We start from the raw sequence: 115343 nt of genomic DNA, 5'->3' as shown, positions 1-115343 counted from the left end.
CCAAAGAAAGGCAAAATAATCTATGGTCGTCTCTGCTTTTGAACATCCATTCCTTGCAGGTATTGCTGGACGCGCGGAAATCGAAGATATTCTCGGAGCAGAGGCGGAAATCCGTGCCATGCTGGCGTTCGAGACAGCGCTCGCTGAGGCGACGGCGGAAGTCGGAATAATACCGGAAAAAGCTGTCTCGGAAATCCAGGCAGCGGCCTCCTCTTACCAGCCGGACTGGTCCCGACTGAAAACTGGAACGATGCGAGATGGTGTTGTTGTACCGGAGCTGATCGCCTCTTTGAAAGAAGCTGTCAGTGAGGAAACTCGCCCGGCCGTACATTATGGCGCCACCAGTCAGGATGTTATTGATACGGCGCTTATCCTGCGATTGCGCGGTATCCTGAAGCTCTTTCGCGCTGACATAGATACTCTTCTGGATATCCTGAATAAACTAAACGAAAAATTCGGGGAAAATGAAGTAATGGGCCGGACCCGCTTTCAAGATGCCTTGCCGATTACATTCCAGCATCGTTTGGAAAACTGGCACGTACCCTTGTCGGAATTGCGCCAGGAAATGGGTATAATGGAAAAATCTCTCCTCAAGGTACAGTTTGGCGGTGCTGTCGGCACATTGGACAAATTTGGCGACAAAGGAAAAACCGTCAGGGCCAGCCTGGCTAAAAAATTGTCACTAGAGGATGCGCCGTGCTGGCATACGGACCGTCGCTCACTCGGTTCATTTGCCAACTGGATGTCGGCGGTAACAGCCGCGCTCGGAAAAATCGGAACAGATATAGTGTTGATGACTCAGAACGGGGTGAATGAAATGTCACTAACCTTGGCAGGGGGGTCTTCGGCGATGGCGCATAAAAAAAACCCTGTGCGAGCGGAATATATCATGAGTTTTGCTCGTTTGAACGCCGGTCAGGCCGGGGTATTTGCTCAATCGGCAGTTCATGAGTTCGAACGATCCGGCAGCAGCCTCACACTTGAATGGATGATTTTACCTCAGATGATCCAGTCAACCGGCGCGAGCCTGTCTCATAGCAGAGCATTGCTGGACAGCATAACGGATGTGGCGTCCCGCTGAATGGGCCCAACGGTATCATGCAGGCTAAATATATGGCTCCTTCCGTCGTAGTCTTTTCCTGAATTCAAGGTACTAATTCAATGCTATTCCGAAACGCTTTGGGAGATAGTCCGATGTTTTGCCGGAACAGGCGAGAAAAATGAGCTGGGTCGGTAAACCCCAGGGAATAGGCCACTTCCGAGACACTCATTCTGGTGTACACCAGACTACGCTTCGCCTCCAGCATCAACCGTTCCTGGATAATTTTAGACGTTGTCCGGCCGGTGACCTGTTGGCAGAGGCGATTAAGATGTTGTGTCGTCAACCCGATGGCGGCCGCATACCCGCCTGCACTGTGGCATTCCATATATCGCTCTTCCAGAAGCGCCAGAAATGTTTGCAAATGTGTTTTCTCTGGCGACTTTTTCTGAATATCAAAGCGGTGTTGCTCAAGCCTCCGCGCAAAATCAATCGCCAGAATTCCTACAAGATGTGTCAGGTAGCCATGCCTGCTTTTCCTTGAGTTCCTATGTTCGGTTTCTATCTGCTTTATGGAGGCAGCGATTTCCGGCGTTGCCGACACCACTGCCGGAGTAGAAAACTCCGCAATAAGGTCAGGGGTTGATTTCAGCGCCTCATCCAGGACCTGTTGCGGGATTGTAATCACCCATCCTTGCGTTTCCTTGTGAAAGCGAAACCCGTGCACGGTCAGATGCGGTATCGTAATTGCGACTGGTGGGATCAGCTCATGGAATTGTCCATCCAGCGCTATCGAACCGCCTCCGCTTTCAAGCAGGAAAAACTGGTGTAACCGATGGTGTCGATGCGGGGCAATTCGCCAATCCAGTTGCCGGGATCTTGAGGCGATGGATTCACAATGCATTGTATCGGGAAAGAGAGCCGTTCCCTCTTCGCCGTATAACGCATAGTTCGGAATATCAGGCTGCATCTTCATATATTCGATTTGTCCACTTACTTAATTGATCTATCCATTCCAGAAGCACTGAAATGGCTTAAAATTTTATCCTATCAAAAAATAGCTGTGTTTCAAAACGACAAGAATGGAGGAGATCATTCGGACCCAGGTTGCAATTATCGGTGGCGGCCCCGCTGGACTCCTGTTGTCCCAGATTCTTGATTTAAAAGGAATCCATTCCGTCATACTGGAACGCAAAAGCCGTGACTATGTCCTTGGCCGAATCCGCGCAGGTGTTCTCGAGCAGGGGCTTACTGATATGCTGCGCGCGGCAGGCGTTGGTGCGCGGATGGATCGCGAAGGCCATATCCATGAAGGAACGGATATTGCCTTTGCCGGAAACCGTCACCGTATTGACTTTGCCGGTCTTACGGGCGGTAAAACTGTCATGGTATATGGTCAGACGGAAATCACGCATGATTTATATGACACTCGAGATGCAGCTGGGGGTACCATCATCCATGAAGCCGACAATGTGACATTGGAGGGCATTGATACGAATACCCCTTCCGTCACCTATCAAAAGGATGGTGAGAGACACTATCTCGATTGTGACTTTATCGCTGGCTGTGACGGCTCTCACGGGGTGTGCCGCACGAGCATCCCAGCAGATGTCCGGCATGAGTATGAAAAGGTTTATCCCTTCGGCTGGTTGGGGGTTCTGTCTGAAACACCTCCAGTCTCACAAGAGCTTATCTACAATAACCATCTGGATGGTTTTGCTCTATGCTCCATGCGTAGTAGCCATCTCAGCCGATATTATATTCAGGTACCCAGGGATGAGAATATTGCCGATTGGGACGATGCTAGGTTTTGGGAAACCTTGAAGCATCGTCTTCCGCAGGAAACGGCCGCCAGTCTTGTAACAGGGTCGTCCATCGAAAAAAGCATCGCTCCGTTACGTTCTTTCGTATCCGAACCACTTTCATACGGGCGACTGTTTCTTGCAGGGGATGCTGGCCACATTGTTCCGCCAACCGGAGCCAAAGGCCTTAATCTTGCTGCTTCTGACGTTCATTATCTGTCTGAAGCCCTGATCAGCTATTATCGGGCGGATGACGAAAAACTGCTCAATCGGTATTCTGAAACAGCTTTGAAACGTATATGGAAGGCGACCCGCTTTTCATGGTGGATGACCGCCTTATTACATCACTTTCCAGAAAACGAAGGTTTCGGCGATCGAATCCAGAAAATCGAGTTGGAATATCTTTTCTCGTCTAAAGCCGCACAAACGGTTCTGGCGGAAAATTATGTGGGACTTCCCTACGAATCTTCCTGATGGTCATTTGACCCTCGATCGGCGTTCCTAAAAAACCAAAAGCTCTACGCTTTTTGAGGTGATCTAAGAGGAGATATGGATATACGAAATTAATCCATAAGAAAATATATCAATCAACCTAAATACCTAATTTAATTTGACACAATTTTGTGTTTTGGTATTAAAAACATGATGTAAATTGAGCTAATGAAATGGCTTACAGAATATTTTTTAAGGAGTAGCCATGGCAAATGATCTTTTAAAAGATGAAACAGCATGGATCGTTGGCGCGGCGGGAGCAATCGGGCGTGCGACGGCGATCCAGTTTGCTGTGCAAGGAGCTGCTCTCGTCCTTAGCGGCAGAAACGCCGATAGCTTAAACCTTCTTGCGGACGAAATTGAATCGCAAGGGTTGTCGCGACCGAAAATCGTGCCGGTTGATATTGCCAGTCGCGAAAGCGTAGACAACGGGGCACGAGCCGCAATTTCTGAATTAGAAAAAGTCGATATCCTTATAAATTCCACGACCAATCCGATTTTTGCAGATTTCATGGATTTGAGCGACGAGGATTGGATGGCTGTAATGGACACAAAAGCCTTCGGATACATGCGTACTTCCCGGGCGATCTTGCCGCACATGAGAGAGAATGGAAGGGGATCAATTATAAATGTCTCCGGCCGGGGTGGCCACCAGCCGACATCGCCTTCACACATGGCTGGCAGTATTACGAATGGAGCTGTCAATACATTGACGAAAGGCTTGGCCAATATGTATGGGCCTGAGGGGATTCGGGTAAATGCAGTGGCACCGGGCCCTGTGAAGTCGGAGCGGTATGATCGAATTTCCAAGGCCAATCAAGTAGTTTCGGATGCCATGAACCTAAAGTCTCGTGCCGGGACAGGCACGGATAATACTCTAGGATACATGTCTACGCCCAACGACATTGCGGATGCGATTGTGTTTCTTGCAAGTGATATGGGGCGCTTTATGACCGGCGAAATTCTGCGTGTGGATGGCGGCGGAACGGTTGCTTTATAAATATTTATCAGTCGATATTTTTTGCAGGCATTTCGATTGAATGCAATGCGTCTCTATACGCAAAAAGGCTCCTCAATCGCCGAAATGCTGGCATATCGTCCATCATGATAGACCAAAGGCCGATCCGTTTCGGCGTTACGTACCGCGACTACCTCGCCCAGGAAAATTCTGTGTGATCCATTATCGACTGACCCGGAAACAGAGCAGTCGAAATTTGCAGCTGAACTCGTGATTGCCGGAGCGCCCGTGGTGAGTGTAGACCATTCACATAGTCCGAATCGCTCTGCACCCGGTACGCCAAGGAACTTTTTAGCAAGTTCGACTTGTGTTTCTGACATTACATTTACGCAAAAAAATCCGCTCTCGCAGAGCGATTGATAGAAACTGGTATTTCTGTTGATGCATACCAGAAGCGTTGGTGGTGCTGCGCTGACGGAGCAGACGGCGGTTGCCAGCATGCCGCAAGGTTCCTGATTTACCCATGTAGAAACAATGTTAACAGAGGCTGCTAAATGCCGCATTCCTTGTTTGAAACTATCAGATGATGCCGAACTCATGTGAACCTTTCCGTTAAGATGTTCTGTTCCATTTACATCAAAGCAAACATTTTAAATAGACACAATTGTAATATTTTGTATCAATTAAAAATGATACAATCAAGAAATCCTAGTAGAAGGGACGCTTTGGGCTTAAATAACAATGACTTGGAAATTTATGCTAATGGAAACCCCGGTCTTCCCGAATTGTCACTGATGAAGCGGCGCCCGACTTGGCGGAGTCTTTGTGATATAGCGATTTCTATTTGAGTATGAGATTTCAAAAAGCGGGAAATTCTGGCCTTAAAAAAAGAGAGGAGTGATCACTCAAGAAAAAACACTGGGATATTCTCTTGAGTAATTTTCTGACCTAGATCGAGTTACAGACTACTTTAAACGACTGCCATTTTAGGGCGAGGGAAACCTTCCAATACGTGCTTGACTATATCGAGCCCGGTCTCCAGAGCTTTCAGATTTGGCGCGGGGGTCAAGGCGACGCGGACAGCCCGCGGGGGCAATTGATCTCCGACAGCGAAATTATCGGCGGGGACTACCGAGACCCCTGCAGTGCGTAAGGCTTGTGAAAAATCATGCGCATTCCAATGTTCAGGCAACTCAAGCCAGGAAAAGAAGGCTGCCGGATTTTGATGCATTTTTGCTTCAGGAAGTTTCAGGCGTGCAGTTTCATGTCGCCGTTTGAGATCAATAAAATTCTTGCTGATGACATCATCTGTAGCTCCGTTCATGATCATCGTCGACGCCACTTCGAAAACCAATTGTGAATTGGCTAGGGTAATAGCGTGCAATGTGCTCACCAATCGCTCTACAAAATTAGGGGGAGCAAGGAGATACCCCACGCGGAGAGCCGGGCTGATACTTTTTGACAAACTGGTGATAAAAATCGTGCGTTCCGGAGCCAGTGTTGCCAAGGGAGCCGGCCTGTTAGGCATAAGGGCGGCAATCGTGTCGTCTTCTATGAGAATTAAGTCGTACTTACGGCTGATTTTCGCCACCTCATGCCGCCGGGCTTCTGAAAGTGTCGCAGTGGTCGGATTATGAAGGGTCGGCTGCAGATACAAAATTTTTGCTTTGCTTTTTTTACAGGCAGCGTCGAGTGATTCCGGGATAATGCCGCCTGCGTCGATTTTTACACCTTTGAGAATTAGGTTCTGGACAGCGGAAATTGATTTTAATCCGGAATAGGTAAGTTCTTCCGCTAGGACTTCATCGCCACCTTTGGCAAATGCTGCCAATGCGACCAATAGCGCTTGCTGGGCACCGCAGCAAACGATCACATTTTCCGGTAAAGCCTTAAGACCGCTCTTATTAATCCATTTTGCGCCGGCTACCCGATGGGTTAGATACCCATTTGCCGGTGGATATCCGTGTAAGGGTAACAGTATTGCGTTATCCGCTGCCTCGGTCATGGCAGAGATCAACGATTCTGCTAGACCCTCGATCGGGTTGCGATAGCGTGCCAGATCGATCGTGCCTGGTTCTGTCTCTGGTAGGTTATTCGAGGAAGTGGTGTCATTCTGTGGATCGCAAACAAAAGTACCATGGCCAATCCTGCCTACAACAAGATTCCGCTTTTTCACGATGGAGTAGGCGCGTCCAACGGTACCAACCGTTAAATCCAGTTCCTCTGCCAATTCGCGTTGCGGCGGCAATTGAGTGCCGGAAGGCAATTCTCCACTATTGATGGCTTCAGCTATGGCACTTGCGAGAGCAAGATATCTGGGGCCAGCAATTTTGGAAATATCAGCTTCCCACATATTTGACCTACTCTGTTTATAATATGTTTTAGTGATTAAGGCAGCTTGAGTTGGTACGTATGAGCACAATATCTATTAAAGATACTTTTCAATTCGTAATTTTTCATCATTAGAGATTCGTCAAACTTGACTATATGAGGGGTATTTTAGGTTGTCAAATTGGGTCAACATACGAGCGGGCAAGAGCTTTTCATCCAAGTCAGAGCCTGCTTTGGCGATACACAATACCTCGCCATTTGCCTGTATCAACTAGCTCCTCGGCAATGTTGGAGATCAATTCGATTGTGGCGGTCATCGCGCTTGTGATCAAGGATCCGGATGGCCGGGATATTGTTAGTGATCGGCAAAATTCCTGACCCGTCATAGGTGAGGCAAGGAGTTCTCCCCGGCTGACTTCCTCGTGCACCGCACCAAACCCCATTAGAGAATAGCCGAAGCCGCGCCGGATCAGTGCCTTTGTAATTGCCAGGCTATCGACCTCGCGAATGATGTTGAAAGAGATGTCATTTTTCATTGCGGCCTGATCAAGCAAGATCCTGAGACTGTTCGGCCGACTGGCCATCAGTAGAGGGAATTTTGTGAGTTGATCAGAATCGCATTCTTTTGGAAGGGACGGGCCCATATTTGGCGGTCCGATAAGATAAAGCGGTTCGTCGAAAAGTGGGACCATGTCGAGGAAGCCGCGCGCTTGCGGATCATACAGTAGTCCAAGGTCGAACCTTCCTTGAGTCAAACCTTCTTCAATAATGCTCGTATAGGCTTCGATGATATTCAAAGACATTTTCGGATAGAGATGCTCATAGCGCTCGACTAAAGGGGGCATCAGTAATTGTCCCGCTGATGGCACCGCTGCGATTGTGATGCGGCCCGTAGGTTCGTTCGCCAGTTCCGTCACTTCGGTTTTTATTTTCTCAACCTGGTTGAGTAGGAATGTTGATCGATCAAAAAGCACAAGACCGGCTTCTGTCAGATCTGATTTTCTTTTCGAGCGAGTTAAGAGGGCGACACCGAGTTCTTCTTCTAGCTTTTGAATCTGCCTGCTGACAGCGGGCTGTGCTATTCGCAAATGAGCGGAGGCTTTTGAGAAGCTTTGCAACTCCGCAACCACCACAAAATAAGACAATGCGCGCAGGTCCATATCATCAACTCTCTTTTGTCGAGTATAATAACAAAAAGGCATAATATAAATGCTTATTATATATTATCGCTATCATTATTTTTCTCCTAGGATCCATCTACATTTTCTAACACGCACTCAGCACATGTAGGTTTTAAGGAGAATAGCTTATGAACTTTGAACTTTCCCCCGCCCAGCGAGAGGTCTACGAAATTGTTGGCGAGCTTGGGCGCTCAAAGTTTTCTGCACGTGCAAATGAATACGATCGTAATGCCACGACACCGATTGAGAACCTTCGCGACATGGGGGACCAGGGTTTGTTGAAGCTGACGATTGCCAAGGATCGTGGAGGCATGGGGAGCGGCGCCCTTGGCGAGGATCCCTTGCTTTATCTGATTGCAGTCGAACAGACAGCTCGATACTGCCTGGGAACAGCGCAATGCCTCCATATTCACTGCCACGGCGCACACTATGTCGATAACGTCTGCACAGATGCGCAACGTGATGTGATTTGCAGTGACGTTGTGGAAAACGGCGCATTATTGAATGCCACAGGAAGTGAGCCTGGCCGAACGCGCCGTGGTCTATATACGCTGACAACAGAAGCTGTAAGAACAGACGGTGGTTATGTTCTCAATGGTATGAAGAACTATGCGACGCTCGCTGCAGAGGCGAGTTACAATGTTATCTTCGCCGGGCAGCCGGATAAGGACCCTGTTGGAGGGCATATCGGTGTTGCAGTCCCGAAGGGTACCGAGGGTCTGGAGGTCATCGAGGGATCCTGGGATCCGATGGGGATGCGGGCGGCAACCAGCCCTAATATTGAACTCAAAGACTGCTTTGTTCCCGACGATTTTGTATTGGGTGAGCCCGGCGTCTATCCGCATAATCGCTGGCAGGCAAAATTCCATCTGAGCTTCGCCGCTCAATATCTCGGAGCAGCAGAAGGCATTTTCGACTTCCTAACCGATTATCTTCCGAAGCGTGGCACGGCATCCGATCCTTATACGCAATTACGGGCGGGTGAAATACGGATCGGTATCGAATCGACGCGATGGATGATTTACCGCGGAGCATGGCTGTGGACACAAGGTGATGAAGTTGCGGCGGAACTTTATTCCATGCAGGCAAAATATCGTGCCATCGAAGGCGCGGTTATTGCGATGGACAAAGCCGCGCAGATTGCCGGTTCCAGCGCTTTCCTGAATTCAATGCCGATGCCGCGTTATTTCCGGGACCTCCGAATTCATACCCTGCACGAAAATCTGGATAAAACAGCTAAAACCGTTGGTGCGCATTGCCTCGGTGAAGAATTTGACACTACGGCACGTCTTTAACAGGCAGATTGAAAGTAATGATGTACATGGAAAGACTGCCGGAGGTCCGGTATCATGAAGGGGATTTAGCCAGCTACTTCTGGAATCCGGAAGTTGAGTTAATGTCCCCTGAAGCGACGCTGGCCTTGCAGGAAGAAAAACTGCGTAAACAGGTGCAGTATCTCTGGGATAAGTCTGAACTATATCGGGAAAAATTCGAAAATGCCGGATTTTCTCCCTCGGACTTCAAGGGGCTTCAGGATCTTGGAAATCTACCCTTTACAACGAAGCGGGAATTGCGAAAAAGTCAGGAGGAGAGCCTCCCCTTTGGCCGTCATCTGGCCGCCTCTCTTGACAAAGTCATCCGGGTCACGACGACAGCCGGCACTACTGGGCGTCCGGTAGTACAGGCATATACGCGAAATGATGTCAGCAGGCGTAATGAAAGCCTCAGCCGGGTTCTTTGGAACTTTGGTGTGCGTCCCGGTGACAAGGTGTTTAATGGCTTCGCGCTCAGTATGTTTAATGCGGGCGTTCCTTTTTGCACGGCGGTGGAAAATTTAGGCGCAATAGATGTACCGGCTGGTGCCGAACGTCGTGCGGACGGCTTTTTGCGTTTGGCACGGGATGTCGGCATGGACGTGCTGATTGCAACACCATCTTTTGTCCGGTACCTCGGAGAAAAATGTCAGGAGGTGCTCGGTTTCCCGGCGACAGATTTGAATGTACGGGTAATCTGTGGCGGCGGGGAACCTGGATTCGATCTACCGGGTGTTCGAGAGGAAATTATGGCGGCTTGGGGAACTGAGCATGTCTATGACCTTGCATCCATGTCCGACGCTCACCCCAATTCCTTTGCGAATTGTCGCTTCCGGGGCGGAAAGCACCATGTCACGCCGGATCTCGTTCTTGTCCAGCTGGTTGATCCGCAATCAGGCGAACCAATTGAGGTTCGGGATGGCGTTGTCGGAGAATATATTTTTACACATCTTGATCGAGAGGCCTGTCCGCTGTTGCGATACAGAACGGGCGACATTGTCCAGATCAACGCCAAGCCCTGTGAATGCAGCCGGCCGACACCACGGTTTGATATTGTCGGGCGCGCGGATGATATGCTCATCATTCGCGGCATGAATGTTTTTCCGTCGGCAATCCAGACAGTTGTTGGTGAATTTACCCCACGCGCTTCCGGAATTCTTCAAATTGTCCTGAAGGCTCCGGGGCCAAGCGTTGAGCCACCATTGAAGTTGCGTGTGGAATCAGGACAGGGGTCGTCAGACATAAACCAAAAGCAATTGTCAGCGGAAATCGAAGCAGCCATTCATGCCAAGTTGAATGTACGCTCTGAGGTCGAAATAGTGACCTACGGTGCGTTGCAACGCACGGAGTCAAAGGCCAAACTTATTGTTATAGAGGGGCATGCATGATGAGTCCTGATATGCTTCGAGTATTAATGGCTTCGCCGGGCGAGTGGGCGCTGTTTGATGTCCGAGAGGCGGGTGAGGCGGAAACTGGGCACATTCTGGGCGCCACCTTCCTACCGCGACGCCAAATTGAACTTCGTATTGAAGAACTGGTCGCCGATCGTCGGACCCAGATTATTGTGTATGACGATGGCGGAGACCGCGCCGCTTTGGCGGCAAAAACACTTCGCGAACTTGGCTATGGCCGTACTGACATTCTTTATGGCGGGCTGCCTGCCTGGCTCGATATGGGTGGTAAAGTGGCCAAGGGCTCCAACGTACCGAGCAAACAGTTTGGAGAAGAGGTGTTTGTCGATCGTCAGGTGCCTCAGGTAACGGCCGATGAACTCGCTGATCTGGTTGATCAAGATGACGTTGTGATATGTGATATCCGCTTGCGCAGTGAACATGAAACAGCCCGAGTGCCGAATGCGCATTACATCGGGAACTTCGATATTGCGCTCGCCGCCAAGCAGCTAGCCGACACAGGCAAGGCGATTGTCTGTCATTGCGCTGGACGTACGCGCAGCATCCTAGGTGCCCAGACCCTGGTTGATCTGGGGGTTGAAAGGGCCTATGCGCTGAAGGACGGGACAATGGGATGGGTTCTGTCCGGGCGTGAACTGGAGAAAGGCCCAGTGAGACATAAGCTGGAGCCTGAGGCGGACAGTGTCGCGGCTGCAATGGCTTCAGTAGAGAATTTGGCGCGGGAAAACGGAGTCCAATGGCGTAAGGCGGAAGAGCTCTTTATTGAATTGGATAAGCGGTCACAAGGGCTTCAGAATGGCTACTTTTTTGATGTCCGGCAGCTAGAGGACTATGAGGCGGGTCATATACCCGGTACGCAAGCCCTGCCTGGAGGGCAGGCAATATTAAGAGCGGATGATTTCATAGCGATCCGGAATGCTCTGATCATTGTGATAGACGAAGGCGGTGTATGCGCGGGCATGACTGCCCTGTGGCTACGTCGGCTTGGATATCGCAACGTCTACGCCTGCCGTGACGCTATCGAGACCTGGCGCGCTTCCGGCCGTGATCTTGAGATCGGTCGGGGGCGTGCCCTCCCTGTAGGATTGGAGGCCGCAAAAGCAGCGGCGTCGGGATTGACTGTAGCGCAAGCGAGAGAGTTTCTGGCGGAACACAGTGAGACAACAGTTGTAAATGTAGACAACAGCAAAAGCTTTGCTGCGAGACACCTGCCCGGCTCCGTATGGGTGCAGCGTGGATGGCTTGAAGACAGGATTTCAGTACTTGTGCCAGATAAATCCAAACCCGTTTTGGTAACAAGTGGCAGCGAACTGCAATCGATATTTGCCGCCGCCACCTTGAATCAGTTGGGATATGAAAAGGTCCACTATCTTAGCGGCGGCGTAGCCGCGTGGCATGATGCAGGGTTGGATATTGAAGATGGGCTTCCAAAGGAGAGTGACAGGGAGACATCTGATCTTGTTCTCCCTCCCTATGCCCGCGGTAAGGAAGGTATGAAGCGTTATTTGAGTTGGGAAAAGGACTTACAACCAAGAACAAACCAGTCTGGACATTCTCAAGAAGTTTAGACCAGAAGCCGAAATTGTAAAGAGTGCCGAAAAGGCAAATTAAAAAAACTAACTGGAGGTATGCACCATGTATAAATTAATACACAAATTTCGAAAAAGCTTGGCGACGGCAGCTGCTGTTGTAATGTTATCTGCGGGAAGCACAGCTCAGGCCGATAATAACATCACAATTCTGGGTGGCCCGGTCGGAGGCGGCTGGTACATGATCGCCAGTGGTATGGCCGAAATCATCCAATCGACGTATCCGGAACTGGTTGTTCGGGTAGTCCCGGGTGGTGGTCTCGTTAATCCTCCCCGTGTCGGAACAGGTGATGCGGATTTTGCTCTTTCGCTCTCTGTAAATACGGAAATGGCGATGAAAGGCGGCGACCCATATGAGGAAGCATATGAGGATATTCGCTCCGTCGCTTGGGGTTTTAACACTACAGTTTATCAAGTCGTTGCCCGTGAAGAGGTTCCCGTCAATACTTTTGATGAAATTATAAGCGAGAAGTTTGCTGCAAAACTGGCAACACCGGGTATGCAGACCATGGGTGGATGGACTGTGAAGAAGCTGTTCAACGAATACGACGTCAGCATTGACGATGTGAAAGACTGGGGCGGTGCACATTATCAGGGCAGCCACTCCCGGTCCGGAGACCTGCTGCGTGATGGCCAGGCTAATATTCTCATGACTTTGCTGCCACTTCCTGCCCCCAATATCCTGGAAGTGTCAAATGTACGAAAGCTTAAGTTCCTGCCGATGTCGGATGAGCTGATGGGTAAGATGGTTGAAAAATACGGTTATGGTCGCGGTGAAATCCCGGTGGATGCCTATAAGGGTGCCATCCAGATTGATAAGCCGATACCCGCATTGACAATTGCTTCGGGATTGATCGCCAACGCCAATTTGTCCGATGAGGTCGTTTATAAAGTTACCAAGGCGCTTATGGATAACGCTGACCGCGTGCGGAAAATCCATAGAAGCATGGTGACGTTCGTACCAGGTGAAATCGCCAAAGCGGAAAATCGGGGTAACATCGGGTTGCATCCCGGCGCCCAAAAATATTTCGAAGAAGCGGGCATCAATTACCAATAGCTAAAAAATCTGTCTCCACGCTGATCGCTCGGCGTGGAGACAGTTTTATGTAACGCCATGTGTGTTGGCACCACTGGTTAAACACTGAACGAGGGTGAATTCCCCATGCGAAGCTTAACAGGGCTCTCAGGTATTGCTGTTGCGACGTTTCTTATTGGTGCGTCGCTTTTTCACCTTTGGCTGAGCAGTATAGGTATTCTGGATGCACGACTGATGCGGGCGTTGCATTTGGCATTCTTGCTGCCGGTCGTTTTTATTCTCTTTCCAGCATGGAAGGAAAAATCGCCTCTTCATCGGCCGTCTTGGCTGGATTTGCTGCTGACTATCCTCGCCTTGATCGTCACTCTCTACATTGCCGTAGAGTACGAGCGGCTCGATAACCGGCTTGAACTGGTCAACAAGGTCCGGTTTGAGGAGGTGATACTCGGGACCATCGCAACTCTCTTATTACTAGAAGCTACACGCCGAGTTGTGGGTCTTGGTATGGCTGTTGTTTTCGTTGCTGCCGTCGGGTACCTGATGCTTGGCCAGTATTTACCCGGTGTTTTGGGTCATAACGGTATTAGCTATGATCGAGCGATTGAGCGGATCTATCTGCTACAAAACCAGGGCATATTTGGCACATTAACCGATATATCGGCGTCCTATCTTTTTATTTTTGTCCTGTTTGGGGCTTTTGTCGACAACACCGGTATCGGGCAGTGGTTCTCAGATCTCTCAAACGCCATTATGGGCCGACAAACGGGCGGACCAGCTAAAATTGCGGTGCTCAATAGCGCCCTATTCGGTTCGATAAACGGCAGCCCGACCGCAAACGTTTACGGCACAGGGGTCTATACGATCCCACTCATGAAAAAACTTGGCTATTCCGCAAATTTTGCTGGCGCTGTAGAGGCGTCTGCATCCACCGGTGGACAAGTCATGCCGCCGGTTATGGGCGCCTCGGTCTTCATTATGATGGCCTTATTGGGGCTGACTTATCTGGATATTATTACAGCGGCGGCACCACCGGCCATCCTGTTCTTTCTTGCCATCGGGGCGATGACGCATTTTGAGGCGTTGCGACGCAAGATCCGGCCTCTCACCAAAGCAGAGTTGCCAGACAGAATGCTTGTGCTCAAACGCGCGTATTTCTTTGCGCCGGTTGCAGTGTTGATGGTTGTGCTTTTCATGGGTTACACGCCGGTTAAGGCGGCGCTGGCCGGCATTCTGACGGCTTTCATTATTAGCGTTATCAATCGTCAAAACCGCATGAACCTGAAGCGGCTCGGGGAGACCCTCGCTCTTGGCGCCCGTTCTGCAATTTTGATTGCAATTGCTTGTGCGGCCTCCGGTGTAATTGTGAGTTCTTTGACAGCGACCGGGCTTGGTCTCGCCTTTTCGGGTATGGTGGTCAATCTCGCAGATAATGTGCTGCTGCTGAGCTTAATCCTGACTGCTGTAACGGCGATCTTACTTGGTATGGGGATGCCAACCACCCCAGCATATGTATTGGCCGTAACCATTGCTGCGCCCGCTCTCATCGATCTGGGCGTGCAGGAGTTAGCGGCGCATATGTTCGTGTTCTATTTCGCGATTGTGTCCGGAGTCACTCCCCCCGTCGCCATTACGGCATACGCCGCTGCGGGAATTTCCGGCGGAGGACCAATGGGAACAGGAATCCAGGCGTTCAAGCTCTCTGCTGGTGCATTCATTATTCCATTCATGTTTATCTACAGCCCATCCCTGCTGTTGCAGGGCACCTGGGTGGAATTTTTCACTCATTTCCCACCGGCTGTTGTCGGCATGCTCGCAATAGCCGGGACGTTGGTGGGATATGTGCGCAGACCTTTATCCTTCTTCTTCAGACTTCTCTTGTTTGCAGGGGGTGTGATGCTGACTGTTCCAGACCTCCTGATAAGCGGGATCGGATTGGCGGTTATGGTGCCGGTAGCTTTGCAACAATATGGCTGGCTGGGGAGGCGCAAATCAGAACCGTCGCTACCTCATGTTGAAGATGTGCAGGATCGGGAAAAGTACGAATAGTTTTTTTGGAAAGGAAGTATAAATGGCCTTCGATTTTAGTTTTACCGACGAGCAGAATGAATTTCGTCAAAAAGTTGCTGATCTGGCTAATCGAGAAATCGCTCCTTACGTAGGCGAGTGGGATCAGAAAGAGATCATGCCCTGGAACTCCATCCATAAAATGGGCGAGGCTGGGTTACTCGGAATTATTGGTCTGCCCGAGCTGGGTGGCCTGGACAAGGATTACATTACGCTCGGTATTGCAATTGAGGAGATCGCCAAGGTTGATAATAGCTCGGCGATGATTTGCTCGATGCAGAATACCCTAACCCGCCTGACGCCGGGCTGGGGCGATGATTTTATCCGTCAGGTTTATGCAGGGAAGGCCCTTGTCTGCATTGCAACGTCTGAACATGACGCCGGTTCGGATGTATCCAATATCCAAACCAAGGCAGTTGTTGATGGAAATGAGCTGGTTATTACTGGTGAAAAGATTCACGTAAGTCTTATGCCCGGATCCACATTGATGGGTGTTACCGCTCAGGTCATTGAGGACGGACAATCAAGAGGAACCGAATTTCTTCGGGTTCCGGCCGATGCGCCTGGGGTTAGTTCCGAACTGATGCCGGAAATGGGTGTTCGTTCGCACCAGCTCGGTATCGTGCGGATGAAAGACGTTCGTATTCCAAGGGACTCTGTTCTTGGTGATGCCTCCAAGGGCGCAGGTAAGGGCGCAGGCAAAGCGGTCCTTTATGCAAGATGGAACGTATCGCGATGCCTTAGCGCTTTGAACGCCTTGGGGAGCGCTCAGGCTGTACTTGACCGAACGATCGACTTCATCAAGACCAAGGAAGTATATGGCCGTAAAATTGGTCTAAATCAGGCTATCCAGTTTCCGATTGTGGAACATTACACACGGGTAGAGGCTTGTCGCTTGCTTGCTTATAAGGCGCTATGGATGAATGTCCGCGGGGAGAACGCCGCAAAAGAGGCAACGATGGCTAAATGGCACGCCGTAACACTATCGGTACAGGCCATTCAGGACTGCCTGCAAATGTTCGGTGCCAACGGGTACCTGACGGAGTTCGGTATCGAGCGCCGATTGCGGGATACGATGGGGCTGATGTTTACCGGCGGCGCCGTCAATATTATGAAGATGATCGTCGTCAAGGAGCTGTTGGGCAAGGAATTCATGGGAATTAGCCGTAACTAGAACAGGCGATACTGCAAGCGTTGGGAAAGCAATGACGATAATGGCAAAGAAGCAGGGCTCTGCTGAGGGGCTTACAACAAAAATCGCTGAACATTTTCAAGCAGTGAACTATGAGGCGGTCCCGCCGCAAGCCATAAGGGCGACGAAGCATCTTCTTTTCGATACTTTGGTTGTTGCTATCGCGGGCCGTGACGAAGCAGCTGTTGTCGAAGGGCGCGACGTAATCCTTGCCAATGGTGGCACGGAGGAAAGCCGGCTATGGGGCAGTCAAGTCCGTGTCCCTGCAATGTCGGCGGCGTTCGTCAACGGTGTCGCGGCGGCGGCACTTGATTTCGATAGCGTGCATGAAGCCGGGACAGTTCACTCGGATATTGTCGTCGCACCTGCCGTCCTGGCGCTTGCCGAAGCACGGGGATCGAGCGGAAAAGAAGTGCTCACTGCGCTGGCGCTTGGTGATGATCTGGCCAGCCGGCTTGGCATGTCGACGCGCGAACATAGTGGATGGTTTTATACGTCTTTGCATGGCGGTTTTGCCGCAGCGGCTGCTTCGGCAAAATTGATTGGGCTTAATGCTGAGGGCATTCGTAATGCTATTGGGATCATGCTGAGCCGGACGGGCGGCACCCAGCAGCCAGCGCGGGAGAAGGCCCAGACTAAGCGATTGCAGTCTGCTTTTGCCGCGCAGGATGGTGTTTTCGCGGCACTGCTTGCGGAAAAAGGCGTTGCCGCGCCTTCCGCGCCTTTAGAGGGAGAGTTCGGACTCTACAGTATGTATGAAGCGGGGGATCCGGATGTTGTTCTGAACCAGCTTGGACAACGGTTTGAGAATATTGAAACAACCTTCAAGGCTTACCCGAGCTGCGCCTGCAACCACGCCGTTATCTGTGCCATGTTGGAAATTGTAAAGGATCAGGATCTTAAGGCTGAGGATGTGGCTTCAATAGAATTGGTTGTTACCCCTTATATTAACCGGTTGGTTGGTGCCCCTTTCTCTCCCGGCAGCAACCCTCAGGTTGCCGCCCAGTTCAATATGCGGTATTCAGTTGCCGCCGTGCTGTTGAATGGGCAGTTCGGGATAAATGAAATAAAACCTGGCGTGGTCCTTGATCCACGTGCGGCTGAACTGGCCAATCACATGTCTGTCGTGGTCGATGAAAATCGGACTGGTGAATTCGGGCCGGTAAAAATAACGATTACCTGCCAGGATTCTCATAAAATTACTGTCAATGCCAATACGATCCCGGGCCGGCCGGATAAACCGCTAACGGAGGCTGAATTGATCACAAAAGGGAATATGTGTCTGCCCGGCAAAAACGGAGCAGCGCTATTTGCGGCTATTTCAGAGATGGAAATGCATCAATCAATTGAAATGTTGCTGGATAAAATTCAGTTGGGCTGACCATAAAATTGTGTCAGCCTAAGACATCCTCAAAAATAATTGCCACATCCTGGAGGGTTGATCCGAGCCAAAAATAACGACACCATGCTGGTAACAATATGCTACCGGAGAATGGTGACTCTCATGTTGGCCGGTAAGGCTTTAAAATACATTGCAGATCATTGGTACGGGCGCCAAAGTTTTGCCTGGTCATTCTGGGTCAATCTTGTCCTGCTTCGGGCTTTGATTCTCCTTGCGCAAGACTGGCTGAGTCCGCCCAAGGGTATCGATTACAGCACATATGGCGTACTGGTCATCTTGCTTGCGATCTTTTCTCATGGCGTGATTTTCGTCTGGCAAATTGTGGGTATTTTTCGTGCGGGAGAAGCGCATATTAAAGCCAGAGGGTCGATGGCAAATATCTGGGGGGCGCAACTGGGAGCCATCGCCGCTTTTTGGTTGACTGCCACATATGCCTTCGGTGCCTGGCAAATGACACTGCCTGCTCCTGAAGAAGAATTTTCCCTGGCGCGCATCGAGGTTGAACGGGCGAGCAAATTCAGTTTTGTTCCCTCGGCTGACGGGCTTGAGCTTGAGTTTACCGGTTCAATCGAACTGGGAGTGACCAAACAACTCGCAAAAGAGCTGGAACTCAATCCAGATCTGCAAACGGTCGTTCTCAGCAGTACCGGAGGTAATATTTATGAAGCCCGGGGTTTGTCAAAATTAATCCGCGAAAATGAACTCGGTACGCTCGTCCGGTCAGTATGCACGTCAGCCTGTACGACCGTCTTTATTGGCGGAATTTCCCGGGAGATGATGCAGGACGCCCAGTTGGGATTTCATCAGTATCGCATTGATGCTAACTACAGCGTCCTCTATGCCGATGTCGCTGCAGAGCAGGAACGTGACCGGTTACTCTATGCCGCGGCGAATGTAAAACCGTGGTTCCTGCTGAAGATGTTCGAAAGCCGGTCCGATGAAATGTGGTTCCCTGAGATCGACGAACTGCTGGACGCCGGTGTTGTTACGCGCGTTGTTGAAGTGACACCCTCTAAATGACTTGATAATGGCTCTAGAAGGTTTGTCCAATCACACAAATTTGCAACTGGCGTCACTTATGTTGGATTAGCGATTGTCATTCAAATTTAATTGCGACGGATTTTCCTTATGCGTACGTACAATTTATATCCCCTTTATAATGATAGTCATACGCAGAAGTGTTAATCTCGGTCCTATGACCTCGAAATGCAAAGAACGGATACAGTCCTGAGAAAAATTCTTCCTATTCTAATTATTGTAATCGTTTTTGGCGGTGCTTTCTGGAAGCATGAGGCAATTCTGTCCCTTGTCGGAAAAGGCAGCGAAGAGCGGAGTGAATTGCTGGCTCGCGGTGTTGTGCCTGTAAAGGTGATTGTGCAGCCCGTGGAGATCACATCTAACGATAGGGCATTTCGCGCCGTCGGTACCGGTCGGGCGTGGCGGTCCATTGAAATCTATCCGTCTGTTATAGAAGAGGTTACAGATATTTTTTTCAAAGCCCAGCAACAGGTAAAAAAGGGGGATGTGCTAGCACAGCTCGATAATCGCGAGGAGGCACTTGCTGTCAAACTGGCTGAAGTCCAGCTGAAAGATGCACAAAGTCTGTTGGCGCGCTATGAGGTTGCCTTGAAGGAGGGTGGTGTGCCCGAAAGCGAGGTCGATGCGGCCCGCGCCGATTTCGAAAGCGCCAAGGTTGCGCTGGACCAAGCGAAGCTTTCGTTAGATGAGCGGCAAATTAAGGCACCCTTTGACGGGATTGTAGGTATCCCGAATGTTGATCCGGGCGATCGTGTCGGGACCGACACTCTTATTTCAGGGTTGGATGCACGCGATACTTTGTATGTTGATTTTGAGGTGCCGGAGGCGCTGGCGCGGGCCTTGAAAGCCGCTGAGGATCAGCAGCAGGAAATCACGGCAACAACGCCAGCTTATCCATCCATGGATTTTAAGGGACATATATCTGCGCAGGAAAGCCGCGTTGATCCGGATCGACGGACGCTATTGGCGCGGGCGAGTATTGATAACAGCAGGGATCTGTTGCGTCCCGGAATGTCATTTGAAACACTTTGGGAAATTCCAGGCGAAGAATATGCGACGGTGCCTGAAATTTCCGTGCAATGGGACCGGAATGGTTCATATATCTGGATCATCAAAGACAATATCGCCAAAAAGACTCCAGTCATGGTTGTGACGCGCAAGGCCGGACGCGTGCTTCTGGACGGTGAAATCCAGGACGGTGACTTCGTCGTCATTGAAGGTCTCCAGCGTCTCCGTCCGGATCGCCAGGTAGAAGTGGTGGGGGCGAGTGCACAATGAAAGACTTAGGCAATGGCCTGACTGCCCTCGGCGTGCGCCGTCCGATCTTGATCGTGGTGGTCAATTTCTTGATTATGTTGGCTGGGTTAGCGGCATTCTTAGGTGTGGACGTGCGCGAGCTACCCAATGTCGATCGTCCGATTGTTAGTGTCCGGGCCGTCTACGAAGGGGCCTCGCCACAAACCATGGATGCAGAGGTTACCAGCATCCTTGAAAATGCAGTAGCCCGTGTCTCCGGCCTGCGAAGTATTGAATCCTCCAGTGAGGAAAACAACATGCGCCTGCGGGCGGAGTTTCGACCCGGTGTTGACCTGAATATTGCGGCGAGCGATGTGCGCGAAGCGGTCAGCCGCGCAGAGCGCCAATTGCCTGAAGATGTCGATCAGGTGTTGGTGATAAAGGCCGATGATGACGCACGGGATATCATTCAACTGTCCGCCTATAGCGACACATTGTCAAAATACGAGTTGGCAGAACGGATTGAAAAGGATGTCGCCCCAGAACTCCTCTCGATTGACGGTGTTGCGGATGTGCCGTTAAGCGGGGATCAGCCGCGTGTTCTGAGGGTGCTTGTCGATCCGGCGAAGCTCGCCGCGAACCGTATCCCCATTACTGATATCGTTGATACGCTCCGGAATACCCGTTTTGATGTTCCGGCCGGGAGCTATAAATCCGAAGGACAGGATCTCATTATCCGTGCTTATGCCTCTGTGGTGGATCCGGAAGAAATAGAGCGCCTGCATGTGCGGGACAATATCCGTATCTCGGATATTGCAAATGTCTTTTATGCGCCGATGGAGGCGGAATCCTATTCGCTGTTGAATGGGCGGATGGTGGTCGGCCTGGGGATCATCCGTCAGGCCAGCTCCAATACAATCGAAATTTCAACCGAAGTGAAGAAGCGCATTGACCAGATCAATGAACGAGCGCGTGATTATACGATTGTAACGACTTCCGATGACGCCGACTATATCAAAGGTGCGTTGATGGAAGTCGTCTTTACATTGTGTTTTGCGATGGCAATCGTCCTCGTGGTTATTGCCGTATTTTTAGGTCAATGGCGCGCCGTGCTTATTCCCGCCGTGACGATGCCTATCTCACTGATCGGAACATTGGCGGCCATCTGGATTCTCGGCTTTTCAATCAATTTGATTACGCTTATGGCGTTGGTGCTGGCAACCGGGCTAATCGTCGATGATGCGATTGTGGTACTGGAGAATATTCAGCGCCTGCGCAGCGAAGGACGGGAAAAGATGGCGGCTGCCGTAATAGGCACGCGTCAGGTTTTTTTCGCAGTCATAGCGACGACAATTACACTTGTTTCTGTTTTCCTCCCCATTGCCTTCCTCCCCGGCGAAACCGGGCGTCTGTTTAGGGAATTCGGTCTTGTACTGGCCATTGCTGTGGTGATCAGTTCATTTGTTGCCGTTACCTTATGCCCTATGATGGCGTCACGGCTACCCCATCTTTCTGCAACGAACCCATATATACTAAAAATCAGGAATGTCCTGAATAGCATTGGGTGCACTTTGGGAGAGTGGTATTTTTCCAGCCTGAAAACCCTTATTGCCCTTCCGCTTCTGGCTATCACCGCTGCCATCCTCATTGCTGCCGGGGGAGTGGGTGGCTTCCTTATGCTCAATCAGGAACTTATGCCGCGTGAGGATCGCGGGGCAATATGTATCTTCCTCACTGGGCCGGACGGCGCATCGCTTGCCTATACCGATGAACAGGCCCGCAAGGTCGAGGCCGTACTACAGCCATATAAAGATCAGGGGATAATCACAGATATTTATTCTATTGTCGGACGGTGGGACAAGAACCGCGCCTTTATCGTCGGCACATTGAAGGATTGGGAAACCCGCGCCATAAGCGAGCAGGAACTGGCATCGAATATAAATGCAGTAGTTTCGGATATGCCGGGGGCTCAGGTGCGTATTTTGCAAGGGGGCGGCTTTGGTGGCGGGGGCGGGGGCTCGGGACTGGAACTGGCCGTGCTTGGCAGTAATTACGAGGAGATTGCCGCGGCCGCTGACCAGCTTGGAGATGCGCTGTTGGAGCGTGTACCCGAAGTCAATGATGTGCGCGTCCAGTTCGATACATCGCAGCCGGAAATGCTGTTCAATATCGACCGGGAAAAGGCCAACGATCTGAATGTACAGATGGAGAGAATATCGCAGACCTTGCGCGTTATGGTGGACCGATATGACGTGATCGACCTTAGCGTAGACGATCAGGCCGTCCCGGTGATGATGGGACCGGCACGCGGCGTGATTGACGATGCTGGCGATCTTTTGAGTGTATTTGTCACCAACACAAATGATGAACTTGTGCCCTTAAGCGCATTGATCAATGTGCAGGAACGTGGCGTATCCGCTGAGCTTGACCGCCACGGACAGCGCCGTGCGGTGGAACTTGATCTTGGCATTGAACCCGGCGCGCCGCTGGGGGACACAATGGCGCGTGTCAGCGCCGTGGCGAATGAGGTCCTCCCTCCCGGCCACAGTATAATATTTCTGGGCGAAGCCGCGACGTTGCAGGAAACCAGCTATGAAGTGGCGCTAACATTCGTGATTGCCTTGCTTGTCGTGTTTCTTGTGCTGGCGGCCCAGTTCGAAAGTCTGGGAAGTGCAGTGATCGTCATCTTCACGGTGCCGTTTGGGTTGGCGGCGGCGGTTTTTGTACTTCTGGTGACCGGACAATCGCTTAATCTTTATAGTCAGATAGGGCTTGTAATGCTGATTGGCCTCATGACCAAGAACGCAATTCTTCTTGTAGAATTCATGGATCAGAAACGGGATGAAGGCCTGGATGTGCCAGATGCCATCATGGAGGGCGTTCGCATTCGCCTTCGACCGGTTGTCATGACCGTTCTTTCTACTGTTCTGGGCGCTCTGCCACTTGTGCTGGGCGCGGGGCCAGGATCGGAAGCGCGAAGCACCATTGGCTGGGTTATCTTTGGCGGGCTCGGGCTGTCGACACTGTTCACGCTCTATTTCGCACCGCTCGGTTATTCATTGATTGCTCCGCATCTTAAGCCACGGGCCCATGCTGGCCGCGAACTGGAGAAGCAATTGCTGAATGCGCAAAAGGAAGCGTCATGAGGCATTGCTGTCTTTTTCTGGTTGGTGTTGCTCTTACCGCGTGCACGGTCGGGCCGGATTATGAAGCGCCAGAAATAGGCGCACCGCCACAGTTCGTATCACAGGATGTTTTGGAAACCCTGAACGAAGGGCGTGAATATCAGGGTGTTGCGGCGGATTGGTGGACCGGCTTTGATGATGAGCTTTTGAATACGCTGGTGGAAACTGGCATCGAAAAAAATTTCGAAATTTCTGCAACTGCCGCCCGTGTCAAGGAGGCCCGGGCACGAGTGAAACTCGCAGGGGCTGGTGACGACTTGAGCGCTGATGCTGACCTCGGGGCTGATGTCGAGGTTCGCCAGGATTTAGGCGGAGATAACGATACCACAAATGCAAGAGGTGTGGCTGCCGGACTAAGCGTGTCTCTGCCAGTGGATGTTTTTGGCCGCACACGCCGTGAAGTAGAAGCTGCCCGTGCCGGGCTTGAGGCCGCGCAGGCGGACCTCAGGAGCATTGTATTGCGTATCAGCTCGGATATCGCCAGCGAATATCTGCAATTGCGCGGGAATCAGAGGCAACTGGAACTCTTGCGTGAGTCAGTTGCCTTGCAGGAAAAGACACTCTCTATTGTCAGAAGCCGTTTTGAGTCCGGTCTTTCACCGGAACTTGATCTTCGCCGTGCAGAAACATCCGTTGAAAACCTGCGGGCTGACATTCCGCCGCTGGAAGAACAACTCCTCAATTCTCGTAACCAGCTTGCCAGCCTGAATGGACAATTTCCGGGCGCGTATGAAGAAACTTTAAGAGAACAGAAGCAAACGCCGGCCTATAGAAATTCAATACCTCAATTAATCCCGCTTGAAGTGCTGTCGATGCGACCAGACGTTCAACAGGCGGAAGCAAATCTGAAGCAGGCCATTGCCAACATTGGCGTTGCGGAAGCTGATTACTATCCGACCTTTCGGCTGACTGGTGCCCTGACTATCGGGGCGACCGGTGTTAGTGCCATGCCCGTGACGGAGATGCTGATCGGATCTCTTGCGGCATTGATTGAGCAGGTGCTGACGGATGGCGGGGCGCGGGATGCTAATTTTGAAATCTCAAAAGCGCAGACTGAAGAGGCGCTCGCTGTTTATGAGCAAATACTTCGTGAGAGCAGTCAGGAAGTTGAGACGTCGCTGGCAGCCATTCAATCTTCCCAGCGACGCCAGCTGTCTCTTGAAAATGTCGTGACATCCAGTCGCCGGAGTTTTTCGCAAGCCGAGGCCTTGTATCAGCAGGGTCTTATCAGCTTTCTGGATGTTGTCGATGCGCAGCGCGTTTTGGCCAATGCCGAACAGGCTCTCGCGCGAGAACGGACAAATTACGCTATGCAGATCGCCATTTTATTCCGCACTTTAGGTGTCAACGTTGATAGGCTCTGAAATAGTGTTTTAAGAGTCATTCGCCTTTGGAATTTATGGTGGAGCCGTCGCGTTGGCGATGGCGGATCAAACGCCATATCCAGTTTTCAAATTCATGGCTGTAATATGAAACCGGTGCAGGATTCATTTCACTCTGTATTTCCTGCGGTGTCATCATGACCGATCTCGCACCCGAGTGCGGGAAACCTTCCGATGTGTCCAGACATTGCTCCAGCTTATTCAGTACAGAGGGCGGGTTTACCTCTTCCGGTGTGACCAGAAATCCGCATGTGCGGAGACCAGTTCCCAAACCGGCGCTGGAAGACCAGACCGTTAGCGGAATGGCGATCATCATGCCGAATGTTACCGGCAGTAACCAATAGAAAAGGCTCGGCACCCAAAACCAGGCGATCATTGCCCAGATAGTTCCTGCGACAGTGGGTACCCAGAGGCTCTGGATTGCATCTTTATAAGAAAGAGAGTCACTCTCACGGTTCTGGGCATCCCAAGTGACGACACGGCCGGCGATTGTGGTCAACACGAAATAAGCATGCAGGCACATCATTACGGGCGCCAGGAAAATTGAGAATGTGGTTTCAAGTATGGCACTGATGACGAGGCGGATGCCGCCGCCGAAACTGCGGCGCTCCCGGCTGTTGAATAAGGTTAGCATCAGACCGGCAATTTTAGGGCCAATCAGCATGATTACGGTCAAGGTGAACAGGGAGATAATCTTGACATACTCCACCACCTGCCAGTCAGGAAACAACTGGCGTCCATTGCCAAAAAAGTTATGCGGGATGACAGAGCGCATTACACCGTCAACGGTCGTCAGTACCAGCAGCAGTAGCCACAAAAGCGATGACACATAGGCCAGAGCGCCCAAGGTAAAGTGCAGTCTGCTTATTCCATGCAGGCCACGGACGCCAAGTAATTTCAGATGTTGCAAATTGCCCTGTGCCCAGCGTTTGTCTCGCTTGGCATAGTCGAGAAGGTTTCCCGGTAGCTCCTCATAGGATCCTCGCAGGTCTGCCATGAGGTAGACGTGCCAGTTGCTCCGGCGTATCAACGCGGCCTCCACAAAGTCATGGGACAGGATATCGCCACCGAGTGGCGCCTTTCCCGGCAGTGTTGGCAGGCCACAATGACTAGAGAACGCCTGCAGGCGGAGAATGGCATTATGACCCCAGTAATTACACTCTCTCATCTGCCAGAAGCTGAGCCCTGTAGCGAGCATGGGGCTGTAAAGCCGCGAAGCAAATTGCACGTAGCGACCAAAGAACGTCTTTTGCCGTACCGGCATTGGTACGGTTTGAATGATACCGGCATCCGGATTGGCTTCCATGGCGCGGGCCAAGGTCACAATCGTATCGCCGCTCATCACGCTATCGGCGTCCAGCACCAGCATATGGTCATAGGCGCGGCCCCAGCGGCGACAGAAATCCTCTATATTGCCTGCTTTTTTCCCACGGTTATCCTCGCGGCGGCGATAGAAGAGGCGACCTTCTGCGTTCAGTCGTGCCACCAGCTCATGCCAGCCTACTTTTTCTGCCTTTGCAATATTTTCGTTTCGTGTATCACTCAGAAGAAAGAAATGAAAATGCAAGCCCTCACCGGTTTCCATGAGCGATTGGTATGTCGCTTCCAGGCCCGCCAGAACCCGCTCCGGGTCCTCATTATAAACGGGCATGACAACAGCGGTCTGCGATGTCAGCGGGAGTCCGTCCAAGTCTTTTGTCTTGATGCGACGACGGAGTGAGAGGGGATCAATCTTCAGAAGTTGACAGATAAAGCCCACGACTGCGGACCAGAAGGAGATGACGAGCCAGGAAAAAGTGATGGTGAAGAGAGCCAGAATCATTAATTCCACCAACGTCATGCCATTCGCTACCAGAATGTCGAACATCATCCGACAAGACAGGCCGGCGGTTAGCAAAACCAGCGTGAAAAAAATGATGCGCCTTTCCGTTCCGAATGGAATGGAAAACCGACCATCTTGAGCATCTGCTGTTGAGGCGATAGATGTTTTTTTCTGCTTATTTGACATTAACAGGCTCATAGAGATAGCTCCAGGTTTCAGTCAACCTCTTCCCCCTCAATGTAAGATAAACACGCATGTCGGCTTTTAGTTCCCCGGTTTCCTGGAGACGGAAAGATAGGCGCCAGATATCGGTGCCGGGCAACTTGTGCAGCACCAGATCGTTGATCTTACCGTTCGATGTTTGAATCTCAGGCGTGACGGGTTGCTCCGGGTGTAGGGTAGAGAGATCTCCGCCCTGAAAATCGATCACGAAGCGCCGGACGCTTCTGGGTTGCGGCGGATTTGCACCGGGAATACCACCCCAGCCAGTGCGTGTGCGGAGGACTCGCGCCATATGGTTGGGCAGATCCAGATTGTTCAGGCTGGTCAGCCGATAGGCAAGCTGTACGGGTTCCTCGGCGTTTATTTTCCGGTCGAACACCCAGAATGCAACAATGTTGTCATTCACTTCTTCATTCGTTGGAATTTCCACCAGGCGGACACTGCCTTTCCCCCACCCTTCACCAAGCGGTTCCACCCAAAGGCTTGGCCGCTGGTGATAGTGAGTTTCGAAATCCATATAGTTGTTATAGTTCCGGTCACGTTGCATGAGCCCGAAGCCTCTGGGGTTGTAATCCATGAAGGCGCTGACGTTTAACTGCCTCGGGTTCGTCAACGGGCGCCAGATCCATTCGTCACTGCCGGTATGCATTAGCAGGCCATCAGAATCATGTACTTCCGGGCGGAAATCATCAAAATGCCGTGTGCCATTCTCTCCGTACAGGAACATGCTGGTAAGGGGGGCAATTCCGATTTGACGGTCGCTCTTACGCGAAAACAACACCGTATTGACATCCACGACCGTGCGCGGTCCTGGCGTAATCACAAACTTATAGGCACCTGCAATCGACGGGCTGTCAAGAAGCGCGAAAACCGTCATGCTTGTATCTTCTTCGGTCGGCTTTACGAGCCAGAATTCACGGAATGCCGGAAACTCCTCTCCTCGCGGAAGGGCGGTGTCGACGGCCAGGCCACGTGCCGACAGGCCATAGAACTGATTCTGTGCCAGTAATCGGAAATAGGAGGCGCCCAGAAACACTGCCAACTCATCCTTGTAATCCGGGTTATTGAGGGGATACTGGATTCGGAAACCGGCATATCCCAGATCATTCGGCACCTGATCTTCCAAACCTTCACCGTCGTAGCGGAAAGACGCCTTGTTGAAGGGCAGTGGAGATACCCTGCCGTTCTCAAATACATTTATTGCTACAGGAGATTTATACAGAAACCCTGGATGGAAGAACTGCACCTCGAAGAGCGTTTGATCCCGCCACAGTGCTGCTTCTTTACGGAATCGAATCTTCTGGAAGTCCTCATATGTAAGGTCGCCTAGTTTGCCATCCAGAATCTGTGCCGGTTCGGCGTAAGGCTCGGCCGCCAGCGCGCGGGCCTTCTCCACGACAGAGTTGAAAAGCGCCTCCAATGTGATAGGGGCAGCTTCGGATGCTTGTGATGGACTTGTTTTCGCATCGGCCGGGTCAGACTCCTTAGTGGAAGTCTGTGCCGACGCGATGAACGGCGACAGTGCCATGAACATTATGACGGCGATGCCGCATGCCGAAATTATCGGATAGTAATTCTTTTCCATCTGCCTTGGTTTCTGTTGACTAACTCATCAAAACTTTTGCGCGTTACCTGGGAGGTTCGTTAAGCACATCCAGTTTCCCATCGGCCTTTTCATCAGGAACGATTAGAAACGTTTTTGGGGATTAGGATGAACTGGGTATCGAATGTGGCAAAATTGGTAACACGCTGCCGTCACATAGTAAGCAACTGAAATAGGGCAGAATTTTGACGCGTCAATGGACTAGTCGTCTGAAAACGCAAACAAATATCAGACATACCCTTAATTGCTTCAATTTTTATTCAGTTGCTCAGGCTAAGTCCGCCGCGTTAGATAGCTATCGTATGATATGAGTTGGAATTGCTTTTGCGCAGCTACGGTTGGTCCTGAATACAGGATACTGTTTGTATCGTGCCGGGTAGAATATGCCGGTAATACAGGACGCCGTTTAAAGGCCTAAATAGGCCTCCCGAACTTTGTCGTTCTGTATTAGCTCTTGACCTTTTCCGTGCAGCGTGATTTGGCCATTCTCCAGCACATATGCTTCATCGGCGAGTTCCAGCGCCATATGTGCGTTTTGTTCGACGAGCAAGATCTCCACGCCGTTTTCAGAAACAGTCTGGATGATATTTGCGATTGTATCTACAATTGTCGGAGCCAGCCCAATTGATGGTTCATCCAGCATGAGAAGTTTTGGCGAAGCCATTAAAGCGCGCCCGACAGCCAGCATTTGCTGTTGGCCACCGCTCAATGAATTTGCGGGCATATGCAGGCGATCCTTGAGCACAGGAAAATAGTCTAGGACGGTTTCGAGGTCCTTTTCGATAGCCATCTTATCCGTCCGAACATATGCCCCTGACATGAGGTTGTCGCGTATATTCATAGTTGGAAACAATCTGCGCCCTTCAGGGACAAGTGTCAGTCCGCTGGAAACCGTCTGCGCAGGAGTGAGGCCTGTAATAGCTTTCCCTTGGAACTCAATGTTGCCTTTTGATGGAGTAAGCAACCCTGCAACCGCCTTCATCAAGGTTGTTTTGCCGGCACCATTCGCGCCGACAATTGTGGTGATCTGGCCCTGCTTGACCGACAGGCTGACACCTTCTAGAGCCGGAACGCCGCTATAGCTGACGAACAGATCGCGGATAGATAAAATGACATTTGGCTGATTCATTTTTTATGTCCAAGATAGGCTTCGATTACGAGTTCATTCTGGCTTACTTCTTCCGGTGTCCCGGCCGCGAGAAGCCGACCGTGATTCAGCACGAGGATCCTGTCACAGATTCGCATAACAGCCCGCATGTTATGTTCAACGAGCAGGATGGTTATCCCAAGCTCGCTGCGAATCATCTCAAACAGATCAAGGGCGGCCCCTACTTCCACCCCTTGTAATCCCGTCAACGGTTCGTCAAGGCAAAGCACCTTTGGTTCGGCAGCAAGAGCAATGGCAATGCTGAGCATTCTCTGAAGGCCATGGGGAAGACTTCCTGCCGTCACTTCCAGGTGATCATCAAGACCGGTCAGCTTTGCTGTTTCCCGCATCTTACCCAATCGCTCTGCCTGACTTTTCAGGCGATGGGTCGTTGCGATAATGATATTGTCCGCAACGCTCATTTCACTGAGCAGGCTCTCATGCTGAAAGGTTCGTATGAGGCCCATACGACTGATATGCGTCGCATTTTTGTTTGTAATGTTCTGATCGAGGAAGGAGAGACTTCCCGATGTTGGCGGCATAAATCCGCTGATCAGGTTGAAGGTTGTGCTTTTTCCGGCACCATTCGGGCCAATAAGTCCCAGTATTTCACCCTCGCGTAATTCAAAGCTGAAATCCGCAACGGCCGTTAGGCCGCCGAATTTACGTTCCAGCCCTTCTGCCCTCAAAAGAACCTTACCATCACCAACTTTGTTTTTCTTAGAAAGTGCTTCCGTTTGAGTATCGCTCAACGTTCCGCCCTCCCCTTGAATGTGCCGGTTCGGAGGCGTGCGCCAAGACCGACGATCCCGCCAGGGACGAGTAGCAGGGCGCCGATAATAATGGCGCCATAGAAAATATTCTCATAGGGGCCGAAGCTATGAAGAAATTGTCCGGCCAGTGTCAGGACCGCCGCCCCAATTATGGGGCCGGCGATATGGGCCTCGCCGCCAATCTTGACATAGGCGAGGGCGAGAACCGCAACGAAGAAGGTGAAGTCCGCCGGGGCAATGACGCTGTTCGTATAGGCATGCACGCCGCCCGCCAGTCCCACTGCTGTTGAAGCGATGACGAAACAGAGGACTTTGAGGGCGATGACATTGAGTCCGACGGAGCGGGGAATATCTTCATTGTTCTGAATGGCCTTAAAGACCCGCCCGAGGTTGGAGCGCTCTGTTAAATACAGAATTAGTAGAATCGCCGTCAGAATGGTAATGGCGATAGCTGGAAAGTAATCGTTCAACGCCATCGGCGGAAACATCCCAATCATGCCGGAATTGCCGCCGAGAAATTCCGACTTTGTATAGAACAATCGGACAACTTCGGTGAAGGCAAAGGAGATCAGCAGGAAGTAGGGGCCCTTAGTCCGAAGGGTGACCCAGCCAAAAAGAGCACTGATGAGGCCGGCAATGATCGGTGCCGCAAGCAGCGAGATGAAAAAGGGTAGATCATAGATGGTGGAAGCAACCGCTGTCGCATAGGCGCCGATGCCGAAGAAGGCTGCCGTTGCAATATTCAGCTCTCCGATTAAAAGTACGAATCTGAGTGTTACCGCCAAAACAGCATTCGTGAATACCCAGATGATGACCTGCACATAGTAGGGTTCGCCGCTAAAAAGAGCAAAGCAGATCGCGGCAAGGGCGATCAGAATGCTAAGGGCAAGCCCCGGATTACTTTTCAGCATGACCTAAAATCCCCTGTGGACGTACAAGAAGCAGAACAATAACCAGAACAAACATTGCGAGCGTTGCCGTGGACGGGTCGAAATAATAGCCGCCGAAACTTTCGATCAGAGCAATCAGGAGCCCTCCAAGGATGGCCCCGACGACGCTGCCCAGACCGCCGATGATAATGATGATGAAGGCCTTGACGAGAAAATCGTCACCGATCACGGTGGTCACGGGTGTAACAGTCGCCATCAGCGCTCCTGCGCAAGCGGCCAGCGTCGCGCCGATCAAGAAGCCATAAAGGGCGACCCGGCGATAGGGGATGCCCTGCAGCATTGCCGCTTCCTGATCCTCGGCGACGGCGCGCAGGCTGAGTCCGAGTTTTGTTCGATGAACAAGGATATAAAGACCGAGCGTGATGATTGCGGCGACGATCATCAGCAGTAGCCTTTGAAGAGTGAGGCTGGCGCCAAGAATTGTAATGTTGCCCGGAATGACATCGGGAACGGAGCGCGGGACGCCCCCGTATAAGATCAAATAGGTGCCGTTCAGCAGCAACAACAGCCCGATTGATAGGATGAAGGATCCGTTGAGGTCCTTCAGAAAATACTGAAAGCCGAATACGTAAACGACAAAACCGATGAGGCAGACCACTAGCAGCGCAAGAACGAAGGCAATGAGATAGGACAGCCAGATGGACAATCCCATTGTATCAACGCCCCAGATCATTATCGTCGAGACGATGAGAGCGGCTGCGGTGAAAAAAGTACCATGTGCGAAATTGACGATTTTCATGACGCCGAAAATCAGGGTCAGCCCGAGCGCGAAAAGCACGTACACTGAGCCGATCTGCAGCGTATTCATAAGAAGCTGTACTTGTAGTTCCATCATATGGTCCGGTCGGTTGCGAGGCCAGATTGGAGGATACGCCAGCCTGTCAATCAGAGGAGCTGGCGCATCCGTTTTCCAGTCGGTATTACTTAAGGCGTTCCCTAAGCTCTTCCGGGGCAACACGCCCGACTTCCACGGCTTTTCCGTCCTTGACCTGCGTAATCATGACAGGGATCAGGATCTGCTGCGGAGAGCCATAAACATCGGTGCCACCGAAAGCCGCCGGGCCATAGGAGGATTCGAAGATGATGGTCGGCAGGGTTTCCGCAACCTTCTTCGGGTCGATGCTGTCGGCTGTTTCAATCGCCTTCTTCAGGGCCATCACCGCATCATAGCTTGAAATGGTAATGCCGTTCAGGGATTCGCCGAGCTTGGCGATGGCACCTTCGTTCAGCTTACGCTGGGTTTCGCTGGCTGAATCGCCCTGGAAGTCAGCGGAAGCACCGAGATATGTGCCTTCCGCCGCGCCGCCTGCCATCTTGCTCAATGTGCCGGCCGAAGTGCCTGGCGCCACAATCTTGACGCCGTCCCAGCCCAGCACGTCCAGTTCTTTCATGATGGAACCGACGTCCGCAGGAGGAGCCGCACCGAAGTCAACGCCATCAGGCTTGCTGTTGGCGATTTTTGTCGCGATGGACTGGAATTCGGTGGTGCCTCGCTCGTACCGGTCCGTTGAAATAACCTCAACACCAAGATCATTCCAGGTCTTGACGGCAACAGGCTCTACTTCCTGACCTGTTGCATCATTGGGGGTGATCATCGCGACTGTCTTGAGATCGGGATGCTGTTCCTTAATGTAGCCGAAGAAGGGCGCGAGAATTTCAAACGGGGTGTTCATCTGCGTAAAGGTGAGCGGATACTCCGGACCTTTGATGCTTTTGCCCCAACCCGTATTGAACAGCAGTACGCCCTGACGCTCGGAAAGGGCCTGCGTTGCACGCACAGGTGCTGTACCGATGCTGCCGACAATGAATTTGATGTTTTCGCGGTTCAGCATGGTCTGTGCCGTCTTGGCACCTTCGGCAGCGTTGTATTTGTTGTCATAGGCATGCAGTTCCAGCATGTAGGTTTCTCCGCCAGCTTTGATGCCACCTTCGGAGTTGACCTTTTCGACAGCCTGTTCCGCTGCATATTCAAAGCCCAATCCCCAAGCAGCGGCGGCGCCCGACATTGGAGCGGAAACGCCTACCTTGAGGATCTCGTCGGCAAATGTCGTTTGTGCACTGAACAAGGCAATTAGTGCCCCGCCAGTGATTCCAATAATTTTCTTCATAGACATAGTATTCTCCCTTGTTTTGAGTTTTTTGATTATACAATTTACCGTTTTAAAGCGTTAAAGACTTGCGGCTATCCCTCCTGACACGGGCAAGGCGGCACCGGTAATAAAGCTCGAGTCGGGGCCGACGAGAAAGCTGATGGCGCCCGCGATGTCCTCTGGCTGACCCAGTCTTTTAAGCAGGGATCGATTGGTGTAGTCCTTCACCATATCCGGGGCCGCATTTTCAATCACGGATGTTTGTATCAATCCCGGAACAATGCAATTTACACGTACGTTCGGGGCCAGTTCTATCGCCAGTGAGCGGGTGAGAGAAGAGACTGCGGCTTTTGCTGCGGCATATTCGGGCTGATCTCCGTCACCAGCGTATGTCACTGACGAAATATTTACAATGGCTCCCTTTTTGCGGGAGACCATTCCGGGAGCAACCGCCTGTACCATCCAGAAAAGTGGTTTTAGGTTCAGCTCAAAAGTGCTGTCGAAACGCTCTTCGCTCATCCCCAGAATTGGGGTCACCAGTTCACCGCCGCGAATACCCCCAACCACATTGACGAGGGTTGTGACGGGTCCGAGATTGTCCACAATCTCGCCAATGGCGGCATTTGTCTCACCTTCGTCAGTTGCGTTCGCCCGCGCCATATGAACTTTTATGTCGGGATAGCTATGCTGGATGTCCTCTACGGTTGCAGCCAACCGTCGACCCGAGATATCGATAAGTCCCAGTGAGGCGCCATCCGCCGCCAACCGCTTGGCAACGGCTGCGCCCATGGGACCGCCCGCACCGCTTACGAGAGCAACAGCGCCCGCGAGCGGGAGTGTGCGATTTGCGGAAGAGGATTGATCTGTCATTACTGGACCTCTTTCAGTTTTCCCTGGCCTTCTGTGTGCCAGTCCCGAAGCGTACGTTTGAGGATTTTGTTGGACGGCCCTAGCGGCATATCGTCAACTGTGTAGACACGACGGGGCGATTTGTAGGCGGACAGATTCTTGCGGCAGTAAGCAATTATTGCCGCGCCATCAAGTTTGTGTCCGGCGTGCGGTATGACGACTGCCACCGGTATTTCGCTCTTACTCTCATCCGGCAGACCGATAACGGCGCAAACACGGATGTCAGGGTGCTGGTAGAGCAGGTCTTCTACTTCCAGCGGATAAATGTTGTAACCGCCGGAAATGATGACATCCTTTTTCCGGTCAACGATGAATAGATAGCCATCTTCATCGAGATATCCAAGATCGCCGCTGAGCCAGCCTTCTGACGTAAAGCTGGCAGCCGTTGTTTCGGCATCGCCCCAATAGCCGGCGCCGATGGTATCTCCTGAAATCCGCACTTCACCAACTTCGCCGTGTGGCACTTCCACGCCATTGTCATCAACGATACTGATGCGCGACCCGCCAATCGGCACTCCGGCGGAGCCGCGTTTGCGGATGCCAAACGGGGGTTCTCCTGTTACATAGCCCGTGCTTTCCGTCGCGCCATAAATCTGCAGCAGCGGCACGCCCATTTTCTCTTCAAACTGCTGCATGACATTCGGCGAGACGGGCGATCCACCTGTAACGCAAGTTTTCAGGGAACTGAGATCATGTCTAGTGGGATCGAATTCGCGTAGCAGATAAAGGAACATGGTCGGCGATCCGGCAAGATAGGTCACCTTTTCACGTGTGATCGTCTCCAGCACGGCTTCCGTGTCCCAGCGCTCCAGCTGGATCATTTTGGCGCCGGAGAAGATGGCTCCGTTCATCATGCAGGTGGCGCCGAAATTATTGAACAGCGGCAGCGCACAGAGGAAGACTTCCTTGCCCCATAAAAGACCGCCGTGAACCGCCATGTCGCGCAGCGTTGTGTATTGGCTGAGCTGTGTCTGCGTTGCGCCTTTGGGTTCCCCTGTGGTGCCGGATGTAAAAAACAGGGCGACGATATCATCGGCCTTGAAGTCCGGTATTGAACAGGTTTTATCGGCGCTATCTATAAGGGAGTCAGCATCATGGGCGCCTTCCGTTGCGCCGCCGGTTACAAAGATTGTCTCCGGCTTGCCGGTTTCCTGCTGCACCTCAAGGGCGTAGGGCAGTGTTTCCTTGCTGGTCAGCATCACTTTCATGCCAGTCCGCTTCACGGTGGATCTCACCTCATGCACGCGATTCATGCCGCTGATGGGATTTGCGATCGCGCCTATTTTCTGGCAGGCCCAATAACCAAGGGCCATTTCCGGACTGCTCGGCAGGTATAACCCGATCACATCTCCAGTCTCCGCGCCATGCGCCTTGAATACGTTTGCCAATTGCGAGGTTTTGAGATCAAACTCTGTAAAGGTATGAGTCTGGCCTTCATAGCTGATGAATATCTGGTCTCCAACAAGGCGCGATGTGTTATCTAGACATTGCGCTAAAGACGTAACGGTCACCTGCATTTCTCCCATAATTATACGGCGTCAGCTTGTTAGTCAGCTTTTGTGCCTTTTTTCTTTCAGTCTATGCATAATGGCGAATGCCCGTCAATCGTTTTGAACAGTTGTTAGTTTTTGATGATGGGTATTTAAGTTATTTCTTTTTATAAGAAATTTCATTTCCATGAGACAGATTCAACCGGACGGAGAAACCAAGCATTGATTATCTGGGTGGGGATTAGGATATTAAGAAATAATCCTCACTAATCTAGTTACGAGCAATGCCGCTCAGCAGAAGGGTCTGTTGCATGGCAATCATTTCCTGAAGTGAATAGAAGCCTTCCCTCCCGCCTTTTCCCGGATCAAACCATTCGACAGTCCAGTTTAATGCGCCCAGCAGGAAAAGCCGCAAAGGAATCACTTCAAAGTCGCTTCGGACTATCTTCTCCTCCTGCGCGTTTTTCAAGCAGGCATCCCAGGCCGAGGCATACTTTCTCCGAACAGGCCTGTGCCGCGCCCTCACCTCCTGAGGTAGCTGACCATACATTCGGATATTGGCAGATGTAAACTCACTGCGGGCAAACAGTACCTTCATATGGGCATCGATAGCGTCTGCCAGTTGCTGGCTTGGGTCCGGGTATTTTTCAAAATCACGCAGAATCTTCGAGACGCCGTCAGCCATTTCGCGCAAACCACGGTCCAGTAATTCATCCAGCAGATCTTCTTTGGAATTGAAATGATAGTAAATACTTCCTGCCTCCATTTTGGCAGCGGCGGCTATCTGCCGTAACGTAGCCGCTCTGTAGCCGGAGGCGCGCATGACTTTTGCCGCGAACGAGAGGATATGCATTCGGGTTCTCGCCGCTTTGCTATCGCCCTGCTCTATAAAATCCGCTTCTATAAAATTGGTGTTTTCAACGGTGAAATAACTTTTTCTGGGCTCAATCAGCATACCATCCAAAATTAGTCTTACTGCACTTTCCGATAATACGCTGACTGGAATTCGGGATGCATTAAACCATTCCCCCATCCAGTTGAGAGCTCCCAGCAGGAACTGTCGAAGAGGAACAATTTTGATATCCGATCTGATTTTCCCATTCTCCAATGCTTTTTTCAAAAAGTCGTCCCACAGGTGCGAATAGGCAAGCCGGAGAGGACGGTGGCGTTCTCGCACCTCTTCAGACAGCATGGAAAAATTGCGTATATTAGATGATGTGAAGTCATTCTCTTTGAGTAAATGCTCTATATGGGCATGTACCATTCTGGCGAGCGTTTCGCGAAATCCGATGTCGTCCTTCTGACAGTCTTCGCTTACTTTCTTGACAGCGTCATAAACATAGCGGAGGCCCATATCCAGGACCACGTCAAAAATCTCTTCTTTTGAGGCGAAATGGTAATAGATACTCCCGGCTTCGATACCGGCAGCGTCGGCAATCTTACGAAGGGTAGAAGGTTCGTAACCCGCTATGCGAAATTGCCTCGCCGCTGCAGATAAAATAGTAAGGCGGGTTCTCTCGGATTTCGTAAGCGCAGTTTCTATGGGCTGCGTAATTTCTAATTTAACGTTCATAGCTTTTAATTCCTTCTTGACAGGATAATGTCAAGTGAGATAATTCTAACAAATGTTTGATTTTATAATTAACAAGTCCGGAAAATTGGACGATTTAATCTGGGAGTGAGACAATCATGCGCGGGTTGACGGGAAAACATGTTATTGTAACCGGAAGCGGTAGTGGTATCGGGCGTCAGATAGCACTTCGTTTCGCGGAGGAGGGAGCGAAGGTTGCTCTCTTTGATATTAACCGCGATGGAGCATCTGAAACACGGCGCTTGATTGATGAGAAGGGTGGTAAAGGCACTGCCTATACTGTTGATATCACGGATCAAGAAGCTGTCGAGAAGGCGGTTCGCGAAGTTGAAGAAGTCGGCCCGGTGGATGTCTTGGTCAACAACGCGGGCTGGGATAAAATGGCCAACTTCTTAGACACGGACGTCGATCTCTGGAAAAAAATCATTGATATAAATCTGTACGGCCCGCTCTACATGCATCATGCAGTCCTTCCCGGCATGATAAAAAATGGTGGCGGGAGAGTTATCAATATTAGCTCGGACGCAGGCCGGGTCGGATCGTCAGGTGAGGCAGTATATTCAGCCTGTAAGGGCGGTATTATCTCTTTTACCAAGACAGTTTCCCGGGAGCTTGCCAGAAAGGGTATTCAACTGAATGCTGTGTGCCCCGGCCCGACAGATACGCCGTTGTTTGCCGAAGTCGCGTCCGGTGCAGGGGCGGAAAAAATTGCAGAAAGCCTGAAAAGAGCCATTCCGATGAAGCGCCTCGCGCAACCATCCGACTTTCCAGGCATTGTATGTTTCCTCGCTTCCGACGATGCTGGTTTTATCACGGGGCAGACTATTTCAGTTTCCGGTGGCCTCACTATGCATGGCTAAGCCAAGAGCCTTTTGGTGTCAGGTGTCAGGCACCCCGTTCCTCTGTTTTTATAAGTGCAAAGCCTTGCTCATTGTCGCGTTTCATATTTCATATCCGTTTATACATCTTGGCGGGTCGGATTAATTACCCTTGTCAGATTTTCTAACGTAAGTTAGGATTTTCAAAAATGAATATCCTGGTTTGCCGGGATGACAAAAACAGGGTTTGAAATCAGGGACACATAGCATTCTCTGCAGTATTTATCCTCTTTGAAATGATTGAAGATTGGCGGGCGAGATTTAAGAATGTTTTTGATATTCTGAAATGGGGGCAACGTTAAATTTTCTGTCTTCTTCCGTTGCCTTGACCATTCTGCTCCATCGTCAGGCAAAGAAATAGTAAAGCTCCAATGATGCTACAAAAAGGAAACAAAATAATGGCTTCCATGGAATATAGTATACAGTACCGCCGCGCCGATGCACTTGAGAGAAAAAATTCTGCTCACTGGCATGCAGTCGAATCTATGCCGCTCGCGGACTTAAAAAAAATGCAGGAAGAAAAGCTTGTTGCCCAAATGGCTTATCTGAAAGAAAGGTCGCCATTTTATCAAAAGAAGTTCTCTGATGCAGGCGTATCCTTCGATGATATCCGGACGGTCGAGGATCTGCAGAAAGTGCCCTTCACCCTGAAAACTGAAATTCGTGAGAGTCTGAAAGCAAAGCCTCCTTTCGGACTGCATCTTGCGGCGGATATGGAAGATATTATTCAGATGCAGGCTTCTTCCGGCACGACCGGCAGTCCGTCCTACGTCGCTTTGACTCAAGGTGATGCAGAGATGTGGCATGAGATGAACGCCCGCTGCTTCTTCGCCAGCGGCATCCGGCCGGGGGATATGTCGCTGCATGGATTCGCGCTGGCCAAAGGCTTCGTCGGCGGTGTGCCGATTACTCAATCCATGCAGTATATGGGCGTTATCGATATTCCGATTGGTGCGGATGGCGGGGCGGATCGTCTGCTCCGGGCGGCCGCTGATGTAAGGCCCCGCGTGCTTGCCGCAGCGCCGAACTTTGCGGTGTTTCTGGGGGAGAAGGCGCCGGATATTCTAGGCGTCGAGGCGAAAACACTCGGTATCGAGGTCGTTCTTGTGGGTGGCGAGCCCGGCGGCGGCATTCCTGCCATTCGGCAGCGGATCGAGGAAGTCTGGGGTGCGAAATGCTGCGAAATGCTCGGCGGCACCGACATGGGGGTGGCCTATTGGGGCGAATGCGAGGAGCAGTCCGGTATGCATATGGTGGGCATGGACTATATTGTCACCGAACTCCTCAATCCCGAAACCGGCGAGGTCATTCCATTTGAGGATGGTGCAGAAGGGGAACTGATCTACACGGCAATCGGGCGCGAGGCGAACCCGCTCGTCCGGTTCCGCTCAGGTGATCATGTGGAGGTGCTGGGCACTCAATGTGCTTGTGGTCGTACAGGCCCGAAGGTCCGCTGTATCGGGCGCACGGACGACATGCTCATTATTCGCGGTGCAAATGTTTTCCCTTCGGCAATTCAAAGCATCATTGGCGATATGACACCGGAGACCAACGGTGTGATGCGGGTAGTCGCAGATTTCGAGGGACATACATCTCAAGGGGCCCTGAAAGTTATTGTTGAGCGAGGACCTGATCGCTCACCCGACCGGGATGAAGAACTGAAAAAATCAATTGAGACTCATCTGCGAAATTCTCTGGCTTTTAAAGCGGATGTGAGGATTGTCGAACCAGATACATTTGAGAAGCCGGGCGCTGTAAAGGTCGCGCTTACGCTGAGAGAGTATCCCGACCTATAGAAACAGGAGGTTAAGCAAATGGACCTTGGGCTTAAAGGCAAAAGAGTATTAATCACAGGCGCGTCGCAAGGAATCGGGGAAGGCCTCGCCGAGGTGTTCGCCGAAGAAGGGGCTGATTTGTTTTTGGCAGCCCGGCAGGAGGATCGTCTCAAATCCATTGCTAAACGTGTGACGGACGCGCATGGCGTCAAGGCAGAGTATTTCCCAGCCGACTTCACAAAAAAAGGGGATATCGACAGACTGCATGCCGCCGCCGGTGACATCGACATTCTAGTCAATAATGCTGGCGCCATACCGGGCGGCGATATGTGGCAGGTCGGGGCCGATGACTGGCGTCCGGGATGGGAAGTCAAGGTAATGGGATATATCGACATGACCCGGCTCTTTTATGCCAGCATGAAGGCGCGTGGCCATGGCGTAATCCTCAACAATATTGGCAATGGCGGAGAAAATTTTGATTTCCGCTATATTGCGGGAACCACGGGAAATGCGGCGCTAATGGCCTTTACCAAGGCGGTGGGTGGGCACAGCTTGCAGGACAACATCCGTGTTGTCGGCGTCAATCCGGGGCCGGTTGCCACAACTCGCATCGAAAAGATCATGAAAGCCCGCGCGAAAGAGCGCTGGGGCGATGAGAGCCGCTATGGCGAACTGCTGGCGAATTATCCGTTAGGGCGTGCGGCGACGGTTCGTGAAATTGCCGACATGTTTGCCTTTTTGGCATCCTTCAGGTCCAGCTACACGTCAGGCACCATCATCACGATCGATGGGGGCATAACAACAAATATGTCGATTGGTGGTTAGAACAGAAAGGCCCGATTTTCATTGAAATAATGAAATGTATCTTTGGGGTTTGCGGTACCTCCTCGATTGACAGGAAAAAAGCACAGCAGTATTCTAACAATTGTTAGGAAATATGCCCCGAGCAAAATAATGCGTTTTTCGGAATGCTCCGCGTAAAAACACAACTCGTTTTATAACATGTCATCGACAGTGGTGGCTCAACAGAAAAGAAAGAACGAATAAAATGACTGATCGATACTCTAGTTACAACAAGTTGAAATTTGACTATCCAGCAGAGCGCGTTTTGAGAATTACGTTCAGTAATCCTGAAACCTTCAACTCCATAGATGCAGAAACGCATACTCAAATGACTGACATCTGGCGTGATATCGACCGCGATCCGGATATCAACGCCGTCATCGTCACTGGTGAAGGTAAGGCATTCTCAGCCGGCGGTGATTTCGGCCTGATCGAGAAAATGACCGGTAATTTCGACGAGATTATGAATACCTGGAAAGAAGCAAAGGACCTTGTCTACAATATCATCAATTGCAACAAGCCGATTATCTCGGCGATAAATGGCCCGGCTGCCGGCGCAGGGCTTGTCGTCGGTATTCTAGCCGATATTTCTATTGCCGGAAAACGCGCGAAAATTGTTGATGGTCATCCCCGGCTTGGCGTTGCCGCAGGTGATGTCGCCGCCATTATATGGCCGCTGTTGTGCGGCATGGCGAAGGCAAAATACTATCTGCTGACCTGCAAGCCTGTCTCAGGTGAGGAGGCAGACCGTATTGGCCTGGTGTCTATGTGCGTGGAGGACGAAGAGCTGCAAGAAATAGCGCTTGGTATCGCGACCGATCTTGCTAACGGATCTCAAAGTGCGATCCGCTGGACAAAATACTCGCTTAATAACTGGTTGCGACAGGCAGGGCCGATATTTGATGCGTCTACCGCACTGGAGATGCTTGGCTTTATGGGTGAGGATGTAAAGGAAGGCGTTGCCTCCCACCGTGAAAAGCGGACGCCCAATTTCCGTAAAGATTGTCCGATTTAAGGAATTTACATGATTGCATATCCTCTTGTCTTTGGAGGAGGATATGCGGCTGGAATGCTGAAACTAAGAAGGAGCGGCCCAATCAGAATCGGCGCTCCTTTTTATGTAGATACTGCTACGATTGTAAGCATTTGTTCAATAAAGGGGATTTGCATGTTTTGGGCTTCTCTCTTACAAGGTAGCCATATCAGTTTCAGCATTTGAAGAAATAAGGAAAAAGCTAATGCTAAAAGACGTTGTTATTTGTGAGCCGGTTCGTACCCCCGTTGGACGATTTGGAGGGCAGTTCAAGGGCCTGCATGCACATGAGCTTGGCCGCACGGTTGTTAGCGGGTTACTGGCCCGCTGCGAGGGACTTTCAGAGCGGGTGGACGATGTTATCTTCGCACAGTGCTACCCCTCCATGGATGCGCCGGCGTTGGGGCGGGTTGTCGGATTGGATGCTGGGTTGCCGATTGAAATTGGTGGGTATCAACTGGATCGCCGATGCGGATCCGGTTTGCAGGCCATTATCAATGGCGTGATGCAGGTAGCTACGGGAGCGTCCTCCGTGGTCATTGCTGGTGGGGCAGAATCCATGTCCAATGCTCCCTTTTATTCAACATCCGGAAGATGGGGTATTCAGGGCACGTCCCTCGCATTTCACGACGCGCTGGCACGCGGTCGTGTCACCGCAGGGGGTATTAACTTCCCGGTACCCGGCGGAATGCTGGAAACAGCAGAGAATTTGCGCCGGAGCCATAGCGTTCCGCGAGAGGAGCAAGACGAATTCGCGGTCGAATCGCACCGCCGTGCTGTCGCTGCGCAGGAAGCCGGTCGTTTTGATGATGAAATTATTCCGGTCACGGTGCGTAGTCGCAAAGGTGAGGCCGTCGTCACCAAGGATGAACATCCGCGACCAGAAGCCAACCTTGAAAGTCTGTCGAAACTTCGGCCGATCCTTGGCAAGTCTGATTCTGAGGCGACTGTAACGGCGGGTAATGCAAGCGGACAGAATGACGGTGCCTCCGCCTGCGTGGTTACGACCCGTACTATTGCCGAAGAGTTGGGCCTGAAAGTCTATGGCAGCCTGATCAGCTGGGCGGTTGCCGGCGTCGGCCCGGAGATTATGGGCATCGGACCGGTGCCCGCGACCGAGAAGGCGCTGGCCAAGGCGGAGCTTAGCCTAAAGGATCTGGATTTGATTGAGCTGAATGAGGCCTTTGCGGCGCAAGTGCTGGCCTGTACGCGGGATTGGGGATTTGCTAAGTCAGACTTCGAGCGGATGAATGTAAACGGTTCAGGAATTTCCCTGGGCCATCCGGTTGGCGCGACTGGCGGACGTATCCTTGCAACATTGCTCAGGGAAATGGAACGCCGTGATGCTAAATACGGCCTGGAGACCATGTGTATAGGTGGTGGACAGGGGTTAGCGGCCGTTTTTGAGCGGGGCTAATGGGTTTGCTCTTGTGAAGCAGGAAATCGGGTCTCTTACAAGTTAGCGAGCAGCTTGCTCATATGCGCCTTGTAAGTGCGTGTGATTTCCTCTTCACGTTTATGCCGACCCTGCGCCACCATTTTCTCACCGGCTATGTATACATCGGTTTTGAAATCTGCGGCGGCCGAGAATAGAAGAATATTGAGAAAATTCTCCTGATCACGACCGTAAAAATCCGGATGCTCCAAATCCAGGGTGACGAAATTCGCGCGGGCGCCGACCTGCAGACCGCCGTGGGGCTGGCCTAGGGCGCGGGCACCGCCGGACATAGACTTTTTATATAGAAAATGCCCTGTGTTAGGGAATGCGGTGGAGGTCAACACGTTGCGTTCCTGATGAAGCAATCGTTGGCCATACTCCAGACTCTCAAGCTCACGCGCGACATTCAGACAAATATTGCTGTCGGAACCTATTCCAAAGCTCCCTTCTTCTGAGATGAAGCGTTTCGCTGGAAAAATGCCATCGCCGAGGTTGGCTTCGGTGAGCGGACATAACCCAACGACTGCCTTACTCTTTGCAGTTTGAATAATCTCGGCATCCGTTAAATGCGTTGCGTGTACCAGGCACCAGCGCTTATTCACATCGAAATTTTCATACAGCCATTCCACAGGGCGCCTGCCATATGACGCAATACAATCTTCTATTTCTTTTTGCTGTTCGGCAATGTGTATATGGAAAGGTGTTTCGGGGGAAAACTTCAGAAGTTCTACAATCTCCTCTTTTGTCGCCGCGCGCAGGGAATGGGGCGCAACTCCGAGGGTGAGGTTCGGATCCTGCATTTCAAGTCTCTGTAATGCAGAAAACAACTCCTGATAATTGTCGAGGGTATTGATAAAGCGGCGCTGTCCGGATTCCGGCGGAAGGCCGCCAAAACCGGCGTGAGCATAGAAGACAGGTAATAGTGTGATTGGCATCCCTGCCACACGTGCGCCTTCAATCACTGCCTGAGACATAAGCGACATGTCTTCATAGGGCTGCCCCGTTCGACTGTGATGGAGATAATGAAATTCAGCCACAGCCGTATAGCCGCCCCGCATCAATTCCATATATAGCTGGGCCGTGATCGCTGTGACGTCCTCAGGTTCCAGCATATCCAGAAAGCCGTACATCACCTTGCGCCAACTCCAGAAACTGTCCGTCGGGGAAGAGCGTTTTTCGGCCAGTCCGGCCATTGCTCGTTGAAATGCATGACTATGCAGGTTAGGCATTCCCGGGATAGCGGCGCCGGTGATGGTCTCACCCATCTCATGGCTCTTTGTTCTTTCAATAGACTGAATGTATCCGGATGGGTCAATTTTTAGGGTAATGTCCTTGTCCCAGCCCGTCGCCAGCAATATTTGCTCGAAATGAAGTTGCTGCACTTATACCGCTCCCACCATGTAACCAGCGAACTATCGTAATCAAAATTCGTTGGGAATGATATGCTAACGGCGACCTCAATTGAAACATGTGAGAGGACACTTGCCGCGACGGATATTAAGTCTTTGTGCGTTTAATCTATATATGTAATGGGGAGGTTATAGGCTTATCCATGCGATGATATTTGTTAAGCCAGTGACATAATCTATATTGGAAGGAGCAATATCCCTGAAGTTGTAAGTCTCTGCAGAGGGGAGAAAAGACAGTTACGCAAGAATATCCCGTACTAATTGACCATTTTGTATAAATAAGCAATCTTGAATTATTATTTGAAGTGAATATTGAAATGCGCATAACCCTATACTGGACATCATTGTTGGCAGTTTCCGCTTTTCTGGCGCTGGCGTCGGCCTCAAGCGCGAGTGAAACCGGCTCGGAACAGGATTGTACCGAGGCTGGGGTCGATTACAAAAATTCCGGCGGAAAAACGAAAGACGAAATAATCGCCGAGATGGATCAGGCACTATTTGAATCGCTGAACAAGTATGATGGTTGTGCAAGCCAGAAAAAAAATAACGCCTCTTCAGGAGGTGGTGGAGGCGGCGGTGCGACCGGCGGCAGTGGCGGCGGATCCGCTATGTCCTCTGCGTCTTCCGGAATTGAGGGGTCAGAGCCGATGCCTTCTCAAAACAAGACGGAGCAGCAGGCCAGCACGGTTGAGGGAGAGGAAACCAAGTCTCCTGTAAAACAGCAACAAGATGCCCTTCCAAATGGCAAAGTGCCAGAAGATATTCCGCCTGCGGATAACGACAACATATTGCAAAAGAAAATACGCGAAGCCGCTATGAATGAGCCGGATCCGGTCAAACGCGAGCTTTTATGGGAAGAGTATAGAAAATATAAAGGCCTATCTGATAGCTAGTGCCTGTTATGGAACATGATGGTGCGAGAAAAATGGTGAGGGTGACACTTGGTTGGACAATCTGTTTTTGTTTCTTCGTGACCAGTTGCGTCACGCCGGGAATGTCAACAGGCGTCGGCCCGCGAACCTCGAGTGAGGTCAAAACAGCGGTACAATCCCAGCCGGAATTTCAGAAGACAAAACTTGATATCATAATTCCTGTGTTTGATCCGGGTCTGCCTGATGATCCTGAAGAGATGGAGGAGGAGAGGATTTGGCCGGAGCTTCGCCGCGCAGAATCTGTTCGCTTTGCGCTTAAACTCAAGGAAGAACTGGAGAAAACGGAACGTTTTGGGGCGGTGCGGGTTGCCCCGAATTCTGAGGCTACAGGCGATCTTTACGTGCTTGGGAAAATCCTTGAATCCAATGGCAAGGATGTCGAGATCGAAATTGATGTCTACGATATTTCCGGCGCTCACTGGTACAATGAAGATTATGAGCATGAGGTACTCGAGAGGTTTCACAAAACCTATCGAAATAAAGGGAAAGACCCTTATCAGCCTGTTTTTGAAGAAGCCGCTCTGGATCTGGTAGAGCATCTTTCAGAAGCCGATGCGACAGATCTCGCTGCTTTAAAATCCGTAACGGAAATGCGCTTTGGGGCGAATTTCTCCGAAGAGGCGTTTGTTGAATATATCAGGGAAGAAAATGGCCGGGTGGAACTCGTTGGTCTGCCGAGTGAGCTGGATCCCATGCTCGCCCGGATACGCGCTATCCGTATCAGGGATCAGCTTTTCATCGACAACATGCAGGACCATTACGCCGAGTTTAATGCCGAAATGTCGACCAGCTACGCGCTTTGGCAGGAACAAAGCCTGAAGGAAGAGACAGCACTTCAGGAAGCCGAAACCAAGGCAACTACGCAGGCCATAGTCGGCGGACTTTTGACCATCCTCGCGATCGGGCTTGCCGTTGGTGGTGCAAACAGCGGAAGCCCCGGACGTTCCACAGCCGCGACAGCAGGCGGGATCGCCGCCGGGGTCGGAGGCGTCATGATGATTTCAGAGAGCTTCAGAACCAGCAAGGAATCTGAGTTCCATGCAAATACGATTGAAGAGCTTGGCGAGTCCATTGACTCCGAGCTTGCACCGCAGGTTGTCGAGTTTGAAGGAGAAACCAAAAAAATAACGGGAAATGCGGAAAAGCAGTTCGCTGAATGGCGCGCCTTCCTGAAAGAGATTTACGAAAAGGAAAAAACACCGGAAAAGCAGCTTTGAGTAAACGATAATGTTCGAAAAAAAACTTGAAGAAGCGGCCGCGCAGTCCAGGCAGACACTCTTCATATTCGCTTTGATTTCCACCGTTATTGGACTGGTTCTGGTCATCGCGCTTATTTTCATTTCAACAGGCTCACCGTTTAAAGGCAAGGACGAGACATCGACGCAAATGACCACCCCAGTCGAGAAGGTGGAGAACGATCCTTCAGAAAAATCGGGATCATCCGAAAAGAAAGAGCCGACAGCAACCCAAACATACGAGCGTGAAGAAGTCATCACCCTAATCGGGCGATATGAACAGACGCTGGAGTCCATCGTTCTAACGGAGGGCTTTGCGATCTGGAATAAAACCCTACAGGCAGATCTGATTGCACTCAAAGATGATGTTGTCGGTAAATTGGCAAGTGGGACGGTCGATGCGGCCTATAAGCAGGTCATTCGCCTGATCGAGTCGGCGAGTGTTGCCGTCGGGGATTTTGAAATGGCGTTCGATACTGCAATGGCGGACGCTGCGGCAAGTTTTGACAGCGACGATGTTCAGGGAGCAAGGGCATACATCGATTATGCGTTGTCGCTAAACAATACAAGTCAAGAAGCCCTCGGTCTAAAAGAAAAAATAGAGGCTCTTCCAATAGTTCTTGAACTTATCAGGCAAGCTGCCGTTGCCCGTACGGAAAATAATCTGGAAGCAGAAAAGCGCTTCTCGGAACAGATTGTAGCGCTTGACCCGGATCGCAGCTTTTATCGCTCGCGAATAACGGAAATAGAAACTCTCCTTACGGAACGCCGGTTTGAAGAAAGTATCGTACGGGGGCTGGATGCAAATAGGGAAAACGATTTATCCGCCCTGCAGGCAGCGCATAGTGAGGCGAAATCCATCTTCCCAGACAGAGAAGAGACTAAAAATCTCGCCGGCATGGCCATTGCCCTGAAACAAAGAATAGCTTTTGATAATTTTATGCAAAGAGGTGGCAGGGCAATGGAAGCTGATGACTGGCAGGCCGCCCAACGAGAATATGAAAACGCGTCGGCAATCTATCCTAACAGCAAGGACGCACGGGATGGCCTGGAGATATCCCGGAGCATCCTTGCTAAAAAGCAGCAGATTGCGGCATTTATGGCCAGTCCTGAGCGACTTTCGAACGACTCTGTCAAGTCTGATGCGCTTGATGCATTGCAAAACTCTGAAGTTCTCGGGGCGCTCAGCGGAAGTTTGCAGAGGGAAGCGAGCAGTCTAAGCGATGAAATCGAGCGGTGGAACCGTCAGATTGATATATTGATCTTCTCCGATGAGCTCACGTCTGTCTCGGTTAAAGGGGTTGGTCGGGTCGGTCAGGTATCCAGCTATAAAATCCGCCTGAAACCGGGCTCCTACGTCCTTGAAGGGAAAAGAGAGGGCTTCAAAACGAAGCTGGTGCCGATTACGATTGATCCTGATGATACTGTGGTCGAGGTTGAAGTCATAACAGATGAGCGAATTTAAACGTCAGATCGAACTCGCAGCAAAGCGCCAGCAAATTGCTGTAATCGGCGTGCTGGCGTTTTTCTCGTTTGTCGGCACTCTTCTGGTTGTTGGTTTCGTCTTGTTAAAGGCAACTGTCATTGAGATCGCGCCGGAGCCGGCGGCAGTCAATGCAGATATATCGGTTGAGAGCGGTGCCGCTATCTACGTGGAAGGCACCTTATTTTCATTATCCCGCCAACCCGTCCTAAACGTGACCTCGGAAGGGTTTGAACCCGTCAGCAGGGCTATCGGAAGTGACGAAGAGGGCAAGACAGCCCTGATTGAAATGCAGGAATTGCAGGCCCGGCTTGTGCTGACTGTTATGGACATAAATGATGATGTTGCCTGGAAACTAAATGGGAAGGCCTTGCCTTTGTCGACATCGCTGGATCAAAAATTGGAGCCAGGGACATATGAAGTCGAGCTGGAGCATCCGTATTACGAACCAGAGACCGTTCAGTTTGAACTTGGAAGAGGGCAAACGGAAACCCGCGAGATTTCCTTGACAAGGATTGAAGGGCAGGTGGAGCTTAATGTGACGCCGGAAGGAGCGGATCTGAATTTCGATGGGGAAAAGGTTGCAGAATACCCAGTTGCGGTGAAAAGACCTGCGGGCAAATACTTCGTCACGATTGAAAAAGAGGGGTATCTGCCGATAACGGATGAAGTTGAGATTACAAATAAGGATCGTACTTTATCCCGCCACTATCAATTGCAGCCGCAACCTGCATATGTCGACGTGAGCGTATCCCCGGCAGGGGGGGAGTTATCATTGAATGGCAAATCCATATCGGCGGACGGACGGCAGAAACTCGCACCGAATAAGCGCTATTATCTTAACTACCGAAAGAAAGGCTATACGTCGGAAGAGCGGGAGATTTTGCTGAAACCGGCGGAGGAAGCGGAAATCTCCTTCAACCTGAAACTCAACATTGGGGACGTTCAAATTACGTCCAGCCCTGAAGCGGCTGTCTATATTGACGGGAAGGCCGTCGGGAACACGCCACTGTCGCTTCGCCTGCCCTCCTTCACGCACAAGATTTCGATCGTGCGGCAGGGATATCGAACGATTATCAAATCCGTTGTTCCTTCCGCCGCGTCCCCTCAGCGGATTGATGTGACGCTGCAGACGGAAAAGGCGGCTCAGCTTGCCGAAGCAAAACCGAAATATGTTAACTCCGTCGATATGGAAATGGTGTTGTTCCAGCCGGGCAATGTCACATTGGGGGCACCAAGATCGGAGAGTGGTCAGCGGGCCAACGAATTTATCCGGGCCGTGGAATTGACGCGTCATTTCTATGCTGCAAGCACAGAAGTCACGCAGGCACAGTTCGCTTTGTTTGATACAAGCCGCTCATATAGCGGTTCGGGCGCGTTGCCGATCTCGAATGTATCCTGGGATCAAGCCGCGCAATATTGCAACTGGCTAAGCAAGAAAGAGGAACTAAGCCCGTTTTATAAATTCGATGGCGATCGCTATCGGGGGTTCGCTCCGAATGCTGATGGATACCGATTGCTGACAGAAGCAGAATGGGAGTGGCTGGCACGAAAAGCCGGACGTATCAAGCAGACGCGCTTTCCTTGGGGGGATGACCCTGTCATTCCGAAAGACGCGGGGAATATTGCCGATGAGTCGGCCAATGGAAAGACCCGCTTCTATGTTCCCAATTATGTGGATGGTCACGCCGGAGTTGCACCGGTAAAAAGTTTCGCCAAAGATAACGCAGGGCTTCATGATATCTTTGGCAATGTCTCGGAGTGGGTTCATGATTATTACAGCCTGGTACCACCTGCGAATGACGCGGTCTTGCAAGACCCTCTCGGCCGCCAGCAGGGCGATCAGCATATGTTCAAGGGGGCGAACTGGTCCAGCGGAACCCTGACGGAACTTCGGCCCGCTTATCGTGGCTCCGGGACAGAGGGGTCGGACACGGTGGGCTTCCGGGTGGGACGGTTTTTATATGGAGAAGTAAAATGAACACATGGCTTAAACATAAGACCAGATGGATCATTGTCGGGATAGTTGCGATTTTTGGTGCTCTGACATTGCAATATGCCATTGCCCAGAGCGGAGGAGCGGAAATCAACCTCAACTCCCCCGTTTCTTTTCCAGTGGATATCTAGATGATCAGGAAAGTTATTATAGCAACGGTCTTGCTGGCTGTTTGTATCGTCTTCGTGCAGCTGATCTACGCTGGTTTCATTACACCAAGTGCGGAAAGACTGGTCGCTGAGGCGCAAGCAGCCGGAACCGCGGCACCTCAGGTTATTTCGGTAATTCTGAAAGACGGGGAGCAACAGGCGTGCGTGACATTGGCGCTTTGGTGCCTGTTCTTGATGGCCGGGAAATTCTGGGGCCTCTGGAACGAGTCCCATCTCGACAAGATTGATTATGTCGGGCTCATCAGTGAAGAAAATGACCTCGGCGATGAGAAAGATACGTTAAGAAAAACGATGACGGAAATTGAAAAGCTGCCGGAGAAATTCACGGCGTCTCCGGTCGTACAAACGCTTCTGTCGAGCATCCGCCGCTATCTGATGACAGATGATGTGCACAGCACGTCCGAAGCCATTTCGCTCAGTATCGATGCTTTGGCCATGCGTCAGGAATCAGAGAATACAATGATCCGTTATGTCATTTGGGCTATCCCTTCAATTGGCTTCATCGGGACCGTAAGAGGCATTGGCGCCGCATTGTCGCAGGCGGATGAGGCGCTTGCCGGTGATATTACATTGATGACGGACAGTCTTGGCGTCGCATTTAATTCGACGCTGGTAGCCTTAGTCCTGTCGATATTTTTGATGTTGATGCTGCATATTCTACAAGGACTTCAGGACGGGCAGCTGATCAAGACCCAGGCCTATTGCGAGAAATTCCTCCTGAACCGTATCAGCAAATAGGTGCAGTCTGAGAAAGCGTCGCGCAACTGAAGGATTTAATCTTTCTTTTCTGGACATCATGGCCTGCGGCCTTGGCGCTGCGGTTTTGATTTTGATTTTGCTGAAACTGCAGCCTGAAGATACCCCCATTGACCTTGATGATCTGAGGGCGGATTTGACGCTTCGTCAGGAACAGGAAGGGAAACTCAAGGCGCTTCTCGATCAGCAGAAGAACGAAGAAGCAAAAATCGAAGCTGATATCTCTACACTTGCGGGAGAGACCCGCGCGCTTGAGGAAGAGGTCGCGGCAACCGAGGAAACGACCCGTGAAAAAATAGCTGAATTGGATACTCTGAAGGAACGTATTCTTAAAAGTCCGCCGGCGCAGAAAGCAGATGTCGTTCAATCTGATCAAGGGGGAGAAGAAGAATATCTGCTTGGCCTCAAGGTCGAAGGCCGGCGAATAGCCTTTCTGATTGATATCAGCGCATCGATGACGGATGAAAACCTGATTGATATCATCAAGCGCAAATCCGGGACGGATCACGACAAAATGAATGGGCCGAAATGGAAGCGAACGCAAAGGATCGTAAAATGGCTTGCGAACAGGATACCCAAAACCTCGAACGCTGTATTCATCGGGTTTAATGAAACAGCTTTTCCAATCGGGCCGTCTGTCTGGTTTAGAGGATCGGATGCAAGTTCGGTACAACATGTCTTCTCGTCAATCGACAATGTCGTGCCGACAAACGCTACGAACCTGGAGGCAGCACTGCAGGTGGCCAAGCAGAAATCCGACCTGCCCACGAATTACTATGTCGTTACTGATGGCTTGCCGACGGAAGGCAATTCAAACTACGGAAGCCTAAATCCGTTTGCTAGCTGCACATCTCTGTTCGGAAAATCCTCCATTATAACCGGGGAATGCCGACGGAAACTCTTCGAGTATACAGTCAGAAACTACGGCGTGCAGGCCGGGGTGCCGGTAAACGTTATACTGCTCCCTCTTGAGGGGGATCCAGGCGCTGCACCGTCTTATTGGTCATGGACATATGCGACAGGAGGGCTGCTCATAAGCCCTGCGGAAAACTGGCCATGAAGCGACGCAATCGCACATTCGAGCTTTTTAGCCTTTCCTTTCTCGATCTGATCTCCTGCGGGTTCGGCGCAGTTGTCCTGTTGATACTTGTCTCCAAGACAGGAGAGGACGTGAACAACGCAACGCTTGAGGAAGCTAAGGAAGTCCTGGCGATGATTACCGAAGTTGAACGCAATGTCGGCGTTCTGGAGCAGGAAGCGGAGCAACGAAAGGGGCGGATTGAAAGCCAATCCAGATTGCTGGATAAACTTCAGAATGAACGCGCACTACTGGCAGAAAAGAAAAGCGCCGCCGCTGCCGCCGATCAAAAGGCGGAAGATGACTTGGAAGGCCTCGAACTCGTAGAAGAATCTCTTAATCGGGCCAGCATACGACCGCAGATGAATGTGCAAAAGCGAGATGATGAAGTTGGGGGAATTCCGGTGGACAGTGATTATATACTATTCATTGTCGATACATCCGGAAGTATGCAGAGGATTTGGAACAGGGTCATGGCGGAGATGAAAAATGTACTCGCTATCCATCCCCAAGTGAAAGGCTTTCAGATATTAAATGACAACGGTGTGCATTTAATCTCCTCCTATAACGGAAAATGGATTCCGGACACAGCCAGCCGACGCGACAATGTATTTAAGGCGTTCGCTGGCTGGCGCAGTAATTCCAATAGTAGCCCAGTAGAAGGTCTGGAAGTGGCGCTCAAGAAGTACGCCCGCCCGAACATAAAACTCTCGATTTACATTTTTGGAGATGATTATACGGGTGGTTCCTACAACGATGTCATAGACCGATTGCAAATCCTGAATACCAACAAACTGACGGGAAAACCTCTTGCCAGAGTCCATGCAGTCGGCTTTATTTCACAGGGTGTTTCGGGGCGATTTGGCGTGTTGATGAGGGAGGTGACCAAAAGAAATGATGGTACATTCCTGGCACTTCCAAAAAACTAAAACTCGCGCTGTTAATTCATCGACTTTTGCCACCAGGTCCTCAGCAACTGGTTCTGCTGTAACAGCTTGAGATATTGCCGTTTTGCCTCAGGATTGTGATTTATGATTTTCTTTATGCGGTCGGCATCCCGGGGTTCCAACATATTATCTACATAAGCCTGAATATCGGTTTCTTCAAAATTACTATACGTCATGCTATCCGTAACGCTGCTATAAATAGGAAGTTGGGATTTTATAACGCGCCATTTTTTAGCGCTCCTAATGTAATAAATGGATTTCGTTGATATTTAGTTCCATGGAACTTTATCTTCACTCTCTCGTTGGTATGTCTGCAACGGAAAAAATTAAGGAGAGAGCTGATGCTTGGTTGGGCTATTACATTTCTGGTGGTTGCACTCATTGCCGCAGTATTGGGCTTTGGTGGGGTCGCCGCAGTATCTGCTGAGATTGCACAAATTCTGTTTATTGTGTTCATCGTACTGTTTGTCGTGACGGCAATTATTCACTTCGTTCGGGGACGCAGGCCACCACTGTGAATATCAGGAAAGCAGAAATTTTGCAAAAATCATAAAGCGGCGCTTCAACGGAAGTGCCGTTTTTTGTTGGTCGTACAGGATCCAGTCTAGTAAGTTTCATAGATGAAGTTCCTGAGCAACAAAATCTTCGTGACCTATATGGTCACTTTGTCGACAGGGTTTTTAGTCTGTTTGGCTCTCCTGCTGACCATTGCACTTCCAATAACTTCAGGGAAAATAACTGACCTGAATGATATATGGTTGTTGGCCTCCGTTTCCTTTGCAACTTTTCTGTTAGGTTTTTTCATAAGCTTCCTCGTTCTCAAGCGGGCGCTCCAAAAATTTTCAGCCAATCAAATATCCGAAGAAGAGATGTTTCGTCTGGCCGTTGAAGGCACAAAGGATGGTATTATTGACTGGGATATTAAATCCGGTGAGGTTTTCTTTTCCGATCAGTTCATGGAAATGCTGGGATATGGGTCGGAAGGGTTCAAAGGAACCATAGGTGATTTTTCGGACAAACTCGATCCGGATGATAGGAAAACCGTCTGGAACCATATCAGTCTTTATATCAGCAGTAAGTTATCAGAATACTCAACCACATTTCGCATGTGCCATAAATCAGGCCGCTTGGTCTGGGTAAAGGCTCAGGGAATTCTAATACGGAACCACAAATTACAGCCGTTAAGATTTGTTAGTGCGCTTACGGATGTTAGTGCTACGAAAGAGTATGAAATGACGCTTCAGGACGCAATTTTGCGCGCTGAAGAGGCAAATGAAGCCAAGAGTGAATTTCTTGCCCATATGAGTCACGAAATCCGCACACCTTTGACAGCGATTACCGGGGCCGCTGGAATTCTGAACGAGCATGCTCATGAGCTGGATGACAAAAAGCAGAAGCTTGCAAAAGTACTGAATTTCAGCTCAATAAGCTTGAAAGATATTATTTCCGACATACTGGATTTTTCGAAAATCGAAAGCGGTGAACTTGAGCTGGAGGAGTTGATGTTCAATTTACAAGAGGTATTTGAACATATAACCAGCGTCATGTCCGTTCGTATGAAAGAAAAGAACCTTGATTTTGTATTTTCATATAAGGGGTTGGATGGGCAACAGTTTTACGGCGATCCGGTTCGGCTTAGGCAAATCCTGATCAACCTGATCGGGAATGCGGTCAAATTTACCGAGAATGGCCATGTGCACGTCAAGGCAGCCAAGGAGGATTTTGGCGACATTTCAGTTTTGCGAATAGATATCGAAGATACAGGCGTTGGAATTGAAGAGAGTCAGATTGATCTGATCTTTGAACGCTTTAAGCAGGCGGATTCCGGCATCTCACGAAAATTCGGAGGAACGGGGTTAGGGCTTCCGATTTCCAAGAAGCTTGCGGGATTGATGGGTGGAAGTATCGAAGTTAAAAGCGTGACTGGAAAAGGTTCTGTGTTCTCCCTGATCGTCCCGTTTGTTGCGCCAAAAGATGAATTATCCAGGGATGAAGCCCAGAATGAAGCTCTCAGGAAAAAGCGGATTGATGAACTGAAAGCTCAAATCGAAGGCACACCAAAGGCGCTACTTGTCGAAGACTATGAAGGGAACATTACTGTGCTGGGCCATATCTTGGAAGATATGGACATAAAGTTTGATGTCGCGAGAACCGGGCTAGAGGCAGTTAATCAATGGAAGGAAAATCATTATGGGTTGATTCTGATGGATATCCAGATGCCGGAAATGGATGGTTTTTCCAGCACCCGGCTCATCAGGAGTATAGAAGAAGAAACGGATACAAGCCGTACTCCAATTGTCGGAATGACAGCTCATGCCATGGTGGGGGACAAGGCCAAATGCTTGGCTGCAGGTATGGATACATATTTACCCAAACCAATTGATGAAATTGAATTGAAAGCAACTGTTGTTAAATATATGAGCGGTAATAGCTTTGCGGAAATAAGAAACCCGGATCTGTAATCCGGGTTTTCCGGATTTACCTGATTAGTCAAGTGGGTCCAAGAGTTCCTGTAGATGCTCCCGCGCTCTTGAAAGGCGGGAACGAACGGTGCCCACTGCGATCTCCAGGCAATCGGCAACCTCTTGATAGCTCATTCCCTGTACGCAGATCATGACGAGGATTTCTTGATGGGTAAATGAGAGCTTTTTCATCGCTTCATTTACTGAATTCAATTCGAGCTGCTTTTCCTGAGGTGCATCGATTGATTCATTTTCAAGATAGCTTTCTGGATCATATTTAGTTTCATACTTGACCTTGCGACGATAATCCGACGCAAAGTGGTTGTACATAATTTTAGACGTCCATTTGAACAGGTCTGTATTTTCCTGAAACAAATGTTTCTTTTCCATTGCCCGCAAAAGGGTATACTGAAGAAGATCATCCGCCTCATGGTGATTTTTCGTCAGGCGGCGCGCAAAATTTCTCAGACCGGGCATTTCGGTTGTCAGATCCTGATTGTTGAACATTTGCTGTCTTCCTTATTGCTATTGCGTCATTGAACTTGCAATAAAGGTATGCAGCGTCTGTATCGTCGGTTTTTCGGCTTTGTAATATTTTTGAAAAAATTTGTATCAATTTCGTAACTGGCCTTATAAGTATTTTGGACAATGTAATAAGGAATTAATGTGATGAGTAAGGGGGTTGTGCTGTCAGTTGACGATGACGCAGGGCTTCAGGTTGTTTTGGAAGTTTACCTGCAAGGTGAGGGCTATTCTTTTGTCTCTATGAAGGACGGTTCGGAACTGCCGGAAAAATTATCTAAAGAACAACCTGACATCATTTTGCTGGATCTTGTCCTGTCCGATACCGACGGCACCAGTCTGATTCCTGTGATCCGTCAGCATACTCAGGCTCCTGTTATCGTTGTCAGCGGAAAAAATGATACAACGGAAAAAGTCATATGCCTTGAAATGGGGGCAGATGATTATCTAACCAAACCTTTCGAACTACGAGAACTAAAGGCACGCATAAAGGCGTCCTTGAGGCGTGTCGAAGAGAAAATCTCGGCGTCTTCTGCACAACTAAAAGAGCAGGAGCCCGATTCGAAGAAAAATCTAAACTTCGGCGAATTTACCTTGGATCGGGACCAATTTCAGGTTTTCGACGGTAATCGCAATTCACTAGATATGACGATTGGAGAATTTCAGCTATTGGAAGCTCTGGTCATGGCACCAAACCGGACACTTAGCCGGGAGCGGCTTTTTGAGCTGACGCGGGATGGTGAGTATGATTCCTATGATCGCGCGATCGACATACAGATTGGCCGTATCCGCAAAAAACTTGGAGATGACGGAACGCGCATTATAAAAACCATGCGTGGTGTGGGATATATGTTTTCCCCTCCCGATTAATCTTGGAACTCTTTTTTGGTCTGTTCGTTTGTCGCAGGATATACACGATCAAAACGGAGTTTTATAATGACCAAAGCAGCTGATTCCTATCCTGAAATCAATGAACTAAAAGAAGATCTCGCGTCCTTGAAAAGCCATGTATCCGAGCTGACCGCCAGCTTGAAGAGAGATGGCGTCGAAGGGGCGGAGAAACTCAGTGCTAGAACCAAAGAAAAACTGGGCGAACTGAAGGACCGCGGTCAGGACGGGCTTCACCACATTGAAGATCATGTGAGAGAGAAGCCAGGACAAAGCATTGCGATTGCTTTTGCTGCGGGCTTTCTCGCGAGTATGTTGCTTCGTAACCGGAGCTAATCCGTGAATCCTTTATTCCAAATTTTGCAGCAAGTTATCTCTGACAGTTTGCTGCCGCGGAAATCTGAGATTTTGCAGCGTGGTGCAATCGGGATAACAGCAATAGCGCTGACCGCCGCGTTGTCGTTTATCGCGCTTTTCTTCTTGGCATTGTCTTTTTATAGCTGGATGAGCCTTTACACATCTCTTCATCTTGCAGCTTTGGCAACCGCAGGTACCGTCATTTTGGTATGCCTTATAATTGCCGTGATTGCCTATTTTGCGGTGAGATCAAAGCCAAAAGAACAGCCACAAGCGGACGAGATTTCGCAAATGATGGCGGTTGCGGCATCCGTGGCGGGTGAGGAGTTTGAAAAATCAATCAACGGTAACCCGAAAACGACGTTGGTCCTCGCCGGAATAGCTGGGTTCGCCGCGGCTAAATATCTCAACAAATAGGGAACTTTTCGGTCGATCTTTTGTTGGTATTTCTGATAATCGGGCCTATTGAAAGGACAGATAAATGCTTACGATTCAAAAACAACTTCGGTATTTTGTATTGGCACTTTTTACGATGTCCGCGCTTTCGCTGACTGCTTGTGAAACAATGGAAGGAGCTGGTAAGGACATTGAAAAGGCTGGTAAAGCCATACAAGAAGAAGCAGATGACTAACCAGAAAATCTGAAGAGACTTTCTCTTCAGGGGATACAAATTTTGAAATATAAAACCGCCTTTTAAGGCGGTTTTTCCTTGCCTGAGCGGATGATTAACAATTAGATACATGCTACGCTGCTTTGGATTCACAGGTGAGACACATTCCATTGGTGCACTCTGGCATATATCTGTTCGAGCAGTGGTTCCGCCATGTTTGTTGTTGACGCACTTACTATTTCTGACCGCGAAAAAATTATGTTGAGGTAACTGAATAATGCAGTGGGAAGCCCAAAAGATATGTGCGGATGCTGGTGACTATGAGCTAATGGTTGAAAAGCAAAAACAGGATTGGGAATGTGATCAACCGGTTGACTCATGGAAATGGGCTGTTGTTTATCATGGAACAATCGTGGCGAGCGGCGTATCCAATGACATAGAAGTTGCAAAACGTGTTGCCGAAGCGAGTATTCCGGAAGGGAGGTAGGGTTTATCAGTCTTCCCAGTCTTCCCCGACCGGTTTTCGAGACCGATTTTTCTCAGTGCTAATTAATGAATTTGCATCCTCTATATCTTCTTCGGTGGGTTCGTCCGGGAGTGAGTTGCCATTTTCATACACCAGGGAAAATTCATAAAACATCGGAAAGTGATCTGATCCTACGGCCGGCTCGCGGCTAATCGATACAAGTTCAAATTCTTCAGAGTGAAAAATATGGTCCAGCGGCCATCTCAAGATGGGAACGCGGGCGTCAAAGGTATTATACATACCGCGACCCTGCCGTGGATCCAGTAATCTGGAAATCCTAAGGAAGCGCCGAGTGGTTTCTGACCAGGCGACATCATTCAGATCGCCGGTAATTATCATCGGGTGGTGTCTTTTCGCTGCCAATTTACCAGCCAGCAAGATCTCTGCGTCCCGACCAATTGTATCGTCGTGCGGAATCGGCGGATCGGGATGTATAGAGATCATTTCAAAAGTATGACCGTTTTCAATTTCAAGGAGACAATGAAAACTCGGAATTTTCTCGTTCAGAAGAAATTTAATATCGCCCTTTAGTATTTTCAGCCGTGACGACAAATGCATTCCATAGCTATTATCCTGTGGACAGCTTAAATCATATTCATATCGATCAAGAACGAGGGCCAGAGAGTCGAGCCAGGCTTGATCGGTTTCCATGAGAACAACGATATCGGGATCATGCTTTTCTATCAGGCTGGCCAGACGGAAATGATCGTCATTCCCTTGTTTGACGTTGCATACCAGCAAACTGAAAGTTGCTGCGTTTTGGTGGCCCGGATCGTAATTAGCAGATTGCTTGCGCCATAATGGCGTAAATCGAATGATATAACAAAGCTGGATGACTATCGTAACAACCGACATTCCGACAAATGCAGAAGAGTAAATATTTAAAGGTAAAAGCACAGGCGTCAGGATTAGGGTCACTGCAGAGATTGCGGCAATTTGCAGTCGGCAGAAGTCGAAAATTCGGAAAATCCCATGTGCTGCCGGCACAAAGGGCATCAAACTGGCCACGAGACAAAGCGTGGCGAGAGTACCCAACAAAAAACATGCCATTAGGACAACCTTTAAAATAAGCTGGTTTGCATGAGCGGCTCAGGTAACAATATACCGAAGTCTATTTTACACCTTAGCGTATGCCAACGTTATTGTTTCTGGTAATTTTACATTTTTGGCGAGAGTTAAATACTGCTTATTCTTTAATTCGGGATCATTCAATTTAATTAAAAAAACAAATGTATTTTTAGAACTCAGGCGGCTTTATTCAATTTTTCTTTCATATATTTCATGTGGTTGTGTGTTTGAGTCAGGATACGCATCTGTCGTTCTATCAGACTGCGAGTTGTTTCGGGCGGATTGCTCTCAAGTGCATTTTGAAATTCTTTCAGAGTTTTATTCTCTGCGGCTTCCAACTCCGTGACTAGCGATATGTCTGTGTTGCCAACTCGGGCCTTCAGAAGTTTGAAAATATTTGATGCCTGGCCTGAAAGAGTGCCGCCGTCGTCAAGTTCGCTGGCTAGAGAGTTCGCGTGAGTCTTCAAATTTATAATGATGCTTTCGCGTGTCGATGCCATTTTCCGGAAAATATCTTTCAATTCTTCATTTTTCGTCTGGCGCGCGGCGCTGGTATAGAACTCCCGTGCGTCCTCACAACGATTTACGAGACCGTTGAGCATTTTGATCATACTTTTTTGCATGGTCTCCGTCTCCTTTCCGAGTTCCCAAGTGCCTGCGTGGTTACCAACACAGGTAAAAATAAAAGGTTCCGAAATATGAGGAACCTTTTCCCAAACCGCTCGTTCGTCCTGTGCAAGGTTACTTTTCGAGACCACTAAAGGAGCGAATTATGAAAACCAAGATTTTAGCAACAGCTTCTATCATTGCGCTTATGAGCGCTGCCCCGGCCTTTGCCGAGACGGCAAAAACGGAAGACAGTACAACCAAGGAAGTGACGCAGGAAGTCAAGGAAGGCTGGGATAAAACCAAGGAGGCTGTAAAGGAAACAGCTAAAGAAACCACTGAGGCCACGAAAGAGGCTTACAGGGACATGAAGGAGTTTGTCTTCAATGAGAAAGACGACATGCTCGACATTAAGGATGTTCAGGTCGACCCTCGTACGATGGCAACGAACATCATTGGCGAGCCTGCATATAATTCCGCAGAGGAACGTGTCGGCGTTATTCAGGATGTCATCTTGGATCAGGACGGTAAAGCAGTCCTGATCGTTATTGGTGATGGCGATTTCTTCGGCATGGGTAAGCTCGCGGCATTTGATTATGACAGCATGGTTCGCATGAATGCAGATGGTGATGTCATCATGCCTATATCAGAAGATGCAATCGAGCGTGCGACCGAATTCACTTATGAGAAGGACGACGCTTCAAGTGATCAGGTGCGCATGATCCCGTCATCAGGTTATAGCGTTGAAAAACTTCTCGACGCCAAGCTTGTTAATGTTGAAGGCGAATCCATGGGTGATGTTGAAGACATCACGTTCAAGGACGGTAAGGCGAGCCAGCTCATTGTTGGCGTCGATAAAATTCTCGGCCTTGGCGGTGAAGAGCTGAGTCTTCCTTATGACACAGCGAAAGTTGTTCAGGTCGAAGACGACTATGAATACCAGCTGACAGCCAAGAAAGCGTCACTGATTTCTAACTACAAGTCCTCGTCTACCAACTAGGCCTCGCAACAACACGGAAAGGATGCACTATGTTAAACGAAGATATCCTTAAAGGAAAATGGAAACAGATCAAAGGTGAAGCCCAAAAAACCTGGGGCAAACTGACCGATGATGATCTGGATCAGATAGATGGCGACCGGGAAATTTTTCTCGGTCGTCTACAGGAAAAATACGGTGTGGCCCGCGAAGAAGCGGAGGACATGCTGAATAAATTTGAAAGGGACATTGCCTCCTAAGAGGTACCCAGAAAGAAAGCGCCGCATCTGATTGCGGCGCTTTTTTTGCTCAAAACTCTCTGTTCCCGAGAACCAGCATCTCATTCGTTATTGCTCTCGCCGTTCCTCATCTCTGATTTCCTTATCATCTATGCCGGACAATTTGGCTCTTACGATGCCGCCAGCGAGCATGATAAGTCCTATTGCGAAGAATGAAACAATACCCAGACTGTAAAATCCGAATCCGATCGTAAGTCCTATTCCGCCTGCTGCCCAGATGCTGGCTCCGGTTGCCGTGCCGATAACCCGGCTGTTATCGCGACGTATAATGGCCCCGGCGCCCAGAAAACCAATGCCTGTCATAACACCAGCAATTATATTGGCGATATCGACCCTCATAATTTTGCTGGCATCGGAAAAGTCGGAATAGATCTCTTGTCCGAGAATGGCGAGAACGCATGTTGTCACTGAAACAATCATGTATGCCCTAAAGTCTATCGGCTTGTTCTTTGTATCGCGCTCAAGCCCCAATATTAATCCGAACAGCATAGCCATCCCGACACGCAGCAAGAGCTCTTGCCAGGACAGATATGCAAGTTCACCTGTCAGATCAGCTATCATTGTTGTTCTTTCGCCCTTCCTCAAATTCGATCTGGATGTTCGAAATCTCGGCAAGCAATTCGGGTGCAGGTGAGGTGCGGTGTGCACTTTTCATATTCTCGGATTCGGCACGGATGAGGGCTTCCGCATCTTCCTTCCAGATTTTCAGGATTTCGCTCTTATCTTGATCGCTCAGCTTTGGATCATCAACGACATCTCGAGGTGAATTAAAAGCAGCGGAAGGATCCTTCAAGATTTCCTCCAGAGATGGACGTACTTCGCTCATGTCATCTTCCTTTCATTAAGTAACCGGCTAAACCAACAATCGAGCCTTTCGATGGTTCCCATTGGCGGGAGTTTGAGGTTTCATGAGTTGTTATGCGGTTTTCTAAGATCGTCTGAATGTCCTTAAAAATTCAACGTGGCTCTACCGAACAATTAAATCTGGGAACCAAATGCGATTACCGGCGTTTGTTATGCGTATTTTTGATGAGAGGAGAAAAGTTATGAAAGCCTTGAAGATGATGTTGATGGGTTTCGTTCTTGTTGCCGCCCCGCTGGCTCTTAGTGCCTGTGAGGATGAAAGTCCGGTGGGCGAGGCAATTGAAGAAGTAACGGACGAAATTGATGATGCTACTTAATCGAATTGGAGACTTTCAGCTTGGGATGACGAAACATGCCTTTAGTTAGAACAAGCGACAGTCTGCTGAGCGACGTACTTAAGATCATACTTGCTGTGATCTTGCCGCCGCTCGGCGTCTTTTTTGAGGTCGGGTTAGGCAAACATTTCTGGATAAATGTGCTGCTAACAATTTTTGGCTACATACCCGGCATCATCCATGCCGTGTACATCATTGCCACCAGGTAATGATGGGAGCGGCAATAATTCTGACCTCCGGTCTGCGTAATGTTTCAATTTCATCCGTTGGGATTTGAAATTTTTCGAACGAAGCCGGGGATCAGACTTAACCGCGATACTGGAGCAGAATATTGTTCTTTATCACCACCCTTTACAAATCCTTTCAGAACTGGTTGAGCGATGATCCGTTTACGCAAAGTGCCGCTGCAGCCTATTACGCTATTTTCTCGCTGCCAGGCCTTTTGATCATTGTGATGGCGGTGGCTGCCGTTTTCTTTGACCAGCAACGGGTGGAGACGGAAATTCTTGGATATATCGGCAACATGCTGGGTCGGGATGTTTCCCTGAGCATCAAGCAAATTGTTGAGGAAACCCAGCAAAGAGATAGAGATCTCTGGGCCATGATTGCGGGTGTTGCGACACTGATATTTGGTGCTACGGGACTGTTTGCTCAGTTGCAACGGTCCTTGAATTACATTTGGGGCGTGGAATTAAGTCAGAAAGCAGGATGGTGGGTGTTCCTGAAAAGTCGCCTCATCTCGTTCGGCCTCATTTTGATCGTCGGGTTCCTATTGCTCATTTCCCTGTCCTTTACAGCTTTTTTCACGATTTTCAGTGATTGGTTCGCGACACAGTTTTCCCCGGATTGGGCGCAGGGACTTCTCATTTTCAATACTGCTTTTTCGTTTTGTATTATTGTCACCCTTTTTGCTCTGATTTTCAAAATACTGCCGGACGCGCATGTGGAATGGAATGTCGCATTCTATGGCGGGGTGATATCTGCGATACTCTTCTCTATCGGTGAATATGCCTTGAATTTCTATTTCAAGATGGCAGAGCCTGCATCCAGCTTCGGCGCCGCCGGGTCGATAATTCTGGTGATGCTTTGGGTCTCCTATTCCTGCCTGATTTTGCTGATTGGCGCCGAATTTTCCCGGACCTATACGCAAGAAGACAAAGCCCGCGAGATCAGAATGGGCGGTATTGCCAAGAAGAGTCGGTGAAAGGGCAAGCTATGTTCAAATCCCATCCCAAGCGAAAGATAACTATCATTGCTGTGATTGTGATTGCGACATTGCTGGTTGCGGGGCGCCTGTATCTACCGCTCTGGGTCAAGGATTACGTGAACACGCAGATTGCGCTTCTCGATGGGTATCGCGGGGGCATAGAGGATATTGATCTCAACCTATGGCGCGGTGCCTATAAAATTCATACGCTTGAAATTCGAAAGCAGGAAAACGGGCTGGATGTTCCTTTCGCCGCCGCGCGAACTATTGATTTATCCATTGAGTGGAAAGCCCTTCTGGAGGGGGCTGTGGTCGCGGAAATCGATATTTATGAGGCCAACATGAATTTCTCCAAGACGCAGACGGGTGAGGGCGGCGGATGGCTTGAATTCGTGGATGCCTTGTCGCCTTTCAGCATAAACCGCCTTGCGGTTCATAGCGGCCGGGTGGCCTATATCGACTATACCGCTGAGCCTAATATCAATCTCTTCGTGGAGAATATTGATGCGACAGTCAGCAATCTTCGAAACGTAACCGACAGGGAAACACCGCTTCCGTCCCGTGTTAAGATATCCGGAACTTCTATTGGCGGCGGGGCGCTCAGCTTTGACGGACGCCTCAACATTTTTAGGGAAATACCGGATTTCGATACGACATTGGAGTTGAACGAGGCCGATCTCACTGCCTTTAACGATTACGGACGCGCCTATGCTGCGGTCGATTTTGAAGGCGGGAGGATCGGTATATTCAGCGAGCTGGCCGCGGCGGATGGGAAGGTGAAGGGATACATAAAGCTGGTCGCAACGGATGTGAAAATGGTGGGTATCGAGAAGGATGAAAACCCGCTCAATGCGCTATGGGAAGCACTGCTGTCGGGTTTTGTGGAGTTGTTCGAAAACCAGCCTAAAGATCAGTTTGCCCTCCGTGTTCCAATCGAGGGGAACCTAAATGATCCGGAAAGTGATTTATGGTCGGCATTCATCAGTATTTTTTCAAATGCGTTTGAAAAGGCGTTTACGAAGAATGAGGACGGGACGATTAATTTTCAGGATGCGATCGAGAAAGAGGAATGATTACAACTGTTCGGATTAGGGTCGCCGTTCAGAATTGCGCGTAGACGGCGAGGGCGACCACCAGCAGCATCGCGCCCGCCATCAGCAGATTGATGCGAAACTGGATATGCGGTGCCAGCTCAAGGCGCTGGATCAGGATTCCGGTTGCGAGCCAAAGCAGATGCGTCGGGATCCAGATTGCATTCAGGATAGTAAACTTCAGCACTGTCTCCAAGAATAGGGCATCGGGCATGAAAGGGAAGCCACTGAAGATTGCCGTGTTGACGGCATAGGCTTTCGGATTGATCAGCTGGAGAGTAATGCCGGCCCATATACCCGGTTCGCGGCTTGACTCTATAAAAGCAATCTTTGCGCCCGCAGTGGCAATCCTGAAGGCAAGAAACAATAGATAAAGTGCGGAGAGGGCAAACAGGATATTTCGGACCATTGGAATGGCCAAGACCACTGTGGCTAGTCCGGATACTACAGCAATGGCGACAAGGTTATTTCCGACAAAAAGCCCGGTTACATAGCGAATGCCTGCCGTCCGTCCGAATGCGGAACCAACTCCGGCTGTCGATAAAACACCGGGTCCGGGTGTGATAATCAGAAACAGGATGGCAAAGGCAAAGGTAATCATACATACGGCTCCGCTTGGTCAGTCTGACCGGAATAGGTCGACTGTGGTACCGAATGTTGTTACCGGTCACCAGCGGGCACGATATACAGAGAATGCTGTTCCTGCACCATAAATTGCCATCGCGGCGCCAATCAAAGCGAAAATAGACCAGTTGGGCGCATTGCCTGTCGCAAGAAGGATACCTCCGATTGCAACGATCACCAAACGAGCAGTTCCCGCGACGACGGGACCAATAACTTTGCCCGCCCCTTGTGACGAAAAATAAAGGCAGAGGCCAAGGCCGAGGAGGCCATAAAAAGGTCCGACCCAGGCGAAATATAATCCAGCGGAGTCTAATACTGCAGGAACGTTTGTAAACATGCCGGACCAGATATTCGGGAAAAGCGCGACAACAATTCCGATCAGCCCAATAGACAGCCCCGCACAGATGCCGCCCGTCCAGGCGACCTGGCGGGCTCTGGCAGCATTACCCGCACCTATGGCCATGCCGACCATGGGAACACAGGCAACACCAATGGCAAAGGCGATAGGGACAACAAGAAATTCCAGCCGCGCGCCAATTCCGTATCCTGCCAATGCCTCCACCCCGAATTCGGAGATGAGGCGGGTGAGGATCAGGATGGTCAGAACGGTTTGAAGCGGGGAAATGCAGGAAATCGCGCCGACCTTCAGGATGTCGCGAAACATCTCGGCCTGCAGCTGCAAATCATTGAATGAGAGTGTAATACGGGCCCGGCCGGACAGCAGATACCAGAACAGGAACACTGTTGAGACACTGAATGCAATCACCAGGCCAATGCCGATTCCGGCCATGCCGAGGGCAGGGAAAGGACCCCATCCGAGACTGAAGGCGCCGGCCAGCAGAAATTGCGACACCGCGACGATCAGCAGGGTAATCGAGGGTGTTTTCATGTCTCCGCCTCCGCGAATGATGGAGGCGAGCGTGTTGGTCATCCAAACTCCAAAGGCGCCGAAGAATACAATGTTTGAGTATGCCAGTGCCTCCATCAGCACAACGCCATCCCCACCCAGCATGCTGTAGATAGGCATTCCAAACAGGAGAAAGAGCGCACAGAAGAAAAGCCCTGCCAACGCGCCAATGAGTAAAGCATGAAGGGCAAGGCGGGCCGCACGGGCTTCGCTTCCAGCGCCGAGCGCCCGGCTGATTGAGGAGGAAACACCGCCACCCATGGCACCTGCAGACAGCATTTGCTGCAGCATGACCATAGGGAAAACCAGTGCCAGCCCCGCCAATGCGGGCGTGCCAAGCTGTCCGGCATAGGCTGTCTCCGCCACTGCGACAAGTGACGTGGCGAGCATGGCGATGACGTTGGGAATACTGAGGCGGGCCAGCGTTCCCAAAATTGGTGCGTTAAGGAGCGGATTGCCCTTTGGAACTATTGTTTTCGTGCTGACCATACTCTCCTGTGTCATTGGGAATTCCTGATTTTTAGCTGTATATGCAGATAATTGGGCAAAAAAATTACTCCCTGAGATCTTCGATCATTTGATCAATGGTATCGATCATCAGCTTATTGGTATCGAACCCAAGGACATTTCCGATTTTTTCCTGAGCGGTATCCCATCCCGGGCGGGCGGCAACAAGCGCTTCATATCCGGATGTCGTCAAGCTCAAGTTACGACTCCGGCGGTCTTTCTCATCAGGTATCATAAGGACAAACCCTTTGCGTTCCAACGGCCGCAGGTTCCGGGTGAGGGTTGTGGGATCCATCACCAGCTTCTCCGCGAGCGCGCCAACACTTATTCCTTCAAACCGGCGTATATGACCGAGCAGCCCATATTGGGTAATGGTAATCCCATAGGGTTCAAGATGCTGGTCATAAATCTGGCTCACCCGCCGCGCGGCCTTGCGGAAGCGGAGGCAAATACAGGCAGGTGTTGTCTCAATCTTTGAGCTGTTGATCATTCAGACTATTTATCTGCATATGCATCTAATTTCAAGGCGTGAATGTCGACCCAGCGCAAATACTCGAAATAACTATGTCGTTGAGGTCAGCTTTCGAAGGCACTTAAAGGAAATAAGGCGTTGCGTATTTTCATCCCATAATGCCAGCCGCAGGCAGGCAAGGCTGTCGCGAATGCCGATGCGGTTTAGGGACTTGAGCCCCGGAATCTCGGCCAGGCAGGCACTTAATCGATAATTGGGGATGCGACAGGAGAGATGATGAATATGGTGAATGCCAATATTGCCGGAAAACCAGCGGAGCGGCTGTGGTAAATCATAATGGCTGCTCGCCATCACTGAGGCTTCGTGAATATTCCAGTCTTCTTTATTTCGCCAGTAAGTACGCTCGAATTGATGTTGAACATAGAACAACCAGACTCCGGCCGTCGATGAGAGGATTACTACGGGAATCTGCACCATGAGGATATCAACAAAACCGAAACTGAAGCCAAGCGTTAACAGCATGGCGGCAATTCCGAGATTAGTCCCCATAATACCAATCAGCAATGCCGGACGCTGGCGAATGAGATCGAGAGGCAACCTGTATTTAAAGACAAAAAGATAGATAGGGCCAATTCCGAGAATGACGACGGGCATTCGATATATCCGGTAGGCAAGACGCCCCCAGCGGCCCAGAGCCTGATACTCGGCGACGGTCAACAAGCTGACATCGCCGATACCCCGTTTCTCTAGATTGCCACAGGTTGCATGATGAGTATTGTGTGAACGCCGCCAATATTCATGTGGTGTCAAAGTAACAATCCCGATCAGGCGGCCGATCATGTCATTCCAGCGGGGAGATCGAAAGAAGGAATGATGCCCGCAATCATGCTGGATAATAAAAAGCCGTACGGTAAAGGCTGCAGTGGGAATAGCAAGCAAAAGTGCGAGCCAGTAAGCATCATCCACAATAATGATCATGGCGGTCCAAAGCGAGACAAGCGCAACAACGGTTGTCAGTAATTGGAGTACCCCGCTTTTCGCGTCCGGACGGGCAAACGTCCGCGCAACTTCGAACCACTTACGATCGAATTTTCTGCTAGCGTCAATGTCGGAGAGCGATTTGTTGGTAGACGGCGCATCCCGTCCCTGCCCGGAAAAACTGGAAATTAGTCAAGACTTCTCATATTAAAAGATATGCACGACTATATACTTCAATTGTTAAAATATCAAGATGAAACGATGCCGATCACGTTAAGTCAATGAGTCAGGAGGGTTTGTCCGCACGCAGCAGCATGCCAAACAGATCCCGTGGATCATCCGGATCGGCCACCATATCGAGGCTGTCAAAAAATGGTGTCCCTGGTAGTTTGCTCCTCACATAGCGCAATGCGGAGAAATCCTCCGTGGCGAAACCAACAGAGTCAAACAGCGTCGTTTGGCTCTGATTGCGCCGTCCGGGAAGATCGCCGGAAATAACCTGCCAAAGCTCCGTGACCGGATGATCCTCAGCCAGCTGCTGAATTTCCCCTTCAATCCTTGTTTGCGGGGGATATTCAACGAAAATATCCGAGCGAAGAAGAATGTCAGAATGTAACTCCGTTTTTCCAGGGCAGTCACCGCCAACCGCATTGATATGAAGGCCCGCGCCCACCATGTTGTCGGTCAGGATTGTGGCATACTGTTTGTCCGCTGTGACTGTGGTAATGATCTGAGCCCCTTCGACAGCTTCCTCTGCAGTTTTGCATGATGTGATCTCAAACCCTCGCCCGGTCAGATTTCGGATACATTTATCCGTCGCGCTGGCATCAATATCATAAAGCCGAATTTTCCTGATATTGAGAAGGGCCTTGAAGGCCATTGCCTGGAATTCTGCCTGTGCTCCGTTGCCGATAATCGCCATACACTCTGCGTTATCCGGTGCCAGATATTTTGCCGCCACGGCAGAAGTTGCCGCTGTTCGAAGCGCTGTCAGGATCGTCATCTCGGATAGAAGAACTGGATATCCGTTGTCCACATTCGAGAGGACACCAAAGCCGGTGACTGTCTGCAATCCGGCTCGCGTGTTCTTCGGATGACCATTGACATATTTAAATCCGTAGACATTGCCGTCGCTCGTTGGCATCAATTCGATCACCCCCTCCGGTGAATGGGAGGCAACGCGGGGCGTCTTGTCGAACAGTTCCCAGCGGCGGAAATCTGCTTCGATGAAGTCGGCCAGTTCAGCCAGAAACGTCTCGATGCCGACATTCAATACAAGCTTCATCATGTTATCGACGCTTACAAAGGGAACGATATTGATGTCTTTCGGGGGACGGACGGTCATGATCAGATGCTCCTCGTCTTAGTATCAAGAACGCGCTGGCCGAAAAGGCTTGCGACAAGATTAACAACAAGTTTGCAGGTGCGCCCGCGATCGTCGAGAAACGGGTTCAACTCGGCGATGTCGAGGGACGTCACCAGGCCACTGTCGTAAAGAATTTCCATTATCAGATGGGCTTCACGGAGGTTGACGCCACCCGTAACCGTCGTGCCGACAGCCGGTGCGATTTCGGGATCCAGAAAATCTATGTCCAGGCTTACATGCAGGCGTCCATTGGCGCGCCGAACCCGATCGATGAAGCGGCGCAGGGGCGGCGCTATTCCAAACTCATCAATGGCGCGCATATCATGAACGTCGATGCCTGTACGTGCGATACGCTCCCGTTCCGCCGGATCGACAGAACGGATACCCATCATGCATATATTCTCCGGCTTGATGGCTTTCGTGGGGGCAGGAATAAAGCCGTCGAAACTCGGGTCGCCAATCATGTAGGTCACGGGCGTGCCGTGCAGGTTTCCCGTATCCGTGCTTTCCAGAGTCTGAAAGTCCGTATGGGCATCCAGCCAGAGAACAAATTGTTCTCGCCCTTCCTGTTCACTTTTGCGGGCGAGTGCCGGAAGAATACCGGCCGCAATGCAATGATCGCCACCGATGAAAATCGGCAGGTGCCGGTCATCGATTTCCCCTTGGCAAAACTGATCCAGTTTTGAAATCAGGGCGGCATAGTCGCTGAGATGATGGACCTGAGGATTTGAATGGGGAATATCTGCGGATGGTTCAGACACGAGATTTCCGCTATCCGTCACCTCATATCCAAGGCGTTCCAGCATCTCCAAAATTCCGGCGGTTCTAAGGGCATCGGGTCCCATCAGGCAACCCCTTCTCCGACTGCCCTGTTCGGCAGGAACACCAACCAACAACATTGACTTGCTGCTCATTTGCGATTTTCTCCAAATACTGTACTTTTCATATTGATAATTTGATATTTTCATATGGCAGTATCAATTAGGAAAAATGCCAAAAATCGGCGCTATTATTTCCAATTTGACTAAGGAATTTAATCATTATGGATAATATTGATCGACAACTGGTGAGCGCCCTGCGGCAGAATGCGCGTGCTTCGGTATCGGAGCTTGCCCTGTCCCTCGGGCTGTCACGCGCCACAGTTCGCACGCGAATTGACCGTTTGCTGGAGGATGAGGAAGTCCTCGGCTTTACTGTCGTGCTGAAAGAAGACATGGCGGATATGCCGGTCCGCGGTATTACCCTGATCGAAATCGAGGGGAAGGGAAACGAGCGGATCATTACGCGCTTGCGGGGTTTTCCGGAAATTCAGGCTATTCATTCGACAAACGGTCGTTGGGACCTTATCGTAGAATTTGGGGCAGAAACACTGGCAGATCTCGACAAGGTGCTGCGGCAGATGCGATTAATAGATGGTATTAACGCGAGTGAGACCAATCTTTACCTGACGACCCACCGTATCAACAGGGTTGTGGGGCTATTCAAGAATAAAAACGGTGAAAAATAATGACCCGATTATCTGTTTTGGACCTTGCACCTATCATGGAAGGGAGCACGGCCGGGCAATCCTTCAAAAACTCAGTTGAAATAGCACAGCTTGCGGAAAAGCTTGGATACTATCGATACTGGCTGGCAGAGCATCATAATATTCCCGGTATAGCCAGTGCGGCGACCTCCGTTCTGCTCGCCCATGTCGGAGCCCAAACGAAGAAAATACGGATCGGCTCTGGTGGCGTGATGCTGCCAAATCATGCGCCCCTGGTCATAGCGGAGCAGTTCGGCACGCTCGCTTCCCTATATCCCGGACGGATAGATCTGGGGCTGGGGCGCGCGCCCGGCACGGATGGCCTTACGGCGCAGGCGCTGAGGCGGTCGTTGAACGGAAGTGTCGATAATTTTCTGCGGGATGTACTGGAATTACAACAATATTTTGCGGACCCTGAACCAGGTCAGCGGGTGCAGGCAGTTCCCGGTGCTGGCTTGAAAGTCCCGCTCTGGATACTGGGATCCAGCCTCTATGGCGCAGAACTGGCCGCTCATTTTGGGCTGCCATATGCTTTTGCTTCGCATTTTGCGCCGACCGACCTGAGGCAGGCTCTTCATCTTTACAGGCAAAACTTCAAACCTTCGAAGCAGCTGGAGCAACCATATGTCATGGCGGCAATGAATCTCCAGGCGGCGGATACGCGTGAAGAAGCGGAGCTTATTGTCACTTCCCTGATGCAAAGTGTTCTTGGCCTGGCAAGAGGAATGCCGGTCAAACTACCGCCACCAGTCGAAGGGTTTTCGGAAAAACTAGGGCTTCAGGAAAAAGCGGCGATCTCCCGGTTTATGACATATACGGCTCTCGGTGATGCCCGGGACGTCAAAGAAAGATTGCGGGAATTTCAGTCTGAAACGGACGCAGACGAGATCATTTTGACGGCCCAGATTTTTGATCACCAAGTTCGTCTCCATGCGTTCGAAATAGCAGCCGAAGCAATGGAAATGCTGTCGAAGCCAGTCAATTCCTAATGACCCCGCTGGACGCTCGTCCAGCATACTCTGGATGACGCCATATAATATTTTTCGAATTTAAAGCATTGAAGCATAAGGAGTAAATTCCCTTTTGTCGCACCAAGGACAGTTTTTCGGCGCTGCAACAAATATACTTTGATTTATTGACAGATAGGCTATCATGACATTCAGATTAACCATTGAGTTGGTTCCTGCCGTAGCCCGTTTGTAATAAAAGCGTCTTTGAAACCGTGCATTTATTAGTGATTTCAATGCTCATAAGAAGGAAATGAAAAATGATCGAAAAATCTCAGAAATCTGCCCCTGCTGACGTGAAATCGGCAAAGACTTTTAGCAGACGGAATGTCCTGAAAACAGCAACGGCAGTCGGCGCCTTTACGGCGGCCGGACCCGCGATTGTGAAAAATGCTCTCTCTGCATCTGGCGAACTCAATATTCTGATGTGGTCCGATTATTTGCCGGAGCCATTTCTGGCCGATTTTGAAAATGAAACAGGCATCAAGATCAACTACACGGGCATCGGCTCAAACGAGGAAATCATCAATAAGATGAAGGCGAACAAGGGTCAGGGATTTGACATTGTCTCGCCGACGAATAATCAGGGCCTGGAATGGGGACCGCTTGAATTGCTGCAGCCATGGGATTTGAGCCGTGTACCGCTTGATGCGGTTAACCCGGCGATGTCGGCTATCGGCAACAAGGATTGGGATTTCGGAGGAAAAGGATCTCATTGGCTTCCTCATATTTGGGGAACAGAAGGTGTCGCCTGGCGGACGGATAAATGGACTCCGGCCGGTGCAGCCCCGAGTTATGGGGATGTCTGGTCCGAAGAAAATGCTGGAAAGACCATGGGACGCCCACATTCAATGATGCTCTGCGCCGGTCTTTACATGGAGACGATTGGTGAATTGAACCCCGGCGATATGTGGAAAGCATACGAATCCGAAGAGACCATGCGCCCGATCTGGGAAAAAGTGACGGATTGGTGTATTGCCCGTAAAAACAACATCAAACTTCTCTGGAATGATGCAGATACTCAGAAAAACGGGCTGCTGAACGAAGGTGTAATTGTTGGCCAGACATGGGATGGTCCGCCAATGGCACTGAAGACTGCGGGTGATCCGATCATGTATCAGGCGCCGGTTGAAGGGGCGATGGCCTGGGTTGATGGCATGTCCATGCCGATTGGTGCAAAGAATATCGATCAGATCTACGAATTTATCACATTCTCCTACAACCCGAAAAACGCCGGTAAAGCCATTGACTCCCATGGATACAACTCACCTGTCCTGGGTGCGGATCAGTTTGCCGGAGATGCCTATAAGAAGAATTTTGCGGATGCCTATCCGGGCGATTCCCTGAACAACCTGAATCCATGGCCGCCTCAGGCTCCTTGGTATGCTGCTATTCGTACCGAGTATGTCAACAAGTTCAAGAGCTCATAGGCTTAATAACAGGGTGCCGGTCGTCGATCGGGTGAGCTGGCACCCCTAGTTTGTTTCTAGGGGGGCTTGATGGGAAGAGAGTGCCAGTCAGGAAATGATTTATGACCAAAGGGGTAGACGTTGATCTGGAAGATGTCTGGATCAGGTTTGGTGACTTTGTTGCCGTACGTGAAGCCAATGTGAATATCAAGGGCGGTGAATTTTTCTCGTTTCTGGGCCCGTCAGGTTGCGGCAAGACAACGATCCTGCGGTCCGTCTCCGGCTTTCTGGAGCCAAGCCAAGGCAAGGTAAAGATCGGCGGCAAGGATATGGCGGGCATTGGTCCCAATAAACGGCCAACTGCTCTTATTTTCCAGAACCTCGCTTTGTTCCCGCTCATGAAAGTGTGGGAAAATATTACATTTTCCCTTGAAGTTAAAGGGGTTGGCAAGGCTGAGCGGCAAAAACGTGCGGATGAGCTGCTTGATATGATTGCCTTGTCTGATCAGGCGGATAAACTTCCATCCGAGCTTTCCGGTGGCCAGAAGCAACGCGTCGCCATTGCCCGTGCCCTTTGCGCGGAGCCCGATGTTCTGTTGCTTGATGAGCCGCTTTCTGCGCTTGATCTGAAACTCCGCCAGCATATGCGAACGGAACTTCGCGAGATTCAACAACGCGTCGGAATTACATTCATCTATATTACCCACGATCAGGGTGAGGCCCTGACGATGTCTGACAACGTTGCCGTGATGCGAGCCGGGATCATAGATCAGATCGCAAGTGGGCACGCGATTTATAATGATCCGGCGACACCTTTTGTTGCGTCATTCGTGGGTGAGAACAATGTGTTTCGGGGAACCATCAAGTCAATCGACGGCGACATGGCCCTTGTCAGCACAAATCGCACCGGGGAATTGCTGGCGCGCATTGCAGCCTCTGCAAGAGGAGATCTGAAGGTAGGGGATCCTGCGATGATGTTCATTCGCCCCGAAGCCTGTAACATAGCCGAAGATGTTGCGCCCGCCGTCAACCGGCTTTCCGCCATGGTTAAACATGAGGAGTTTGAGGGCCAGATCTATAACGTCTTCCTGGAAGGGTCCGAGGGCAAAGAAATTAAGATGTCCCTCGTTAATATCGGCAAGCAACGGGCTTCGGCAGAAGGCAGCATGCTGACGCTGGAATATGAACCGCAACAAGCTGTTGTTTTGCCTGTCGGTGAGCTGGCCAGTGAATAGGACTGCCGGATGAATATAGCGCAGCTGTTCAGAAATTATTTTGTCAGGAACGGGATCGGCCTCGGGACGTTCCTGTTGGTCGCGATATTCTTCTGGGTAGTAGTCCTGATCATTCTGCCACAGCTGTCCATGCTGGATTTTTCGTTCCGCCACCACCTTCCGCCGCCGGAGATGGGCGGGCCGAAGGATACCTATACGCTGGAGCATTACAAATATCTGGTGCTGGGGGCGCCGGGCGCGGATACGTCCTATAATGTTGTTGACCTTGGCGTGTTCGGCAGAACCCTGCTTGCCGCTTTTTTTGTAACAATCCTTGATCTCGTGCTTTGCTATCCGCTTGCCTATTATCTTGGCCAGTCGAAAGGTGGCGGTTTCATCCGTGTTTTGGTGTTGCTGCTGATTATTCCGTATTGGATTAATGAGATCCTGCGTGCTTTTGCATTCCGGATTATTTTTGGTGATAGCGGTCTTATCAATGAAATGTTGATGACGATGGGGCTGATTGACAGTCCCATCGACTTTATTCGGGCAAATGTCGCGCTCTATGCGGGCCTTGGCTATGCTTATATCCTGCTGATGATTTTCCCGATTTATAACGTTATCGAGAGTTTGGACCGCAACCAGATTGAAGCCGCCCGCGATATGGGGGCGCCATGGTGGCGTATTCACTGGCGCGTGGTCATCCCGTATGCCAAGCCCGGCATTTCGTCGGGCTGCACCATGGTGTTCATGCTGACGGCCGGTGCGCTCGCCGCGCCACAAATTCTGGGCGGCCCGTCCAGCCTCTGGTTCACGCAAATTATTTATCAGTGGTTTAATCAGGGCGGCAATTGGCCGCGAGGCGCTGCCTTTGCCATTGTTCTTCTGGTGTCCTGTATCGTTATCGTTCTGACGATAATGAAGTTATTCAAGGTCAGGATAGGAGATATTGGCAAATGAGAGCCGAGAATGTCTTCCTGAAAATCATGCTTTGGGCATATCTCGTCATTTTTTTCGGCTATCTGCTGGGGCCGCTGATTGTCATGAGCATCACGGCGTTCAATTCGCCGTCATTCCCTAAAATGACACCGTGGGAATGCCTGACGTTCGAGTGGTTTGATGTGCTTGCCAATGATACCCGGATATTGAACGGCATTGAGAACAGTCTGATCGTTGGCGTCGGAACGGTTATTCTCTCTGTTATTATGGGGCTCGCCGCCGCCTTGTTGCTCACGCAGATATGGCCGAAACTTCGGGCAACCTATTACACTGTTGTTATCGCTCCGATCCTTATTCCTGGCGTTGTTCTCGGTATTTCGACGCTCGTTTTCTGGGACCGCATCAGTGTGATGCTGGGCATGAGTACGGGCAGCATTCTCCATAACGGAATATTCCTGACGATCCTGGGGCAATCCACTTTTATCGCGTCCTATTGCATGCTGGTGTTCGTCGCGCGGCTACAACGGTTTGATACAGGCCTGACCGAGGCGGCGCTGGATCTCGGCGCGACCCATGTACAGGCTTTCTGGAAAATCCTGCTGCCGTTCATGAAACCGGCGATTGGTTCCGCCGCGGTGCTTGCATTCCTTGCGTCTTTTGAAAATTACAATACGACAACCTTTACCTTCGGCAAATTTCCTACTCTGACAATCGAACTTGCGCAGAAAGTGCGCTATGGCATTAACCCGTCCATTTCCTCGCTCGCGTTCATCATCATTGCCCTGACTATTTTCGGCGCCCTTATTCATGAGGTTTATCGCCGCCATCAGCAGCTGGCGCTAGCTAACGGCGCGCCGGTATCGGCAGTTTCCGGGAGGGTTCAACTGCCAAGGATACTGCGTGGCAATCCGGCGGCAATTATTCTCATTCTTCTGGCCTTGGGTGGATTTTCCACCATTTGGTTTGCCCAGACCTATAGCCCGGATGTGTGCAAAATGGATGTCCGGGAACAAAAGCGTCTAATACAGGAAGAACGTATTCGGGCCATCCGGGAACAGCGTCAGCTTGAAATGCAGCAGAAGCAGCAAGGATCAGGCGCATCCGGGGGAAGTACCTCTGCTCCCTCGGCGACGCAAAGTCCGGGTCAGGGGGCTTTCGGGAATGTTTTCAAGCCGGATAATCTGGATAGGTCCACTACCGAGCCGAAGGTGGATAAACCGGCGCAAAGCCCCGGTAAAGGCGCTTTTGGTGATGTCTTTGCCCCTAATAATCTTGATAAGGCGGCACCCAAAGAAGAATGAAGACTATGCCTTCTTCGGGACCTGATCTGTCTGGCGCTTATAGCCGAGCGAACTTTCCAGTAAGTGTCGGGAATAAGGATGCTTCGGATTAAGGTGCCGCATTTGTTCAATAGTCATGATCTCGACAATTTCTCCCATCTGCATCACCGCAATCCGCTCACACATATGTCCGACCACGGCCAGGTCATGTGATACCATTAGATAGGTGAGCTTATGCGCGCGGCGTAAGTCATCCAGAAGGTTCAGAATTTCCGCCTGCACGGACACATCCAGCGCCGAGGTTGGCTCATCCAGCAGTAATATTTCGGGTTCCGGTGCAAGGGCGCGGGCAATGGCAACGCGCTGGCGCTGACCGCCGGAAAGCTGATGCGGATATCGAAACCGGAACGCTGGTCCGAGCCCGACATTGTCGAGGAGTTTTTCGATGCGTCTGTCTACATCGGAAAATCCATGTAGACGGAGCGTTTCACTTAAAAGCTGATCTACTGAATGACGCGGATGCAGGGCAGCATATGGATCCTGAAATACCATCTGGACCTTCTTGTAGAATTGCCGGTTACGATGACGGCCAAGCCTTTCACCGGCGACCTTCATTTCCCCGGACCATGTGGGAATCAATCCGGTCAGTGCTCGAAGGATAGTCGATTTCCCCGATCCGCTCTCCCCGACAAGGCCAAAACTCTCGCCCTGTGCGATCTGAAGATCGGTGTCTTTCACTGCGTTGACGCGCTCTTCCGCGCCATCAAACCAGACACTCAGCTTCTTGATCACGATGCCGCTCATTTAACGCCGCTCACACTTTCCGCGCTGGCCCATTCCGGGTCACGGGTGAGTACCGCCAATCGCTCTTGCGGGGCGTCAAGCCGGGGGAGCGATTTCAGAAGGCCGCGGGTATAGGGATGCGTTGCCTCATGCAACTTGTCCGCCGCGCAAACTTCGACAATACGTCCTGCATACATGATCAAGACCCGATCGCAAAAGGACGAGACAAGACTAAGATCGTGGCTGATGAAGATAAGCCCCATACCGCGTTGCTGCACGAGCTTATCTAGTATATCGAGCACTTGCATTTGCACGGAAACATCCAAAGCAGAGGTTGGTTCATCTGCAATCAGAATATCTGGATCTGGGATCAGCATCATGGCAATCATGATACGTTGCCCCATACCACCGGACAGTTCATGAGGGTAGGCGTTAAAAACCCGTGACGGGTCCCGGATCGCAACGGCCTCCAATGCTTCAATAACCTTGTTTCTGATTTCAGACCGGGATTTTCTTCCCAGCAACACATAGGATTCCATCATCTGCTCTCCCACAGTCATCACGGGATTGAGGGAGAATTTGGGGTCCTGCATAACCATGGAAATGCGCTGGCCGCGTATCCTGCGTATTTCCCGTTTGCTCATTTTGAGAAGATCGTCTCCATCAAGAGAGATATGGTTTGCGCTTACTTGGCCCGGCTTCCGAATAAGTTGCAGGATTGCCCTGCCTGTCATTGATTTTCCCGACCCGCTTTCGCCAACGATGCCAAGCCGCTCTTCCCCAAGAGAGAAGGATATCCCCCGAACTGCTTCAAAAATGCCGTTCCGTGTTGGAAATTTTACCCAGAGATTGTCAACTTCAAGCCGTGTCATGAGCCGCCATCCTTGGGATCGAGTACATCCCGCAAGCCGTCGCCCAACAGATTAAAGGCGAGGCTCACAAGAAAGATGGCAAGGCCAGGAACCGTTGCCACCCACCAGTGATCCAAAATGAATTTCCGTCCTTCCGATATCATGGCCCCCCATTCCGGCGACGGGGGCTGGGCGCCGAGACCAAGGAAGCCGAGCCCGGCCGCCGCCAGTATAATCCCGGCCATATCCAATGTTACCCTTACGATCAGAGACGAGATGCAAAGGGGCCAGATGTGCCGTGTGATAATCCGGAGGGGGCCGGCCCCCTGTAATTTTACCGCGCTGATGTAATCCGATTTTCGGATTGTGAGAGTCTCGGCGCGGGCAATGCGTGCATAAGGCGGCCAGGCTGTCAAGGAAATCGCGATCACCGCATTTTCAATGCCGGCGCCGAGGGCGGCAACAAAGGCAAGTGCGAGAACGAGACGTGGAAAGGCAAGGAATATATCCGTTATCCGCATCAGGATTGTATCTATCCATCCTCCTGCATATCCGGCGACGGTACCGACGAAAAGTCCGGCGACAGGCGCGATAAGAGCAACGAGGATCACGATATAGAGTGTAATTCTGGCGCCGTATATTAATCGGCTCAGGATATCCCGGCCGAGGGAATCGGTTCCCAAAAGATGACCGTCCGACCCCAATGGCGCAAGGCGATTACCCAGGTCCTGAACGAATGGGTCGTGAGGGGCAAGCAGGGGGGCAAATATGGCGACCAGGCCCATCATCAGCAGTATGAGCAGTCCAAACATTGCCATCGGATTGGAGCGAAACGATAACCAGCCCTGATACAGCGATGCAATGCGGGCGTGATGTCGTGAAGTGGGCGTATCAGTCAGCAGCCAGCTGCGCCATTTTGGGTGGTTTCCCGAGGGTAGGCCAGATACGCTCATTTTGCCCTCGGGTCAAAGAATTTATACATCAGGTCTGAAAACACGTTTAGACAGACAAAAACGAGGCCGACGACCACTGTTCCCCCAAGGACAGCATTCATGTCAGCGGAGAGCAGGGCCGTTGTGATATAGGAGCCAATGCCTGGCCATGCGAAAATAATCTCAGTCAGAACAGACCCTTCTAGTAATCCCGCGTAACTCAACGCAATAACGGTAATCAGCTGAACCTTTATGTTGCGAAAGGCATGCCGCCAGACCACTGTCAATTCAGGCAGGCCTTTGACCCGGGCTGTCGTGACATACTCCGAACTCAGCTGTTCCAACATGAAGGAACGGGTCATCCGGCTGATGTAGGCAAGACTGTAATAGCCGAGCAAAGACGCCGGCAGGATGATGTGGCTCATAGCATCCTTGAATACGGTCCAGTTTCCATCCAGAAGGCTGTCGACCAGTATCATGCCTGTCACCGATGGAACAATATCGACATAAAAAATGCCGACACGACCCGGACCTCCGACCCATCCGAGAATGCCATAAAAGATCAGGAGGCCAACAAGGCCAAGCCAGAATATGGGCATGGAATAACCAATCAGTGCGACAAGGCGGGCAATCTGGTCTATCCAGCTACCGCGCCGGACAGCAGCAAGAACGCCAAGCGGGACACCGATCAATACCCCGATGAAGGTGCCGAGGGTTGCAAGTTCCAACGTCGCCGGGAAGACGCGACGGATATCCTCGGCGACCGGTCGGGCGTTCAGAAGCGATTGTCCGAAGTCGCCTTGCAGGATATCTCCGATGTAGTAGAAAAACTGGACAATGATCGGTTGATCCAGCCCCATTGCCCGATAGGCGGCTTCATATGCTTCCTTGCTTGCGCGTTCTCCGACAACGGAGATAACAGGATCAATCGGCATTACCCGGCCGATGATGAAGGTTACGAACAGCAGGCCAATCATTGTCGCGACTATAGTCCCGACTGTCCGCAATACGGGAAGCAGGGCTTTGGACAAGGGCGACTTCCGCCGCCCTCGTTCCGGTTCTGTAGCTACGGTCATTTATACTGCGTTACTTGGTGACCGGCCAATAGGCAACAGCCGTAATGGCGCCACCCAGATTGAGGTTTTTCACATTGCTCTTGCGACCGGTTTGCTCATCCTTCTGGAACATGATGGCGAAGGGCGCTCGTGCCTGAAATTCACGCTGAATGTCTTCATACATCTTCTTTCGCACATCACGATCCCCCTCGATAACCGCGGCTTCCGTCTTTGCCGTTAAGTCACCGGGATCCCAGGCATTTCTCCAGGCCAGCAGACCCGTTGCCTTTGCTTCTTCTGAATTATCGGGGTTATAGGCAAATGTTCCTGCATTCGTCTGCGGATCGGGATAGTCCGGTCCCCAGGCGCCAACATAAACGTCAAGATCGCGCGCTCGATAACGCGTCAAGGTTTGCTTGCCGGTTCCGATGGTAATGTTGAGAGTTATACCTGCCTGTGCAAAGGTATTTTGTAGTGACTGTGCAATTTCCACGCGCTCCTGCGCTTCACGGACACCAGCTTCGACCTCCAGATTTTCGACGCCGGCTTCCTTCAGCAGAGCTTTGGCTTTTTCGACGTCAAGCGTATAGGGTTGGTCATCAATGGCCCCGAGATAGGTTTTCGGCAAGAAGGACTGATGGATCCTGTACTGTCCTTTCAGGAAGCTGTCCTGCATACCTTTGTAGTCGATAAGATATTTGATTGCCTCGACAACTTTGGGCTTGGAAAGTTCGGGATGGTTCTGATTGAGTGAGATATACATGAGGCGTCCACGCAGTTCACTGTCAATGGAAATTCCCTCTTTGCCGGTAATGCCGGCCACATCTTCCGGGTTTAGGTTGCGTGCAACATCAATATCACCTTTCTCCAGCAACAAGCGCTGTGTAGCGCTTTCCTGAATGTGGCGAACGATAACCCGCTTCATGGCAGACGCGCCAAGATAAAAATCTTCATTTGACTGCAGTGTAACGGATTCGCTTGGCTTCCAGCTGACAATTTTATAAGCGCCGGATCCGGCGGAATTGGTTTTCAGCCATTCATTCCCGAGATCACCGTCCTTTTCATTCTCCATAACCAGCTTTTTATCAACAATGGCGCCGACAGTCGCGGTGAGGCAGTTAAGGACAAAGGACGTGGCGTATTTCTTGTCGGTCGTGATTTTAAGTGTATTGCCATCAGCAACAATTGTTTCCGTAATGTTCTCGGGGGTGAAGCCGAACTGCGTCAGGATAAAAGACGGTGTTTTCGCAAGAGTGACGACCCGGCGCAAGGAAAACTCTACATCTTCCGCCGTTACTGGATTGCCGGAATGAAAATTCACGCCTTCACGAATATTGAAAGTAATGGTGCGGCCGTCCTCTGATACTGTCCAACTCTCCGCGAGGTCCGCTTCATATCCCTTATCAAGGTTTAGCGGATCAAAATTTACCAGACGACCATAGACGTTCCGAATGACGTCACTGCCAGCGAATTCGAAAGATTCGGCGGGGTCAAGCGTGGTAATATCGTCAATGCGATTGGCGATAACCAGCATATCTTGGGGTGTTTCAGCAATTACCGGGGTTGCCGGAATGGCCATCGTTCCTATCAACGCGCCCAATACTGCACTCAACGCAAATTTCTGTAATTTTTTCATGGAACAAACCTCTCTGCCGTTAAGAAATAGCGTTTGTTTCTTCGACCCTGGTTGCGTTTCTTATTTTCGTTAAGGCCTTCTCGTAGAGAAAAAGGTTCGCACTTTAAGAGCTGGCTGTCGAGCGAGAATTCACGCCGGTATTTGATATACTCGGGAAAAATCTGGTGCTTGGCGACCGCCTTGCGATTTCACCGTATATTTGATTTGGCTCATTTTACGCGATAAATAATACGCTAGAGTAATCCCGATAAAAAAGCACAAAGGACTTGGTTAATGGTGGAAGGCAAAGCATTACCTGCTTCGAAACTATGCCGTAAATATGATCTGACAGCGCTTGGTTTTAAGGAAACGTCAGAGCTAGAAGACCTGCATGAGCCCTTAGGGCAGGATCGCGCTATTCAGGCTATCCGCTTTGGTATTGGCATACGCCATCAGGGTTTTAATCTCTTCGCGTTTGGTCCTCCCGGGTCAGGAAAAACTGAAATTATCCATCGATATCTTCAACCCGAAGCGTCATCCCTGCAGGTTCCGGAGGATTGGTGTTATGTGAACAATTTTACGGCACCTGATCATCCAAAAGTATTGCGTCTTCCAGCGGGAAAGGGGCGCGAACTCGCACGGCAAATGGAAAACCTTACCGAGGAGGTCCGGGTTGTGATTTCCGCGGCTTACGAAAGTGAAGATTACCAGACCAGACTTGATGTGATTACTGAGCAGTTCAAGCTGCAGCAGGAAGAGGCGTTTGAGGAGTTGCAGAAAAAGGCGACCGCAAAGAATATTGCTATCGTACGTACACCCATGGGGCTGGCCTTGGCGCCGTCAAAGGATGGCAAGGTTATTGACCCGGAAGTCTTTTCCAAACTTCCAGCGACAGAGCAGGAGCGCATTAAGAAAGAGATCAGTGAATTGGAAGGGGAACTCCAGGCAGCTGTGCGGATGTTACCGGAATTGGAACGAAAGCAGCGTCAAGAGATTAAGAAATTAAATCGGGAAGTTACCAGTTTCGCGGTCGATCACCTGATTGATGAAACCCGGGAGCGATGGAAGGATTGCGATGAAGTTGTCACCTTCCTAGACGAAGTGCAGAATTATGTTATTGAACATAGCGACGTCTTTCGCCTTAGCCGGGATGAAGCGGTAGATGCCATTCCGGCTAAAATGGTTGCAGATTTTGTCAGGCAGCAGGATCGCGTTATAAGCAATTGTCAGGTCAATGTACTTGTGAGCCATGATGAGAATGGCGGTGCACCGGTTGTGTATGAGGACAATCCAACAGTAGAGAATTTGCTGGGCCGGATCGAGCATCGTTCGGAATTTGGCTCGCTTGTGACTGATTTCCGCCTCATAAAACCGGGCGCACTGCACCGGGCGAATGGCGGCTATCTCATCCTGGATGCGCGCCGGTTGTTATTACAACCGTATGCGTGGGAAACCCTTAAACGGGAATTGCGCAGTTGTGAAATTCGCATTGAATCGCTGACGCAAATGATGTCGCTCGGCAATATCGCCAGCCTGCAACCGGAGACCATCCCGCTGGATGTGAAGGTTATTCTGATCGGCGATCCATTGCTGTATTATATGCTGAGCCAGAATGATCCCGATTTCCATAACCTTTTCAAAGTGCCGGTTGATTTTGATGACCGTCTAGAGGTCACCGATGATGCCGTTGGCCTTTACGCAAGATACATTGCCACGGAAGCACGAAAGCACAAGTTGTTGCCCTTGACACGCGACGCAGTGGAATCGGTAATGGAAAGAATGACCCGTCTCACGGGGGATTCGGAGCGTCTTTACAATCATGCACGCTCTCTTTCTGATCTGTTGTCGGAAGCGGATCATTGGGCGGCCTCTCGCGGTGTCTCTAAGATTGACGCAAAAGACGTTAAACAGGCAATAAAGGCCCATATACATCGCTCTGACCGAATGCGAGAACGAACACAGGAGCAGTTCCAACGCGGCACAATGATGCTGGATACTTCCGGCGCAAAAGTCGGCCAGATCAATGGTCTATCTGTTCTGCAACTCGGCGATTTTGCCTTTGGTCGTCCCAGCCGGATTACGGCGCGGATACATCTCGGTCGAGGTCGGGTCATTGATATTGAACGGGAAGTTGAACTCGGAGGTCCGCTTCATTCCAAAGGTGTCTTAATCCTGTCGAACTTCATTGCCGCTCGTTATAGCGAGGACAATCCGCTGTCACTAAATGCTAGTCTGGTGTTCGAGCAATCTTATGGCGGTGTGGATGGCGATAGCGCCTCGTCGGCGGAGCTGTATGCTCTGTTATCCGCACTTGCCGATATTCCGATAAAGCAGTCTCTGGCAGTGACCGGATCGGTGAACCAGTTTGGCGAAGTGCAGGCCATTGGTGGTGTTAATGAGAAAATTGAGGGTTTTTTCGATCTCTGTAATTTCCGCGGGCTGACGGGGGAACAAGGAGTGATGATCCCGGAATCAAACGTTAAAAACCTGATGCTGAAAGATGAAGTTATTGAAGCCGCGAAAAAAGGAAAATTTCATATCTATCCTGTTCGAAGCATTGATGAGGGTATTGAAATTTTGACGGGTGTGGCCGCAGGTCAACAGGATGAGTCTGGCAGTTATCTGCCGGAAACTGTTAATGGCCGGGTCAAGGCTCGGCTTGAAGCCTTTGCTGATGCGGCGCGAAAATACAACAGGTCAGGCAGCGATGCGACGAAAGCGGAGGCGGGCGATGGCTGAACAAATATCTCACAGATATCGTCGGATATTGCTTCAGATCGATGCGGCAACGCATTGCCGCGAGACAATAGGCACGGCGATAGATATTGCGGCGCGACTGAATGGGGAAGTGAAGGGAGTATTTATCCAGGATCGCAATCTTGCTGCGGCAGGCACTCTTGGCTTTGTTCGCGAAATCCGGCTTTCTTCGCCGACAGGTCATAGTCTGGATACCTTGACTGTCGAAGCACAATTACGGGCCATGGCGCGCAGTGTTCAACGTCAGTTGGAGAAGGAGGCAGGGCGTCGCAGAATAACAGTGGGGTTCCGTACAATCAGCGGCGGCACACAAACGGAAGAAGACGAATTTCAAGATGCCGACCTAGTCATTGTCGAGAGTACGGGGCGTCTGCATTCCCGTAATTTCAGGGGACATCTTACAACCCGCCTCTCCATGATAGGGCTTATTCGTCCGACGTTGTTTCTGAAAGGGAGCAAAAGGCTGGCTCCTGAAGTGGCCGTGGTATGTGATACCCTCGATGCTGCCGAGCGGGGCGTTCTGGCCGCAACCAACCTTCTTGGCAGGGCACCGGAATATATCGCATTTGTTCCATTTAACCTCAGCGCTGAAGAGCAGAGGGAGCTATCAAGCATTGCTGAAAATATAAATATACATGCGGCCGGGGACGCGCCCAAAGACATCTGCGAGGTTCAATCCGCGGTGACTGATGGCAGGGGGCTTATTGAAAATCTGCCATCTATAGAGTGTATTGTGATGATAACGGTTGGGGGCCCGTTTTTAGCGGATCCCGCAAATTGGGAGCCACTCTTTGTGAGTCGTCATCCGCTGTTATGTATTCAATAATAGTGGCAGGTTTGACCCCTCTTATTCAATTCGGCCGTCTTTTAAGAGATTAGTATGGGAAACGTTGAAAACGCTGATATGGCGGGAGATCAGGTCGGGCTTAAAAGAAAGCTGAATCTCCCACTGCTTACGCTCTATGGGCTGGGGGTCACTGTCGGTGCTGGCATATATGTGCTGGTGGGTGCAACGGCGGCACGGGCAGGTATATACGCGCCGATTTCATTTCTTATCGCTGCCGCAGTTGTTTCTTTTACCGGATTTACCTATGCAGAATTGTCGACACGATATCCGGTAAGTGCTGGGGAAGCAGCTTATGTCCGCGCTGGCTTGAATTCAAAAACCCTTACGCTGATCGTCGGGTTGCTTGTGGCTGCGTCAGGGATTGTGTCTTCTGCTGCTGTTTCAATTGGGGCCGCGGCGTATGTCGGCGAGATCATATCCCTGCCTTCGGTTCTTCTGACAACGGCCATTATCCTGATTGTCGGTGCATTGGCGGTATGGGGCATATTGGAATCCGTTTTTATTGCCGCTATCTTCACAGTCATAGAGCTAGGGGGGCTGAGCTTGGTAATTTATTACGGGATCAGTTCCGATCCCGCAATCCTGACTGAACTGGGTAATCTCGTCCCGCCATTTGAGGTTTCTGTCTGGGGCGGTATACTCTCCGCCAGTCTGTTGGCCTTTTTCGCATTTGTCGGTTTTGAGGATATTGCGAACGTGGCGGAAGAAGTTGTCGAACCCCATAAAACGCTGCCATGGGGAATCATTCTTACACTTTTTGTTGCGACGATTGCCTATTTTATGGTGGTTTCAGTCGTAGTTCTGATTGTGCCCATGGCGGATCTTTCGGACTCCGCTGCGCCGCTTGCCCTCATCTTTGAGAAATCCGGAAATGCGACGAGCGGAATTTTCCATCTGATTGCAATTGTTGCAACAACCAACGGCGTTCTAATTCAGATTATCATGGCATCACGCGTAATCTATGGTCTGGCCAAGCAACAGAATTTACCATCCTTTCTGGCGACAGTTCATCCGGTAACAAGGACGCCGCTTATAGCGACCGCTGTGATTGTTGCGCTTGTGTTGATCTTTGCCACGCTTTTGCCGATAGATAGACTTGCGCAGGCCACATCGACAATTGTTCTGATTGTGTTTTTTCTGGTAAACCTATCCCTGATCCGACTGAAAATGACCAATGAGAAGCCTTTGGGGAATGTATTTGTCGTGCCGATCTGGGTTCCGGTTCTGGGGGTGATTTCAAGCGCCGCCTTGCTGGTGACTGGCCTCTTGCCGTTATAAAGTAACTTAGCGACACAGAACTAAGGTTCATTCGGTTGCTTTGTCATGCTGGTCGGAAATATGCCGGGAGTTAGTGTATCACAGACTTTCGATCTTTAAACCAGGTCAAAAGATAGAGTAATCGCTTACCAGCACCGTTACTGAGCTTGTACCAGAACCTATAGAAGGGGTGCAGGAACTTGGTCACCCCTGTTATTTGCTTCGCCTTTTCGAAACGTTCATCTCCGATCGTGGATGGCCCGTCGAGGTCGGGCGTTGCGGGAGAGGGGAGTATGAGGAGCGTTTCAAGCCCGGTCTGCCAGGCACGGCTATGAATAATATCCACCGGGACCCAATTCTTCTGCATGAACCGGAGCAGTCTACTGGCTCCGTCTTTCGTCAGCAAATAAGCATAGGCCCCACTTGGAGACGTTGGGACCCGGGTGATGCTATACTCATGGCGCAGAGCTGCGAGTCGACGAAAGCCGGTATCAAATACCTTGCCATGTCCGACAAAGCGGATCAGATCCCAATGAAGGGATGTGCTCTGAATGTCTTCCAGAACGTCCTTGAAATCCTCGGCAAAAAAGACATCGTCTTCGAGGATCAGGGCCGTTGAAATGTTTTCAGTTACCATCTTCTCATAGATTTTCCTGTGGGAAAGAAGGCACCCGATTTCTCCGGCTTTCAAGTCTTTACCAAAATAACGTCGCCGCTTCTCGCGATCATATTCGGGAAGATTTTCTATATCGAGTTGGTAACCATCGACCGCTTCTATAAAAGTCGGACTGAGACCGATTTTGGCGAGGCGTTCTATCATATCCGCTCGTCGGTGGTTGTCTTTTAGCCTGTTAATAACGAAGACAGGGGGCAGAGTGTCTGAAGTCGAAGGCTGCAAGAATAATCACCGATTTTGGATTGTTACAGGCGGATTGTTAAGCGATGTGACGTGTGGGATCAAGTTGATTGCGTATTCCGGCTTTTCGTCCCCTCTGTAAGTAATGGCTATCGTGGCATTTCCTGATTGTCAATCTCGCGTAATTTTTGTTGGAGTTCATGGAGATAGCGATCCCGGACATTCATCTCATCCAGATGCGTGATCGTATTATTCAGATACTCGCGGCAGGTTCCAAGATGCCCTTCACCGGAAGCGAGCAGCCGCGCCGTCTCCTGCATGTCGATATCGGCGATATAGCGGGGGTGTTTCCGGTTAATGACAAATGTCAGTCCATTCACGGTTTTCTCAGGCAGGCGGATGCGGACATGCTGCGCATTGTAGGATCCGGAAATCATCTCCCGCATCCACAGGATATCCGTTTCACTTTCGATTTTCTCGGGCGCGATGTGAAATGCGCGTCCGTTGCAGGAGCCACCATGATCGAGCGCCAGCATCAGACCCGGCTTTTCAGGGCTTCCCCGTCCAATTGACGCCTCTAGACAAAAGCGCCGCCGGAAGCCATAAAGACGTGCCGGTTGCCAGCCTGTGTAGTGGAAAGCAGGATTCCAGAGCAGGGAACCATAGCCAAAAACCCAAAGGCCTTCGTCCAGATTTGCGTTTGCAAGAAACTTTCGCCTTGTCTCATCCCGCTCCTCATGGGTCAAGGCGTGGAAAGGCCCATGGCGTTTAGCTTCGCGAATAAGGTTGTCTATCCGTTCTCGATTAATTTCTTCGCGTATTAACATGACTTTTATTTTAACTTGTTTGCGATAATTCGCTAATCTGTAATTTGAATTTGGAAAAACAAGGCATATTTCGAGGTCGACCGTCACAATGTTGAAGAATCTTTTGAAAAATGTCCAGAGGCCAGAGTTGGATTTTCCGACTCTGAAAAAGCCGCGTAAACCGAACACTTACCTCATGTCACCCCCGGACTATTGTGAATATCCACCCAAGACAATCAGCCCTATTTTTAATGTCCCGGTGCAAGACCTGGCCGCAACGTTCGAGGGAGTGGCACTGGCAGAACCGAGAACGGAAAAGCTGACCAGTCGTGAATTGGGGGCGGATTTACAGGTTGACTATGTGCAATATTCCGAACTTATCGGATATCCGGATACAATTACGGTTCGCTTTATTGATCTGGGGGAGGGGAACTCAACCCTGGCTGTATTTAGCCGGGCCCATTACGGCTATCGCGATTTCGGGGTCAATGAGGCGCGTGTGAAGGACTGGATGCGCAAGCTGGAGCTGGCAATCAAAAAGCGTGACGATCATATCTTGTAGTGTCGCAATTCCTCGTAATAGGGAATCTGTTCTTCGAGGAGTTCTGTTTGTTCGGGGCTTAATGTAATTTCCCGTTCTTCATATGGTGAAAAACCTGTCGACGCTTCTACCGACGCGTACCAATGGTCTGACCAAATACCATCTTCCGGGTGCCGTCCCTTTGGCCAGCCCAGCATTTCTGCACGCCATTCGATATCGAGCGCCACGCAGAGCTTTTTCAATGTCGCTTCAGGGTTTTTCAGAATGTCCTCAGCTTCCACAACAGGGACCGGGGAACCCGTCAGCTTTCTGATTTCCTCAAAAATTTCCGTTTGGCGTTTAATGCCGATATCGTCCGTCGAGATTCGATCCCATTTTGCGGCATAGGATGCGATTACCCGTTTCGGATCGCGAATAAGGAAGACATTCCGATGCGCACAGAAGATCCCGAGATCGACTTCGTCGAGCATATGCTGGGTCATATGCTTGATATAAAGGCTCTTCCCCTCCGGTAAAGGTGCGTTGAGGTCATTTGCAACAATGCGCCAATCTATCGGTTGACTGGCGATTACTTCCTCCCGCATGGGATGCAGCAGGCCTGTTTTTGAGAGGTAATATGCATAGAAAGGTTCATCCACCACCCTGCATTCCGGGCGGCTGGAGAATGAGCGCATCATCGCTGTCGATATGTTGCGGGGCCCGGACCACATTGAAATACGGACAGCCTCCGCCGCCTTCGTCATGATCCGGTTCCCTTTAGGTCTCTGATCAGGCGGCTAGCAAAATTAAAGCCCAAGGATCAGCTTTGCCATAATATTGCGCTGAATCTCGTTTGAACCACCATAGATTGACACTTTGCGGGCGTTGAAGTAGCGCGGGGCGACACCACTGGCATATTCAGCGCCGATCGCCTCCTCATTCTGACCCGGATAAAGCGGCGTGAATGGGATAGAATAAGTTCCGACAGCCTCCAATGCGAGATCAACAACCTCCTGATACAGGTCAGTGCCCCGGCATTTCATCAGGGATGATTCCGGACCCATATTCTGCCCCGAGCTGAGTTTACTCAGAATCCGGAGTTCCGTCATTTCGAGGGCCTGAACTGCTACTTCCAGACGGGCCAGCTTGGCGTTGAAGGCAGCGTTGCGGATAACGGGTTCATTGCCGTCAACTTCCTTCGATGCAATGGCCCGGACCTTTTCAACACCGCGCTTCAGGCGGCCGGCATAAGCATTCCCGCGCTCGAACTCGAGCAGGTATTTAGCGCATGTCCAGCCTTTGTTTATTTCGCCGACAAGATTTTCTTTCGGTACTTTCACGTCGTTGAAAAATACCTGGTTGACCTCCTGCGCTCCTTTGATGGGCAAATCGAGTGTCTGAATCGGATCAACAGAAACACCTTCGGATTTCATATCGATCAGAAGGAAAGAGATACCCTCCTGTCGTTTGCCTTCATTTGATGTCCGGACAAGACAGAAAATCCAGTCGGCGTACTGCGCAAGCGTTGTCCAGATTTTTGATCCGTTACAGAGAAAATGATCGCCTTTATCCTCTGCTTTCATCTGCAGGCTGGCAAGATCGGAACCTGATCCCGGTTCGGAATATCCCTGACACCACCAGACCTTGTTTTCCAGAATATCTGGAAGGAAGCGCTTTTTCTGCTCCTCCGTGCCAAATTTCATGACAACCGGGGCACACATGCTGATCCCGAACGGCATGATTCCGGGCGCGTTGGCATTCGCCATTTCCGTTTGGAAAATATATTTCTGGGTGGTGTTCCAGCCTGGGCCGCCATATTCCACTGGCCAGTCCGGTGTCAACCACCCTTTCTTGGCGAGAGAGTCCTGCCATCTGACATGGTCGGCTTTTGGCAGGTAGCTGTTTCTGTTTTCCGCCATCTTTTGTTTGAGGTCGTCATCGAACTCATCTGCCAAAAACTGCCGTACTTCATCGCGAAAGGCATTATCCTGCGTGGTGAATGAAAGGTCCATTTTCTCCCTCGTATTATTTTTATCTCGACGGACGCTATGGGCGCCATGTTATGTTAAATTCTAACATCATATATAGGGCGAAAGACAAGACTGTTTTTCGCCGGAACGGCGAGAAGGAGTAATAAAAATGAAAAAATCAGTAAAACAGCTCGTTAAAGAAGCAAATGGCGAAATCGAGACCCTCTCCGTAGAGGAGGCCCGGGCTCTGTATGGGCAGGAGAATGTGACGTTTGTCGACATCCGTGATATCCGGGAACTGGAACGGGAGGGGCAGGTGCCAGGTGCTGTTCATGCACCGCGCGGCATGCTGGAATTCTGGGTCGATCCGGAAAGCCCCTATCACCGCGACCTTTTTGCCAATGGAAACCGTTTCGTCTTTTTCTGCGCGGCGGGCTGGCGGTCTGCACTGGCAACCAAGTCCGTGCAGGATATGGGCTTGCCGAATGTCTGCCATATCGATGGAGGGTTCGGCGCCTGGAGAGAAAACGGCGGTCCCGTTGAAGAAAGAAAGCCCCGCAACGGCTGATAAGATCATTGCAGGGCTCTTGGCAGGTTAGTTCCTCAAGAAAGCTTACTCTTTCTTCTTGCCGAGCAATCCACCGGCGGCGTCAAGCAGGTTTTTTACGGCTTCCGGATCCTTTTCCTTAACGCCTTTCAGGGTGTCCTTGACGCCATCGCCGGAGCCTTTGACGCCTTCAAGCAGTTGTTTCGCGCCTTCAGGGTTGCTGACGTTTTTAAGAACGCCGGCGAGATCAGGTGCAAATTTCGGGTTGTCCCATGATCCACTGACGATAACGGGAACCGCGACACCACTCGCCTCGGAACCTCCTTGGCCTTCTGTTGTTGCGACGAGCTTCGGCTCAATCCTGTAGTTAAGGGTTTGGGGTGGTAACTCCACCGTACCTGCGCCGGACAGACGGACAAACGGATTAAGCATTTTAAGATCGTTATTGGTCAGAATGCCGCTCTTGATATTGTATGTTCCTGATATCTCGGCAAAATCAGTTTTCTGGGCTTCACCGCTATCGGTAAAGGCACTGGTCACGTTCCTCGCCATTGCTGCGAGATTTATGCCTGAGATGGAACCGTCTTCGAACAATATCTGACCATCACCACCCAGAGCTCTCACCAGGTCCGCCTGCGATTTACCGCTCGTGGTCAGGCTTGTCTGGAACATCCCCTTGCCTTCCAGCTTATCGAAATCTGCTGCATCCGTCAGCAGGGGGAGAAGCTGAATATTCTCAATAGTCATGTTATTCGTGATTTTCAGTACTGGATCCTGAGCATTCACCCGTATTGTTGCCTCGCCGGTACCGTCATACAGGTTCATTTCACTGAGCGTGACGTCAAGAATGCCGGTCTTCAGTGCGGTTTGAAGGGCGCTGCTGCCGATCTTGATTTTCTGAAACAGAATCTCCTGGGCGGAGAGATCGAATTTGGCATTGACCGTTTTAAGGGCTGACAAATCAATGGGAGTCGTATCCCACTTTTCGCCGCCACTTGATTTCGCGGGCGCTGCCGGTGCATTTCCCTTCCCTTCTGCAGTGTTTTCGGGCAGATAGGGGTTTAGATCGAGCGTCTCAAGGGCAAGCTTTCCGACAATATCCGGAACATTTCCACCGAGATCCACACTGAAATCGCCCGCGCCCACAATATCATCAAAATTGATACTCGCATTTGAGAAGCTGTATTTTGTGTCGTTTACCCCAAGCTCACCAGTGATCTTGAGGCGGCCAAAACCGCTGCCCGCTATTTCAAGTGGCGTTCCCGTCCAGGCAGCCAGATCACGCACAGAAGGGATATCAAGGCTGGTTGTACCGCCGAGGGCAAGTGGCTTTGTGGTTTTAACAGAGCCATCAAAATCGAGGTTGATATTTGCCGAAGCAACATTGACCGAGGCCGATGTCTCGCGGTTTTCAAGGATGGCCCGAAGGGCCGCGACCTTTGCATCCAGATTTATTTCTTCTTCATTCCAGACCGCACTTCCCTTCGCTTCAAAGGGTTCATCAAGACCATGCAGAACAAGTTCGACATTGATCTTCTCAAGGTTGATGTCGGTCCCGTTTTGCTGATCGACAAAATTCACGACACCATCGACAATCCGGACATCGCCGAGATTCAAATCGGAAATTCCTAAATCGGGCGCGTCGCCATCTTCATTCGCTGTTTCATCCTGCTTGGGTGCTTCGGCCGAAGCGGTATCGAATACCCAATTTCCTTTACCGTTCTTGTCTATTTCCAGATTGATGGTTGGGTTGGTCAGGACAAATTCGTCAACCTGGACATTCCCGGTAATAAGGGAAAGCAAACTAAGCTTGATTGCGAGACTGTCAATAGCCGCCATGTTGGCGTCACGCGCGCCTTCCGCATTGGAGAAGGTGACCGTCTCGGCGGTAACGCCCAATGTTGGAAAGACGGAAAGGCTGAAGTCGCCATCTATCGTTAGAGTACGTCCTGTGGCATCCTGAGTAGCCAGGATCAGTTCCTGCTTGATACGGTCTGTGGGCACCAAAAAGGGGAGGGCCACCACTACACCCATGATAAGCACCAACAGTACGGCGATTGCAATTAAGGCTTTTTTCATGGTCCTAGTCTCCCACCAGTTTGTGACTATTTTTTGATCATGCCATAAAAGATATAACGGGTCATGGTCCTTTGGAATATTCGTCATACTTTTGCCGTGAAATATATTAGACTTTTTGATGGGTTTATACATTCGGATCAGAGAGATCGAGTTAACGATGAGATGGCTTCCTGCAGTTATTGTGTCATTTTTCCTGTCGGGATTGGCGGTGCAGGCACATGCGGAAGAGGTGGATATGCAGCTCGTGCTGGCGATCGATGTGTCTTCCAGCGTGAACTATGATGAGTATAACCTGCAAATGCGGGGATTCGCGGCTGCTTTTCGTGACGAGTTGGTGATAGAGGCGATTACCGCCGGTCCGCGCGGGCGTATCAGTATTGCGGCTATTCACTGGGCGGGACTGAAGGAGCAGCAAACCATCCTTGATTGGCAGGTTCTCGCGTCCGGCGAGGATGCCCGGGCCTATGCCGACCAGCTTGACAGAGTGCCCCGCAGCTTTCCCTATGGCGGAACTGCCATTGCCGGGGCACTGGAGCATGCGTTTTCTCTTTTTGCCAGAGACCGGAATCTGTCAACGCGGCAGGTCATTGATATTTCCGGAGACGGCGTCGTTTCCATCGGCAGTGCACCCGAGGTCGCACGCGACCGTATTGTTGCCGCTGGTGTGATTATAAACGGCCTGCCAATCCTAAACGACGAGCCGGAGCTTGAAACCTATTATCGAGATCGGGTGATCGGAGGTATCGGTGCCTTTACCGAAAAAGCGGAAGGCTATGACGATTTTGCCCGCGCAATTGCCGAAAAGCTTGCGCGGGAAATCCGCGGAACATGGCAGGGCGTTTAAAAAGCGTCGCCCGCGATGCGTCAGACCTTCGGCCGTTGCATCGCAAAGACATCCTGAACATGACAGTAATCCATGTATCCAAGCCGGGCGAGCGGACGATATTTCTGCATGTCGATCATGCCGTCTACGATAATATCATCGCTAATATGAATGCCAATGACTTCTCCTAGGACCATGGTGTTGACGACATCTGGGGTGTTTGATGGCAAAACGATGGTCTTGTAGTGAATACACTCCAGGTGGGCAGGACTCTCCTTGACACGTGGTGGTTTAACTAGTGTTGAAGGCTCTTTCGTCAAGCCCGACTGGTCGAATTCATCTACCGACCGGGGATGCATCCCGGAACTTAGGTTCATCTCCTCACGGAGGTCATAAGACACCATGTTGCAGACAAATTCCTTTGTTGCATGGATATTTTCCAGAGTATCCTTGGCGCCGCCTTCGCTGTGGCTGCCGTTGATCGCCATCGCGACAATTGGCGGAAATTCGGCCATCGCGTTAAAGAAGCTGAAAGGGGCGAGATTGGCGGTTCCATCCGCTGCGAGGCTGCTGATCCACCCGATCGGGCGAGGAGCGACAATTGCCTTGAAGGGGCCGTGCTTGAGGCCGTGGGGTTCGGAAGGTTTATAGAACATTCGAGAATTCTCCAATGGAAGGGAAGGATTGTGCGCCCGGATCACTTCAGATGTTTTGAAACCTAATCCTTGGATTTGGCGGGGGCAAGCCCTGATTTATTTTCTTTCAATGGCCACCGGCTTGTGATATTTGCGGCTTATGGATATGCAATTGATCATACGACGACGACAGGCTGCTGCCCTATTTAGTGCTGCCGCTTAAGTTTTCCTGTGCTTTGGTCATTTGAGAGTTCGTGACGGTTCGGGGCTTCGTTAAGAGGCGTTCTCGTTCAACCCGATTTGTAAATGGAACCCCGTCATGCCCCAATTTATTCAAGAACGTCCCGGGGATGCTGCCCTGATCGAGCCGTTGCTCGATGAATGCTTTGGTCCGGACCGGTTTAAAAAGACTGCCTATAAAATTCGCGAGAATATAGTGCCTCAGCCGGAACTGAGCTATGTGGCAGTTGAAGAAGGTCGCCTCCTTGCAACAATACGGTACTGGCCAATCACCATTGGCGGAACGACACCTGCGTTGCTTCTTGGGCCGATAGCTGTATCACCCAAACTACAGGGAAGGGGGATAGGTGTCGGACTTATCCGTGAAACACTACGAGTTGCACAGGAACTCGGGCATCGGCTCATAGTACTCGTCGGGGATCCGGAGTATTACGGGCAATTCGGTTTTGAAAATGCGGCCACACTGGGTTTCAAACTGCCGGGACCGCTGGAAGAACGGCGATTTCTTGTCAAAGAATGCGTTCCGGGCGCATTAAAGGGTGTAACGGGGATGCTCGCCGGTGTGCAGCTTATGCCGCCGCCGCCGGGCAGGGTTGCAACGCAAGGTGAGACAGCGCGTCTCACCGAACAGTTAGCGACCTTCTCGCCACCAGCCGACACATAGGAACGCCAATGCAAGAAGCAGCGCGACCAGAGGCGGCAGCATTGCCTGCCGATTGTATCCGGTTACTTCATAATTTTCGTTTGCGCGAAGACCGAACCAGTAGTCTGCGGACTGCCGGTTATCCGGTTTTGTGCGGCGGAAGTCAGGCAGTCCATCCGTCTCCAGCCAGCGAATTCCGCCATCTGTCGCCTTTGCTGCGCTCTCAATCTTCTCCGTGCCTGCCCTGATTTCATGCAATTCCTTCGGATTAAGCGCCCCGACCGCCACCAGCGATTTCCGGGCGCCATCGTCAAGGACATGCAGGCCGCTTGTTTGCAATGGCACGGACCCGGTTTGCACGCCGTTTTCGCCTTCAACGAGATCGGTTTGTGTGACATTTCCGTCCGGATCGGTCACGGTCACTCGGGCGGTAACGGTTTCGAGAGAGCGCCGCTGAATTCTCAGCATGTCACCGGACACAACAGCTTTAAGCTGTTCTTCTTCTAGCTCCGGCTCCTTCATCAGCCAGTGCGATATGCGCCGTAGCAGTTCCGATTGCGGGCCGCCGCCTTCATAGCCGCGCCCCCAAAGCCATGCATGATCTGACAGAAGCTGGGCAACGCGTCCTTCGCCGCTGCGCTCCAGAATAAGCAAGGGTTGTTGAGAGGGACCGGTCATCAGGGTATTGCCGCCAAGTGCATCTGCCTCGATCATGCGAAACCAGCGACCCCAGCTTTCATCTGTTGTCGCCTTCGCTTTTAAGAGGCCGGTTACCGGATGCCGTTTGCCAACATCACTCACCGTCGGGACATAGCCCTCATTAAACACATAGCCGGTTGGCCGGCCAGGCAGCACCTCCGACAACGGGGTCTGATAGAGGCTGAGCGGCGTTGCGAAAGCAGGACCGGCAGCTTCCAGAAGGGCGCCGCCTTCCGTTACATATCGGGAGATGTTCTGAAGATAGCTTGATGGTAGCACGCCGCGCCGACGATACCGGTCAAAGATTATCAGGTCAAAATCATTCAGCTTTTTTTCGAACAGGTCGCGGATCGGAAATGGAATCAGTGACAACTCCGTTATCGGAGTGCCATCCTGCTTTTCCGGCGGACGTAAAATTGTGAAATGAACAAGATCAACCGACGGGTCTGATTTCAGAATATTTCGCCATCCCCGTTCCCCCATATGGGGCTCTCCGGAGACCAGCAGCACCTGAAGCCTGTCGCGAATCCCATTGACGGTGATGTAGGCGCTGTTGTTCTTTTCCGTGAGTTCGCCGTCAAGGGGGTCAACGGTTATCTCGACAAAATTGGCACCGGCATGTGTCAGTGTGAGATCGACGGAAAGCTCCGTGCCAATCGTCGCGAGCTCCGATGCGATCGGATCACCATCCAGCTTGATGGAGACGCGCGCGGCCTCGATTGGCTCATCCAGCCCAAAGTCTTCTACCTTGAGGGTGAATTGCAGCGGCTGATCAACAATGCCAAAGGCGGGCGCTTTTACAATCCGGAGCACACGATCCTTTTCATTCGGGTTTCCGGACAGGAGGAAATGAACCGGGCCTTCATTTTTCCGGATATTTTCATTTGCCGGTACGTCATGTATCTGCCCGTCCGTAATGAAAATTGTCGCCGCAATCCGTTCCGGCGGAATATTCTTCAATGCTTCTTCGCGGGCGGAAAATGCGTGGGTGCCGTCTTCTTCCCCCTGCAGGGAACTCGCCTCGTTCATGACCGTCACGGTCTCGACCTGCAGGTTGGGTGTGGCCTCTAGTATGGATTTGAGCTCTTCAAAGGCAGAACTAGAAGTTTTGCTTCGGACGCCGATTTTCTGGCTGCTGGTTTCATCCAGAACTATAAGTGCGACATCGTCCAGAAATCGCCGCTTTTCGGTCAATAAGACCGGGTTGGCAAGCATCAGAATCAACAGGGAAAGCAAGGCAGTCCTGAGGACTGCTCCCCGGCCGCGCCGCCAAAAGGCAATGAGGATAACGACGGCAGAAATTACCGCCAATGCGATCAGCCAGCCCAGCGGCAGATAGGGGTTGAAATCAAGCGCGGAGACGAAGCTTTCCTCCTTCATTGGCCCAATCTCTCCAAAATGGCTGGAACATGGACCTGGTCCGCCTTGTAGTTCCCGGTCAGTGTATACATCACAAGATTGATGCCGAAGCGATAAGCCAGTTCCCGCTGGCGTTCGTTTCCCGGAAGCGTTGCCGCCTGGTATCGGCCGTCCTCATCGATTGCCCAGGCGGCGGCCCAGTCATTACTGCCGATCACAACAGAGGCGACACCATCATTCCCCTGATTGCCATTGGTATCTTCAATCCATACTTCGCCCCCGTCATAACGGCCCGGGAACGTCTGCATCAGGTAAAATGCCCGGGTGACAACATGGTCTGGTGGCACCTGATACACGCGCGGTATGTTCAGCCGCGTCGTCAGCTGACGAAGCCGGATATTTTCCGGGCTATTATACAGATCCATGCCGTAACTGCTCACGCTGTTCTGGTTGCGTGTATCGAACAGGATCGTCCCACCGCCGTTGAAATAGTCGTTGAGCTTGAGGATGGCCTGTTCTGACAGTGTCGGGAAATCAGGCGTAACCGGCCAGTATATCAGCGGGTAGAAGATCAGGTCATCCTGTTCAATATTGATGGCAATCGGATCTTTTGCCTCGACTGCCGTACGGTTTCGAAGCTGCTGGCTTAGTCCGACAAGTCCGGCGTGGCTCATGCCATCAATAGTCTGGTCATTCGTGCGAATATAGCCAAGGCGCGTGTCCAGCGTGGCTGCCAATGCCTTGGCGTCTCCGCCCAATCCGACCTCCTGAGCCTTGCCATTTATCGGAAAGCTGACAAAACCGATGCCGACGATCAGGAGTATGGCGGAGGCTCTGCCGGCAACTCGAAAGGCGGGAAGTCGCCCCTGCAAATAGAGTGAAATTATCTGATCGATCAAAACCAATAGTAATGCCGCGACCAACAGGGGCATAACAAGCTCAATCACCACGGACTTGTCAAAATACTGAACAGTTGCCGGAAATTGGCTGGTATCCATAACAGAATATTCCGTGCCGAACTGACCGATGTTCAGGGCAATGCTGAAATTTTCATCGCCATAGTAACCGGGCGGATGACTTGCGTTTAATGATGATCCTGTCATTTCTGACATATCAAGAGGCTCCGCCACTCCGGCTTCAGCACCAAGACGGCCAAATCCATCCAATAACTGAAACGGAGGCAAGCTGCGCTGTTCCGCCAGATTCTGGCTTGTGAACTGACCAAGATTTCCTATTTCGCGCAGCATTTCAACAAACAGGCCAGAGAGAGCCAGATTTGACCATTCTGGTGTAGCCGTCGTATGGAACAAGACCAGCCAGCCTGCTCCCTCCTGTGCTGCGGTAACCAGCGGTGTGCCGTCTTCCAGTTGTGCCCATGTCTTATCGAGGAGATCCGGAGAAGGGTTCGCGAGCACTTGTGTTGTCACCGTAATTTCTTCAGGGATATCAAGGCTTGTGAATGGGCTATTCTGTGGTATCGGACCAAGTGGTGCCGGTTGATTCCATGACATGGCGCCCTGCAAGCTGCGGTTGCCGGAACGAAGATCAACCGGGACGAGGGCGCTATTGGAATTCGCGAGCTTCGGGCCGGCAAAGCGGACAAGGACACCGCCTCTCGCCACCCAGTCGGCAAGCGACCGTTCCACACCTTCAGGTAAATTTGCTGTATCACCCAAGGCTATAAGAGACTGTTCCGCATCAAGAAGTTCTTCAACTGTACCTTGCGCAATATCAAAAAAGGGCGCCAGAGCCTGAACAAGATAATGTGTCTCATTCAAAAGCGGCTGATCGAGCTGTGTGGAATCACTGCTGACCAGCCCAACCTGCCTTCTCTGCCAACGTTGATCCAGCAGAAAAACAGCACCGGTATTTCGACTATTGGCAATTTCAATTCGGCGGATATCATTTCGGACCTTATTGGGGACATTAAGGGCGACGATTGTGCTGTCTTCTCCCGCCTCGAATGCGAAGGGCGCCGAGGCAACAATCTGCCCCGATCCGTTCCGAGCCGTTAGCGCTCCGCTCGTACCCGTCGCGCCAGTTGGCAGATTAAGCGGTACATTCAATATCTCTCCCGCAATTTCCGGCATTCCGATAACCGGCGAGACGATCAGCTCTTCGGAATGGAAAATAGTGAGCGGCCCCAGCGCGCGAATGGTTTGAAAAAATTCAATCAACCCTGAAACCTCATCGTCTGGCAATACGCTGCTGGAAAGCCAGATAAATTCCGGGTTATCAAGTGTCTCCAAACGTGGCATCAGTTGTGGAAGATCATCATAACTTGATGGCCAGGATTTTGGTTCAAGGGATATCGCGATGCCGAGTGCTTCCCTGTCCGCGAGTGGCCGAAGGTCAGGAAGTACGCCGGTTGCTAAAGCCGACGTGGTTATAACATAGACTTGCCGTTCCTGCCGGTTTGCTTCCGTTACCAGCTTGCCAAAAGTGGATTTCAGATCGTCCCAAGACTCGGCGGCAGTCCAGCCGTCATCCACAAACATCACTACATCGCCGGAACTATTTCGTTGCTCGGGCAGATTTATAACGGGACTGGCAATCGCAATGATAATCAGGGCCGCAATCAGAAGGCGCAACAGCAGAAGCCACCACGGAGTTGTCGCCGATGACTGCTCATCCTTTTTTAGGTGATAGAGGAACTGGATTGCCGGGAAGGTTACGGACTTGGGTTGTGGCGGGACGATTCGCAGCAACCACCAGATAAGCGGCAACGCAATCAGGGCCGTCAGAACCCATGGATAAAGAAAGGAGAGAGACGAGAGAGCCACCATTACTTAGCAGCCCCCCGAATGTTTAGGGTTTCATATAATTTGGCAAAGGCGACGCTTGCCGCTTCATCTGTTCGGTGAAAGGCATAGTCCCAGGAAACATTTTCCGCCAGAGACATGATCGCCGTGCGATGTGTGTTGAACAACGTTTGATATTCTTCACGCACAGCCTCTACGCGCCCGAGGGTGAGGCTGTCTTCCTCGGCCATCGAGAGAAACCGGGTGCGACCCTGAAACGGCAGGTCAACTTCCGCTGGATCAGCAATATGCAGCAAATAACCATTGCAGCCCAAATTCACGAAATGACGGATAACGTCCGATATATCGGGTAACTCGTGCAAAAAGTCACTAATAAGCACGACTGTGGATTTGTTGGAAAGGCGGTTCGCAGAGGTCAGGCTGTGAAGGGACGGGTTTTGCATCGTACCGACGCGGTCGACCAGCCGATTGAAGGATGCAGGGCCGGTGGATGCTTTTTCATCCTGGCCGAGCAGGCCAAATTTCTCACCGCTTTTTGAAAGTGACATGGCTAGGGCGAGGCTTAGAACGGTCGCGCGTGAGAGCTTCGATGGTCCTTCCCTTGCTGATCCATAAGCCATGGTTAGGGCATCATCACGCCAGATCCAGACTGTTTCAGCCGTCTCCTGCTCCTTCTGGCGAATGTACACATGTTCTCGTTTGGCGCTTTGGCGCCAGTCAATGCTGGTCGTCGAATCGTCCGGTCCATACTGCTTGAACTGCCAGAAATCTTCACCAGTTCCGACGCGGCGGCGGCCATGGACACCCATGTCAAATGCATTTACAAGATGTTCCGCGGCCAATATCAATGGCGGAAGCGTTTGCGCAAGGCTTTCGGCGCTGTCCCTTTCGTCCGGTGTTCGGGCTTTAACAGGGCGCGGCTTGAACATTCATCACTCCAGCGGGGCGGTAAGTGAATCGATAATATTCTCCATCGTAATGTTTTCGGCCCGCGCGGCATAGGACAGCGCCATGCGATGACGCAGGACCGGCTTAGCCAAGGCAACGACATCGTCGATAGATGGGCTCAGCCTTTTCTCAAGCAATGCTCGGGCACGAACTGCAAGGATGAGTGCCTGACTTGCACGGGGCCCCGGCCCCCAGGAGACGTATTTATTCACCAGTTCGTTTTCACTCTCCCCCGGGCGGCCTTCGCGCACCAGTTTGAGGATGGCGTCAATGACGGCATCGCTGACCGGCATTTCGCGAACCAGATGTTGTGCTTCGACTAATTCTTGCGGGGACAGGACCTGGGTTGGCCGCGCTTCCTCATTTACCGTTGTTTCGAGCAGGATACGCCGCTCCGTTTCGCGATCCGGGTATCCAACATTTATCTGCATCAGAAACCGGTCAAGTTGCGCTTCGGGCAACGGGTAGGTACCCTCCTGCTCAATCGGGTTTTGGGTTGCCAGCACGTGAAATGGGGTCGGTAGCGAATAGGTTTGTCCCGCGACGGTGACCATCTCTTCCTGCATGGCTTGAAGAAGGGCAGATTGCGTTCGCGGGCTCGCGCGGTTGATTTCATCAGCCATGAGAATCTGACCGAAAACCGGGCCTTTCAGGAATCTGAAGTGACGGCTCCCGTCTTCCGCCGTCTCCAGTATTTCAGATCCCAGTATATCAGCAGGCATCAGGTCTGGCGTGAACTGGACACGTTTGTCGTCAAGTCCCAGAACACCGCCGAGTGTCTCCACCAGACGTGTTTTCGCAAGTCCCGGTACTCCGATCAATAGCGCATGACCACGAGCCAGAAGCGTGATTAAGGTCAATTCAACAACCTGATCCTGGCCAAAAATAAATTCGCCAATTCCAGATTTCAGGATGGAAAGTTTTCCGGACAGGTCATCGACTTTTGCAAGGATTTGCTGTTCCGTGTTGCCAGTGGTATTCATGCTTACCTGTCATCCTCAGCAAAAAATGGTTAAGCTAGACTGGCAACTTGGCAGCCAGCGACGACTAACCTAGATATAGTATCAAATTATGAGGGTTTAAGGCCAAAAATTATGACAACAGCAGACACAACAGACGGACTAAGCGCGATCATCAAGCAGATTGATGGACAGAAGCATCCGCCCGTTCATTTATGGAACCCCGAGTTCTGCGGCGATCTGGATATGCGGATTGCACGCGATGGCACTTGGTTCTATCTGGGCTCGCCGATTGGACGGAAGCCGCTTGTAAAGCTGTTTTCCGGGGTTATCCGGCTGGATGACGATGACAAATACTATCTGGTGACACCGGTAGAGAAGATCGGAATCACTGTCGAAGATGCCCCATTTGTTGCCGTTGAAATGTTCGTTGAGGGGGAAGGCCGCGACCGTGTAATCAGCTTTCGGACTAATGTTGACGATTTCGTGATCATGGACGAAAATCACCCTTTTCGGCTCGAAATTGATCCCGAAACGAAGGAACCGTCACCATATGTCCGCGTGCGGGCAAATCTTGATGCGTTGATTAACCGCCCGGTTTTTTACGATCTTGTCAACCTGGCAGGCGAAGAGACGATAGACGGAGAAGCCCGTTTTGGATTTTGGAGTAGCGGACAGTTTTTCGAACTCGGGTTGGTGGATGACATTTTTGGTAAGTGAAGAACCGGGACTGATTAAAAAGCTGCGCACTGTCCTGGGGCCGGTGCCGACGGAATTATCGCCGGCGCTAAATGCGAACGGAAAGTTGCGGGGCGATCATGACCTCAACCCGGCGAGCACGCCGTCGCGGGAACTGCCCTTTATTCCGGCGGCTGTCCTGGTGCCGATCGTTCTACATGACACGGGGCCAACGGTTATTCTCACACGACGTGCCACTCATCTCACCAAACATGCCGGCCAGATCAGTTTTCCGGGCGGGCGGGCGGATGCGGAGGATGAAAATGCCGTCACGACGGCCTTGCGGGAGTCGCAGGAGGAAATCTCACTGGATCCAAGTCTGGTGGAGGTGGTTGGCTCCCTGACGACCTATATTACAGTCACACGATACTCCGTGACACCTGTGGTTGGATTGGTGCAGCCTTCTTTTAAGTTACGCCCCGAAGCGGGAGAAGTGTCAGAAATATTCGAGGTGCCGCTCGATTTCCTGCTGGACCAGCAAAATCGCGAGAAACATAGCGGCTTTCATAATGGGATTGAAAGGTTCTGGTATGCGATCCCGTTTGGAGACTATTATATCTGGGGCGCAACGGCAGGGATGATCAAGGATTTGTCAGAACGGATAATATTGAAATGATCAGGGCGATACTTTTTCATATAATTCCCCTTATTCTTCCTTTCGTCGTTTATGGTGTTTATCTGTATTTCAATGCCCGGGCGGGTGGCGACAAAAGCTGGGGAAAGACCTCACTGGCGATTGCGACGATTTCCGGTCTGCTGTTGATGGCGATCAGTCTGATCACGCTTGGGCTGGTAAGCGGAGAATCTCAAGAAGGCACGATCTATGTACCCCCCCGATTTGAGGATGGTCGTATTATAGACTCTCAGATTCTGCCCGCAGAGAAGAAGGACTAACGGCTTGATGCCGGTATCAAGGCAACTCGTCGATATTCATAAACATCCACCCCCTTGGCGCCGATGGCCCGAGACTGAAGCCGTCCTTGAGGCTTTGACAGTTGGTGGCGGGAGTGCGAGGTTCGTTGGCGGGTGCGTTCGCGATTCCCTGCTTGGTGTGAAGACGGAGGACATTGACATCGCGACGAACCTTTTGCCGGAATCGGTAGTAACACACCTTGAAAGAGCCGGGATCACGGCAATTCCCACCGGAATTGATCATGGTACGGTGACGGCCGTCATTGGCAAAAAGCACTTTGAAATAACAACACTTCGCGTCGATACAAAGAGCCATGGGCGTCATGCGGATGTGGCTTTCACCGGTGATTGGGAGCAGGATGCGAAGCGGCGTGATTTTACATTTAATGCCCTATATCTCGATCCGACGGGAGAGTTGGTGGATCCCGTCGGCGGTCTTGCGGATTTAACGGCAGGTTACGTTCGCTTTATCGGTAGCGCCGAAGAACGGATTAACGAAGACCGCTTGCGCGTATTGCGATATTTTCGGTTTTATGCGCGCTTTGGCGCAGACAATCCGGATGAAGATGCGCTGAAGGCTTGTGCGAACTCCGCCAATGAACTCGGTAATCTCTCAGCGGAACGGGTGCAGAAAGAGCTGCTGCTTCTGCTCGCAACGGAGGATCCTTATCCGGCCTTATTTCTGATGAGTAAAGCCGGCGTTCTTGAGGCACTTGTTGGCCCGGCAGACCTCTTGAAACTAAAGCTGTTGCTGTCTCTCAACGTTGAAAGCGATGCTTTGCAGCGATTCACTGTTCTGCTCAAAGGGAATCATAAATCGCTTCAGGCGCTAGCCGATAAGCTTCGTTTTTCAAACAAGCAGAAAGATCGGATATCTGTGATGTGCGAGGGGCGAGTTGCGGCAGATATGTCGCCAGAGGCGCGTGAAGTCGCACTATACGAGCTTGGATCGCTGGGATTTATCGACCAGACCGTAATGCTGTGGGTAAATTTGGGCTCCCAGCATGATCTTACAGATTATCTTGAGGACGCGGCAAAGTGGACCGCCCCGGTTCTTCCGGTCAACGGCGGTGATTTGCTGGCCCATGGTATGGGAGAAGGCGAGGCACTCGGACGTCTTTTGAATCAAATGGAAGCGCGCTGGATTGATTCCGGTTTCACGCTGTCCAAATCAGAACTCATTCGTGAATTCTTATCGGACACCTAAAATCCACCCTTCTTCATTCCGGCATTTCTTTTCGTCATTGCCCGTCAGCCAGTCGGGGACGGAAAAAGCGGTTTGCGCTGTTCCGTCCCGCATTCTCTCAAGGAACCAATCGCGAGAGGCCAGCACTTGCCGTGCATCTTTGATTGGGTGGTCGTAATCCGCCTGGTTATTGAGGGTTGGCCATATTTCCGTCAGGATAATTCCGTCAAGTTCTGCCTCCCAGTTCGTCTCAAACGGCCAGAATTTAACGCGATGAGCAATGCCAGGCATACGGGTAAGGTCGCCGAGTTCTTTAAGGCCCGTAAGGGCCTGACTACCAACGGAGCCAGTTGTATAGAGTTTCCAGACGGATGATATCGTCGTTTGTCTCTTTTCTTTACGGAGAAACTTCTCAACGATGCGCCATTCATGGAAGTTGTCATGGGCGAAGTCAGGCTTTTTGATGGTGAGATGAGGCGATGCCGACGCCGCGGGGCATCCCCAGAAAGGGCCCGGCGACGCAGATATTTCCCTATTGAGCTCTGCTGCAACGTCAAAGCGATTGTTTCTGTCTTGCGCATCCGACTGCAGGGTTTGTGAAATTCGTTTTGCAGCGGCCCTTCCGCCACCCAGACCGCTTCCTGCCGGATAGCCGAAGGGGAAGTCAAATCCGATGCAGGCGGGGCCGTCATAACTAATCAGCAGATCATAAATGCGTTTCATACAGTCGCTGCGGGTTCTAAAATACTCCGCTTCGGAATGAAAGCCGCGGGCCGACCAGGCAAGCCAGCATCGATCCGGTGATGGTTTAACAGGGCCGGGAGATGCCGCTGCCGACCAGTCCACCATGATCACAAGGTCAAACATTGTTTATCTCCAGCAAACAGGCCGCCATAATGATGAGGAAATTTATGTTATGATAAACAAGTGATTTTGTCGCCCGATTGACTACATTAAAAGGACGCAGAGTATGCTCAACTGCAAAAGGAACATGCGATGAAACATATCTTGCTGGTATCCGCAGTAACAGTTTTTGTCTCCCTCGCACAAACTGCCTTGGCGGAGGACAAGGAGGAGGATCCTGGATTCCTGGCTATGGAGGGAATTACCAGGCTAATGGATGCACTCGGTGCTTTTATTGCCTCCATACCACAGTATGAGGCGCCGGTGATGAATGAGAATGGTGATATTATTATTCGCCGCAAGAATCCGGATACGGAGGAAGACAAGAAGGCTCCGAAGCTTGAAGAAACCTCGACTTGATCAGATCAGCAATAATAAAGCAGGTATCCATCGCGGAAAGCGGATAGTTGGCAGTGTCTGATTCTCCTATTTTCATCTTAATGACGAATGAGATGGAGTTGTAAAATGATAGAAGAAGCAAAGCTGCAGGCGATCCTATCCCGGGACAAAGATCAGGATGGTAAGTTTGTCTATGGTGTGAAAACGACTGGGATTTATTGCCGCCCGTCTTGTCCGGCACGAAATCCAAAGCCGGAAAATATCCGGATTTTTAAATTGCCGGAACTTGCAGAGGCAGAAGGGTTTCGGGCTTGCCGCCGTTGCCGGCCGGACCTTTTGAGAATAGCGGACCCGGGGCTATCTCTTGTGCGTCAGGTCTGCCAGTTGATCGAGCGGCATGTTGCCGCAGAAGAAGGTTCTAGGGTTACTTTGGGCTGGCTTGCGGAAGAAACCGGGTATAGTGAGGATCATCTTTCCCGCAGCTTCAAGAAGATTCTCGGGATTTCACCAATCGATTATTATGACAACCGACGGACAGCTATTTTCAAGAAGAATGTCAAAGCGGGCGATAGTATCGCCACCGCGGCATATGGGGCGGGGTTTGGTTCGGCCTCCCGTCTCTATGAAAAATCCCATGCGCGTTTTGGCATGACGCCGGCGTCTTATGCGAAAGGCGGCGCGGGTGCGGAAATTGCCTATGCCTTTGCGGATTGCTTTCTTGGTCTGATGCTGGTGGCGGGCACGCGAAATGGTGTCTGTGCTGTCTATTTTGGAGATAATCGGCAGGCGTTATTGGATGAGTTGGTGCGGGAGTTTCCTCATGCGGAAATTGCTGCTGATGTTGGACGACTGGCGGCTTGGTCAAAGTCAATTGTGGATTTTCTTCAGAAAAGTTCTGAGGCACTTCCGGGGATTCCGCTGGATATGTACGGAACAGCGTTTCAGCGCCGCGTTTGGCAGGCACTGCTGGATATAGGCCCCGGTAAAACAAAGACCTATCGCGAACTGGCGGAGGAATTGGGGGCCCCTAAATCGGCGCGGGCGGTGGGGCGGGCCTGCGCGACCAACCCGGTATCGTTGATCGTGCCTTGCCACCGTGTGATTGGCACGGACGGTAAGCTCCATGGGTACCGATGGGGCCTCGAACGGAAGGAAGCGTTGCGGGAGTGGGAAGCAACGCTTTGATCTTGGTCAGGACGCCGGCGCCGACGATAGTTTGCGGATGTTTTCCTCTGTAAAGCGGCGCTGGCTTGCTTCCTTAATCCGTTCCGCCATCTGTTCCCGTTTCAGTTTGTAAGCCTCGCGCGCAGCACTCATTCGCACTTCAGTGTCCTTGCGGCGTTCTTTCTGCCAGATTTTCAAGACTTTCTGCCGGTAGGGGACGTTAAACTTGCTGTTGCGAGAGTGATAGTGAGCAACAGCCAGGTTCCAGGAGCGGCTTTCCTCCCGTAGGCTCTTAAGAAGTTGCGCGGCATAAAGTGTGTTCTGGGTCGGATCCAGAGCACTTTCCAGGTCGTCGAAGGCTTCCGGATGATAGTGAAGGTTAACCTGCATGCAGCCAACATCGATATTGGTCACACCTTTCTCCTTCAGCATTTTCACTTCTTTGATCGCGGCGGCTTTATTCGGCAAATACCGACCGCGCCCCTCGGCATATACTGTCCAGGGCCAGGCAATCATTTCCTGCTTCTCCTTGTGCCAATGACCACTCTCGGTCAGGGAAATCGCAGTTAAAAGGCGCTTGGGAAGCTTGTATTCAAGCTCCGCGGCTGTTACCGCTTTGGTACAGACAGCCGCATATTCCGGTGCTTTGGCGATGACACTGGTCGCATGGGCGGGAAAGGTGCCAACTGCCGTCAGGATAAAGGTTACAGTCCAGATCAAAATACGCATTTATGTCCTCCTGCTCAGAAGGAAGCAATAATCGCGCCAATTTCCGTGCAGCTAGTCGTCAGACAGGTTTTTCTGCATTATCACAGTGTCTACCCAGCGCCCGTGCTTGAAGCCAACAGCCTCCAAAATGCCGACGAGCCGGAAACCGAGAGAACGATGGAGCCCGATGGAACCGCGGTTTTCAGAGTCTCCAATCACGGCAACCATCTGCTTTTTCTTAGCCCGCTGGCAGTCCTCAATTAAGTGGGTTAGAAGCAGTTTGCCGACACCGCTATTTTGTGCATCCTCTTGGACATATACAGAATTTTCGACGGTATTCTCGTAAGCCGGGCGTGTCCGGTAGAGGGCCGCATATGCATATCCAACCACCGCCTCGTTGCGGGTTGCGACCAGATAGGGAAGTTGCTGTTGCAGGACATTATTTCGTCTTGCCGTCATTTCAACGACGTCAGGGGGCTCAATCTCGAAGGTTCCAAAACCGGTTCTGACAGAGACGGAATAAATGTCTGTTATAGTGCCCATGTCTTCAGACATTGAAGGGCGCACATATATATCACCAGATGACATCTGCATACTCAGGCCGTCAACAATGAACTGCGACCCTGACTCATATCTCGGATAAAGGCTTCCATATCTTGTCGGAGCCTTTCAAACCCGTCATTCGTTGTCAGGCTCATCTGATCCATATAGAGACCCCGGTTAATCTCGATCTGCAAGGCATGGACGTTTTTGTCCGGTTTGCCGTAGCATGCTGTGATGAAGCCTCCGGCGTATGGCGTGTTTTGTCCGACATGATACCCATAGCTTTCCAGACTGGAAAGCGTTGCATTAAAGAGCTGCGGGCCACAGGAAGTGCCGTAGCGATTTCCAAGAATAATATCAGGACGCTGCGTAGTGAGTGAGGCTCGGCTGCCGTCAGCTGTCGGTATCGATGCAGGCATTGAATGGCAATCTATCAGATAGACATAGCCAAACTTTTTAACCCCCTCTTCCAATAGCTGACGCAGGGCATGGTGATAGGGAAAATAGCATTCGTTGATACGCCGATGCGCTTCCTTGAAATCGAGTTTGCCAGAATAGATTTCCTGACCGGCCCCGACAATCCGGGGGATGGTGCCAATCCCGCTTGCAAGGCGAGGGCTTGCTGTCATCACATAATCCGGCAGTGGCGTATTATACATATGCGGGTCGAGCTCGAATGCTTCGCGATTGGCATCACAATAGGCGCGCGGGAATTCAGCCATTAATATCGGTGCGCCATACGTCGGCGCGCATGCAAACAGTTCATCGACAAGGAAGTCTTCTGATTGGCGCAAGTGATCGAACTCCAGCATTGAGCTTTTAACGAATCCGTCAGGATAGTTGCGTCCGCTATGGGGGGAAGAGAAAACAAACGGAACGCGCCATTCTTCGGGCCAGTTAATCTTTACAGGGGATGTAAAGGCCGCCATGATCAGATTACTCTCTTTTTTGCCGGTCGAAAAATTCGTCTATTGGCGTTTTGCCAGCAGAATTTGAATAGTATAGTCTAATTCGTACCTGTATTTGAATGACAATTATATAGATTTTGCCATGGCCCGTATATTACTTGCAGAAGACGACGATAATCTGCGCCCCTTTCTTGCTCGTAGCCTTGAAAATGCTGGCCATGAAGTCCTTGCCTTCAGTGACGGCGAAGATGCTTTGCCGGCCCTCAATGTCGGTGAAGTTGATATTCTGATTTCCGATCTGGTCATGCCGGGAATGAACGGTATTGAGCTGGCCCGCTATGCGCGCGAAAAAAAGCCCGAGTTGCCGGTCATCTTTATTACCGGCTTTTCTGCAGTCGCTATGGAGGCGTTGGACGCGGTAGACGGGGTGAGCAAGGTGCTGTCCAAACCTTTCCACCTTAATTCTCTCGTTGATGCTGTGCAAAATGCCCTTGAGGACCGTGCGATCTCCTGATGCCCCTCATTTTTCTTTATCCGATATTGCCCTAGATTAGGCTTGCAATGGCTGTCGCTGCGGATTATAAGTCGCCAACTTTAGTCGCAATTAAGGCGACTGTGAGGGCGTATAGCTCAGTTGGTTAGAGCGCTGTGTTGACATCGCAGAGGTCACAAGTTCGAATCTTGTTACGCCCACCATCCATAAGACATTAATAAAAAATCAGAATTATAATGATGGCAAATCCTGTTCCGCCATCTTCGCCTTTCATTTGGTGAGGTTATAGGGGAGGTGACAATTTTTCGCGCGAAATAATTTCGGGAATATTTGTCGCAAAAAAGCCGTCCGAAACTTTCATTTCGGACGCTCTGTTATATTTGATGGCTGGATCTATTGCGCCGCTGCATTTTTCAACAATGTCGGGCTTGTTTGCGGGAAGCGGATCAGGGTTTGTTCCGGTCCCTCCTGCTGCAAGATGATTTTCCATTCGAGAACAAAGACAAAAGGCGCTTTGGGCGGATTGGAGATTATTTCACCGGTGCCGAGATTTAAATATGAGAGATTGTGTGACATTCGCCCGGCCTTGACCGTCAGATATGTCGCGTCAGAGCTTTCAATGACAATTCCCGGGGAGGGCCAGTATTCGTTGTCCATCAGGATTGATCCCTCTGTGATCAGGGATCGGAACACAGGCGTGGATACGCGATAGGCAGATTTCACTGTCAATGTTTTTTCATCCAGTAATCTGGGAAGCTTAGCTCTGTCTCTCTCTGACGGCATGAAAGAGACGACATGATCCATAATTTCCGTATCGTTTTTAACAAGGAATGCCTTTATGCAGGGATATATTCTTCCCCGGATCTGTGTATAAAACAAATCGCCGTATTTTAGGTCCGACAGGAATGCAGGTTTGCCAATAAGATCAATATTCATATCTACTCTGTCTCTCCTCCCCATGAGAAAAACCATAATTTATTAACCGGTTTACATGGTTGCCGATTTTTGATCCTCGCATAGGCCGAATATATTGATGTCATTTTTTATTAATTTTTTTATTGTCAAAACCGTTACGGACTGACGAGTAATCCGAAAAATAATAACCAAATTATATGCAGAAGTAAAAATAATTGGCAGCTATGGTTAATGTCCGCTTTTGGGGATATCGTGGAAAGTCGGCTTTTTAGCTTGCTAATGTTGAATGCATGGATCAAGTGGACAATATTAATAGGCTAGTCCGTTTGGATATCCTTTGGAGCAAATTGATGAGAGTTCTCATAGTTCTTCTTGCTGGTATGTTTCTGGCAGCCTGTGCAAAACCGGAAATAAATGCGAATGTCACGACGTTCTTTACGCCGGAGCTAAGCAGCATTACCGGAAAAACAATTGTGGTGCGCGCTAAAGAGCAGGAGAAGGAAACAAGCCTCGAATTCTTGAACTATCGTCCGAAAATCGCTAGCAAACTGGATTTTGTTGGCTTTGATGTACAGGAGGATCTGGCCAATCCGGATTACGTTGCCCTTGTCTCCTACGGCGTAGATGGAACCGAACAACGCTCATCCACAACGTCCTCCCCGACATTCGGAGGATTTGGCCTGGGTGTTGGCGTTGGCAGCTATCCATTCTACGGATCAGTCGGGCGAACATATAATACGCAGACCTGGTCCGAATATAATCGATATATTGCTATAGATATTGTTGAGGATAGTACTGCGCAGTCGGAAAGCCCGACACGGGTATATGAAGGACGCGCCCAATCCGCTGGACAGTGTCCGACACTTGCTGGGGTATTCGATGAAGTTCTGGATGCCTTGTTCCAGGATTTTCCGGGGGCCAATGGCAAAACTGTTTTTGTGACGGTCCCTTGGGATGGGTCATGTGAATAAGCATAAAGCCAATTCAGTCAGGCAGATATTCTTTCTCAGCCTTGTGGAATGTTGCTCGTCCGCATCGAAGATGAGATGCCTTTGATACAGGATAACCCTTTTTGCGATCACCCAATTTCCTAATGCTATGGTCGTTGGCGGCTGTCCTGCTGACAACAATCAGGATAGTCGTAGTTATAAACGCTGTAGGGGTTGGGATTATCGATCGAAAAATTCGCACATCCCGCGGCGAGGAAAACGAGCCCAAGCATCAATAAATATCTCATTCAATCTGTTCCCGAACGTTATTTTATTCTCATGATGATAGAGATATTAGTTTAACTTACAAATTTACCAAGCATTCGTTTTTTAAAAATGGTGCTTTATAATACCGGCGGAGGCGCCGTGGGCCCTGTTCCATCGTTAAGTGGCGGCAAGGCAAGACATGTGCCCTGAAACTGCATCAGTTCAACATCGTTTTCCTGAAGGGCAGCATATATTGCGCCATTGATGATATATCTGTCTTCAAAATATTTGAGGCCCGGAACCCAGACGCGGGAGCCGATTACCAGGCCGCCGTATGTGAAATCCTGAATGCCAACCTGAGGCTGTTGCGGGGTGTCGGCATCGACTACTTTCATAATCGCCTCATGGACGATCTTGATGACACGGTCCGTATCCCCGGTGGCGGCAATGCAGAAATTGCTCTCGACAATGCGCATTTCCATTGAATTGACAATCACCTGCCCGACGATTTCCTTGTTGGGAACCGCAATCTGCTCGCCATCCTCACCGGTCAGGAAGGTAATCCCAAGGGTAATCCGGTCAACGACACCGCTAACTCCATGCACAGTAATTACGTTCCCGACAACGAAGGGGCGGGTCAATATAATGGCAACGCCTGCCCCGAAATTGGAAATTGGTCCCTGTAGCGCAAGCGTCGCACCAAAGGTCACCGCGCCGGCCAGTGCAATAAGCGGAGCAATGCTGATGCCGAAATTGCCAAGGGTAATGATGATCAAAAGGACAATCAGGACGAACTTGGCGGCGCTTCCCATGAACTGCGACAGGGTTACATCAATATTTCGGGCAAGGGCCAGGTTGATCAGGCGGTTGCCAATCCAGTTGATGACCAGCAGCCCGAAAACGAGGAAGACGAGCGCGCCCAGAATCTGAAATCCGTATTCCACCGCAAAATCGACGGCGAAATTGATCCAGATCGAGACGGTGTCGATGTTCTCATTCACTTTTTCCATGATTTCGTGCTACTCTGAATCAGCTTTAATCGCCCAACAGCTTTTTGATTGATTTGCTGGCACCGTCCACTGCGTCTGTCGCGCCCTGTGTCACCCCCTTGGTTGCCTCTCCCACGCCGGTCTTGTTTACAAGATCACCCGCATTGGTTAGCAAGGTGCCGATATTCTTGCCAATCCCAAGATCAGTAATAACGTTCATCGCCTTGCCCATAATCTCGTCGATTATCTTTGCGGCGACTTCACCCGGAGTGGCGCCCCCTTCATCTTTTCCGATGTTTGACAGTTGAATGTTGGGCAGTCTGCCTTCGACCTTCTGATTGCCGAGCATTGCCGCTTTGACAGTGACTAGTCCGCCATCGATAAAAATATTGTCAATAATGACTTTTGGCCCTTCTTCGGTGCTGTCTGTCTCGGTTGTTTCGCCACCAGAAAGTCCCTTCTCTTTTAAAAAGGCATCGACGTTATTGCGAATTGTATCCAGATTATTCGTGGTCTGATTAACTTCATAAACAATTGATGGATTGTCGACGCGGATCTCGCGAATATGGATCAGCTTGTCAGTAGTTTCCGCTATATTCACCTCGACGGCAACGCTATCAAACCGGATTGAATGGTCCTCATCAAAACCTTCAGGATTACCGACACTAAAGCCTTTCAGGGCACCCTTGCCGCTGGTCAGGTCCAGGTCCACCTCTTTCAACACGACATCGGTTTTCGTCACCTCGGAGCCATACTGCTCAACTGCGGTAATGATGACTTTGTCCAGGTTGAAATAGAGCACACCGACCGCAATGCCGATGATAACGATCAGGCCAACAACAATTCCGCCAATTATTTTGCCCATTTCCCTATTCTCCTCGTTGAAATCAGTTAAATCTCAGCCCGTTAATTAAGCCAGAGAAAAGTGTGATAGGCAAATATTTATACCGGAGAAACCGCGTGACTTTACAGGATGCGGCGGCTCGCCTAGAGATAGACTCAATCGGTTTGCCTGAAAGGCGTTTTTCGTGCCTCTTGTTCTCACTCCGGATACTTTGACGTCCCTGCGACTTGCTCCGTTCTATGTCGCCTTGTTTCTGATTGTCGGATTTCAATTGCCTTTCTGGCCCGTCTGGCTCTCGTTC

At 50.8% G+C, this 115343-nt stretch carries 109 protein-coding genes and 1 tRNA gene (1 of these 110 only partly in view); 62 read left to right on the top strand and 48 right to left on the bottom strand.

From position 1 onward, the window contains the following. Nucleotides 1-22: 22 nt before the first annotated feature. Complete coding sequence (locus tag AAC599_RS15050; protein WP_340151222.1) at nucleotides 23-1081, top strand: 3-carboxy-cis,cis-muconate cycloisomerase; 1059 nt, start codon at nucleotides 23-25, stop codon at nucleotides 1079-1081. Nucleotides 1082-1145: 64 nt separating this feature from the next. Here the strand turns inward: AAC599_RS15050 and AAC599_RS15045 are convergent, their stop codons facing one another. After that, entirely contained in the window at nucleotides 1146-2009 is an 864-nt protein-coding gene (locus tag AAC599_RS15045; protein ID WP_340151221.1) for a helix-turn-helix domain-containing protein, read from the bottom strand. A gap of 112 nt (nucleotides 2010-2121) precedes the next feature. Between AAC599_RS15045 and pobA the strand changes: the two genes are divergently transcribed. Together pobA and AAC599_RS15035 are read left to right on the top strand one after the other, a co-directional pair. Then, nucleotides 2122-3315, top strand: coding sequence for a 4-hydroxybenzoate 3-monooxygenase (gene pobA, locus AAC599_RS15040; protein WP_340151220.1), 1194 nt, complete (start codon nucleotides 2122-2124; stop codon nucleotides 3313-3315). A gap of 223 nt (nucleotides 3316-3538) precedes the next feature. Then, complete coding sequence (locus AAC599_RS15035; RefSeq protein WP_340151219.1) at nucleotides 3539-4333, top strand: SDR family oxidoreductase; 795 nt, start codon at nucleotides 3539-3541, stop codon at nucleotides 4331-4333. A gap of 53 nt (nucleotides 4334-4386) precedes the next feature. On the opposite strand, the gene AAC599_RS15030 is transcribed toward AAC599_RS15035, so the two are convergent. The 3 genes from AAC599_RS15030 to AAC599_RS15020 form a co-directional block, all read right to left on the bottom strand. Next, nucleotides 4387-4890, bottom strand: a complete 504-nt coding sequence (locus AAC599_RS15030) for a flavin reductase family protein (RefSeq protein WP_340151218.1) — start codon at nucleotides 4888-4890, stop codon at nucleotides 4387-4389. A 371-nt stretch (nucleotides 4891-5261) separates the two neighbouring features. Continuing rightward, complete coding sequence (locus tag AAC599_RS15025; protein ID WP_340151217.1) at nucleotides 5262-6644, bottom strand: PLP-dependent aminotransferase family protein; 1383 nt, start codon at nucleotides 6642-6644, stop codon at nucleotides 5262-5264. Between the two features lie 199 nt (nucleotides 6645-6843). Beyond that, nucleotides 6844-7782 (bottom strand): LysR family transcriptional regulator, encoded by a 939-nt coding sequence (locus AAC599_RS15020; protein WP_340151216.1) that lies wholly within the window; start codon nucleotides 7780-7782, stop codon nucleotides 6844-6846. 149 nt (nucleotides 7783-7931) lie between these two features. On the opposite strand from AAC599_RS15020, the gene AAC599_RS15015 reads away from it, so the two are divergent. The 11 genes from AAC599_RS15015 (at nucleotide 7932) to AAC599_RS14965 (ending at nucleotide 24634) form a co-directional block, all read left to right on the top strand. Further along, complete coding sequence (locus tag AAC599_RS15015; RefSeq protein ID WP_340151215.1) at nucleotides 7932-9098, top strand: acyl-CoA dehydrogenase family protein; 1167 nt, start codon at nucleotides 7932-7934, stop codon at nucleotides 9096-9098. Between the two features lie 26 nt (nucleotides 9099-9124). Beyond that, nucleotides 9125-10504, top strand: a complete 1380-nt coding sequence (locus AAC599_RS15010) for a hypothetical protein (protein WP_340151214.1) — start codon at nucleotides 9125-9127, stop codon at nucleotides 10502-10504. Further along, the gene (locus tag AAC599_RS15005) at nucleotides 10501-12096 is read left to right on the top strand and encodes a rhodanese-like domain-containing protein (RefSeq protein ID WP_340151213.1); all 1596 of its coding nucleotides are present in this window, start codon (nucleotides 10501-10503) and stop codon (nucleotides 12094-12096) included. Before AAC599_RS15010 ends, AAC599_RS15005 begins: the two co-directional genes overlap by 4 nt. A 67-nt stretch (nucleotides 12097-12163) precedes the next feature. Then, nucleotides 12164-13174 carry a TAXI family TRAP transporter solute-binding subunit gene (locus tag AAC599_RS15000; RefSeq protein ID WP_340151212.1) on the top strand — a complete coding sequence of 337 codons (1011 nt, stop codon included), beginning with the start codon at nucleotides 12164-12166 and terminating at the stop codon, nucleotides 13172-13174. 105 nt (nucleotides 13175-13279) lie between these two features. Next, complete coding sequence (locus AAC599_RS14995; RefSeq protein ID WP_340151211.1) at nucleotides 13280-15199, top strand: TRAP transporter permease; 1920 nt, start codon at nucleotides 13280-13282, stop codon at nucleotides 15197-15199. A gap of 22 nt (nucleotides 15200-15221) precedes the next feature. Further along, on the top strand, nucleotides 15222-16391 hold the full coding sequence (locus AAC599_RS14990; protein WP_340151210.1) for an acyl-CoA dehydrogenase family protein: 1170 nt from the start codon (nucleotides 15222-15224) through the stop codon (nucleotides 16389-16391). 40 nt (nucleotides 16392-16431) lie between these two features. Then, the gene (locus AAC599_RS14985; RefSeq protein ID WP_340151209.1) at nucleotides 16432-17790 is read left to right on the top strand and encodes an MmgE/PrpD family protein; all 1359 of its coding nucleotides are present in this window, start codon (nucleotides 16432-16434) and stop codon (nucleotides 17788-17790) included. A gap of 123 nt (nucleotides 17791-17913) precedes the next feature. After that, on the top strand, nucleotides 17914-18831 hold the full coding sequence (locus AAC599_RS14980) for a hypothetical protein (RefSeq protein WP_340151208.1): 918 nt from the start codon (nucleotides 17914-17916) through the stop codon (nucleotides 18829-18831). A gap of 186 nt (nucleotides 18832-19017) precedes the next feature. Then, a complete protein-coding gene (locus AAC599_RS14975; protein WP_340151207.1) occupies nucleotides 19018-20127 on the top strand; it encodes an efflux RND transporter periplasmic adaptor subunit in 1110 nt (369 codons plus the stop codon). Beyond that, nucleotides 20124-23231, top strand: a complete 3108-nt coding sequence (locus AAC599_RS14970) for an efflux RND transporter permease subunit (RefSeq protein ID WP_340151206.1) — start codon at nucleotides 20124-20126, stop codon at nucleotides 23229-23231. The genes AAC599_RS14975 and AAC599_RS14970 overlap by 4 nt, the downstream gene beginning before the upstream one ends. After that, nucleotides 23228-24634, top strand: a complete 1407-nt coding sequence (locus tag AAC599_RS14965) for an efflux transporter outer membrane subunit (RefSeq protein WP_340151205.1) — start codon at nucleotides 23228-23230, stop codon at nucleotides 24632-24634. Before AAC599_RS14970 ends, AAC599_RS14965 begins: the two co-directional genes overlap by 4 nt. Before the next feature lie 16 nt (nucleotides 24635-24650). Here the strand turns inward: AAC599_RS14965 and mdoH are convergent, their stop codons facing one another. The 10 genes from mdoH to AAC599_RS14915 form a co-directional block, all read right to left on the bottom strand. Next, complete coding sequence (gene mdoH / locus AAC599_RS14960) at nucleotides 24651-26672, bottom strand: glucans biosynthesis glucosyltransferase MdoH (RefSeq protein ID WP_340151204.1); 2022 nt, start codon at nucleotides 26670-26672, stop codon at nucleotides 24651-24653. Beyond that, on the bottom strand, nucleotides 26650-28281 hold the full coding sequence (locus AAC599_RS14955) for a glucan biosynthesis protein (RefSeq protein WP_340151203.1): 1632 nt from the start codon (nucleotides 28279-28281) through the stop codon (nucleotides 26650-26652). Before AAC599_RS14955 ends, mdoH begins: the two co-directional genes overlap by 23 nt. A 424-nt stretch (nucleotides 28282-28705) precedes the next feature. After that, the gene (locus AAC599_RS14950; RefSeq protein ID WP_340151202.1) at nucleotides 28706-29428 is read right to left on the bottom strand and encodes an ABC transporter ATP-binding protein; all 723 of its coding nucleotides are present in this window, start codon (nucleotides 29426-29428) and stop codon (nucleotides 28706-28708) included. After that, nucleotides 29425-30198: an ABC transporter ATP-binding protein gene (locus tag AAC599_RS14945; RefSeq protein ID WP_340151201.1), complete on the bottom strand. Its 774-nt coding sequence runs from the start codon at nucleotides 30196-30198 to the stop codon at nucleotides 29425-29427. The genes AAC599_RS14950 and AAC599_RS14945 overlap by 4 nt, the downstream gene beginning before the upstream one ends. Further along, entirely contained in the window at nucleotides 30195-31130 is a 936-nt protein-coding gene (locus AAC599_RS14940) for a branched-chain amino acid ABC transporter permease (RefSeq protein WP_340151200.1), read from the bottom strand. Before AAC599_RS14940 ends, AAC599_RS14945 begins: the two co-directional genes overlap by 4 nt. Beyond that, a complete protein-coding gene (locus tag AAC599_RS14935; protein WP_340151199.1) occupies nucleotides 31117-32004 on the bottom strand; it encodes a branched-chain amino acid ABC transporter permease in 888 nt (295 codons plus the stop codon). The genes AAC599_RS14940 and AAC599_RS14935 overlap by 14 nt, the downstream gene beginning before the upstream one ends. Before the next feature lie 85 nt (nucleotides 32005-32089). After that, nucleotides 32090-33283, bottom strand: a complete 1194-nt coding sequence (locus AAC599_RS14930; protein WP_340151198.1) for an ABC transporter substrate-binding protein — start codon at nucleotides 33281-33283, stop codon at nucleotides 32090-32092. Nucleotides 33284-33337: 54 nt separating this feature from the next. After that, nucleotides 33338-34129 (bottom strand): SDR family NAD(P)-dependent oxidoreductase, encoded by a 792-nt coding sequence (locus AAC599_RS14925; protein ID WP_340151197.1) that lies wholly within the window; start codon nucleotides 34127-34129, stop codon nucleotides 33338-33340. Next, on the bottom strand, nucleotides 34129-35679 hold the full coding sequence (locus tag AAC599_RS14920; RefSeq protein WP_340151196.1) for an AMP-binding protein: 1551 nt from the start codon (nucleotides 35677-35679) through the stop codon (nucleotides 34129-34131). Before AAC599_RS14920 ends, AAC599_RS14925 begins: the two co-directional genes overlap by 1 nt. Nucleotides 35680-35929: 250 nt before the next feature. Next, nucleotides 35930-37231, bottom strand: a complete 1302-nt coding sequence (locus AAC599_RS14915; RefSeq protein ID WP_340151195.1) for a TetR family transcriptional regulator — start codon at nucleotides 37229-37231, stop codon at nucleotides 35930-35932. A 116-nt stretch (nucleotides 37232-37347) separates the two neighbouring features. Here AAC599_RS14915 and AAC599_RS14910 point away from each other — a divergent pair, with 116 nt between their 5' ends. From AAC599_RS14910 to AAC599_RS14890, 5 genes are all read left to right on the top strand, one after another. Beyond that, on the top strand, nucleotides 37348-38109 hold the full coding sequence (locus AAC599_RS14910; RefSeq protein WP_340151194.1) for a glucose 1-dehydrogenase: 762 nt from the start codon (nucleotides 37348-37350) through the stop codon (nucleotides 38107-38109). A 527-nt stretch (nucleotides 38110-38636) separates the two neighbouring features. After that, nucleotides 38637-39923: an AMP-binding protein gene (locus AAC599_RS14905; protein ID WP_340151193.1), complete on the top strand. Its 1287-nt coding sequence runs from the start codon at nucleotides 38637-38639 to the stop codon at nucleotides 39921-39923. A gap of 18 nt (nucleotides 39924-39941) precedes the next feature. Further along, nucleotides 39942-40727 carry an SDR family oxidoreductase gene (locus AAC599_RS14900; RefSeq protein ID WP_340151192.1) on the top strand — a complete coding sequence of 262 codons (786 nt, stop codon included), beginning with the start codon at nucleotides 39942-39944 and terminating at the stop codon, nucleotides 40725-40727. Nucleotides 40728-40950: 223 nt separating this feature from the next. After that, the gene (locus AAC599_RS14895; protein WP_340151191.1) at nucleotides 40951-41760 is read left to right on the top strand and encodes an enoyl-CoA hydratase/isomerase family protein; all 810 of its coding nucleotides are present in this window, start codon (nucleotides 40951-40953) and stop codon (nucleotides 41758-41760) included. Nucleotides 41761-41983: 223 nt separating this feature from the next. Next, the gene (locus tag AAC599_RS14890) at nucleotides 41984-43195 is read left to right on the top strand and encodes an acetyl-CoA C-acetyltransferase (RefSeq protein ID WP_340151190.1); all 1212 of its coding nucleotides are present in this window, start codon (nucleotides 41984-41986) and stop codon (nucleotides 43193-43195) included. 35 nt (nucleotides 43196-43230) lie between these two features. Here AAC599_RS14890 and AAC599_RS14885 read toward each other — a convergent pair whose 3' ends face one another. Continuing rightward, entirely contained in the window at nucleotides 43231-44598 is a 1368-nt protein-coding gene (locus tag AAC599_RS14885) for a formimidoylglutamate deiminase (RefSeq protein ID WP_340151189.1), read from the bottom strand. A 332-nt stretch (nucleotides 44599-44930) separates the two neighbouring features. Between AAC599_RS14885 and AAC599_RS14880 the strand changes: the two genes are divergently transcribed. The 10 genes from AAC599_RS14880 to AAC599_RS14835 all read left to right on the top strand — a co-directional run bounded on the left by AAC599_RS14880 (nucleotide 44931) and on the right by AAC599_RS14835 (nucleotide 55684). Further along, a complete protein-coding gene (locus AAC599_RS14880) occupies nucleotides 44931-45518 on the top strand; it encodes a hypothetical protein (protein WP_340151188.1) in 588 nt (195 codons plus the stop codon). Between the two features lie 8 nt (nucleotides 45519-45526). Further along, on the top strand, nucleotides 45527-46774 hold the full coding sequence (locus AAC599_RS14875; protein ID WP_340151187.1) for a hypothetical protein: 1248 nt from the start codon (nucleotides 45527-45529) through the stop codon (nucleotides 46772-46774). Nucleotides 46775-46784: 10 nt separating this feature from the next. Continuing rightward, nucleotides 46785-48257 carry a hypothetical protein gene (locus tag AAC599_RS14870; RefSeq protein WP_340151186.1) on the top strand — a complete coding sequence of 491 codons (1473 nt, stop codon included), beginning with the start codon at nucleotides 46785-46787 and terminating at the stop codon, nucleotides 48255-48257. Beyond that, complete coding sequence (locus tag AAC599_RS14865) at nucleotides 48244-50256, top strand: SUMF1/EgtB/PvdO family nonheme iron enzyme (protein WP_340151185.1); 2013 nt, start codon at nucleotides 48244-48246, stop codon at nucleotides 50254-50256. Before AAC599_RS14870 ends, AAC599_RS14865 begins: the two co-directional genes overlap by 14 nt. Next, a complete protein-coding gene (locus AAC599_RS14860) occupies nucleotides 50253-50402 on the top strand; it encodes a hypothetical protein (protein WP_293959436.1) in 150 nt (49 codons plus the stop codon). Before AAC599_RS14865 ends, AAC599_RS14860 begins: the two co-directional genes overlap by 4 nt. After that, a complete protein-coding gene (locus tag AAC599_RS14855) occupies nucleotides 50403-51179 on the top strand; it encodes a MotA/TolQ/ExbB proton channel family protein (RefSeq protein WP_340151184.1) in 777 nt (258 codons plus the stop codon). A 58-nt stretch (nucleotides 51180-51237) separates the two neighbouring features. Beyond that, nucleotides 51238-52257: a vWA domain-containing protein gene (locus tag AAC599_RS14850; RefSeq protein WP_340151183.1), complete on the top strand. Its 1020-nt coding sequence runs from the start codon at nucleotides 51238-51240 to the stop codon at nucleotides 52255-52257. Further along, complete coding sequence (locus AAC599_RS14845; RefSeq protein ID WP_340151182.1) at nucleotides 52254-53204, top strand: hypothetical protein; 951 nt, start codon at nucleotides 52254-52256, stop codon at nucleotides 53202-53204. Before AAC599_RS14850 ends, AAC599_RS14845 begins: the two co-directional genes overlap by 4 nt. A gap of 359 nt (nucleotides 53205-53563) precedes the next feature. Further along, nucleotides 53564-53740, top strand: coding sequence for a DUF1328 domain-containing protein (locus AAC599_RS14840; protein ID WP_293959444.1), 177 nt, complete (start codon nucleotides 53564-53566; stop codon nucleotides 53738-53740). A 102-nt stretch (nucleotides 53741-53842) separates the two neighbouring features. Beyond that, nucleotides 53843-55684 carry an ATP-binding protein gene (locus tag AAC599_RS14835; protein ID WP_340151181.1) on the top strand — a complete coding sequence of 614 codons (1842 nt, stop codon included), beginning with the start codon at nucleotides 53843-53845 and terminating at the stop codon, nucleotides 55682-55684. 24 nt (nucleotides 55685-55708) lie between these two features. Here AAC599_RS14835 and AAC599_RS14830 read toward each other — a convergent pair whose 3' ends face one another. Beyond that, nucleotides 55709-56191, bottom strand: a complete 483-nt coding sequence (locus AAC599_RS14830; RefSeq protein ID WP_340151180.1) for a sigma-70 family RNA polymerase sigma factor — start codon at nucleotides 56189-56191, stop codon at nucleotides 55709-55711. Between the two features lie 162 nt (nucleotides 56192-56353). Between AAC599_RS14830 and AAC599_RS14825 the strand changes: the two genes are divergently transcribed. From AAC599_RS14825 to AAC599_RS14805, 5 genes are all read left to right on the top strand, one after another. Beyond that, the gene (locus AAC599_RS14825; RefSeq protein WP_340151179.1) at nucleotides 56354-57076 is read left to right on the top strand and encodes a response regulator transcription factor; all 723 of its coding nucleotides are present in this window, start codon (nucleotides 56354-56356) and stop codon (nucleotides 57074-57076) included. A gap of 66 nt (nucleotides 57077-57142) precedes the next feature. Then, complete coding sequence (locus AAC599_RS14820) at nucleotides 57143-57430, top strand: hypothetical protein (RefSeq protein WP_340151178.1); 288 nt, start codon at nucleotides 57143-57145, stop codon at nucleotides 57428-57430. Nucleotides 57431-57433: 3 nt separating this feature from the next. Further along, the gene (locus AAC599_RS14815) at nucleotides 57434-57868 is read left to right on the top strand and encodes a hypothetical protein (protein WP_340151177.1); all 435 of its coding nucleotides are present in this window, start codon (nucleotides 57434-57436) and stop codon (nucleotides 57866-57868) included. 64 nt (nucleotides 57869-57932) lie between these two features. Next, nucleotides 57933-58082, top strand: coding sequence for an entericidin A/B family lipoprotein (locus AAC599_RS14810; RefSeq protein ID WP_340151176.1), 150 nt, complete (start codon nucleotides 57933-57935; stop codon nucleotides 58080-58082). A gap of 256 nt (nucleotides 58083-58338) precedes the next feature. Beyond that, nucleotides 58339-58548: a hypothetical protein gene (locus AAC599_RS14805; protein ID WP_340151175.1), complete on the top strand. Its 210-nt coding sequence runs from the start codon at nucleotides 58339-58341 to the stop codon at nucleotides 58546-58548. 6 nt (nucleotides 58549-58554) lie between these two features. On the opposite strand, the gene AAC599_RS14800 is transcribed toward AAC599_RS14805, so the two are convergent. Continuing rightward, nucleotides 58555-59583, bottom strand: coding sequence for an endonuclease/exonuclease/phosphatase family protein (locus AAC599_RS14800; protein WP_340151174.1), 1029 nt, complete (start codon nucleotides 59581-59583; stop codon nucleotides 58555-58557). A gap of 248 nt (nucleotides 59584-59831) precedes the next feature. Continuing rightward, the gene (locus AAC599_RS14795) at nucleotides 59832-60278 is read right to left on the bottom strand and encodes a PA2169 family four-helix-bundle protein (RefSeq protein WP_340151173.1); all 447 of its coding nucleotides are present in this window, start codon (nucleotides 60276-60278) and stop codon (nucleotides 59832-59834) included. A 149-nt stretch (nucleotides 60279-60427) separates the two neighbouring features. On the opposite strand from AAC599_RS14795, the gene AAC599_RS14790 reads away from it, so the two are divergent. After that, nucleotides 60428-61261 (top strand): PRC-barrel domain-containing protein, encoded by an 834-nt coding sequence (locus AAC599_RS14790; RefSeq protein WP_340151172.1) that lies wholly within the window; start codon nucleotides 60428-60430, stop codon nucleotides 61259-61261. Between the two features lie 29 nt (nucleotides 61262-61290). Further along, complete coding sequence (locus tag AAC599_RS14785; RefSeq protein WP_340151171.1) at nucleotides 61291-61497, top strand: CsbD family protein; 207 nt, start codon at nucleotides 61291-61293, stop codon at nucleotides 61495-61497. An 87-nt stretch (nucleotides 61498-61584) separates the two neighbouring features. Here the strand turns inward: AAC599_RS14785 and AAC599_RS14780 are convergent, their stop codons facing one another. Together AAC599_RS14780 and AAC599_RS14775 are read right to left on the bottom strand one after the other, a co-directional pair. Beyond that, nucleotides 61585-62097: an MgtC/SapB family protein gene (locus AAC599_RS14780; RefSeq protein WP_340151170.1), complete on the bottom strand. Its 513-nt coding sequence runs from the start codon at nucleotides 62095-62097 to the stop codon at nucleotides 61585-61587. Next, the gene (locus AAC599_RS14775; protein WP_340151169.1) at nucleotides 62087-62362 is read right to left on the bottom strand and encodes a hypothetical protein; all 276 of its coding nucleotides are present in this window, start codon (nucleotides 62360-62362) and stop codon (nucleotides 62087-62089) included. The genes AAC599_RS14780 and AAC599_RS14775 overlap by 11 nt, the downstream gene beginning before the upstream one ends. Before the next feature lie 220 nt (nucleotides 62363-62582). On the opposite strand from AAC599_RS14775, the gene AAC599_RS14770 reads away from it, so the two are divergent. The 3 genes from AAC599_RS14770 to AAC599_RS14760 all read left to right on the top strand — a co-directional run bounded on the left by AAC599_RS14770 (nucleotide 62583) and on the right by AAC599_RS14760 (nucleotide 65015). Next, nucleotides 62583-62717 (top strand): hypothetical protein, encoded by a 135-nt coding sequence (locus AAC599_RS14770; protein ID WP_340151168.1) that lies wholly within the window; start codon nucleotides 62583-62585, stop codon nucleotides 62715-62717. Between the two features lie 349 nt (nucleotides 62718-63066). Further along, nucleotides 63067-63939 carry a YihY/virulence factor BrkB family protein gene (locus AAC599_RS14765; RefSeq protein WP_340151167.1) on the top strand — a complete coding sequence of 291 codons (873 nt, stop codon included), beginning with the start codon at nucleotides 63067-63069 and terminating at the stop codon, nucleotides 63937-63939. Beyond that, nucleotides 63936-65015, top strand: coding sequence for a DUF748 domain-containing protein (locus tag AAC599_RS14760; RefSeq protein ID WP_340151166.1), 1080 nt, complete (start codon nucleotides 63936-63938; stop codon nucleotides 65013-65015). Before AAC599_RS14765 ends, AAC599_RS14760 begins: the two co-directional genes overlap by 4 nt. Before the next feature lie 28 nt (nucleotides 65016-65043). Here the strand turns inward: AAC599_RS14760 and AAC599_RS14755 are convergent, their stop codons facing one another. The 6 genes from AAC599_RS14755 to rocF form a co-directional block, all read right to left on the bottom strand. After that, nucleotides 65044-65634, bottom strand: coding sequence for a LysE family transporter (locus AAC599_RS14755; protein ID WP_340151165.1), 591 nt, complete (start codon nucleotides 65632-65634; stop codon nucleotides 65044-65046). A 66-nt stretch (nucleotides 65635-65700) separates the two neighbouring features. Beyond that, complete coding sequence (locus AAC599_RS14750) at nucleotides 65701-67068, bottom strand: MATE family efflux transporter (RefSeq protein WP_340151164.1); 1368 nt, start codon at nucleotides 67066-67068, stop codon at nucleotides 65701-65703. A 49-nt stretch (nucleotides 67069-67117) separates the two neighbouring features. Beyond that, nucleotides 67118-67561, bottom strand: a complete 444-nt coding sequence (locus AAC599_RS14745) for a MarR family transcriptional regulator (RefSeq protein ID WP_340151163.1) — start codon at nucleotides 67559-67561, stop codon at nucleotides 67118-67120. A 72-nt stretch (nucleotides 67562-67633) separates the two neighbouring features. Beyond that, nucleotides 67634-68521: a fatty acid desaturase gene (locus AAC599_RS14740; RefSeq protein WP_340151162.1), complete on the bottom strand. Its 888-nt coding sequence runs from the start codon at nucleotides 68519-68521 to the stop codon at nucleotides 67634-67636. Nucleotides 68522-68807: 286 nt separating this feature from the next. After that, nucleotides 68808-69866 carry an ornithine cyclodeaminase gene (locus AAC599_RS14735; protein WP_340151161.1) on the bottom strand — a complete coding sequence of 353 codons (1059 nt, stop codon included), beginning with the start codon at nucleotides 69864-69866 and terminating at the stop codon, nucleotides 68808-68810. 2 nt (nucleotides 69867-69868) lie between these two features. After that, nucleotides 69869-70801 (bottom strand): arginase, encoded by a 933-nt coding sequence (rocF, locus tag AAC599_RS14730; protein ID WP_340151160.1) that lies wholly within the window; start codon nucleotides 70799-70801, stop codon nucleotides 69869-69871. 128 nt (nucleotides 70802-70929) lie between these two features. On the opposite strand from rocF, the gene AAC599_RS14725 reads away from it, so the two are divergent. The 6 genes from AAC599_RS14725 (at nucleotide 70930) to AAC599_RS14700 (ending at nucleotide 77282) form a co-directional block, all read left to right on the top strand. Next, nucleotides 70930-71394, top strand: a complete 465-nt coding sequence (locus tag AAC599_RS14725; protein ID WP_340151159.1) for an Lrp/AsnC family transcriptional regulator — start codon at nucleotides 70930-70932, stop codon at nucleotides 71392-71394. After that, a complete protein-coding gene (locus AAC599_RS14720; protein WP_340151158.1) occupies nucleotides 71394-72401 on the top strand; it encodes an LLM class flavin-dependent oxidoreductase in 1008 nt (335 codons plus the stop codon). Before AAC599_RS14725 ends, AAC599_RS14720 begins: the two co-directional genes overlap by 1 nt. A gap of 278 nt (nucleotides 72402-72679) precedes the next feature. Continuing rightward, on the top strand, nucleotides 72680-73849 hold the full coding sequence (locus AAC599_RS14715; RefSeq protein WP_340151157.1) for a substrate-binding domain-containing protein: 1170 nt from the start codon (nucleotides 72680-72682) through the stop codon (nucleotides 73847-73849). A gap of 101 nt (nucleotides 73850-73950) precedes the next feature. Further along, on the top strand, nucleotides 73951-75063 hold the full coding sequence (locus AAC599_RS14710) for an ABC transporter ATP-binding protein (protein WP_340151156.1): 1113 nt from the start codon (nucleotides 73951-73953) through the stop codon (nucleotides 75061-75063). 9 nt (nucleotides 75064-75072) lie between these two features. Then, nucleotides 75073-76002 carry an ABC transporter permease gene (locus AAC599_RS14705; protein WP_340151155.1) on the top strand — a complete coding sequence of 310 codons (930 nt, stop codon included), beginning with the start codon at nucleotides 75073-75075 and terminating at the stop codon, nucleotides 76000-76002. After that, nucleotides 75999-77282 carry an ABC transporter permease gene (locus tag AAC599_RS14700; RefSeq protein ID WP_340151154.1) on the top strand — a complete coding sequence of 428 codons (1284 nt, stop codon included), beginning with the start codon at nucleotides 75999-76001 and terminating at the stop codon, nucleotides 77280-77282. The genes AAC599_RS14705 and AAC599_RS14700 overlap by 4 nt, the downstream gene beginning before the upstream one ends. A gap of 3 nt (nucleotides 77283-77285) precedes the next feature. Here the strand turns inward: AAC599_RS14700 and AAC599_RS14695 are convergent, their stop codons facing one another. The 5 genes from AAC599_RS14695 to AAC599_RS14675 are packed head-to-tail and all read right to left on the bottom strand — an operon-like array spanning nucleotide 77286 to nucleotide 82518. Continuing rightward, nucleotides 77286-78065 carry an ABC transporter ATP-binding protein gene (locus tag AAC599_RS14695; RefSeq protein WP_340151153.1) on the bottom strand — a complete coding sequence of 260 codons (780 nt, stop codon included), beginning with the start codon at nucleotides 78063-78065 and terminating at the stop codon, nucleotides 77286-77288. Further along, nucleotides 78062-78916 carry an ABC transporter ATP-binding protein gene (locus AAC599_RS14690; protein ID WP_340151152.1) on the bottom strand — a complete coding sequence of 285 codons (855 nt, stop codon included), beginning with the start codon at nucleotides 78914-78916 and terminating at the stop codon, nucleotides 78062-78064. Before AAC599_RS14690 ends, AAC599_RS14695 begins: the two co-directional genes overlap by 4 nt. Further along, a complete protein-coding gene (nikC, locus tag AAC599_RS14685; RefSeq protein ID WP_340151151.1) occupies nucleotides 78913-79848 on the bottom strand; it encodes a nickel transporter permease in 936 nt (311 codons plus the stop codon). Before nikC ends, AAC599_RS14690 begins: the two co-directional genes overlap by 4 nt. Beyond that, the gene (locus AAC599_RS14680; protein WP_340151150.1) at nucleotides 79845-80858 is read right to left on the bottom strand and encodes an ABC transporter permease; all 1014 of its coding nucleotides are present in this window, start codon (nucleotides 80856-80858) and stop codon (nucleotides 79845-79847) included. Before AAC599_RS14680 ends, nikC begins: the two co-directional genes overlap by 4 nt. Before the next feature lie 55 nt (nucleotides 80859-80913). After that, nucleotides 80914-82518: an ABC transporter substrate-binding protein gene (locus AAC599_RS14675; RefSeq protein WP_340151149.1), complete on the bottom strand. Its 1605-nt coding sequence runs from the start codon at nucleotides 82516-82518 to the stop codon at nucleotides 80914-80916. A gap of 273 nt (nucleotides 82519-82791) precedes the next feature. Between AAC599_RS14675 and AAC599_RS14670 the strand changes: the two genes are divergently transcribed. From AAC599_RS14670 to AAC599_RS14660, 3 genes are read left to right on the top strand one after another with little or no spacing between them, the layout of a single operon-like run. Next, nucleotides 82792-85236 (top strand): ATP-binding protein, encoded by a 2445-nt coding sequence (locus tag AAC599_RS14670; protein WP_340151148.1) that lies wholly within the window; start codon nucleotides 82792-82794, stop codon nucleotides 85234-85236. 28 nt (nucleotides 85237-85264) lie between these two features. Then, entirely contained in the window at nucleotides 85265-86080 is an 816-nt protein-coding gene (locus AAC599_RS14665; protein ID WP_340151147.1) for a hypothetical protein, read from the top strand. A 54-nt stretch (nucleotides 86081-86134) separates the two neighbouring features. Further along, nucleotides 86135-87379: an amino acid permease gene (locus AAC599_RS14660; RefSeq protein ID WP_340151146.1), complete on the top strand. Its 1245-nt coding sequence runs from the start codon at nucleotides 86135-86137 to the stop codon at nucleotides 87377-87379. Between the two features lie 70 nt (nucleotides 87380-87449). Here AAC599_RS14660 and AAC599_RS14655 read toward each other — a convergent pair whose 3' ends face one another. Then, the gene (locus tag AAC599_RS14655; RefSeq protein ID WP_340151145.1) at nucleotides 87450-88256 is read right to left on the bottom strand and encodes a glycosyltransferase family 25 protein; all 807 of its coding nucleotides are present in this window, start codon (nucleotides 88254-88256) and stop codon (nucleotides 87450-87452) included. Between the two features lie 107 nt (nucleotides 88257-88363). Continuing rightward, the gene (locus tag AAC599_RS14650; protein WP_340151144.1) at nucleotides 88364-89041 is read right to left on the bottom strand and encodes a gamma-glutamylcyclotransferase; all 678 of its coding nucleotides are present in this window, start codon (nucleotides 89039-89041) and stop codon (nucleotides 88364-88366) included. Between the two features lie 127 nt (nucleotides 89042-89168). On the opposite strand from AAC599_RS14650, the gene AAC599_RS14645 reads away from it, so the two are divergent. Continuing rightward, nucleotides 89169-89582 carry a DUF1499 domain-containing protein gene (locus tag AAC599_RS14645; protein ID WP_340151143.1) on the top strand — a complete coding sequence of 138 codons (414 nt, stop codon included), beginning with the start codon at nucleotides 89169-89171 and terminating at the stop codon, nucleotides 89580-89582. Here the strand turns inward: AAC599_RS14645 and AAC599_RS14640 are convergent. After that, the gene (locus AAC599_RS14640; RefSeq protein WP_340151142.1) at nucleotides 89570-90304 is read right to left on the bottom strand and encodes a hypothetical protein; all 735 of its coding nucleotides are present in this window, start codon (nucleotides 90302-90304) and stop codon (nucleotides 89570-89572) included. The genes AAC599_RS14645 and AAC599_RS14640 overlap by 13 nt on opposite strands. A gap of 42 nt (nucleotides 90305-90346) precedes the next feature. Then, nucleotides 90347-91552, bottom strand: coding sequence for an acyl-CoA dehydrogenase family protein (locus AAC599_RS14635; RefSeq protein WP_340151141.1), 1206 nt, complete (start codon nucleotides 91550-91552; stop codon nucleotides 90347-90349). A gap of 127 nt (nucleotides 91553-91679) precedes the next feature. On the opposite strand from AAC599_RS14635, the gene AAC599_RS14630 reads away from it, so the two are divergent. After that, nucleotides 91680-92078 carry a rhodanese-like domain-containing protein gene (locus AAC599_RS14630; protein ID WP_340151140.1) on the top strand — a complete coding sequence of 133 codons (399 nt, stop codon included), beginning with the start codon at nucleotides 91680-91682 and terminating at the stop codon, nucleotides 92076-92078. Between the two features lie 45 nt (nucleotides 92079-92123). Here the strand turns inward: AAC599_RS14630 and AAC599_RS14625 are convergent, their stop codons facing one another. Further along, the gene (locus tag AAC599_RS14625; protein ID WP_340151139.1) at nucleotides 92124-94136 is read right to left on the bottom strand and encodes an AsmA family protein; all 2013 of its coding nucleotides are present in this window, start codon (nucleotides 94134-94136) and stop codon (nucleotides 92124-92126) included. Nucleotides 94137-94293: 157 nt separating this feature from the next. On the opposite strand from AAC599_RS14625, the gene AAC599_RS14620 reads away from it, so the two are divergent. Continuing rightward, the gene (locus tag AAC599_RS14620) at nucleotides 94294-94980 is read left to right on the top strand and encodes a DUF1194 domain-containing protein (protein ID WP_340151138.1); all 687 of its coding nucleotides are present in this window, start codon (nucleotides 94294-94296) and stop codon (nucleotides 94978-94980) included. A 20-nt stretch (nucleotides 94981-95000) separates the two neighbouring features. Here the strand turns inward: AAC599_RS14620 and AAC599_RS14615 are convergent, their stop codons facing one another. Next, nucleotides 95001-95615 carry a flavin reductase family protein gene (locus AAC599_RS14615; RefSeq protein WP_340151137.1) on the bottom strand — a complete coding sequence of 205 codons (615 nt, stop codon included), beginning with the start codon at nucleotides 95613-95615 and terminating at the stop codon, nucleotides 95001-95003. A gap of 298 nt (nucleotides 95616-95913) precedes the next feature. Here AAC599_RS14615 and AAC599_RS14610 point away from each other — a divergent pair, with 298 nt between their 5' ends. Next, nucleotides 95914-96498 carry an N-acetyltransferase gene (locus AAC599_RS14610; protein ID WP_340151136.1) on the top strand — a complete coding sequence of 195 codons (585 nt, stop codon included), beginning with the start codon at nucleotides 95914-95916 and terminating at the stop codon, nucleotides 96496-96498. Here AAC599_RS14610 and AAC599_RS14605 read toward each other — a convergent pair. From AAC599_RS14605 to AAC599_RS14590, 4 genes are read right to left on the bottom strand one after another with little or no spacing between them, the layout of a single operon-like run. Next, nucleotides 96466-98556 (bottom strand): hypothetical protein, encoded by a 2091-nt coding sequence (locus AAC599_RS14605; protein ID WP_340151135.1) that lies wholly within the window; start codon nucleotides 98554-98556, stop codon nucleotides 96466-96468. The genes AAC599_RS14610 and AAC599_RS14605 overlap by 33 nt on opposite strands. Further along, nucleotides 98553-101321 (bottom strand): DUF4159 domain-containing protein, encoded by a 2769-nt coding sequence (locus tag AAC599_RS14600; protein ID WP_340151134.1) that lies wholly within the window; start codon nucleotides 101319-101321, stop codon nucleotides 98553-98555. Before AAC599_RS14600 ends, AAC599_RS14605 begins: the two co-directional genes overlap by 4 nt. Beyond that, the gene (locus tag AAC599_RS14595) at nucleotides 101321-102226 is read right to left on the bottom strand and encodes a DUF58 domain-containing protein (RefSeq protein WP_340151133.1); all 906 of its coding nucleotides are present in this window, start codon (nucleotides 102224-102226) and stop codon (nucleotides 101321-101323) included. Before AAC599_RS14595 ends, AAC599_RS14600 begins: the two co-directional genes overlap by 1 nt. A 3-nt stretch (nucleotides 102227-102229) precedes the next feature. Beyond that, on the bottom strand, nucleotides 102230-103228 hold the full coding sequence (locus AAC599_RS14590; RefSeq protein ID WP_340151132.1) for a MoxR family ATPase: 999 nt from the start codon (nucleotides 103226-103228) through the stop codon (nucleotides 102230-102232). A gap of 111 nt (nucleotides 103229-103339) precedes the next feature. Between AAC599_RS14590 and AAC599_RS14585 the strand changes: the two genes are divergently transcribed. Genes AAC599_RS14585 through AAC599_RS14570 form a run of 4 tightly spaced genes read left to right on the top strand, consistent with a single transcriptional unit; the run spans nucleotide 103340 to nucleotide 106061 of the window. Further along, nucleotides 103340-103924 carry a DUF1285 domain-containing protein gene (locus tag AAC599_RS14585; protein WP_340151131.1) on the top strand — a complete coding sequence of 195 codons (585 nt, stop codon included), beginning with the start codon at nucleotides 103340-103342 and terminating at the stop codon, nucleotides 103922-103924. After that, nucleotides 103905-104558: a CoA pyrophosphatase gene (locus AAC599_RS14580; RefSeq protein WP_340151130.1), complete on the top strand. Its 654-nt coding sequence runs from the start codon at nucleotides 103905-103907 to the stop codon at nucleotides 104556-104558. Before AAC599_RS14585 ends, AAC599_RS14580 begins: the two co-directional genes overlap by 20 nt. Next, on the top strand, nucleotides 104555-104836 hold the full coding sequence (locus AAC599_RS14575; RefSeq protein WP_340151129.1) for a DUF6111 family protein: 282 nt from the start codon (nucleotides 104555-104557) through the stop codon (nucleotides 104834-104836). The genes AAC599_RS14580 and AAC599_RS14575 overlap by 4 nt, the downstream gene beginning before the upstream one ends. Nucleotides 104837-104843: 7 nt before the next feature. After that, the gene (locus tag AAC599_RS14570) at nucleotides 104844-106061 is read left to right on the top strand and encodes a CCA tRNA nucleotidyltransferase (protein WP_340151261.1); all 1218 of its coding nucleotides are present in this window, start codon (nucleotides 104844-104846) and stop codon (nucleotides 106059-106061) included. Here the strand turns inward: AAC599_RS14570 and AAC599_RS14565 are convergent. Further along, nucleotides 106047-106907 (bottom strand): hypothetical protein, encoded by an 861-nt coding sequence (locus tag AAC599_RS14565; RefSeq protein WP_340151128.1) that lies wholly within the window; start codon nucleotides 106905-106907, stop codon nucleotides 106047-106049. The two genes, AAC599_RS14570 and AAC599_RS14565, sit on opposite strands and share 15 nt — an antisense overlap. 129 nt (nucleotides 106908-107036) lie before the next feature. Here AAC599_RS14565 and AAC599_RS14560 point away from each other — a divergent pair, with 129 nt between their 5' ends. Next, the gene (locus AAC599_RS14560; protein WP_340151127.1) at nucleotides 107037-107303 is read left to right on the top strand and encodes a hypothetical protein; all 267 of its coding nucleotides are present in this window, start codon (nucleotides 107037-107039) and stop codon (nucleotides 107301-107303) included. Between the two features lie 105 nt (nucleotides 107304-107408). Next, nucleotides 107409-108467, top strand: coding sequence for a methylated-DNA--[protein]-cysteine S-methyltransferase (locus AAC599_RS14555; RefSeq protein ID WP_340151126.1), 1059 nt, complete (start codon nucleotides 107409-107411; stop codon nucleotides 108465-108467). A 6-nt stretch (nucleotides 108468-108473) separates the two neighbouring features. Here AAC599_RS14555 and AAC599_RS14550 read toward each other — a convergent pair whose 3' ends face one another. The 3 genes from AAC599_RS14550 to AAC599_RS14540 are packed head-to-tail and all read right to left on the bottom strand — an operon-like array spanning nucleotide 108474 to nucleotide 110626. After that, nucleotides 108474-109175 (bottom strand): transglycosylase SLT domain-containing protein, encoded by a 702-nt coding sequence (locus AAC599_RS14550; protein ID WP_340151125.1) that lies wholly within the window; start codon nucleotides 109173-109175, stop codon nucleotides 108474-108476. Between the two features lie 51 nt (nucleotides 109176-109226). After that, nucleotides 109227-109709, bottom strand: a complete 483-nt coding sequence (locus AAC599_RS14545; RefSeq protein WP_340151124.1) for an N-acetyltransferase family protein — start codon at nucleotides 109707-109709, stop codon at nucleotides 109227-109229. 41 nt (nucleotides 109710-109750) lie between these two features. Then, a complete protein-coding gene (locus AAC599_RS14540; protein WP_340151123.1) occupies nucleotides 109751-110626 on the bottom strand; it encodes an N-formylglutamate amidohydrolase in 876 nt (291 codons plus the stop codon). Nucleotides 110627-110747: 121 nt separating this feature from the next. Between AAC599_RS14540 and AAC599_RS14535 the strand changes: the two genes are divergently transcribed. Together AAC599_RS14535 and AAC599_RS14530 are read left to right on the top strand one after the other, a co-directional pair. Further along, nucleotides 110748-111119: a response regulator gene (locus AAC599_RS14535; RefSeq protein ID WP_340151122.1), complete on the top strand. Its 372-nt coding sequence runs from the start codon at nucleotides 110748-110750 to the stop codon at nucleotides 111117-111119. Nucleotides 111120-111224: 105 nt separating this feature from the next. Then, a tRNA-Val gene (locus tag AAC599_RS14530) sits at nucleotides 111225-111301 on the top strand. Nucleotides 111302-111491: 190 nt separating this feature from the next. Here the strand turns inward: AAC599_RS14530 and AAC599_RS14525 are convergent. Next, nucleotides 111492-112034: a hypothetical protein gene (locus tag AAC599_RS14525; protein ID WP_340151121.1), complete on the bottom strand. Its 543-nt coding sequence runs from the start codon at nucleotides 112032-112034 to the stop codon at nucleotides 111492-111494. 329 nt (nucleotides 112035-112363) lie between these two features. Between AAC599_RS14525 and AAC599_RS14520 the strand changes: the two genes are divergently transcribed. Next, entirely contained in the window at nucleotides 112364-112984 is a 621-nt protein-coding gene (locus AAC599_RS14520) for a DUF4136 domain-containing protein (protein WP_340151120.1), read from the top strand. Between the two features lie 362 nt (nucleotides 112985-113346). Here the strand turns inward: AAC599_RS14520 and AAC599_RS14515 are convergent, their stop codons facing one another. Continuing rightward, entirely contained in the window at nucleotides 113347-114219 is an 873-nt protein-coding gene (locus tag AAC599_RS14515) for a mechanosensitive ion channel family protein (protein WP_340151119.1), read from the bottom strand. A 25-nt stretch (nucleotides 114220-114244) separates the two neighbouring features. Further along, complete coding sequence (locus AAC599_RS14510; RefSeq protein ID WP_340151118.1) at nucleotides 114245-115063, bottom strand: hypothetical protein; 819 nt, start codon at nucleotides 115061-115063, stop codon at nucleotides 114245-114247. Between the two features lie 163 nt (nucleotides 115064-115226). On the opposite strand from AAC599_RS14510, the gene AAC599_RS14505 reads away from it, so the two are divergent. Beyond that, nucleotides 115227-115343, top strand: partial view of an MFS transporter gene (locus AAC599_RS14505; RefSeq protein WP_340151117.1) — the 5' portion only. The gene runs 1050 nt beyond the window's last position; 117 of the gene's 1167 nt are visible here — the first part of the coding sequence; the start codon lies at nucleotides 115227-115229; the stop codon falls past the right edge of the window.

Source organism: uncultured Sneathiella sp. (assembly GCF_963976355.1).
In the GTDB taxonomy this organism is placed as follows: Bacteria; Pseudomonadota; Alphaproteobacteria; order Sneathiellales; family Sneathiellaceae; genus Sneathiella.
The sequence above is the reverse complement of the archived record's forward strand: the minus strand, read 5'-3'. Positions and strand labels throughout refer to the sequence as shown.

Bases quoted from the DNA above. Each gene is read 5' to 3' on its own strand.
- AAC599_RS15050 (WP_340151222.1), top strand. From the start codon at position 23: ATGGTCGTCTCTGCTTTTGAACATCCATTCCTTGCAGGTATTGCTGGA.
- AAC599_RS15045 (WP_340151221.1), bottom strand. From the start codon at position 2,009: ATGCAGCCTGATATTCCGAACTATGCGTTATACGGCGAAGAGGGAACG.
- pobA (WP_340151220.1), top strand. From the start codon at position 2,122: ATGGAGGAGATCATTCGGACCCAGGTTGCAATTATCGGTGGCGGCCCC.
- AAC599_RS15035 (WP_340151219.1), top strand. From the start codon at position 3,539: ATGGCAAATGATCTTTTAAAAGATGAAACAGCATGGATCGTTGGCGCG.
- AAC599_RS15030 (WP_340151218.1), bottom strand. From the start codon at position 4,890: ATGAGTTCGGCATCATCTGATAGTTTCAAACAAGGAATGCGGCATTTA.
- AAC599_RS15025 (WP_340151217.1), bottom strand. From the start codon at position 6,644: ATGTGGGAAGCTGATATTTCCAAAATTGCTGGCCCCAGATATCTTGCT.
- AAC599_RS15020 (WP_340151216.1), bottom strand. From the start codon at position 7,782: ATGGACCTGCGCGCATTGTCTTATTTTGTGGTGGTTGCGGAGTTGCAA.
- AAC599_RS15015 (WP_340151215.1), top strand. From the start codon at position 7,932: ATGAACTTTGAACTTTCCCCCGCCCAGCGAGAGGTCTACGAAATTGTT.
- AAC599_RS15010 (WP_340151214.1), top strand. From the start codon at position 9,125: ATGGAAAGACTGCCGGAGGTCCGGTATCATGAAGGGGATTTAGCCAGC.
- AAC599_RS15005 (WP_340151213.1), top strand. From the start codon at position 10,501: ATGATGAGTCCTGATATGCTTCGAGTATTAATGGCTTCGCCGGGCGAG.
- AAC599_RS15000 (WP_340151212.1), top strand. From the start codon at position 12,164: ATGTATAAATTAATACACAAATTTCGAAAAAGCTTGGCGACGGCAGCT.
- AAC599_RS14995 (WP_340151211.1), top strand. From the start codon at position 13,280: ATGCGAAGCTTAACAGGGCTCTCAGGTATTGCTGTTGCGACGTTTCTT.
- AAC599_RS14990 (WP_340151210.1), top strand. From the start codon at position 15,222: ATGGCCTTCGATTTTAGTTTTACCGACGAGCAGAATGAATTTCGTCAA.
- AAC599_RS14985 (WP_340151209.1), top strand. From the start codon at position 16,432: ATGGCAAAGAAGCAGGGCTCTGCTGAGGGGCTTACAACAAAAATCGCT.
- AAC599_RS14980 (WP_340151208.1), top strand. From the start codon at position 17,914: ATGTTGGCCGGTAAGGCTTTAAAATACATTGCAGATCATTGGTACGGG.
- AAC599_RS14975 (WP_340151207.1), top strand. From the start codon at position 19,018: ATGCAAAGAACGGATACAGTCCTGAGAAAAATTCTTCCTATTCTAATT.
- AAC599_RS14970 (WP_340151206.1), top strand. From the start codon at position 20,124: ATGAAAGACTTAGGCAATGGCCTGACTGCCCTCGGCGTGCGCCGTCCG.
- AAC599_RS14965 (WP_340151205.1), top strand. From the start codon at position 23,228: ATGAGGCATTGCTGTCTTTTTCTGGTTGGTGTTGCTCTTACCGCGTGC.
- mdoH (WP_340151204.1), bottom strand. From the start codon at position 26,672: ATGAGCCTGTTAATGTCAAATAAGCAGAAAAAAACATCTATCGCCTCA.
- AAC599_RS14955 (WP_340151203.1), bottom strand. From the start codon at position 28,281: ATGGAAAAGAATTACTATCCGATAATTTCGGCATGCGGCATCGCCGTC.
- AAC599_RS14950 (WP_340151202.1), bottom strand. From the start codon at position 29,428: ATGAATCAGCCAAATGTCATTTTATCTATCCGCGATCTGTTCGTCAGC.
- AAC599_RS14940 (WP_340151200.1), bottom strand. From the start codon at position 31,130: ATGCTGAAAAGTAATCCGGGGCTTGCCCTTAGCATTCTGATCGCCCTT.
- AAC599_RS14935 (WP_340151199.1), bottom strand. From the start codon at position 32,004: ATGATGGAACTACAAGTACAGCTTCTTATGAATACGCTGCAGATCGGC.
- AAC599_RS14930 (WP_340151198.1), bottom strand. From the start codon at position 33,283: ATGTCTATGAAGAAAATTATTGGAATCACTGGCGGGGCACTAATTGCC.
- AAC599_RS14925 (WP_340151197.1), bottom strand. From the start codon at position 34,129: ATGACAGATCAATCCTCTTCCGCAAATCGCACACTCCCGCTCGCGGGC.
- AAC599_RS14915 (WP_340151195.1), bottom strand. From the start codon at position 37,231: ATGAACGTTAAATTAGAAATTACGCAGCCCATAGAAACTGCGCTTACG.
- AAC599_RS14910 (WP_340151194.1), top strand. From the start codon at position 37,348: ATGCGCGGGTTGACGGGAAAACATGTTATTGTAACCGGAAGCGGTAGT.
- AAC599_RS14905 (WP_340151193.1), top strand. From the start codon at position 38,637: ATGCAGGAAGAAAAGCTTGTTGCCCAAATGGCTTATCTGAAAGAAAGG.
- AAC599_RS14900 (WP_340151192.1), top strand. From the start codon at position 39,942: ATGGACCTTGGGCTTAAAGGCAAAAGAGTATTAATCACAGGCGCGTCG.
- AAC599_RS14895 (WP_340151191.1), top strand. From the start codon at position 40,951: ATGACTGATCGATACTCTAGTTACAACAAGTTGAAATTTGACTATCCA.
- AAC599_RS14890 (WP_340151190.1), top strand. From the start codon at position 41,984: ATGCTAAAAGACGTTGTTATTTGTGAGCCGGTTCGTACCCCCGTTGGA.
- AAC599_RS14875 (WP_340151187.1), top strand. From the start codon at position 45,527: ATGGAACATGATGGTGCGAGAAAAATGGTGAGGGTGACACTTGGTTGG.
- AAC599_RS14870 (WP_340151186.1), top strand. From the start codon at position 46,785: ATGTTCGAAAAAAAACTTGAAGAAGCGGCCGCGCAGTCCAGGCAGACA.
- AAC599_RS14865 (WP_340151185.1), top strand. From the start codon at position 48,244: ATGAGCGAATTTAAACGTCAGATCGAACTCGCAGCAAAGCGCCAGCAA.
- AAC599_RS14860 (WP_293959436.1), top strand. From the start codon at position 50,253: ATGAACACATGGCTTAAACATAAGACCAGATGGATCATTGTCGGGATA.
- AAC599_RS14855 (WP_340151184.1), top strand. From the start codon at position 50,403: ATGATCAGGAAAGTTATTATAGCAACGGTCTTGCTGGCTGTTTGTATC.
- AAC599_RS14850 (WP_340151183.1), top strand. From the start codon at position 51,238: ATGGCCTGCGGCCTTGGCGCTGCGGTTTTGATTTTGATTTTGCTGAAA.
- AAC599_RS14845 (WP_340151182.1), top strand. From the start codon at position 52,254: ATGAAGCGACGCAATCGCACATTCGAGCTTTTTAGCCTTTCCTTTCTC.
- AAC599_RS14840 (WP_293959444.1), top strand. From the start codon at position 53,564: ATGCTTGGTTGGGCTATTACATTTCTGGTGGTTGCACTCATTGCCGCA.
- AAC599_RS14835 (WP_340151181.1), top strand. From the start codon at position 53,843: ATGAAGTTCCTGAGCAACAAAATCTTCGTGACCTATATGGTCACTTTG.
- AAC599_RS14830 (WP_340151180.1), bottom strand. From the start codon at position 56,191: ATGTTCAACAATCAGGATCTGACAACCGAAATGCCCGGTCTGAGAAAT.
- AAC599_RS14825 (WP_340151179.1), top strand. From the start codon at position 56,354: ATGAGTAAGGGGGTTGTGCTGTCAGTTGACGATGACGCAGGGCTTCAG.
- AAC599_RS14820 (WP_340151178.1), top strand. From the start codon at position 57,143: ATGACCAAAGCAGCTGATTCCTATCCTGAAATCAATGAACTAAAAGAA.
- AAC599_RS14810 (WP_340151176.1), top strand. From the start codon at position 57,933: ATGCTTACGATTCAAAAACAACTTCGGTATTTTGTATTGGCACTTTTT.
- AAC599_RS14805 (WP_340151175.1), top strand. From the start codon at position 58,339: ATGCAGTGGGAAGCCCAAAAGATATGTGCGGATGCTGGTGACTATGAG.
- AAC599_RS14800 (WP_340151174.1), bottom strand. From the start codon at position 59,583: ATGCCCTTTGTGCCGGCAGCACATGGGATTTTCCGAATTTTCGACTTC.
- AAC599_RS14795 (WP_340151173.1), bottom strand. From the start codon at position 60,278: ATGCAAAAAAGTATGATCAAAATGCTCAACGGTCTCGTAAATCGTTGT.
- AAC599_RS14790 (WP_340151172.1), top strand. From the start codon at position 60,428: ATGAAAACCAAGATTTTAGCAACAGCTTCTATCATTGCGCTTATGAGC.
- AAC599_RS14785 (WP_340151171.1), top strand. From the start codon at position 61,291: ATGTTAAACGAAGATATCCTTAAAGGAAAATGGAAACAGATCAAAGGT.
- AAC599_RS14780 (WP_340151170.1), bottom strand. From the start codon at position 62,097: ATGATAGCTGATCTGACAGGTGAACTTGCATATCTGTCCTGGCAAGAG.
- AAC599_RS14775 (WP_340151169.1), bottom strand. From the start codon at position 62,362: ATGAGCGAAGTACGTCCATCTCTGGAGGAAATCTTGAAGGATCCTTCC.
- AAC599_RS14770 (WP_340151168.1), top strand. From the start codon at position 62,583: ATGAAAGCCTTGAAGATGATGTTGATGGGTTTCGTTCTTGTTGCCGCC.
- AAC599_RS14755 (WP_340151165.1), bottom strand. From the start codon at position 65,634: ATGATTACCTTTGCCTTTGCCATCCTGTTTCTGATTATCACACCCGGA.
- AAC599_RS14750 (WP_340151164.1), bottom strand. From the start codon at position 67,068: ATGACACAGGAGAGTATGGTCAGCACGAAAACAATAGTTCCAAAGGGC.
- AAC599_RS14745 (WP_340151163.1), bottom strand. From the start codon at position 67,561: ATGATCAACAGCTCAAAGATTGAGACAACACCTGCCTGTATTTGCCTC.
- AAC599_RS14740 (WP_340151162.1), bottom strand. From the start codon at position 68,521: ATGATCATTATTGTGGATGATGCTTACTGGCTCGCACTTTTGCTTGCT.
- AAC599_RS14735 (WP_340151161.1), bottom strand. From the start codon at position 69,866: ATGACCGTCCGTCCCCCGAAAGACATCAATATCGTTCCCTTTGTAAGC.
- rocF (WP_340151160.1), bottom strand. From the start codon at position 70,801: ATGAGCAGCAAGTCAATGTTGTTGGTTGGTGTTCCTGCCGAACAGGGC.
- AAC599_RS14725 (WP_340151159.1), top strand. From the start codon at position 70,930: ATGGATAATATTGATCGACAACTGGTGAGCGCCCTGCGGCAGAATGCG.
- AAC599_RS14720 (WP_340151158.1), top strand. From the start codon at position 71,394: ATGACCCGATTATCTGTTTTGGACCTTGCACCTATCATGGAAGGGAGC.
- AAC599_RS14715 (WP_340151157.1), top strand. From the start codon at position 72,680: ATGATCGAAAAATCTCAGAAATCTGCCCCTGCTGACGTGAAATCGGCA.
- AAC599_RS14710 (WP_340151156.1), top strand. From the start codon at position 73,951: ATGACCAAAGGGGTAGACGTTGATCTGGAAGATGTCTGGATCAGGTTT.
- AAC599_RS14705 (WP_340151155.1), top strand. From the start codon at position 75,073: ATGAATATAGCGCAGCTGTTCAGAAATTATTTTGTCAGGAACGGGATC.
- AAC599_RS14700 (WP_340151154.1), top strand. From the start codon at position 75,999: ATGAGAGCCGAGAATGTCTTCCTGAAAATCATGCTTTGGGCATATCTC.
- AAC599_RS14695 (WP_340151153.1), bottom strand. From the start codon at position 78,065: ATGAGCGGCATCGTGATCAAGAAGCTGAGTGTCTGGTTTGATGGCGCG.
- AAC599_RS14690 (WP_340151152.1), bottom strand. From the start codon at position 78,916: ATGACACGGCTTGAAGTTGACAATCTCTGGGTAAAATTTCCAACACGG.
- nikC (WP_340151151.1), bottom strand. From the start codon at position 79,848: ATGAGCGTATCTGGCCTACCCTCGGGAAACCACCCAAAATGGCGCAGC.
- AAC599_RS14675 (WP_340151149.1), bottom strand. From the start codon at position 82,518: ATGAAAAAATTACAGAAATTTGCGTTGAGTGCAGTATTGGGCGCGTTG.
- AAC599_RS14670 (WP_340151148.1), top strand. From the start codon at position 82,792: ATGGTGGAAGGCAAAGCATTACCTGCTTCGAAACTATGCCGTAAATAT.
- AAC599_RS14660 (WP_340151146.1), top strand. From the start codon at position 86,135: ATGGGAAACGTTGAAAACGCTGATATGGCGGGAGATCAGGTCGGGCTT.
- AAC599_RS14650 (WP_340151144.1), bottom strand. From the start codon at position 89,041: ATGTTAATACGCGAAGAAATTAATCGAGAACGGATAGACAACCTTATT.
- AAC599_RS14640 (WP_340151142.1), bottom strand. From the start codon at position 90,304: ATGACGAAGGCGGCGGAGGCTGTCCGTATTTCAATGTGGTCCGGGCCC.
- AAC599_RS14635 (WP_340151141.1), bottom strand. From the start codon at position 91,552: ATGGACCTTTCATTCACCACGCAGGATAATGCCTTTCGCGATGAAGTA.
- AAC599_RS14630 (WP_340151140.1), top strand. From the start codon at position 91,680: ATGAAAAAATCAGTAAAACAGCTCGTTAAAGAAGCAAATGGCGAAATC.
- AAC599_RS14625 (WP_340151139.1), bottom strand. From the start codon at position 94,136: ATGAAAAAAGCCTTAATTGCAATCGCCGTACTGTTGGTGCTTATCATG.
- AAC599_RS14620 (WP_340151138.1), top strand. From the start codon at position 94,294: ATGAGATGGCTTCCTGCAGTTATTGTGTCATTTTTCCTGTCGGGATTG.
- AAC599_RS14615 (WP_340151137.1), bottom strand. From the start codon at position 95,615: ATGTTCTATAAACCTTCCGAACCCCACGGCCTCAAGCACGGCCCCTTC.
- AAC599_RS14610 (WP_340151136.1), top strand. From the start codon at position 95,914: ATGCCCCAATTTATTCAAGAACGTCCCGGGGATGCTGCCCTGATCGAG.
- AAC599_RS14605 (WP_340151135.1), bottom strand. From the start codon at position 98,556: ATGAAGGAGGAAAGCTTCGTCTCCGCGCTTGATTTCAACCCCTATCTG.
- AAC599_RS14600 (WP_340151134.1), bottom strand. From the start codon at position 101,321: ATGGTGGCTCTCTCGTCTCTCTCCTTTCTTTATCCATGGGTTCTGACG.
- AAC599_RS14595 (WP_340151133.1), bottom strand. From the start codon at position 102,226: ATGTTCAAGCCGCGCCCTGTTAAAGCCCGAACACCGGACGAAAGGGAC.
- AAC599_RS14590 (WP_340151132.1), bottom strand. From the start codon at position 103,228: ATGAATACCACTGGCAACACGGAACAGCAAATCCTTGCAAAAGTCGAT.
- AAC599_RS14585 (WP_340151131.1), top strand. From the start codon at position 103,340: ATGACAACAGCAGACACAACAGACGGACTAAGCGCGATCATCAAGCAG.
- AAC599_RS14580 (WP_340151130.1), top strand. From the start codon at position 103,905: ATGACATTTTTGGTAAGTGAAGAACCGGGACTGATTAAAAAGCTGCGC.
- AAC599_RS14575 (WP_340151129.1), top strand. From the start codon at position 104,555: ATGATCAGGGCGATACTTTTTCATATAATTCCCCTTATTCTTCCTTTC.
- AAC599_RS14570 (WP_340151261.1), top strand. From the start codon at position 104,844: ATGCCGGTATCAAGGCAACTCGTCGATATTCATAAACATCCACCCCCT.
- AAC599_RS14565 (WP_340151128.1), bottom strand. From the start codon at position 106,907: ATGTTTGACCTTGTGATCATGGTGGACTGGTCGGCAGCGGCATCTCCC.
- AAC599_RS14560 (WP_340151127.1), top strand. From the start codon at position 107,037: ATGAAACATATCTTGCTGGTATCCGCAGTAACAGTTTTTGTCTCCCTC.
- AAC599_RS14555 (WP_340151126.1), top strand. From the start codon at position 107,409: ATGATAGAAGAAGCAAAGCTGCAGGCGATCCTATCCCGGGACAAAGAT.
- AAC599_RS14550 (WP_340151125.1), bottom strand. From the start codon at position 109,175: ATGCGTATTTTGATCTGGACTGTAACCTTTATCCTGACGGCAGTTGGC.
- AAC599_RS14545 (WP_340151124.1), bottom strand. From the start codon at position 109,709: ATGTCTGAAGACATGGGCACTATAACAGACATTTATTCCGTCTCTGTC.
- AAC599_RS14540 (WP_340151123.1), bottom strand. From the start codon at position 110,626: ATGGCGGCCTTTACATCCCCTGTAAAGATTAACTGGCCCGAAGAATGG.
- AAC599_RS14535 (WP_340151122.1), top strand. From the start codon at position 110,748: ATGGCCCGTATATTACTTGCAGAAGACGACGATAATCTGCGCCCCTTT.
- AAC599_RS14525 (WP_340151121.1), bottom strand. From the start codon at position 112,034: ATGAATATTGATCTTATTGGCAAACCTGCATTCCTGTCGGACCTAAAA.
- AAC599_RS14520 (WP_340151120.1), top strand. From the start codon at position 112,364: ATGAGAGTTCTCATAGTTCTTCTTGCTGGTATGTTTCTGGCAGCCTGT.
- AAC599_RS14515 (WP_340151119.1), bottom strand. From the start codon at position 114,219: ATGGAAAAAGTGAATGAGAACATCGACACCGTCTCGATCTGGATCAAT.
- AAC599_RS14510 (WP_340151118.1), bottom strand. From the start codon at position 115,063: ATGGGCAAAATAATTGGCGGAATTGTTGTTGGCCTGATCGTTATCATC.